The sequence below is a fragment of the Nocardia higoensis NBRC 100133 genome, assembly GCF_000308595.1.
GTDB classification, from domain to species: domain Bacteria; phylum Actinomycetota; class Actinomycetes; order Mycobacteriales; family Mycobacteriaceae; genus Nocardia; species Nocardia higoensis.
Window position 1 is genome coordinate 1 of record NZ_BAGA01000047.1, and the last position, 115,094, is coordinate 115,094.

General features: G+C 68.7%; 103 protein-coding genes, 4 tRNA genes and 1 pseudogene (1 of these 108 running past the window's edge). 50 read left to right on the forward strand and 58 right to left on the reverse strand.

The genetic code is table 11. The annotated features are described in order from the left end of the window. Nucleotides 1-424, forward strand: a pseudogene (locus ON26_RS05600) (hypothetical protein); the annotation flags it as partial. An 88-nt stretch (nt 425-512) separates the two neighbouring features. Here the strand turns inward: ON26_RS05600 and ON26_RS05605 are convergent. Beyond that, on the reverse strand, nt 513-1,049 hold the full coding sequence (locus ON26_RS05605; RefSeq protein ID WP_040794910.1) for a hypothetical protein: 537 nt from the start codon (nt 1,047-1,049) through the stop codon (nt 513-515). 191 nt (nt 1,050-1,240) lie between these two features. Between ON26_RS05605 and ON26_RS05610 the strand changes: the two genes are divergently transcribed. Next, nucleotides 1,241-1,915: a hypothetical protein gene (locus ON26_RS05610; RefSeq protein WP_040794911.1), complete on the forward strand. Its 675-nt coding sequence runs from the start codon at nt 1,241-1,243 to the stop codon at nt 1,913-1,915. On the opposite strand, the gene ON26_RS05615 is transcribed toward ON26_RS05610, so the two are convergent. Continuing rightward, nucleotides 1,895-2,884, reverse strand: a complete 990-nt coding sequence (locus ON26_RS05615; RefSeq protein WP_040794912.1) for an alpha/beta fold hydrolase — start codon at nt 2,882-2,884, stop codon at nt 1,895-1,897. The two genes, ON26_RS05610 and ON26_RS05615, sit on opposite strands and share 21 nt — an antisense overlap. A gap of 19 nt (nt 2,885-2,903) precedes the next feature. After that, the gene (gene glnT / locus ON26_RS05620) at nt 2,904-4,265 is read right to left on the reverse strand and encodes a type III glutamate--ammonia ligase (protein ID WP_040794913.1); all 1,362 of its coding nucleotides are present in this window, start codon (nt 4,263-4,265) and stop codon (nt 2,904-2,906) included. A 126-nt stretch (nt 4,266-4,391) separates the two neighbouring features. Here glnT and ON26_RS05625 point away from each other — a divergent pair, with 126 nt between their 5' ends. Both ON26_RS05625 and ON26_RS05630 read left to right on the forward strand, forming a co-directional pair. Continuing rightward, nucleotides 4,392-5,060 carry a TetR/AcrR family transcriptional regulator gene (locus tag ON26_RS05625; RefSeq protein WP_040794914.1) on the forward strand — a complete coding sequence of 223 codons (669 nt, stop codon included), beginning with the start codon at nt 4,392-4,394 and terminating at the stop codon, nt 5,058-5,060. Between the two features lie 124 nt (nt 5,061-5,184). Then, nucleotides 5,185-6,522, forward strand: coding sequence for an ammonium transporter (locus ON26_RS05630; protein WP_040794915.1), 1,338 nt, complete (start codon nt 5,185-5,187; stop codon nt 6,520-6,522). 183 nt (nt 6,523-6,705) lie between these two features. Here the strand turns inward: ON26_RS05630 and ON26_RS05635 are convergent, their stop codons facing one another. From ON26_RS05635 to ON26_RS05645, 3 genes are all read right to left on the reverse strand, one after another. Next, nucleotides 6,706-7,407: a DUF8020 domain-containing protein gene (locus ON26_RS05635; protein ID WP_040794916.1), complete on the reverse strand. Its 702-nt coding sequence runs from the start codon at nt 7,405-7,407 to the stop codon at nt 6,706-6,708. Between the two features lie 230 nt (nt 7,408-7,637). Beyond that, nucleotides 7,638-11,078 (reverse strand): serine/threonine-protein kinase, encoded by a 3,441-nt coding sequence (locus ON26_RS05640; protein ID WP_040794917.1) that lies wholly within the window; start codon nt 11,076-11,078, stop codon nt 7,638-7,640. A 241-nt stretch (nt 11,079-11,319) separates the two neighbouring features. After that, complete coding sequence (locus ON26_RS05645) at nt 11,320-12,528, reverse strand: alcohol dehydrogenase catalytic domain-containing protein (protein ID WP_040794918.1); 1,209 nt, start codon at nt 12,526-12,528, stop codon at nt 11,320-11,322. 221 nt (nt 12,529-12,749) lie between these two features. On the opposite strand from ON26_RS05645, the gene ON26_RS31480 reads away from it, so the two are divergent. Then, a complete protein-coding gene (locus tag ON26_RS31480) occupies nt 12,750-13,142 on the forward strand; it encodes a hypothetical protein (protein WP_051026725.1) in 393 nt (130 codons plus the stop codon). A gap of 81 nt (nt 13,143-13,223) precedes the next feature. On the opposite strand, the gene ON26_RS05655 is transcribed toward ON26_RS31480, so the two are convergent. The 10 genes from ON26_RS05655 to ON26_RS05700 form a co-directional block, all read right to left on the reverse strand. After that, nucleotides 13,224-14,561 (reverse strand): PucR family transcriptional regulator, encoded by a 1,338-nt coding sequence (locus ON26_RS05655; RefSeq protein WP_306307240.1) that lies wholly within the window; start codon nt 14,559-14,561, stop codon nt 13,224-13,226. A 31-nt stretch (nt 14,562-14,592) separates the two neighbouring features. Beyond that, the gene (locus tag ON26_RS05660) at nt 14,593-15,633 is read right to left on the reverse strand and encodes a class I adenylate-forming enzyme family protein (protein ID WP_051026726.1); all 1,041 of its coding nucleotides are present in this window, start codon (nt 15,631-15,633) and stop codon (nt 14,593-14,595) included. A gap of 142 nt (nt 15,634-15,775) precedes the next feature. After that, nucleotides 15,776-16,285, reverse strand: coding sequence for a DUF6328 family protein (locus ON26_RS05665; RefSeq protein WP_245545744.1), 510 nt, complete (start codon nt 16,283-16,285; stop codon nt 15,776-15,778). A gap of 318 nt (nt 16,286-16,603) precedes the next feature. Next, nucleotides 16,604-17,407, reverse strand: coding sequence for an IclR family transcriptional regulator domain-containing protein (locus tag ON26_RS05670; RefSeq protein ID WP_169333681.1), 804 nt, complete (start codon nt 17,405-17,407; stop codon nt 16,604-16,606). Between the two features lie 127 nt (nt 17,408-17,534). After that, nucleotides 17,535-18,389 (reverse strand): alpha/beta fold hydrolase, encoded by an 855-nt coding sequence (locus ON26_RS05675; RefSeq protein WP_040794919.1) that lies wholly within the window; start codon nt 18,387-18,389, stop codon nt 17,535-17,537. 12 nt (nt 18,390-18,401) lie between these two features. Beyond that, nucleotides 18,402-19,340, reverse strand: coding sequence for a DODA-type extradiol aromatic ring-opening family dioxygenase (locus ON26_RS05680; RefSeq protein ID WP_040794920.1), 939 nt, complete (start codon nt 19,338-19,340; stop codon nt 18,402-18,404). A gap of 16 nt (nt 19,341-19,356) precedes the next feature. Continuing rightward, nucleotides 19,357-20,961, reverse strand: coding sequence for a bifunctional 3-(3-hydroxy-phenyl)propionate/3-hydroxycinnamic acid hydroxylase (locus ON26_RS05685; protein ID WP_157171793.1), 1,605 nt, complete (start codon nt 20,959-20,961; stop codon nt 19,357-19,359). A gap of 35 nt (nt 20,962-20,996) precedes the next feature. Then, nucleotides 20,997-22,040 (reverse strand): ABC transporter substrate-binding protein, encoded by a 1,044-nt coding sequence (locus ON26_RS05690; RefSeq protein ID WP_083883756.1) that lies wholly within the window; start codon nt 22,038-22,040, stop codon nt 20,997-20,999. A gap of 33 nt (nt 22,041-22,073) precedes the next feature. After that, nucleotides 22,074-23,234, reverse strand: a complete 1,161-nt coding sequence (locus ON26_RS05695) for an ABC transporter ATP-binding protein (RefSeq protein WP_051026729.1) — start codon at nt 23,232-23,234, stop codon at nt 22,074-22,076. Beyond that, nucleotides 23,231-25,012 (reverse strand): ABC transporter permease, encoded by a 1,782-nt coding sequence (locus ON26_RS05700; protein ID WP_169333682.1) that lies wholly within the window; start codon nt 25,010-25,012, stop codon nt 23,231-23,233. The genes ON26_RS05695 and ON26_RS05700 overlap by 4 nt, the downstream gene beginning before the upstream one ends. Nucleotides 25,013-25,231: 219 nt before the next feature. Between ON26_RS05700 and hpaH the strand changes: the two genes are divergently transcribed. Genes hpaH through ON26_RS05715 form a run of 3 tightly spaced genes read left to right on the forward strand, consistent with a single transcriptional unit; the run spans nt 25,232 to nt 28,342 of the window. Further along, on the forward strand, nt 25,232-26,017 hold the full coding sequence (hpaH, locus tag ON26_RS05705; protein WP_040794923.1) for a 2-oxo-hept-4-ene-1,7-dioate hydratase: 786 nt from the start codon (nt 25,232-25,234) through the stop codon (nt 26,015-26,017). Then, complete coding sequence (locus ON26_RS05710) at nt 26,002-26,817, forward strand: HpcH/HpaI aldolase family protein (protein ID WP_174375370.1); 816 nt, start codon at nt 26,002-26,004, stop codon at nt 26,815-26,817. The genes hpaH and ON26_RS05710 overlap by 16 nt, the downstream gene beginning before the upstream one ends. Before the next feature lie 43 nt (nt 26,818-26,860). Further along, complete coding sequence (locus ON26_RS05715) at nt 26,861-28,342, forward strand: NAD-dependent succinate-semialdehyde dehydrogenase (RefSeq protein ID WP_040795007.1); 1,482 nt, start codon at nt 26,861-26,863, stop codon at nt 28,340-28,342. A 20-nt stretch (nt 28,343-28,362) separates the two neighbouring features. On the opposite strand, the gene ON26_RS05720 is transcribed toward ON26_RS05715, so the two are convergent. Then, complete coding sequence (locus tag ON26_RS05720; protein ID WP_040794924.1) at nt 28,363-28,842, reverse strand: SRPBCC domain-containing protein; 480 nt, start codon at nt 28,840-28,842, stop codon at nt 28,363-28,365. A 16-nt stretch (nt 28,843-28,858) separates the two neighbouring features. Between ON26_RS05720 and ON26_RS05725 the strand changes: the two genes are divergently transcribed. Continuing rightward, nucleotides 28,859-29,188, forward strand: a complete 330-nt coding sequence (locus ON26_RS05725; RefSeq protein ID WP_040794925.1) for an ArsR/SmtB family transcription factor — start codon at nt 28,859-28,861, stop codon at nt 29,186-29,188. 21 nt (nt 29,189-29,209) lie between these two features. Here ON26_RS05725 and ON26_RS05730 read toward each other — a convergent pair whose 3' ends face one another. The 7 genes from ON26_RS05730 to ON26_RS05760 all read right to left on the reverse strand — a co-directional run bounded on the left by ON26_RS05730 (nt 29,210) and on the right by ON26_RS05760 (nt 35,984). Next, the gene (locus ON26_RS05730; RefSeq protein WP_040794926.1) at nt 29,210-29,470 is read right to left on the reverse strand and encodes a DUF4235 domain-containing protein; all 261 of its coding nucleotides are present in this window, start codon (nt 29,468-29,470) and stop codon (nt 29,210-29,212) included. Then, a complete protein-coding gene (locus tag ON26_RS05735; protein WP_040794927.1) occupies nt 29,467-29,859 on the reverse strand; it encodes a DUF3618 domain-containing protein in 393 nt (130 codons plus the stop codon). The genes ON26_RS05730 and ON26_RS05735 overlap by 4 nt, the downstream gene beginning before the upstream one ends. 240 nt (nt 29,860-30,099) lie before the next feature. Further along, the gene (gene eutC, locus ON26_RS05740) at nt 30,100-30,861 is read right to left on the reverse strand and encodes an ethanolamine ammonia-lyase subunit EutC (RefSeq protein ID WP_040794928.1); all 762 of its coding nucleotides are present in this window, start codon (nt 30,859-30,861) and stop codon (nt 30,100-30,102) included. Then, on the reverse strand, nt 30,858-32,261 hold the full coding sequence (locus tag ON26_RS05745; RefSeq protein ID WP_040794929.1) for an ethanolamine ammonia-lyase subunit EutB: 1,404 nt from the start codon (nt 32,259-32,261) through the stop codon (nt 30,858-30,860). Before ON26_RS05745 ends, eutC begins: the two co-directional genes overlap by 4 nt. After that, on the reverse strand, nt 32,258-33,679 hold the full coding sequence (gene eat, locus ON26_RS05750) for an ethanolamine permease (RefSeq protein ID WP_040794930.1): 1,422 nt from the start codon (nt 33,677-33,679) through the stop codon (nt 32,258-32,260). Before eat ends, ON26_RS05745 begins: the two co-directional genes overlap by 4 nt. Before the next feature lie 224 nt (nt 33,680-33,903). Continuing rightward, entirely contained in the window at nt 33,904-35,019 is a 1,116-nt protein-coding gene (locus tag ON26_RS05755) for a rhodanese-like domain-containing protein (RefSeq protein ID WP_218000546.1), read from the reverse strand. Nucleotides 35,020-35,198: 179 nt separating this feature from the next. After that, the gene (locus ON26_RS05760) at nt 35,199-35,984 is read right to left on the reverse strand and encodes a helix-turn-helix domain-containing protein (RefSeq protein WP_169333683.1); all 786 of its coding nucleotides are present in this window, start codon (nt 35,982-35,984) and stop codon (nt 35,199-35,201) included. 192 nt (nt 35,985-36,176) lie between these two features. On the opposite strand from ON26_RS05760, the gene cynS reads away from it, so the two are divergent. The 4 genes from cynS to ON26_RS05780 all read left to right on the forward strand — a co-directional run bounded on the left by cynS (nt 36,177) and on the right by ON26_RS05780 (nt 40,376). Next, nucleotides 36,177-36,653 carry a cyanase gene (gene cynS, locus ON26_RS05765; RefSeq protein WP_040794931.1) on the forward strand — a complete coding sequence of 159 codons (477 nt, stop codon included), beginning with the start codon at nt 36,177-36,179 and terminating at the stop codon, nt 36,651-36,653. 5 nt (nt 36,654-36,658) lie between these two features. Further along, nucleotides 36,659-37,528 carry a formate/nitrite transporter family protein gene (locus ON26_RS05770; RefSeq protein ID WP_040794932.1) on the forward strand — a complete coding sequence of 290 codons (870 nt, stop codon included), beginning with the start codon at nt 36,659-36,661 and terminating at the stop codon, nt 37,526-37,528. Nucleotides 37,529-37,734: 206 nt separating this feature from the next. After that, nucleotides 37,735-39,339, forward strand: coding sequence for a carboxylesterase/lipase family protein (locus tag ON26_RS05775; protein ID WP_040794933.1), 1,605 nt, complete (start codon nt 37,735-37,737; stop codon nt 39,337-39,339). 500 nt (nt 39,340-39,839) lie between these two features. Next, nucleotides 39,840-40,376, forward strand: coding sequence for a hypothetical protein (locus tag ON26_RS05780; RefSeq protein WP_245545739.1), 537 nt, complete (start codon nt 39,840-39,842; stop codon nt 40,374-40,376). A gap of 63 nt (nt 40,377-40,439) precedes the next feature. On the opposite strand, the gene ON26_RS05785 is transcribed toward ON26_RS05780, so the two are convergent. From ON26_RS05785 to ON26_RS05815, 7 genes are all read right to left on the reverse strand, one after another. Next, complete coding sequence (locus ON26_RS05785; protein WP_040794935.1) at nt 40,440-40,952, reverse strand: DUF1990 domain-containing protein; 513 nt, start codon at nt 40,950-40,952, stop codon at nt 40,440-40,442. Between the two features lie 61 nt (nt 40,953-41,013). Next, entirely contained in the window at nt 41,014-41,298 is a 285-nt protein-coding gene (locus ON26_RS05790) for a hypothetical protein (RefSeq protein ID WP_040794936.1), read from the reverse strand. A gap of 176 nt (nt 41,299-41,474) precedes the next feature. Further along, nucleotides 41,475-42,662, reverse strand: coding sequence for a lipase family protein (locus ON26_RS05795; protein WP_040794937.1), 1,188 nt, complete (start codon nt 42,660-42,662; stop codon nt 41,475-41,477). A gap of 1,395 nt (nt 42,663-44,057) precedes the next feature. Next, a complete protein-coding gene (locus ON26_RS05800; RefSeq protein ID WP_040795010.1) occupies nt 44,058-44,282 on the reverse strand; it encodes a hypothetical protein in 225 nt (74 codons plus the stop codon). A 422-nt stretch (nt 44,283-44,704) separates the two neighbouring features. Then, a complete protein-coding gene (locus tag ON26_RS05805) occupies nt 44,705-45,115 on the reverse strand; it encodes a PPOX class F420-dependent oxidoreductase (protein WP_040794938.1) in 411 nt (136 codons plus the stop codon). A gap of 125 nt (nt 45,116-45,240) precedes the next feature. Next, nucleotides 45,241-45,717 (reverse strand): hypothetical protein, encoded by a 477-nt coding sequence (locus tag ON26_RS05810; protein ID WP_040794939.1) that lies wholly within the window; start codon nt 45,715-45,717, stop codon nt 45,241-45,243. A gap of 546 nt (nt 45,718-46,263) precedes the next feature. Then, nucleotides 46,264-46,836 (reverse strand): TetR/AcrR family transcriptional regulator, encoded by a 573-nt coding sequence (locus tag ON26_RS05815; protein WP_040794940.1) that lies wholly within the window; start codon nt 46,834-46,836, stop codon nt 46,264-46,266. Nucleotides 46,837-47,299: 463 nt separating this feature from the next. Between ON26_RS05815 and ON26_RS05820 the strand changes: the two genes are divergently transcribed. From ON26_RS05820 to ON26_RS05830, 3 genes are all read left to right on the forward strand, one after another. Continuing rightward, nucleotides 47,300-47,584 carry a hypothetical protein gene (locus ON26_RS05820; protein ID WP_245545740.1) on the forward strand — a complete coding sequence of 95 codons (285 nt, stop codon included), beginning with the start codon at nt 47,300-47,302 and terminating at the stop codon, nt 47,582-47,584. A gap of 227 nt (nt 47,585-47,811) precedes the next feature. Then, the gene (locus ON26_RS05825; RefSeq protein WP_157171794.1) at nt 47,812-48,816 is read left to right on the forward strand and encodes a DUF6545 domain-containing protein; all 1,005 of its coding nucleotides are present in this window, start codon (nt 47,812-47,814) and stop codon (nt 48,814-48,816) included. After that, a complete protein-coding gene (locus ON26_RS05830) occupies nt 48,734-50,137 on the forward strand; it encodes a cytochrome P450 (RefSeq protein WP_051026731.1) in 1,404 nt (467 codons plus the stop codon). Before ON26_RS05825 ends, ON26_RS05830 begins: the two co-directional genes overlap by 83 nt. On the opposite strand, the gene ON26_RS05835 is transcribed toward ON26_RS05830, so the two are convergent. Continuing rightward, nucleotides 50,112-50,546, reverse strand: coding sequence for a hypothetical protein (locus tag ON26_RS05835; RefSeq protein WP_040794942.1), 435 nt, complete (start codon nt 50,544-50,546; stop codon nt 50,112-50,114). The genes ON26_RS05830 and ON26_RS05835 overlap by 26 nt on opposite strands. Beyond that, nucleotides 50,543-51,166 carry a helix-turn-helix domain-containing protein gene (locus ON26_RS31485; protein ID WP_157171795.1) on the reverse strand — a complete coding sequence of 208 codons (624 nt, stop codon included), beginning with the start codon at nt 51,164-51,166 and terminating at the stop codon, nt 50,543-50,545. Before ON26_RS31485 ends, ON26_RS05835 begins: the two co-directional genes overlap by 4 nt. A 471-nt stretch (nt 51,167-51,637) precedes the next feature. Here ON26_RS31485 and ON26_RS05845 point away from each other — a divergent pair, with 471 nt between their 5' ends. The 4 genes from ON26_RS05845 (at nt 51,638) to ON26_RS34420 (ending at nt 53,981) form a co-directional block, all read left to right on the forward strand. Next, complete coding sequence (locus tag ON26_RS05845; protein WP_083883764.1) at nt 51,638-52,609, forward strand: phosphotransferase; 972 nt, start codon at nt 51,638-51,640, stop codon at nt 52,607-52,609. A gap of 90 nt (nt 52,610-52,699) precedes the next feature. Continuing rightward, nucleotides 52,700-52,849, forward strand: coding sequence for a hypothetical protein (locus ON26_RS33150; RefSeq protein ID WP_157171796.1), 150 nt, complete (start codon nt 52,700-52,702; stop codon nt 52,847-52,849). A gap of 97 nt (nt 52,850-52,946) precedes the next feature. Next, nucleotides 52,947-53,276: a Gfo/Idh/MocA family oxidoreductase gene (locus ON26_RS34415; protein WP_245545741.1), complete on the forward strand. Its 330-nt coding sequence runs from the start codon at nt 52,947-52,949 to the stop codon at nt 53,274-53,276. Between the two features lie 39 nt (nt 53,277-53,315). Then, the gene (locus ON26_RS34420; protein ID WP_245545742.1) at nt 53,316-53,981 is read left to right on the forward strand and encodes a Gfo/Idh/MocA family protein; all 666 of its coding nucleotides are present in this window, start codon (nt 53,316-53,318) and stop codon (nt 53,979-53,981) included. Nucleotides 53,982-54,193: 212 nt separating this feature from the next. On the opposite strand, the gene ON26_RS05855 is transcribed toward ON26_RS34420, so the two are convergent. Next, a complete protein-coding gene (locus tag ON26_RS05855) occupies nt 54,194-54,562 on the reverse strand; it encodes a hypothetical protein (protein ID WP_051026733.1) in 369 nt (122 codons plus the stop codon). Nucleotides 54,563-54,788: 226 nt separating this feature from the next. Beyond that, nucleotides 54,789-55,229 carry a hypothetical protein gene (locus tag ON26_RS05860; protein ID WP_157171797.1) on the reverse strand — a complete coding sequence of 147 codons (441 nt, stop codon included), beginning with the start codon at nt 55,227-55,229 and terminating at the stop codon, nt 54,789-54,791. 140 nt (nt 55,230-55,369) lie between these two features. On the opposite strand from ON26_RS05860, the gene ON26_RS05865 reads away from it, so the two are divergent. Further along, entirely contained in the window at nt 55,370-55,660 is a 291-nt protein-coding gene (locus ON26_RS05865; protein ID WP_040794945.1) for a hypothetical protein, read from the forward strand. Here the strand turns inward: ON26_RS05865 and ON26_RS32085 are convergent. From ON26_RS32085 to ON26_RS05890, 4 genes are all read right to left on the reverse strand, one after another. Then, nucleotides 55,657-56,784 carry a 2'-5' RNA ligase family protein gene (locus ON26_RS32085; protein WP_083883768.1) on the reverse strand — a complete coding sequence of 376 codons (1,128 nt, stop codon included), beginning with the start codon at nt 56,782-56,784 and terminating at the stop codon, nt 55,657-55,659. The genes ON26_RS05865 and ON26_RS32085 overlap by 4 nt on opposite strands. Further along, entirely contained in the window at nt 56,781-57,842 is a 1,062-nt protein-coding gene (locus tag ON26_RS05880) for a tyrosine-type recombinase/integrase (RefSeq protein ID WP_218000547.1), read from the reverse strand. Before ON26_RS05880 ends, ON26_RS32085 begins: the two co-directional genes overlap by 4 nt. Further along, the gene (locus tag ON26_RS05885; protein ID WP_157171798.1) at nt 57,839-58,198 is read right to left on the reverse strand and encodes an AbrB/MazE/SpoVT family DNA-binding domain-containing protein; all 360 of its coding nucleotides are present in this window, start codon (nt 58,196-58,198) and stop codon (nt 57,839-57,841) included. The genes ON26_RS05880 and ON26_RS05885 overlap by 4 nt, the downstream gene beginning before the upstream one ends. 247 nt (nt 58,199-58,445) lie before the next feature. Continuing rightward, nucleotides 58,446-58,527 (reverse strand) — tRNA-Leu (locus ON26_RS05890). Between the two features lie 386 nt (nt 58,528-58,913). Between ON26_RS05890 and ON26_RS05895 the strand changes: the two genes are divergently transcribed. Then, on the forward strand, nt 58,914-68,261 hold the full coding sequence (locus ON26_RS05895) for a type I polyketide synthase (RefSeq protein WP_040794946.1): 9,348 nt from the start codon (nt 58,914-58,916) through the stop codon (nt 68,259-68,261). A 231-nt stretch (nt 68,262-68,492) separates the two neighbouring features. After that, nucleotides 68,493-68,930: a holo-ACP synthase AcpS gene (acpS, locus tag ON26_RS05900; protein ID WP_040794947.1), complete on the forward strand. Its 438-nt coding sequence runs from the start codon at nt 68,493-68,495 to the stop codon at nt 68,928-68,930. Between the two features lie 21 nt (nt 68,931-68,951). Here the strand turns inward: acpS and ON26_RS05905 are convergent, their stop codons facing one another. Continuing rightward, nucleotides 68,952-69,584, reverse strand: coding sequence for a TetR/AcrR family transcriptional regulator (locus tag ON26_RS05905; protein WP_040795018.1), 633 nt, complete (start codon nt 69,582-69,584; stop codon nt 68,952-68,954). 356 nt (nt 69,585-69,940) lie between these two features. Between ON26_RS05905 and ON26_RS05910 the strand changes: the two genes are divergently transcribed. After that, on the forward strand, nt 69,941-71,278 hold the full coding sequence (locus ON26_RS05910; protein ID WP_040794948.1) for a hypothetical protein: 1,338 nt from the start codon (nt 69,941-69,943) through the stop codon (nt 71,276-71,278). 52 nt (nt 71,279-71,330) lie between these two features. Here ON26_RS05910 and ON26_RS05915 read toward each other — a convergent pair whose 3' ends face one another. Both ON26_RS05915 and ON26_RS05920 read right to left on the reverse strand, forming a co-directional pair. Next, nucleotides 71,331-72,065 carry an ABC transporter permease gene (locus ON26_RS05915; RefSeq protein WP_040795019.1) on the reverse strand — a complete coding sequence of 245 codons (735 nt, stop codon included), beginning with the start codon at nt 72,063-72,065 and terminating at the stop codon, nt 71,331-71,333. Nucleotides 72,066-72,174: 109 nt separating this feature from the next. Next, nucleotides 72,175-73,134 carry a daunorubicin resistance protein DrrA family ABC transporter ATP-binding protein gene (locus ON26_RS05920; protein WP_040794949.1) on the reverse strand — a complete coding sequence of 320 codons (960 nt, stop codon included), beginning with the start codon at nt 73,132-73,134 and terminating at the stop codon, nt 72,175-72,177. A 106-nt stretch (nt 73,135-73,240) separates the two neighbouring features. On the opposite strand from ON26_RS05920, the gene ON26_RS05925 reads away from it, so the two are divergent. Further along, a complete protein-coding gene (locus tag ON26_RS05925; protein WP_051026735.1) occupies nt 73,241-74,029 on the forward strand; it encodes a TetR/AcrR family transcriptional regulator in 789 nt (262 codons plus the stop codon). A gap of 34 nt (nt 74,030-74,063) precedes the next feature. Here ON26_RS05925 and bcp read toward each other — a convergent pair whose 3' ends face one another. Continuing rightward, a complete protein-coding gene (gene bcp, locus ON26_RS05930; RefSeq protein WP_040795021.1) occupies nt 74,064-74,534 on the reverse strand; it encodes a thioredoxin-dependent thiol peroxidase in 471 nt (156 codons plus the stop codon). A 157-nt stretch (nt 74,535-74,691) separates the two neighbouring features. Between bcp and ON26_RS05935 the strand changes: the two genes are divergently transcribed. Continuing rightward, a complete protein-coding gene (locus ON26_RS05935) occupies nt 74,692-74,913 on the forward strand; it encodes a DUF3618 domain-containing protein (RefSeq protein WP_040794950.1) in 222 nt (73 codons plus the stop codon). A gap of 106 nt (nt 74,914-75,019) precedes the next feature. Here ON26_RS05935 and ON26_RS05940 read toward each other — a convergent pair whose 3' ends face one another. Further along, nucleotides 75,020-75,313, reverse strand: a complete 294-nt coding sequence (locus tag ON26_RS05940) for an excalibur calcium-binding domain-containing protein (RefSeq protein ID WP_040794951.1) — start codon at nt 75,311-75,313, stop codon at nt 75,020-75,022. A gap of 177 nt (nt 75,314-75,490) precedes the next feature. Here ON26_RS05940 and ON26_RS05945 point away from each other — a divergent pair, with 177 nt between their 5' ends. After that, nucleotides 75,491-76,024 carry a MarR family winged helix-turn-helix transcriptional regulator gene (locus tag ON26_RS05945; RefSeq protein ID WP_083883770.1) on the forward strand — a complete coding sequence of 178 codons (534 nt, stop codon included), beginning with the start codon at nt 75,491-75,493 and terminating at the stop codon, nt 76,022-76,024. Here the strand turns inward: ON26_RS05945 and ON26_RS05950 are convergent. From ON26_RS05950 to ON26_RS05965, 3 genes are all read right to left on the reverse strand, one after another. After that, nucleotides 76,008-76,322, reverse strand: a complete 315-nt coding sequence (locus ON26_RS05950) for a hypothetical protein (protein WP_040794952.1) — start codon at nt 76,320-76,322, stop codon at nt 76,008-76,010. The two genes, ON26_RS05945 and ON26_RS05950, sit on opposite strands and share 17 nt — an antisense overlap. 97 nt (nt 76,323-76,419) lie before the next feature. Further along, the gene (locus ON26_RS05955) at nt 76,420-77,064 is read right to left on the reverse strand and encodes a transglycosylase SLT domain-containing protein (RefSeq protein WP_040794953.1); all 645 of its coding nucleotides are present in this window, start codon (nt 77,062-77,064) and stop codon (nt 76,420-76,422) included. A gap of 590 nt (nt 77,065-77,654) precedes the next feature. Further along, nucleotides 77,655-77,727, reverse strand: a tRNA-Lys gene (locus ON26_RS05965). Between the two features lie 388 nt (nt 77,728-78,115). Here ON26_RS05965 and ON26_RS05970 point away from each other — a divergent pair. After that, nucleotides 78,116-79,345, forward strand: a complete 1,230-nt coding sequence (locus tag ON26_RS05970; RefSeq protein ID WP_040795023.1) for a L,D-transpeptidase — start codon at nt 78,116-78,118, stop codon at nt 79,343-79,345. Between the two features lie 81 nt (nt 79,346-79,426). Continuing rightward, a complete protein-coding gene (locus ON26_RS05975; protein ID WP_040794955.1) occupies nt 79,427-79,645 on the forward strand; it encodes a hypothetical protein in 219 nt (72 codons plus the stop codon). Between the two features lie 87 nt (nt 79,646-79,732). Here ON26_RS05975 and ON26_RS05980 read toward each other — a convergent pair. Together ON26_RS05980 and orn are read right to left on the reverse strand one after the other, a co-directional pair. Beyond that, nucleotides 79,733-79,805, reverse strand: a tRNA-His gene (locus ON26_RS05980). 54 nt (nt 79,806-79,859) lie between these two features. Further along, a complete protein-coding gene (gene orn, locus ON26_RS05985; protein ID WP_040794956.1) occupies nt 79,860-80,522 on the reverse strand; it encodes an oligoribonuclease in 663 nt (220 codons plus the stop codon). Nucleotides 80,523-80,746: 224 nt separating this feature from the next. Between orn and ON26_RS05990 the strand changes: the two genes are divergently transcribed. Beyond that, nucleotides 80,747-82,525, forward strand: a complete 1,779-nt coding sequence (locus ON26_RS05990; RefSeq protein WP_040794957.1) for a helicase HerA-like domain-containing protein — start codon at nt 80,747-80,749, stop codon at nt 82,523-82,525. Between the two features lie 385 nt (nt 82,526-82,910). Here the strand turns inward: ON26_RS05990 and cmrA are convergent, their stop codons facing one another. From cmrA to ON26_RS06005, 3 genes are read right to left on the reverse strand one after another with little or no spacing between them, the layout of a single operon-like run. Further along, the gene (gene cmrA, locus ON26_RS05995) at nt 82,911-83,714 is read right to left on the reverse strand and encodes a mycolate reductase (protein ID WP_040794958.1); all 804 of its coding nucleotides are present in this window, start codon (nt 83,712-83,714) and stop codon (nt 82,911-82,913) included. A gap of 37 nt (nt 83,715-83,751) precedes the next feature. After that, on the reverse strand, nt 83,752-85,782 hold the full coding sequence (locus ON26_RS06000) for an NADPH-dependent 2,4-dienoyl-CoA reductase (protein ID WP_040794959.1): 2,031 nt from the start codon (nt 85,780-85,782) through the stop codon (nt 83,752-83,754). Between the two features lie 48 nt (nt 85,783-85,830). Next, nucleotides 85,831-86,364, reverse strand: a complete 534-nt coding sequence (locus ON26_RS06005) for a PadR family transcriptional regulator (RefSeq protein WP_040794960.1) — start codon at nt 86,362-86,364, stop codon at nt 85,831-85,833. Between the two features lie 96 nt (nt 86,365-86,460). Between ON26_RS06005 and ON26_RS06010 the strand changes: the two genes are divergently transcribed. After that, the gene (locus ON26_RS06010) at nt 86,461-87,795 is read left to right on the forward strand and encodes an MFS transporter (protein ID WP_040794961.1); all 1,335 of its coding nucleotides are present in this window, start codon (nt 86,461-86,463) and stop codon (nt 87,793-87,795) included. Between the two features lie 6 nt (nt 87,796-87,801). Here ON26_RS06010 and ON26_RS06015 read toward each other — a convergent pair whose 3' ends face one another. Continuing rightward, complete coding sequence (locus ON26_RS06015) at nt 87,802-88,425, reverse strand: TetR family transcriptional regulator (protein WP_083883782.1); 624 nt, start codon at nt 88,423-88,425, stop codon at nt 87,802-87,804. Between the two features lie 193 nt (nt 88,426-88,618). Between ON26_RS06015 and ON26_RS06020 the strand changes: the two genes are divergently transcribed. From ON26_RS06020 to ON26_RS06030, 3 genes are all read left to right on the forward strand, one after another. Beyond that, the gene (locus ON26_RS06020) at nt 88,619-89,677 is read left to right on the forward strand and encodes a ferredoxin reductase (RefSeq protein WP_051026736.1); all 1,059 of its coding nucleotides are present in this window, start codon (nt 88,619-88,621) and stop codon (nt 89,675-89,677) included. Between the two features lie 71 nt (nt 89,678-89,748). Next, complete coding sequence (locus tag ON26_RS06025; protein ID WP_040794964.1) at nt 89,749-90,900, forward strand: fatty acid desaturase family protein; 1,152 nt, start codon at nt 89,749-89,751, stop codon at nt 90,898-90,900. Continuing rightward, on the forward strand, nt 90,897-91,226 hold the full coding sequence (locus ON26_RS06030) for a hypothetical protein (protein ID WP_040794965.1): 330 nt from the start codon (nt 90,897-90,899) through the stop codon (nt 91,224-91,226). The genes ON26_RS06025 and ON26_RS06030 overlap by 4 nt, the downstream gene beginning before the upstream one ends. 43 nt (nt 91,227-91,269) lie before the next feature. On the opposite strand, the gene ON26_RS06035 is transcribed toward ON26_RS06030, so the two are convergent. Beyond that, the gene (locus ON26_RS06035; RefSeq protein WP_040794966.1) at nt 91,270-91,800 is read right to left on the reverse strand and encodes a DUF4254 domain-containing protein; all 531 of its coding nucleotides are present in this window, start codon (nt 91,798-91,800) and stop codon (nt 91,270-91,272) included. A 363-nt stretch (nt 91,801-92,163) separates the two neighbouring features. On the opposite strand from ON26_RS06035, the gene ON26_RS06040 reads away from it, so the two are divergent. From ON26_RS06040 to ON26_RS06090, 11 genes are all read left to right on the forward strand, one after another. Beyond that, nucleotides 92,164-92,484: a hypothetical protein gene (locus ON26_RS06040; protein ID WP_040794967.1), complete on the forward strand. Its 321-nt coding sequence runs from the start codon at nt 92,164-92,166 to the stop codon at nt 92,482-92,484. Between the two features lie 170 nt (nt 92,485-92,654). Continuing rightward, complete coding sequence (gene ectB, locus ON26_RS06045) at nt 92,655-93,911, forward strand: diaminobutyrate--2-oxoglutarate transaminase (protein ID WP_040794968.1); 1,257 nt, start codon at nt 92,655-92,657, stop codon at nt 93,909-93,911. Between the two features lie 116 nt (nt 93,912-94,027). Continuing rightward, nucleotides 94,028-94,522, forward strand: a complete 495-nt coding sequence (locus ON26_RS06050; protein ID WP_040794969.1) for a Dps family protein — start codon at nt 94,028-94,030, stop codon at nt 94,520-94,522. Nucleotides 94,523-94,621: 99 nt separating this feature from the next. Continuing rightward, nucleotides 94,622-95,020 carry an NUDIX hydrolase gene (locus ON26_RS06055; protein WP_040794970.1) on the forward strand — a complete coding sequence of 133 codons (399 nt, stop codon included), beginning with the start codon at nt 94,622-94,624 and terminating at the stop codon, nt 95,018-95,020. A 126-nt stretch (nt 95,021-95,146) separates the two neighbouring features. Further along, nucleotides 95,147-95,220 (forward strand) — tRNA-Arg (locus tag ON26_RS06060). A gap of 144 nt (nt 95,221-95,364) precedes the next feature. After that, complete coding sequence (locus ON26_RS06065) at nt 95,365-97,416, forward strand: bifunctional copper resistance protein CopD/cytochrome c oxidase assembly protein (RefSeq protein WP_040794971.1); 2,052 nt, start codon at nt 95,365-95,367, stop codon at nt 97,414-97,416. Further along, nucleotides 97,413-98,375, forward strand: a complete 963-nt coding sequence (locus ON26_RS06070; RefSeq protein WP_245545743.1) for a serine/threonine dehydratase — start codon at nt 97,413-97,415, stop codon at nt 98,373-98,375. The genes ON26_RS06065 and ON26_RS06070 overlap by 4 nt, the downstream gene beginning before the upstream one ends. 97 nt (nt 98,376-98,472) lie before the next feature. Then, nucleotides 98,473-100,149: an energy-dependent translational throttle protein EttA gene (ettA, locus tag ON26_RS06075; RefSeq protein WP_040794972.1), complete on the forward strand. Its 1,677-nt coding sequence runs from the start codon at nt 98,473-98,475 to the stop codon at nt 100,147-100,149. Nucleotides 100,150-100,522: 373 nt separating this feature from the next. Then, nucleotides 100,523-105,430, forward strand: coding sequence for an NAD-glutamate dehydrogenase (locus ON26_RS06080; protein WP_040794973.1), 4,908 nt, complete (start codon nt 100,523-100,525; stop codon nt 105,428-105,430). 185 nt (nt 105,431-105,615) lie between these two features. After that, nucleotides 105,616-106,041, forward strand: a complete 426-nt coding sequence (locus ON26_RS06085; RefSeq protein WP_051026741.1) for an acyl-CoA thioesterase — start codon at nt 105,616-105,618, stop codon at nt 106,039-106,041. After that, a complete protein-coding gene (locus ON26_RS06090) occupies nt 106,038-106,703 on the forward strand; it encodes a DUF8185 domain-containing protein (protein ID WP_040794975.1) in 666 nt (221 codons plus the stop codon). Before ON26_RS06085 ends, ON26_RS06090 begins: the two co-directional genes overlap by 4 nt. A gap of 256 nt (nt 106,704-106,959) precedes the next feature. Here the strand turns inward: ON26_RS06090 and ON26_RS06095 are convergent, their stop codons facing one another. Beyond that, a complete protein-coding gene (locus ON26_RS06095) occupies nt 106,960-107,268 on the reverse strand; it encodes an AzlD domain-containing protein (protein WP_040794976.1) in 309 nt (102 codons plus the stop codon). Beyond that, on the reverse strand, nt 107,268-108,026 hold the full coding sequence (locus ON26_RS06100; RefSeq protein ID WP_040794977.1) for an AzlC family ABC transporter permease: 759 nt from the start codon (nt 108,024-108,026) through the stop codon (nt 107,268-107,270). Before ON26_RS06100 ends, ON26_RS06095 begins: the two co-directional genes overlap by 1 nt. A gap of 146 nt (nt 108,027-108,172) precedes the next feature. Between ON26_RS06100 and ON26_RS06105 the strand changes: the two genes are divergently transcribed. Beyond that, nucleotides 108,173-108,778, forward strand: a complete 606-nt coding sequence (locus ON26_RS06105; RefSeq protein ID WP_083883772.1) for a helix-turn-helix domain-containing protein — start codon at nt 108,173-108,175, stop codon at nt 108,776-108,778. Nucleotides 108,779-108,824: 46 nt separating this feature from the next. On the opposite strand, the gene ON26_RS06110 is transcribed toward ON26_RS06105, so the two are convergent. Next, nucleotides 108,825-109,550, reverse strand: coding sequence for an HNH endonuclease (locus ON26_RS06110; RefSeq protein WP_174375371.1), 726 nt, complete (start codon nt 109,548-109,550; stop codon nt 108,825-108,827). A 212-nt stretch (nt 109,551-109,762) separates the two neighbouring features. On the opposite strand from ON26_RS06110, the gene ON26_RS06115 reads away from it, so the two are divergent. The 4 genes from ON26_RS06115 (at nt 109,763) to ON26_RS06130 (ending at nt 112,661) form a co-directional block, all read left to right on the forward strand. Next, a complete protein-coding gene (locus ON26_RS06115) occupies nt 109,763-110,167 on the forward strand; it encodes a globin (RefSeq protein ID WP_040794979.1) in 405 nt (134 codons plus the stop codon). 83 nt (nt 110,168-110,250) lie between these two features. Continuing rightward, nucleotides 110,251-111,867 carry a glycoside hydrolase family 13 protein gene (locus ON26_RS06120; protein ID WP_040794980.1) on the forward strand — a complete coding sequence of 539 codons (1,617 nt, stop codon included), beginning with the start codon at nt 110,251-110,253 and terminating at the stop codon, nt 111,865-111,867. A gap of 70 nt (nt 111,868-111,937) precedes the next feature. Beyond that, nucleotides 111,938-112,210, forward strand: a complete 273-nt coding sequence (gene ctaJ / locus ON26_RS06125) for an aa3-type cytochrome oxidase subunit CtaJ (protein ID WP_040794981.1) — start codon at nt 111,938-111,940, stop codon at nt 112,208-112,210. After that, nucleotides 112,197-112,661, forward strand: a complete 465-nt coding sequence (locus ON26_RS06130) for a DUF5130 domain-containing protein (RefSeq protein ID WP_040794982.1) — start codon at nt 112,197-112,199, stop codon at nt 112,659-112,661. Before ctaJ ends, ON26_RS06130 begins: the two co-directional genes overlap by 14 nt. Before the next feature lie 100 nt (nt 112,662-112,761). On the opposite strand, the gene pepN is transcribed toward ON26_RS06130, so the two are convergent. Next, nucleotides 112,762-115,094, reverse strand: partial view of an aminopeptidase N gene (pepN, locus tag ON26_RS06135; protein ID WP_040794983.1) — the 3' portion only. It continues 241 nt past the right edge of the window; 2,333 of the gene's 2,574 nt are visible here — the last part of the coding sequence; the start codon falls outside the window, past its right edge; it ends in the stop codon at nt 112,762-112,764.

Sequence of the window (115,094 nt, forward strand, 5' to 3'; positions counted from 1 at the left end):
AGTGGTTCCGCGGATCGGCCCGGCGCGCACGCTCCGGCTCGGCCTGTCCATCGGCGTGGGAGCGTCACTGGTGCTGGCCGCGGCGGCGCTCGCCGATCTGCCGCTGCCCGCCCTGCTCGTCCCGCTGTTCTTCGCGGTGTCGTCGGTCGCGCTGGTCATGCCCAATGCGATCGCCCTCGGTCTGGAATCCCACGGCGCCCGAGCGGGCGCCGCCGTCGGCGTGATCGGCCTGGTCCAGTTCGGCGTCGGCGGATCCCTCGGCCCCGGCATCTCCACCCTGGACACGAGCATGGTGACCATGAGCCTCACCATGCTCGCCAGCTGCGCCCTCGGCCTGCTGATCCTGCTCGCGACCACCCGCGGGACCCGCCGACGCCGCGCGCACGCCGCGGTGGTCGGGTCCGGTGAACCGACCGACGCCTGATAGGCGGGCAGGCCCCTGCGGAGGTGCGGCTCGATGTGCTCGGCGGCGCGGGCTCGGATCGGCGCAGCCAGGGTCCGGTGGGTGCCGGTCAGTGGGTGAGCACGATCTTCACGAGCACCACGGTCATCGCCACCGCCGTGAGCACGGCGGCGCCCACCACGGAGCCCCGTGACGGGCGCTCACCGTTGAGTCGTTCGACGACGAACACCAGTCCGCCGATGCGGATCAGCACCGCCATCTCCGCGAGGATCTGGGCATTGCGCGGTTCCAGCCAGCCGAACCACCCGATCGCGAGAATGACGCACGGCAGCACCGCGGAACTGAGGATGGGCACCGAATTGCGCAGCTCGCGGATCTTCTCGGCCCGCGTCAACGCCTGCCTGCGCCGGACGCTGTGCCCGACCGACTCGGCGAAGGCGTGGGCGACGAATGTGGACAGACTCGTCCCCAGCACGACCAGGATGCCGACGTACTTCTCCGAGGTGGTGATGGGCACCAGCGCGGCCAGAACCAGGATGTTGCCGTAGACGTAGGCGCTGATCCGGCTCGCGGCGTTGTCGCGGTCCAGAGGCTCGCTCCGGGAGAACAGCGGCCCGTGCAGGAACGACTGCGTATCGGTCTCCATCCCCCAGGATCGTACCGGCGGACCTCCGGTAGCGGGACGATAGCCGAACTCCTGTTCGCGGCGACGGCGCCGCCCGCCTGGACAGCCGAGCCCGACGGCTACAGAATCGACCATGTGAGGAAACAGCGTCTCGAGGTTCGGAACATGCCCACCGGCGCTGCCGGTCTCCGGCGCTGTGCCCGCTACATCCGGTGAGCGCACTACCGGAATACCCGCTCTCGCTCGCGATCGAGGACTACGTTCCGGTGGTCCTCACCACGTGCGCGGTGCTGTTGCTGCGCCGGATCACGGGCAGCGGCCGGGCTGCCGTGGCCGCCGGGCTCATCGGCGCGGGCGGCTTGGCGAAGGCCACCGCCAAACTCGTCGTGGCGGCAGGCGGACCGGACCTCCCGTGGCTGCGCGGCGCCCTGTTCCCGCTGCTCACCCTCGGGTTCGCGCTGCTGTATGTCGATCTGGTCGGCGCAGCGACCGGCCGGATCCGCCCGCGGCTGCTCGTCGGCGCCCTCGCCCTGATCGCCGTCTGCGCGGCGGGCGCGGCGGTCCTCGGCGACGCTCTGCTCATGCTGGTGAGCACCACCGTCTTCGCCACCCTGACCGGAATCCATCTCATCCGTCTCGCCCGGCGGCGCGGTGACGGGCTGTCCGCCGCGCTGATCGGCCTCCAGTTGACGGCGTTCTTCGTCCTCGGCGCACTCGGCGCCCGCCCCGAGCAGCCGATCGCCCTGCAATGGGTCGAGCAGTTGTCGAACACCGCCGCCCAAGCGGCCTTCCTGCTCGCCGTCGTCCGGCTCACGAGCAAGCCGGCGGAACCGGGAATCCCGGAGCCGCTCCTCGCCGCCGAGCACTTACCCGGGCGGTGCCAGTAGCTCGCGGGCCGCGGCGGCGATCGCTTCCGTCTCCGCCTTCCTGATCCCCGGCCGCCCGGCGATGTGCCCGAGGTCCGACTCGATCGGCCGCAGTCGCGCGCCGGGAACGAGCGCGGCCTCGCGGGTGCTGTCGGCGAGGGTGAAGTAGGAGTCGGTCGTGCCGGGCATGACGATGGTGCGTGCCGTGATCGACCCGAGCGCCGCCTCGAACCCGCCTGCCCGCCCGCGCCCCACGTCGGCGGCCCGCCAGGTATTCAGCATCGCGATCAGGTCGTGCGCATCCATGCCCTCGTGATCGAGGGCCCAGCCTTCGATCAGATCGTCGACCGACTCGTAGCCCAGCTCCAGATATGTTCGCGCGTCGAAGAAGTCGCGAGAATACGCCCAGCCCGCGTACACCGTGCCGAAGGCGCGGAGCCCGGCGATCGGCGTGGCCCCGGATCCGTACGCCGGATCGGCGGCCAGCGCGGCCGCGACGCCGTCGAGGAACACCCGGTTGAACTCCGAGCACCGCGCCGCGCCACACACCGGCAGCAGCGCCCGCACCATGTCCGGATACCGCACAGCCCACTCGTAGCACTGCAACGCGCCCATCGACCAGCCCGCGGCCAGCGCGATGCCGCGCACGCCGAGCGATTCCAGCAGTGCGTGCTGGGCGCGCACGTTGTCGGCGACGGTGACGAGCGGAAAGGCTTCGGGCTGTGCGGAAGTGGAGGGCGAGCTGGACAGGCCGTTGCCGAACATGTCCACCGCCACCACGAACCACTGCGCGGGATCGAACATCCGCCCCGGCCCGATCCACGGCTCGTAGCTGCGATGGGTGCCGGTGTAGTAACTCGGCAGCAGCACACAGTTGCCGCCGTCGGGGGCGAGCGTGCCGTGCGTGCGATAGGACAGCTGGGCGCCGGGGAGGTCCACGCCGAATTCGGTCGTGAACCTCCCCGTCGAAAAGCGTTGCGCCTCGGTCATCGTGGTTGCCTCGGTCGACTCAGAAGAACTTCAGGTAGCGCTCGGTCTCCCAGGACGAGATGTGCGCCTGGTAGGACTCCCATTCCTGGGTCTTGTAGTCGATGAACGACTGGTACAGCGCGTCGCCGAAGACTTCCCGCGAGAGGCTGTCGGCGCGGAACTCGTCGATGGCCTCGCCGAGCGTGCGCGGCAGCATCGAGATGCCCTGCTCGGCGATCTGCGCGTCGGTGTAGCGGTACATGTTCTCCGTGCGCGGCTCGCCGGGATCGAGCTGCTCGCGAACACCTTCCAGGCCGGCGGCCAGCACCATCGCCGCACCCAGATACGGATTGCAGCTGATGTCGGCGGCCCGGCACTCCACGCGCCCGCCCGCCAGCGGCACCCGCAGGGAGTTGGTCCGGTTGTTGTTGCCGTAGCTGACGAACACGGGGGCCCAGGTCGAACCCGACATACTGCCCTGGCGGACCAGGCGCTTGTAGCTGTTGACGGTCGGCGCGATCACCGCGGTGATGGCGGGCAGATGGCGCAGGATGCCGGCGATGAAGTGATAGGCGATGGGGGAGATGCCGACGCCGCGCGGATCGTTGTCGGTGGCGAACAGGTTCGCCCCGGTCTCCAGATCGGCCAGCGACATGTTGTAGTGCGCGCCCGAACCGGTGCGGTCGGCGAAGGGCTTGGGCATGAAGGTCGCGAAATGTCCGTGTTTGCGGGCGATTTCGTTGGCCATCAGGCGGAAGAAGACGAAGCGGTCGGCCATGGTCAGCGCGTCGGTGTAGGAGAAGTCGACCTCGAACTGGCCGCGCGCGTCCTCGTGGTCGAAGGAGTAGACATCCCAGCCCAGCCCGTTCATGGCCTCGACCAGTTCGCCGAGCCAGCCCATATTGTCCAGCGTGGTCGCCACGTTGTAGCAGGGCTTGCTGAGGTTGTCGCGGTCGCTGACCTCGGCGGTGCCCGCGGGGGAGTCCTTCAGGACGAAGAACTCGGTCTCGATGCCTAGGTTGAAGCTGTAGCCGAGGTCGGCGGCCGCGTCGAGCTGGCGCTTCAGGATGTCGCGGGAAGAAGCCTCGAACGGCTTGCCCGCGGTGTGCAGGCTGCTCGGGAAGTAGGCGTACTGCTTGTTCCACGGAAGCTGGAACCAGCGGGTCAGGTCGGGGCGGGCCGAGAGTTCCTCGTCGCTGATGTCCTGGGGCAGGCCGTCCAGCGCCGCGCCGGTGAACAGCTCCGAGCCGCCCATCATGTTGTCGAGATGGTCGATCGGGACGAACTTGCCCTTCGAATTGCCGTGCATGTCCACGAAGCTGGCGATCGCGTACCGGACGCCGGCCGCGCGCAGCTGCTCCTTGACGGTCTCGACGTCGGGGGTGATTTCGATGCTGGTCATGATGACTCCCTGGGTGCTCCGGCTAATTTCGATGGCCTATCGAAACTCTGACGGCCGGGGATTGCCGGGTGATATCCCGGGTGTTGCCGGTTGGTAAACCGTGGGTCCGTGCCCGACCATCTCCCTATGAGCAACGAGGGTGTGGGTCAGCGCGTGGGTCGTCCGCGACGCAGTGGGATCAAGGGCGGCGCCCCGCGTGAGGACATCGTCGCCGCCGCGGCCCGCCTGTTCGCCGCCGTCGGCTACGCCGACACCACGGTCAGTGCGATCGCTCGGGAAGCCGGCCTCGGTCAGTCGTCGCTGTACTACTGGTTCTCCAACAAGGAGGCCATCTTGCAGGCGCTGATGAACAAGAACCGCGAATCATTGGAAACGGCCCGGCTTCTCGTCGATGATCCGGCCGACGCCTCGGTCCGTCTCTACCGGATCGTCTACGACGATGTGGTCCAGATGTGCTCGGCGCCGCTGGACTTCTACGAGCTCGAGCGCGTATCGCGGGCGCAACCCGAGGAATTCCGGGACTTCTTCACCGACTACCGTGAGCTGGAAACCCTGATCGCGAGGGTGATCGAGCAGGGTGTGGCGGCGGGGGAGTTCCTCGGGGTCGAGCCGGGCGCGGCCACCACCGCGGCGCTGGCGCTCAGCGAGGGGCTGCAGTACCGCTTCCGGCAAGGGGAGGCCGGAGTGGAACTGATGCGCGAACTCGCCCATCTGTCCGCGTCGACAACAGTCGGCTCGCTCGTGCGGGACCGAGCTCGAGTAGCTGCCGCCCGCGCTGCCGTCGAGTCGGTTTAACCAGCTCGACACATTTTCAATACAGTATCGAAAAAAGCCTGGCGCAGGGTTTCGATAGAACATCGAAACTTGCCGCCGGTTTGCTCTCGGGCACGGGCGGCCCCGACCCGAGTGGAGAACCACTATGGACAGCGGCAATACCGCGTGGCTGCTGACGGCGATCCTGGCCGTCGCGCTCATGCTTCCCGGCCTGGTCCTCTTCTACGGCGGCATGGTCAGCCGTCGAACGACGATGAACATGATGCTGATGGTGTTCGTCTCGTTCTGCCTGACGGCCTTCCTCTGGGTCGCGTTCGGCTACTCCATGGTCTTCGGCGACTCGCTCGGCGGCGCGGGCTTGGTCGGCGACCCGACCGAATTCGCCGGCCTCGGCCAGCTGCTGGAGGCCTCCGCCGACGATGCCCTCCCGCCCCTCGGCCTGGCCGCCATCCACCTGTGCTTCGCCGGTCTCACCATCGGCATCGTCGCGGGCGCGGTGGCCGACCGGATGAAGTTCGGCGCCTGGATGCTCTTCTCCGCGCTCTGGGTGACGCTGGTCTACTTTCCGGTCGCGCACTGGGTGTTCGCGTTCGACTCCGAAGACGGCGAGGTCAGCGGCGGCTGGATCGCCAACACCCTGGAAGCCGTCGACTACGCGGGTTCGACCGCCATCCACGTCAACTCCGGCGTCGCGGCCCTGGCCATCGCCATCGTGCTCGGCCGCCGGCGCACCTGGCCGGTGCAGCCCAAGGCGCACAACCTGCCGTTCGTGATCCTCGGTGTCGGCCTGCTTCTGACCGGCTGGCTCGGCTTCGACGGCAGCGCGCTCGGCGCGGCCGACAACAACGCGGCCGTGGCGGTGTTCAACACCCTCGTAGCGGCCTGCGCGGGCACCTGCGCCTGGCTGGTCGTCGAACGCTTCCGCGACGGCGCGCCCACCACCCTCGGCGCGGCCTCCGGCGCCATCGCGGCCCTCGTGGCGATCACCCCGTCCTGCGGCGCGGTCTCCCCGCTCGGCGCACTCGCCATCGGCGTCGCCGCCGGCCTGGTCTGCTACTTCGCCGTTCTGCTCAAGCACCGATTCCGCTTCGACGACGCCCTCGACGTGACCGCCCTGCACTTCATCGGCGGCGTCGTCGGCGGCCTGCTGATCGGCATCCTCGCCGCGCCCACCGCCCCCAGCGGCGCGAAGGGCCTGCTCTACGGCGGCAGCCTCGATCTGCTCGGCCGCCAGTTCCTCGCCATCGCGGCCGTCTTCGCCTACACCTTCACCGTCACCTGGATCCTGGCGAAGATCGTCGACCGCGTCATGGGCATCCGCGTCGACGACGAGACCGAGCGCCTCGGCCTCGACATCACGCTGCACGCCGAGAACGCCTACGAGGACACTCCCGAGCCCGCCCAGGCGGCCCGTGGCCACGCCGAGCCCGCGCACACGCTGCAGACGGCGGACGGGGAGCCCGTGGAGGTGGTGCGTAGCTGACGCACCCTCACGGTGTCGGCCACCTCACCGGCGCCGGCAACCAGCGGCCGGTCGACGACACCAACGCCGCCCTCGACCGCCTCGCCCAGCGAGTCGTCACCAGCGCGGGTCGCCTCCGGGCGGGATGAAACGAGAAACCCCCGAGCCGATCGAATTCGGCTCGGGGGTAGACCTTCTCGCGGACTACTTGGCGGCAGGCGGCGCGAAGGGCTGGTTGATGGTGGTGAAGTACTGCACCGCGGCCATGATGGCGACCGGGGCGGTCACCAGGAGCTGGCCGGCGACGGTGCCGAGCGCGCCGACGGCGATGACGCCGCCGAGGCAGCCGACCACGGCGGCCGGGACGAACGGGCCGAACATGCCGACGATGGTGGCCGCCGCGACGGTGGCGCCCGCGATGCCGCCCAGGACGCAGCCGACGCCGGCGCCGCTGAGGCCGCCCACGACGGTGCCGACCGCGGCACCCATGCTGATGGTGCTGGTCAGGCGGCTCCAGGCGGCCTGCTCACGCTCGTACTCGGTCTTCCACGGCGCCTTGTCCTCGTAGGGCAGGGCGACGGGGGAGTAGGTGGCGTGCTCGCGGTCGAGCTGCGGGGTGAGGGTCGCGGTGCGGCCGTCGATCTCGGCGGCGATCGGGAACACGAAGTCGTCGACGCGGAAGGACAGTTCGGTGCCCGCCAGGGTGGCGCCGCGTCCGTCGGTGATCCGCAGGACGCCGTTGTCGGCGGTGATCGAGCCCGCGTCGGTGGAGATGATGGTGGCGGTCTCGGTGGTCGTGGCGGTGAAGTTGACCGCTTCGGGGGCTGCGGGGGCGGCGCTGACGGTGCCGGTGCCGAAGCCGATCGCGGCGATCAGCATGGCGGATGCTGCGGTGATTCTCTTCATTCTGGTCCTTCTTCTCTGTGTGTGAATCCAGCGCCTGGAGCCTTCGTGTGGCTCGGCCGCGATCTCCCACCCCGAGATCGTCGACCGCGGTGAAGCTAAGCGGCCTGTGTGCTGGTTCACAACGGACTCTTGCCGTCAGGCGGAAAGGGTGCGGGACTTCCTGCGAACGCCCAGTTCGCAGCTGTGCGCTGGGTCACCAACGCCTCGTCGCGGGCGTGAATGGAGCGGAATCAGTGCGTGAGCGAGGCCGCGAACTGGACGACGTTCGGGCCCGATTCGCCACGCGCGTCGGCCAGTTCCGGATCGGAGAGCAAGACCTCGATCGCGGTCGTCACCGGCGCGCCCTCGTCGATCACCGGGCGCGGAACGTGCAGGTCGGCACAGGCTGCCAGCGGCAGCACCAGGGCGCGCGCGGCCTCGGTGCGCGCACCGGCTTCGGCGAGGCAGGTCACCAGCAGCAGCCGGGCGTGCATCGCGGCCCGGGGACGGCGGAGCCCGTCGATCGACTCGACCACCGCGCGGGCGCGCTGCGCGGCCCGCTCGTGGTCGCCCTGTCGCAGGAGCATGCGGATGGCGTACTCTTCCGCCAATCCCACTGTGGTCTCCGCGATTCCGTGTTTCATGCCCGGCGGTATCCAGGGCTCGTCGTCCGTCAGTCCCAGGCGCAGGCCTTCGAGACACAGGTGGGCCGACAGCCGGGGCAAGGACAACTCGGACGCGATCGCCGAACCGTCCCGCAGCCACTCCCGTGCCGCCTGGGCGTTGTCGCGCACGGCCGCGAGCCGGGCGCCGGTCCCATAGGTGGCCAGCAGCACATCCACCATCGCGCCTTCCGCCCCGACCGCGCGTGCCGCGTCGAACAACGGGGCGGCCTCGTCGAGCCGGTCCTGTTTGTAGAGCACCTCGCCCAGTAGCGCGCCGGAGAGCCGGGCGGGAAGCGAATCGGGCCCCGCACTGTCCACCGACAGCGTGTGGGCGGTGCGGAACTCGTCCTCCGCGACGGCGATGTCGAGTTGCTGGAACGCCGCGATCCCGGCCAGGCACCGCCCGTACATCATGTTGAAGGGACTACCGGTCAACGCGTGATAGCGGTGCGCCCACCGTTGCCGCCGCCGGGCCGCGGTGAAGTCGAAGCTGTGGATCTCGACGAACGAGTCGACCAGCGAGGCGGTCGAGACGAGGAACGGCCTGCAGTCCGGTTGCTCGGCGAAATCATCGGCGAGCCGCTCGGCCGGATCTTCGATCACGTCGGCGAAGACGCTGGTCATCCGTCGCATGACCTTCGCTTCCGCGGCGATGTCGGCCGCGTCGCTGGGATCCAGATCGCCGTCGGCCAGCGCGGCGTCGACCAGATCCAGTGCCGCGATCACCGCGGCGCCGCGGTGCACGGCGAGATTGGCCCAGGCCAGATCGAGCTGCAGCCGGGGACGCAGCGCGACCAGATCCGAGGGCAGCTTGGCGACCAGTCCGAGCAGAGTCGTGATCCGCGCGTGCTCGATCAGATGGAGCCCGTCGCGTTCGACCAGGTCGACCGCGTGCTCGGCATCCCCGGCGCGCAGCGCCTCGTCGACCGCTTCACCGCGAAGCCCGTGTGCCGCGAACCAATTCGAGGCCGTGCGATGCAGTTCGGCGACCGAATCCGGGTCATCGCGCTCGAGCCTGCGGCGCAGGAACTCGGAGAACAGCGGGTGATAGCGATACCAGACGCCGTCGTCGTCGAGATGCTGTACGAACAGGTTGCGCGACTCGAGCTCCTCGAGCAGGGTGCCGCCGCGCGGATTGCCGGTCAACGCCGACGCCAGGTCGCCGCACACCCGGTCCGGGATGCTGGTCGCCATCATGAAGTCGAGCGTCTCCGGTAGCAGCGAATCGAGAACGGTGTCGACGAAATACTGGCCGATCGTGCGATGGCGGCCCGAGATGTTGGCGATGAGCGAGGCGGGCCGCGGATGATCCCGCAACGACAGCGACGCCAGTTGCAGTCCGGCCACCCACCCGTCGGTGGAACGCCACAACCGCTCCACATCCGGGGCGTCCAGCCGTAGACCCGCGACATCGACGAGGAACCGCTGCGCCTCCTCGATGCTGAAACTCATCGCTGTCGCGTCGATCTCGGTGAGCTGGTCGCGCATCCGCAGCGCACTGAGCGGTAGGTCGGCCGTGGTCCGGCTGGTCACGAGCACATTCAGGTGGCGGCACCCGGCCTCCAGCAGCGTGGTCAGCGCGCCGATGGTCGCCGGATCGTTCACCTGCTGCCAATCGTCGATGACCAGCCCGAGCGGCTCGTCGCTCGAGTGGATCTGATTGACCAGCGAACCGAGCACGAACCGCTCGCCGTCCTCGGCATGCTCGTCGAGATGCTGCCGCAGGCCCACCCCGAGGTCCGGGCGTACCCGCCGGATGGCGGCGAGCAGATCGGCGAGAAACCAGACCACATGGTTGTCCTGCGCGTCCACCGTCAGCCATGCCACCGGCGTCCCCTCGGCGGTGAGCGCGTCCATCCACTGTGTAGCCAGCGTGGACTTGCCGAAGCCGGCGGGCCCGTGGATGACCGTCAGCGTCTTGCGCGGCTGGGCCGTGATCCGGTCGAGCAGTTCCGGTCTGGGCAGCAGCGGATGTGTCGAGGAGGGGGGCTGCACTTTCGTGGCGATGGTGGGCGGAACATCGCTCGTCGTGCGCGGCGCCGATATCGTCGGCTCGAGTAGCGCGGCCTCGCGGAGCGTGCAGCCGGTCGCCGGCGGTTCCTCCATCTCCGCACCGGGCGGCTCCGGCGCGGACAGCGACATCTCGTCCACATCGAAGCCGTTGTCGGCCTGCGCCCGCGCCAGCAGGGTGCCGAACTCGAGCGCCGTCTGCGGCCGCTGCCGCGGATCGACCGACATCGCGCGTTCGATGATCGCCGCCACATCGTCCGGAATGCCCTCTTTCCGCAGGTCCGGCACCGGCTCCGAGGTCATCCGCAGAAACCGGGTCACCAGTCGCTCCCCGGTGTCGAGCGTGTACGCGGCGTGACCGGTGAGCAGGCAGAACAGGGTGGCGGCCAGACTGTAGACATCGGCGGCGGGAGTGGGCGTCGCGCCCTGCAGTATCTCGGGCGCGGCGAAGGCGGGAGAAGCGGTGATCAGATCCGACGAGGTCTCGAACGCGCCGCTGATCCTGGCCGTGCCGAAGTCGGTGAGCTGCGGTTCCCCGTACCGGCTGCGCAGGATATTGCCCGGCTTGACGTCGCGATGCACGATCCCGATCCGATGCGCCGTCTCCAGCGCCCCGGCCAGCTTCACCCCGATCCGCAGCACCTCGCGCAGCGGCAGCGGACCGGACTTCCTGACCTGATCCTCGAGTGACCCGCCCCGGTGATACGGCATGACCAGATACGGCCGCCCGCTGCCGAGAATCCCGACCTCGAGGATGTCGGTGATATTCGGATGCCCCGACAACCGCCCCATCGCCCGCTGCTCGCGGAGAAACCGCTCGTAATCGGCCGTACCCAGATCCAGCGACAGCACCTTCACCGCGACCGCGCGATCCAGATGAGCCTGCCTGCACCGGTAGACCACGCCGAAACCCCCACGACCGATCTCCGTAGGGTCGATGAGCCCCTCCGCCGCCAGTTCGTCCTCTATACCGAGCACATTCTCGCGCTGGGTGGTTGTCGGGTCCGATTCAGCCATTGCCGGTGATCCGTTCCGAGTTCCGTGTCGCCGGGGTTGCACGTGGTCGGTCCGACCGACGACGCTTCGCTGCGGCGCGCAGTTCAGCGTACTCCGGCTGGCCCCGCGGCAGCTCCGACCAGGAAATTCGCCGATTCATCATGAGGCGCGGCGCAGCAGCCGGATCACCGCGCGCTCGGTGATCGCCCGCTGCTCGTCCTCGGTGCAGGCCTTCGCAACGCCGGCCGGATACTGCCCTGCCTCACATGGGCACGACTGTTTTGAGCCACCCGCCTTCGCGCCGGTCGAAGGTCTCGTAGGCCTCGATCATCGACGCGGGCTCGACGTGCTGGGTGATGAACCGGGTGGGGTCGATGTCGCCGCGGGCGACCCGGCCGAGCAGTCCGGGGACGTAGCGGTGGTGGTTGCAGTTGCCCGCCTGCACGGTCAGGTTGCGGCCGACGGTCTCGCCGAGGGGATAGCGGTCGAATCCGGGCGGGTAGACGCCGATGATGCCGAGGGTTCCGGCCTTCGCCACGGCCTGGGTCGCCCATCGGGTGGCCAGGCTCGGGGCGTCGCCGACGATCCACTGACCGCTTCCGGTGTTCCCCTCCGGCGCGGCGACGCGGCGTTCGGCTTCGAAGGTTTCCGTGTCCACGGGCAGGTGGTCGGCCGCTGGGCCGGATTTCGGGGCCTGGGCGTCGATGCCGACGGCGTCGATGACGCGGTCGGCGCCGATGCCGCCGGTCAGTTCCCGCACGGTGGTGACCGGCTCCTCGGCGTTGAAGTCGATGGTCTCGGCGTTCTGGGCGCGGGCGATGTCGAGCCGGTCGGTGATGCCGTCGACGACGAGCACCCGTGCGGCGCCCTGCCGCTTGGCCGCGGCGATCGCGCACTGACCGACGACGCCCGCGCCGAGGACCAGGACGGTGTCGCCCTCGCCGACCTGGGCCAGGCGGGCGCCGAACCAGCCGGTCGGCAGCACGTCGGAGACCATGAGCGCTTGTTCGTCGGTGACGCCCTCCGGAATCCGGACGAGGGTGTTGGTCGCGTGCGGGATGCGTGCGGCCTCCGCCTGCAACCCGTTCACCGGACCCGTCGCCTCGGGGCCGCCGAAGAAGCTGGTGCCCGCCTGGGGGCCGTTCGGGTTGGCCGTGTCGCATTGCGAGGTATAGCCGCTGCGACAGTAGGAGCAGTAGCCGCAGGAGATGGTGGAACACACGACCACGCGATCACCCGGTGCGAAACCGCGCACGGCGGTTCCGGTTTCGATCACCTCGCCGACGGCCTCGTGCCCGAGGACGGTGCCGGGTGCCATGCCGGGCATGGTGCCGCGCACCAGGTGCAGGTCGGTGCCGCAGATCGCCGTGGCCGTGATGCGGACCAGGGCGTCGGTGGGTTCCTCGATCTTCGGGTCGGCGACCTCGTCGAGGCGGATGTCGCCTACGCCATGCCATACGACTGCTTTCATGACCGAACTCCCTGCCTGGTCGATGTTCGTTCGTCGGCTCGCTGATCATCGGGTCTGCCGGTCGCCTACCCGGCGCCCTGCGGGGCAAACGACGGCGCCGGGCGGCACGACGTGGCGGTGCGGCGAGTCGAAGGCTGCCCGATTCATCCGCCCCGGCTCGGGTAGGCGAAGGGTGTCAGTCGACCGCCTGTGCGGTCATTGCGCGAAGGGAGTGATCCGTCATGACCGAGACGAACGGTTCGTGGGACGCACCGCAGGACTCCGGACCGCCGGACGCCGTCGAGACCGACCCGGCGGCGCTCAACAGTGCCGAGGACCTGGATGAGGATCGCTTGCACGCGGATCCGCTGGAGAAGGCGATGGATCCGCCCGAACACTGGACCGGCGTCACCGAGTACGGGATGACTCCCTACGAGCAGGCCCATGATCGCGGGCTGGATGAACGGCTTGCGGAAGAGGAGCCGGATGTGCTCGAGCAGGCTCAGCCGACGGGGGAACCCGCGGCCGACGACTCGCATCCGGCCGAAGCGGCCGCCGTGCGCGTCGAAGGAAACGAAGGGGAACGGCTCGCGAACACCTACGAGGAAGATCTGGGGATCTCGGCGGACGGCTGAACCACCCCCGAGGTCGAACCGTGCCGCCGAACGCAGACGATCGGGGTTCCCACCGCCGAGGGCACGGTCGGTGGCCGTCGTCTACCGGCTTCGGCCGTTCGGTGCCGGTACCAGGACCGTGCGGCCCAGCAGTTCGCACACCTGCAGGGCGAGCAGGGTGTCCAGCCTGGTGCGTGTCTCGTCGGCGGAAACCTCCCGGATCCTGCGGATCCGGTACTTCACCGTGTTCGGGTGCAGATCCATCGATTCCGCGGTGCGCAGATAGCTTTCACCGTTCTCCAGGTAGGTGTGCAAGGTGGCGCGCAGCGCTTCGGCATGCGCAGTGTCGACCGCGAGTGGGCCGAGCACTTCTCTGGCCCAATCGCGCGTGGCGTCGAGGTTCTCGGTGAGCAGGGAGAGCACGGCGACGCCGCGATCGCCGAAGGTGCTGATCGGGCGGGCCCGCGCGTTCGGGATTCCCGCCACGGTGTAGGCGGCGCGGGCCTGCTCGTGGGAGCGGCGGAAGCCGGCCCGTCCGGCGGCCGGTAGGCCGAACGCGACGCGGATTCCGGAGTCCTCGGGTAGGGCGTGTGTCAGCGCAGGCGTGTCGAGTTCCGGTTTGCGGCGGCCGAAGGGCAGCCACGCCCAGACCGTGCTGCGGTCGATAGGTGTGGTGATCGGCGCGGATTCGGCGGCCAGCTTCCTGGCGAGTTCGTGCACCGTCCGGTCGAGCAGCCCGAGATCGGAATCGGCGGAGCGGGTGGACCAGGCGATCACGGCGACATGGTGCTGGTCGAGGCGGTAGCGGGCCTCCGCCTCGAAGCCGGCCGAGTCGATACCTTCGCCGGTCAGCAGCGCGTGGATGGTGGAGGAGTGGACGCTGCCCGGAGTGCGGAACGAGCACCGCCGTTCGTCCTCGTACGCCTCGAAGACGTATTGCGTGATCCAGTCGATGAACGCGTACAGCGGGTCCGCCATGTACTGGAACACCGTGGTGGCTTCGGATCCGGGCAGATCGAGGGCATTGATCTCGTCCAGCCATATGCGGATCATGCCGTCGTGGCCCACGTGATAGGCGCGGATCAGGGAATGGGACGGTACCTCACGCTGCGCGAGGCGACGCGCGTACTCGACCGCGGCGGTCGGCGGATGCAGATTCTCGATCGGGATGTCGTTGGCCAGCACGTGCAGGATGGTGGAGACATTGCCGTGCACGCTGTCGCCGAGCAGTTCGATCAGTTGCCGATCGACGGCCAGTTGGTCGATGTCGTGGGCGATCCGAGCGGCGATGGCCTCGGCGATGCTGTTCTGTCGCTCCTCGAGGCGCCGCGCGATATTCGCCACGATCTCGAGCAGCGCCGGATCCCTGCCGGACCGCTCCTGTCCGGACAGCCCGCCGGGGTTCGGCCGTTGCCCGGCCGAGCGCGCCGCAGCAACCACCTGATGACCTCCGTTCGACCCTCCGATGATGTCATCGCGCAGGCCCGCCGGCCGAACTGCCGAGGGTGTGGCCGGACACGGCGTCCGGTGCGCTCTCGACTTCCCGGGGACACAGGTCGTCGCCGCGCGGCCGGTCGGGACCGGCCGCGCCGAGCCTGCGCGGTGCGTCCAGCGGATTGCCCGCGGACGCGCACGTCGCTTCGGTGAGCCCGTGGCTGTCGATGATCGCCATCGCGAATCGGCGCTCGACGCGCGCGAGCAGTTCCTCCGGCAGTGGCCCCGCGGCGCAGAGGCCGAACCGCAGCGAGGACAGATCCTCGGCCGCGTCGACCGGCTGGGCGGCCAGCAGCGCGTAGGTCGATGGCACCGCGGAGAGGTAGGTCGGGCGCAGGCGCGCGACCTCGTCGAAGAATCGCGTGGGTGCGAAGCCCCCGGTGATCGACAGCTGCGCGCCGGCCAGCAGCGGGGCCAGAAGGCTCACCGTGATCGGGTCGACGTCGCACAGGGGCAGCGATTGCAGGCAGTGGTCGGGAGGAATCAAGCGCAGGTGCGTCCGCAGCGAGTCCGCCGTGTACTGCAGATCGGCGTGGGTCGATCGCACGCCCTCGGGACGTCCGGTCGAGCCCGGCGGATAGCTGACCAGCGCGAGCTGCTCCGGCTCCGGATCGGGACCGGCAGTCCACCCGGGAGCGAGCTCGGTGGCCAGGTCGTCGACGTGGATCACGGGTCGCCCGCAGGACGGTGCGCCGGGCCCCTCGTCGACGACCAGGACCGCACCCGAATCGCGGATCCGGTACTCGGCCTCGGATGCGGGGATCCCGGGATCGATCGGCGTCGCCGCGGCGCCGATCCGCCATGCGGCCATCAAGATGATCGGAAGTTCCACCCGGTTCGAGAGCGCGACCGCCACGAGATCGCCGCTGCCGACGCCTCGCGCCGCGAGTTGCGCGGCGACCGCATCGACGCGCGCCGCGAATTGCCGGTAGTTCAGCTCGATGCTGTCGTCCCGAATGCACGGAAGATCATCGGAATACTCGGCGATGTTCCAGATCAGATATCCGATGCCCTGCACCGCTCTGCCTCCTCGGTGGTCCGAGTTCCGACGCTATGGCGTGCCGACCGGGAGTGGTATAGGCGCGGCGGACAACTTCGCACGGCTCTTTGTCTCCCGAAGACAAAGAGCTGGGGTTCCGAGCGGCGGCTGCTCCGAATGCTCAGGAATGGAGACGAGAGCCGGGCCGGAAAGAGCGCACGCGCGGATCCCACGGTGCGCCTTGCTCGTCGGGTGCCCCGTCCCGCACGCGCTGCCGATAGGGGAAAGCGAACCAGAGGAGCACGAACAGCAGTGCCGCGGTGACCCCGGCGACCGCCGCCGAAATCGGTCCGGCGACGAAGTCGAAGACGAGGACGGCGACTCCGGTGAGCGCGAGGCCGAGGAAAAGGATTCCGATGACCGCGCAGCGATGGGCGCTGCGGACGATCTGTTCGAGGCGGTGGCGGCGGAAGAGCATGCGATGGGCGGCCACGGGTGCGGTCAGGAAGACCGTGGCGGCGATGGACGCGCCGGCCACCACGAGGTAGTCGACCCGCATCAGCGGGGACAGTTCGGGAAAGCGGCTCTGGAAGGGCAGCGTGAGCAGGATGCCGGTCAGCACCTGCACGCCGGTCTGCACCACGCGCAACTCCTGCAGGAGAGTGGCGAAGTTGCGGTCCAGTTGTTCGATGCGGCTCTCGCCGCGAACCCGCCGGTCCCATTGCCTGTCGTTCTCGTCGTCGGTGGCGGAGGCGCCCGGGGCACGATCCGGACGCGCAGCCGTATCCCGGGCTCGTGCGGCGCTGGATGCCTGCGCTGGTCCGGGCGTCGGGTGGCGCGGATGGGTCATGGCTGTCTCGAAACATGCGTACAACGGTGCCCCCGTACGACGCGCAGAACCGTGGCGCACGGTCGGGCAGGTTCCGCTTCCCGGGGAACCGAGATGGTGATACCCGGGATCGAGTCGTTGAAGCGCCGTCCCGGGGCGCATGCCCCGGGACGTGCGACATCAGTAGAAGGTCATCTCGGGACCGTACTCGCGCAGGCAGGTTTCGACGTCCTCGCGCGCCCTCTGCAGCCGCTGCAGGAACTCGCTCTCCAACTGCTCGATGGAGACCCGGGCGGTGTGCACGGCGACGTTCATCCCCGCGATCACCTTGCCCCGGCCGTCACGGATCGGAACCGCGATGGTGCGCACCCCGACCTCCACCTCCTGATCGACCAGGCACCACGACTGCTGCCTGACCTCGCGCAGCATGGTGAGGAACCCCGGGAGATCGAGTCCGACCGTGCTCTGCGCGTCGGTTCGGGCGTTCCAGAGCTTCTCGATCCGCTCCTCGGATTCGTAGGCCAGCAGGACGCGGCCGAGCGCGGTCACGAACGGGTCGATCCGGGTGCCGACCCGGACCGCTATCGTCATGACCCGCTTCGCCTGCGCGCGGGCGACATAGACCACGCTGTCGCCGTCGAGGACGCCCACCGAGCAGGCTTCCTGGAGATCGGCGTTGAGCTCGTTGAGAAACGGCTCGACGATGGCGGGCAGTTCGACCGAGGAGAGATACGCCTGGGCGAGATCCAGAACTTTGGGGCCGAGGCGGAAGCTGGTTCCTTCACTCACCAGGTAGCCGAGCGCGTGCAGGGTGAGAAGACACCGTCGCGCGCTCGGCTTGGACAAGCCGGTCACCGCGGCGACCTGCGACAGGGTCATGGACCGCCGCTCACCGGAGAAGGCGCTGATGACGGCCAGTCCCTTGTCCAGCGACTGGACGTAGTCACCTTCCGAGATGGGATGGACGAAACGCCTCCCGTTCACCTCCAAAGCCGTTACCCCTCATCTCTGCTCGTCGACGAGCCGCCAACGGCTCTGCGCATCAGGCCTCGCGCAGAGCCGATGGTACGGCTCGTAGTACTCCTACCCGTCAGCACGGCGGCTTCCCTTGCTACAGGTGCGATCCGACGAACTGGGTGACGATCCGGTTGAAGTCCTCGGCCCGCTCCACCTGGCTCCAGTGACCGCAATTCGAAAAGACAGTCAGATCCGCGTTCGGGATGGTCTCGAGCAGTTGCACGCTCCGCGACATCGGAATGACGCTGTCCTCCCTGCCGTGGACGAGAAGCACGGGCACCTCGAGATCGGCCAGCCGCGCGAAATCGAGGGGCAGGGCTTCCCGGTCCCGATCGCGGTCGGCGATCACGCGCCGGAATCGCTCCGAGGCATGCTCGCGCGAGGCCGCGTTGTACCGCGCCTGGACGAGATCGTCGGTCACCAGGCTCGGGTCGACCACGAAGTCGGTCAACGCTTTCCGGATGCCTGCCACGGTCAGCTCGGGGCGTGCGTGGCTGGTGAGCTTCGCCGTCTTCTTGGCGCCACCCGTGCCCATCGACACGACGCCGGCCAGCCGCTCCGGATGCTCGAGGGCGAACTGGAAAGCGACCCAGCCGCCCAGGGAGTTGCCGACCAGCCAGGTCTTCTCGATCCCCAGCGCATCGAGTACCCGGACCGAGTGCTCGACCCAGGCCCGGATCCCGTACTCGGCCCCCTCCCGCTCCACCGTCTGGCCGAACCCGATCAGGTCGATGGCGATGGTGCGGTGACTCTTCGCGATCTCGGGCAGGTTCAGCCACCAGTTCGCCGCCGCGGAGACGCCCGCTCCGGAGCCGTGCAGGAACAGCAGAGGCGCGCCCTCGCCGAGGTCGTGCAGATGGGTGATCTCGCCGGGTGCGGTCTCGAGCCAGGAGTCCTCGAGGCCGAAGTACGGATCGGTGACGAACTCGGGTGCGTTCGCGATGCTCAATTCAGCTCCTTGTCAGGCATTTTCGGCGGTGACGCCGGTGATCAGGCCCATGCCGGTCACCCAGCGCGGAACCGGTTCATAGGCGACGGTTCGGGTGTCGCCTCCCCAGATGCCCAGGCCGGTCATCCAGGCGCGCACCTCGTTGGCGCCGTTGCCTGCGATCTCTTCCATCTCGCGCTCGTCGATGTCGAAGAGCGCGTCGAGATCGCCGCTGGTCAGCCGGTCGAGGAACCAGCGGTCCCATTCGGCGTTGACCGGTCCCTCGTGCTCGTCGGCGATGCGCTGCGCCAGGTTCGCCTCGCGGGACTTGTTGTATTCCACGACCTGTTCGCGGCCGTCGATGAGGAACTCCCTGGTCTCGGCGTCGGTGCCCGGATCGTAGGGGCTCATCGGACGGACCCAGTGCGACAGACCGCCGGAGGCCAGCACCAGCACCCGCAGATCGTCGTCCATCGCGCGCAGCGCATCGCCGACGGCACGGCCGAATTCGTAGCTGCGGCTCAGCGAAGGCTGCGGCGGCGCACCGCAGTTCACCATGATCGGCAGCATCGGGATGTCCATGCCGGGCACGAGCACCTCGTACGGCTGCGTGATGCCGTGGTCGATACCCATGCGCAGCGAGAACGCCGGATCGAAGCCGCCGCGCTGGACCGCTTCGACGACCTTGCGCCCGATCCCGGGCAGATACGGCAACGGTCCGCGGTAGCCGCCGTAGTCGCCGAAGCTCTGCACTTCGCCTGTCCCGACGCAGAACTGGGGCATGAGGTCGAAGAAGAAATTGCGGAAGTGGTCCGGGCCGACCACCACGACCAGGTCGGGGGACAGCGAACGCACCTGCTCCTCGATCTCCGAGACGCCGCGGACGAAGTGCTCGCCCGGCCCGGTGACGCCGGGCTTGCCGTCCCAGAACGGGGAATGGGAGACCGCTGTGTAGCCGATGATCGTTGCCATACTCGAGCCTCCTGTCTCAGTGGTTCACGGTCGCGCGGACCGGCAGCAGCTCGGCGAAGCCGGAGGTCATGGCGTCCGCGGCGTCGCGACTGCTCATCGCCGCGAGGTAGCGGTCGGGCCGGATCACCAGGATCTCGCGATCGGTCCTGCGGGCCGTCCAGTCGCGGAAGCCGCCCGCCACGTCGTCCAGCAGCACCGTGCCGGGCCGGACCCTGCGCATGTGCTCGCCCGCCCTGGAGCGGTTGATGCGGAAGATGCCCGCGCCCAGCGATTTCCAGTAGTTCAGCGATTCTTCGCTCAGGTGCTCGGCCGGGTCGACATTGATGCCGACGACGGCGAACCAGTCGCCCAGCGCGGTATCGAGGGGAACCCGCTCGCCGGTCTCGGTCTCCACGTGCGGCTGGATGACCATGCGCCCGATCGGCTCGCGCGGGTCGGGATTCAGCACGATGCCCTTCTCGTAGTAGGGCATCGGCTTGAACTTCATCTGCAGCAGGTAGTCGCGCGCGCCGGGCAGATACTGCAGCGCCCGCAGACCGACCGAACGCACCCGCTCGCCGAACTTGTTCTTGGGGGAGTAGATGCGGCCCAGTGTCGTCGCCAGCTCCACCATCGCCTGGGCGTGCCCACGGCGCTCGGTGTCGTAGGTCTGCAGGATGGACCCGTCGGCGCCGTGCTCGAGCACCGCGGCGATCTTCCAGGCGATATTCGCGGCGTCGCGGATGCCCGAGTTCATGCCCTGGCCGAACCACGGCGGCTGCAGGTGCGCCGCGTCGCCGGCGATGAAGATCCGCCCGTTGCCGAAGCGATTCGCCACCCGGGAATGGTGGGAGTAGATGCGGGTGCGCTCCAGCCCCGGCATCGGCCCGGTCCAGTCGAAATGGCTGCGGATCAGTCGCTCGACTGCGGCCGGTTGCATCATCTGCTCGTCGGTCTCGTCGTCGCGGAGGCGGAATTCGAAGCGCCGGTAACCGTAGGGCAGGTCGATCGACACGTGCGGCCGGTCGCTGCTGATGTAGTTGCCCGAGAACGGCGCGTGGTAGGTCGAGCCCTTGATGTCGACGACCAGCCACCGCGCCGCGAGGGTGTGGCCTTCCAGCGAGGAGCCCATGAGCTTGCGCACCGTGCTCTTGCCGCCGTCCGCGCCGATCACATACGACGCGTCGAGGATTTCCTGCTTGCCGTCGGGGCCGGTGATCGTCGCCCGCACGCCCGAGGCGTCCTGGGTGAGATCGAGCAACTCGGTCTCGGTGCGCAATTCGACGTGCGGGAAGCGCGACAGCCCGCCGCGCATCGTCTTCTCGAGCATGGGCTGCAGGAAGGAATTGCGGCGCGGCCAGCCGAACGGCTGTCCCGCGGGCGCGACCTCGGCGATCTTGGTCCGGTTGGAGTCGAACCAGATCAGCGCCTGGTTCTGGACCATGTCGGCGTGCACCTGCTTGCCCAGACCGCACGCCTGGAAGACGCGCAGCGATTCGTCGTCGACGCCGACACCGCGCGGATAATCGATGACATCGGGTGCGCGATCGATCAGGATCGTCCGAACTCCGTACACGCCCAGCAGGTTCGCGATCGTCACGCCGCACGGGCCCGCACCGACAACAAGTACTTGGGTATCCACCCCGAACTCCTGAACTCTAGCTGTCTGTCCTGATCTCAAAACTTGTCGCCGAGCAGCCGCAGCGTGGCCTTGTAGCGGTCCGCGCCCGGGTAGGTGATCTCCGCGGAGATGCCGAGCTGATCGGCGCCGTCCGGCGCGGGCGCGTCCGGCATGGTCCCGAATTCGTAGACGTGCTTCGCGATCGAGGCCTGCCCCTGCGGACTGAACATCCAGGAGGTCAGCAGCCGTGCGGCAGCCGAGTGCTTGCTTCCGGAGAGCAGACCGTAGGCGACGTCGGAGAAGTACGCGCCGTCGTCCATCACGGCGAAGCCGAGCGGAGCGCCCTGCTGGATCTGGCGCTTGAACGTGCCGTATCCGGCGACGAGGGACAGCCCCTGCTCACCGGTCACGACCGACTGCAGAGCGTTGGCGACCGACGGGTAGATCGTGGGATTCACCGCCGACTTGAACTCGTCGATCCAGGCTTCGTCGATGACACCGGCTTCCAGCGCGGCCGACAGTGCCTGCGGGGTGGCGCCGCTGATCTTCGGGTTCGAGACCGCGACCTCGCCCTTCCAGCGCGGATCGGTCAGCTGCGACCACTGGTGCGGCAGATCGGCCGGCTGGATCTGCGAGGTGTTGTAGACCGACGCGTACAGATGCCGGGACGCCACGCTCCAGGTCTCGTCGGGGCCGACGAAGTCCTCGCTCAGGCTCTCGGTCCCGAGCGGCCGGTAGGAGGCCAGGTAGTCCTTCTCCAGGTAGCGCTCCATGTCGGAGACGCCGATGTGCAGCAGGTCGGCCTCGAACCCGCCGGCGATCTGCTCGCCCTCGAGGCGGGTGTCGAGCTCCTGGCCGAAGATGTCCGCGGTCGTGATGTCGATGCCCGGGTACTCCTTCTCGAAGTCCTCGTACACCGCCGCGTAGAGATTCTCGGTGGGGCCGTAGATCATCAGCTGCCCCTCGGCCTTCGCCGCCTCGTACAACTCGGGCATGGAGTTGATCTCGGTGAACGAAGCCGTTTCGTCCGAGCCGCCACACGCGCCGACCAGGAACATGGACGCGACGGCCATGCCCGCGAGGTATTTCCGTAGATTCATCCGACCAGACTTTCTCTAGAGATATGACGTGCGTCAGCGCTGAGCCGACGCCAATTCCTTGGTGGGGGCGGCCACGAGTGCGCGGCCCTGGCCGCCCTTGCGGGTGCCCTCGACGATCACCACGGTTCCCTCGGGCGGGCAGGCGGTCGCCGCCTGCCCGACCACGAGGTCACGTGCGTAGCCGGGCCGGATCCGTGCGACCACTTCCACGGTTCCGTCGCCGACGACCACCTCGACGTCGTCGCCGAGGTGCGACTTGGACAGCACGGTGCCCGAGATCGCGTTCTCGGCGCGGACTGCTCCGTTCGATGCTTCGACGCGGATCAGCCGAGACCTGACGGCGATCGTCACCACATCGCCCTCGGCCACCGGCGAGCGGAACGCCGCCCGGATGCGCTGGCCCGCACCGAATTCCACCAGGGCCGAATCGCTGCCGGTTTCCAGGACACGAGCGGTGAAGAAGTTGTCGAAGCCGACGAACTCGGCGACGAAGGCGGTCTTCGGACTGACGAAGACCTCACGCGGCGCGCCCTGCTGGACGATCCGTCCGTCCTGCAGCACGAGCACCCGGTCCGCGAGACCGCCCGCGTCCTCCTTGTCGTGGGTGACATAGACCGCCGTCGCGCCGAGATGCTGCTGGATCCGGCGGATCTCGCGGCGCATCTGGGCGCGCAGATTGGTGTCCAGGCTCGACAGCGGCTCGTCGAGCAGCAGCAGGCCCGGCCGCGCGACGACGGCGCGCGCGAGGGAGACACGCTGCTGCTGACCACCGGAGAGCGTGCCGGGGAAGGCGTCCCGGTGCTCCCACAGGTCGACCATCGTCAGCGCGTCGCGCACCCGGTCCTGGATCTCGGTCCGGGGGGTCTTCATCCGCTTCAGCGGATAGGCGACATTGTCGAAGACGGATTTGTGCGGCCAGAGGGCGAAATTCTGGAAGACCATGCCGAGCCCGCGCCGCTCCGGCGGGACCTCTGTCCTGGCCGCCGCGTCGAAAACGGGTCTGTCGCCGAAATGGATCGAACCGCCGTCCGGGCTCTCCAGCCCGGCGATCGAGCGCAGGAGTGTGCTCTTACCGCAACCCGATGGGCCGAGCAGGCAGACGAATTCACCCTCCTCCACCTGGAGGTCGACGTGGTCGAGGACCACTTTCTGCCCGAAGGACTTCTGCAGTCCCTTGATCGAGATACCGCTCACGCGGCCACTCCTTCCAATTCCGCGGATTCCGAGCCCACCGGCCCGCGATCCCGAGCCGACAGCGCTTTCAGAACTGCGCGGAAGGCCATTACTACGACGAGTGCGACCAGTGCGAGCGCAGCGAGGACGACACTGAAGATCACGTACAGCGCGGAGGCCATGACGGTTTCGCCGCTGCTGTAGTAGTTGAAGCTGACCGTCGCGATCATCTCGGTCTTGGTACTGCCGAGAAGAATGGGAACGTCCAGAATCCCGGACATCGTGATCGCGACGAGGAACCAGGCGGCCACCAGACTCGGCGTCATCAGGCGCACGGTCACGGTCGTCACCGCCCGCAGGAAGTTGTCACCGCTGATCCGGGCGGCGTCCTCGAGTTCGGGGCCGATCTGGGCGAGCGCGCCTTCCAGCGTGCGGGTCGCCAGCGGGACGGTCGCCACCGCGAGGCCGAGGATCAGCACCCACACGGTGCCGTAGATCGACTTGCCGCCGGGGGTGGTGAGCACCGACCAGAGGAAGGCCAGGCCGAGCACCAGGCCGGGCATGGCCGCGGGCGCCCAGGAGGCGATCTGGATGTAGCGGCCCACGCCGCCCTTCATCCGGACGAAGGCGAAGCTGACCACCAGCGAGAGCAGCACGGTCAGCAGTCCGCCGATGCCCGAGACGATGACCGTGGTCTTGATCGCCTGTATGACCGAGTGGTTGTCCAGCAGCTGCTCGATATTGGCCATCGACAGCTCCGATGCGCCCAGATAGGGCTGGAAGGCGCTCAGGATCACCTGGAAGATCGGCAGGATCAGCGCGATGACGAAGTAGGCCCACATCGCCGCGACGAGCAGGTAGCGGCCACGGCCCGGCTTGCGCAACTGCATGGCCGCCGCCTTGGCGCCCACCGTCGTGTAGCTGCGGCCGCCGCCGGTGAGCTTCAGCTGTCCGACGACCAGAGCGGCCAGGACCAGCACGATCACCAGTGAGGCGGCGGAGGCGGCCGGGTAGTCGGCGTCGTAGCCGCCGCGCAGGTAGTTGTAGATGTGCGTGGAGTACACCTCGATGCCTGCGGGCTGGCCGAGCACCGCGGGAGTCTCGAACGCTTCCAGGCCCTTGACGAAGACGAACAGGCTCGCGGCCAGCAGCGCGGGCATCAAGGCGGGCAGCTCGATCCCGAAGAACGCGCGCGCTTTGGACGCGCCACTGATCCGGGCCGCCTCCTGGAAGCTGGAATTCTGGTTGCGGAATGCACCGACGAGAATCAGATAGGCGAGGGCGGCGGCCTTCAATACCGTCACCAGGATCAGGCCGAACCAGCTCCGTGTGGTGAAAGCGTCGGCCCAGCTGTCCAGGCCGATCGAATGCAGCGCCTTGTTGATCATTCCGGCTTTGCCCGCGCCCAGCATGGCCCAGGCGAGCGAATACAGCACGGTGGGCATCGCGACGAGCACCACCATCACCGGGGTGACCCACCGGCGGAACGGCACATCCAGTCGGGTGCTGACGGTCGCGAAGAAGATCGCCACCGCCATCGCGAAGATCGTGATCGTCACCGAATAGATCAGTGTGCTGGTCAGCGCGGAGTAGGTCTTCGGGTCGCTGAAAAGCCTTTCGAAACCGGAAAGCGTCCACGAGCTCTTCTTGCTGAGCGGCGACGACCGGAATGCGCCGTAGAGCAGCATTGCCAGCGGCCAGACGAAAAGCCACGTGAACGCGAGCAGCCCGATGATCCTCGCTGCTCGTCCAGCGAGCCTCCGGGAGAGGAACCCAGCCCCCTCACGCGCATTCGACATCGTTGTCACTCCTGATAGCCACAGATTGTGTACGGATACCGTACTTGTTTTGCACATTCCGTACGGCTTTGCTAGAACGTAGTGAGGGCTGTCACAAGTTGTCAAACGGCCCGGTACACGCCCTCGCGGACCCGATGTCTGCGCATCGGTGCGCCCCGGTGGACCCCACCGGTCGCCATTCGGTGACGGCCCCAGCGAACAGGAAGCGCGAACCCACACATGCTCGAACCCTCCGTGATCAGCCGGATCGCCGATGAACTGGTCGCGGCCGGCCGGGACAGGGCGCCTGTCCAGCTGCTGACCGCCCGCTATCCCGGCATGACCGTCGAGGACGCCTACAGCGTCCAGAGCCTGTGGCGCACCCGCTGCGAGCAGGACGGGCGACGTCTGGCCGGCCGCAAGATCGGGCTGACCTCGAAGGCGATGCAGAGCGCGACCGGGATCTCCGAGCCCGACTACGGGATCATCTTCGAGGACATGATCCTCGAGAACGGGTGCACCATCCCGTTCGATCGCTACACACCGCCGCGCATCGAAGCGGAGCTCGCCTTCGTGCTGGGCAAGGACATCGAGGGCCCGAACGCCACGCTCATCGAGGTACTCGATGCCACGGAATACGTGGTTCCGGCGCTGGAGGTGCTCGACTCCCGCGTCGAGATGCAGGGCCGCACCATCGTGGACACCATCAGCGACAACGCGGCGATGGGCGCGATGGTGCTGGGCGGCAACCCGGTCCGGCCCCGTGACGTGGATCTGCGCTGGGTCGCCGCCATCCTCTACCAGAACGCGACGGTGGTCGAGACGGGCGTCGCGGCGGGCGTGCTGAACCATCCCGCGGCGGGCGTCTACTGGCTCGCCAACAAGATCGCCGCCCACGGCGACCATCTGAAGGCGGGCGAGACGATCCTCGCCGGCTCCTTCACCCGGCCGCTGTGGGTGGATCGGGGAGACACCATCTACGCCGATTACGGAAAGCTGGGCACGATCACATGCCACTTCGAGTAGACGATCCGATGACCTTCAAGCAGTCGCTGGCAGCGGCGAACCGGCCGCTGGCGGGCATGTGGGTGTGCTCCGGCAGTCCCCTGATCGCGGAACTGTGCGCGGGCGCCGGGCTCGACTGGTTGCTCATCGACGCCGAGCACTCGCCGAACGGGCTCGAGGGAATCCTCGCCCAGCTGCAGGCCGTCGGCGGGCATGCCGCCGTCCCGGTCGTGCGCCCGCCCGCCAACGACACGGTCCTGATCAAGCAGTACCTGGACCTCGGTGTGCGCACCCTGTTGGTGCCGATGGTCGACACCGCCGCCGATGCCGAGGCCGCCGTCGCCGCCGCGCACTACCCGCCCAGGGGGGTCAGGGGAGTGGGCTCGGCACTCGCGCGCGCCTCGCTGTGGAACCGTGTCCCCGAGTACCTGACTCGTGCTTCCGATTTCGTCACAGTGATCGTTCAGATCGAGTCGGTCGACGCGGTCGAGAACGCCGAGAAGATCGCCGCGGTCGACGGTGTGGACGCGGTCTTCATCGGTCCCTCGGATCTGGCTGCCTCCATGGGACTGCTCGGTCAGCAGGAGCATCCCGAGGTCGTCGCGGCCGTCGAGCGGACCATCGCCGCCGTCCGATCCGCGGGAAAGCCGGTCGGCGTCAACGCTTTCGCCGAAGCCACCGCGCGTCGCTACCTCGCGGCCGGGGTCGACTTCATTCTGGTCGGTGCCGATGTCGCGCTGCTCGCCCGCGGCAGTGAAGCCCTGGCCGCCACCTACATTCGGCCGGAGTCGGCCGAGCCTCGAATCGAAGCGAGCTACTGAGCGCACCGCTCGCGCTCGTCCTGCACGTATGGGAGACAACCGCATGTCCATCACGCCCGACCACGAGGCCGCACTCGTCTCGAGTGTCCCCACCGGACTGCTCATCGACGGCGAGTGGCGTCGGGCTTCGGCCGGCGGCACCTTCGATGTCGAGGACCCGGCCACCGGAACGGTGCTGTCGACGTTGGCCTGTGCTACGGCCGTCGACGCGCTGGCGGCTCTCGACGCCGCCGATCGGGCCGCGGGCGCGTGGGAGCGCACGGCCCCCCGGCAGCGCGCTGAAATCCTGCGCCGCGCATACGAACTGATCATCGCCCGCGCGGAGGACTTCGCCCTGCTCATCACGCTGGAGATGGGCAAGCCGCTGGCCGAGGCCCGCGGTGAAGTCGTCTACGGCGCGGAGTTCCTGCGGTGGTTCTCCGAGGAAGCCGTGCGCGATTACGGCCGCTATCTCCCCGCGCCCGAAGGCCACAACCGTATCCTCGTCCGCCGCAAACCGGTCGGCCCGTGCCTGCTGATCACCCCGTGGAACTTCCCGCTGGCCATGGCGACCCGCAAGATCGGCCCGGCGCTGGCCGCGGGTTGCACCGTCATCCTCAAGCCCGCCGAGCTGACGCCGCTGACCTCACAGTTGCTCGCCCAGACGATGATCGACGCGGGCCTGCCCCCCGGCGTCCTGAACGTCGTCTCGACGACCGACGCGGCCGGGGTGTGCGGCGCGATCATCGACGACCCCCGCACCCGCAAGATCTCCTTCACCGGCTCGACCAGGGTCGGCAAGCTCCTGATCGCCCAGGCCTCGAACAACGTCCTGCGCACGTCGATGGAACTCGGCGGCAACGCCCCCTTCCTCGTGTTCGAGGACGCCGACATCGACCGGGCGGTCGCGGGCGCGGTCTCGGCGAAGATGCGCAATATGGGTGAAGCCTGCACCGCGGCGAACCGGTTCCTCGTCCACGAGTCGGTCGCCGAGGCCTTCACCTCCGGATTCGCCCGCGCGATGGCGGCCTTGCGGCCGGGGCGCGGCACCGAGGCGGCAAGCACCGTGGGACCACTGATCGAGGAGAAGGCGCGGAACTCGGTGCACGAGTTGGTGACCGCGGCGCGGCGCGACGGCGCGTCCGTTCTCACCGGCGGATCCCCGATCGACCGCGACGGCTACTTCTACGCGCCGACCGTCCTCGCCGACGTGCCGCGCGATTCGGCCATCCTGCACAACGAGATCTTCGGACCCGTCGCCCCGATCTCGGTGTTCGCCGACGACGCCGAGGCGATCGCGCTGGCGGGCGCGACCGAATACGGCCTCGCGTCCTACGTCTACACCTCCGACTTCAACCGGATGATCCGGATCGCCGACGGTATCGAGTTCGGCATGGTCGGGTTCAACACTCCCGCCATCTCCAACGCGGCCGCACCCTTCGGTGGTGTGAAGCAGTCGGGCCTGGGCCGGGAGGGCGGGGCCGAAGGGCTGTCCGAATACACCGCCACGCAGTACATCGCACTCGACGATCCGTACGCGGACTGAGCTCTTCGCGCCGGGCGGCGCTAGGCGTAGAAGCCTTCCCGCAGGTTGATGCCGTGCTCCACCCACACTTTCAGGGCGGCGAGCATGCCGGTCCAGCCCTGACAGTTGCCGAAAGCCTGCTTCGCGCCGTCGGGGGTAGGCAGCCACGACGACTCGGTGATGGTCACCAGCGTGCGGGTGTCGCCGTCGATGGGCTCGAACTCGAAGGTCGTCGTGGTGGTGCCACGGCCATTGGTTGTCGCCTGCCCGTCCCATTCGATGACGATGCGGCGCGGCTTGTCGGCTTCGACGACCCGAACCGGGAACGCTCCGGGGAAGTCGTGGAAATCCCAGGTGACCTCGGTGTCGGGTTCCAGCCGACCGCGGGCGCCGCCGGTGGTGAAGTACTTCGACAGCTGCTCGGGATCGGCGACGGCCTCGTACACCTCGGCGCACGGACGCGAGACGCGGCCGGAGACAGTGAAGCCGATCTCGGTGAGTTCGTTCTGCCGGGAATTCATGTGATATTTTTACAACATGTCTGAGCGGGGCGTCAAGGGATCCGACGACGATCGCGTGTTCAAGGCGCTGGCCTCGCCCACCCGTCGCCGCATGCTCGATGTGCTGAAGGCGGGTTCGCTGACCACCGGTGAGCTGTGTGCCCGGCTTCCCGAACTCGACCGCACGACCGTGCTCCAGCACCTGCGCGTGCTGGAGCAGGCCGAGCTGGTCACCGGCCGCAAGATCGGCCGCGAACGCCATCTCTCGCTGGCGCCGTTGCCGATCAAGCGCATCTACGATCGCTGGATCGGCGAATACGCGCGTGCCGCTGTCGAATTGCTGGACAACCTCGACAGCGGCACGTAGCGCGGGTGCCCAGGCGGAAACCTACTTGTCGGGCCAAGTCCCGGTCAGCTGCTCGTAGCCGGCCGCTCCCGCCCGATCGACAGCTGCCTTGATCAGGCCGAAGACCGCGCCCTGCAGGGCAGCTGCGGCGAGGACTTCTTTCCAGCTGTAATCCGCGGCGGTAGCGCGAGGAACGTCGTCGTGCCCGCTCACCCCGCGCCACACCCGGGTGAACACCGCGTTGGCCGCGACCCCGCCGAGAACGCCCAGCACGATGCCGAGCGGCTTGTACAACGTCTTCATACCCGCCTCCGTCGCAGGATCGCCCAGCTGATCACCGCCGCGGACGCCGCGCCGAGGACGGCGATGGGCACGCGGCGCCTGCGTATTGATTCCCCGGCCTGCTTGCCGATATCGTCCAGCGGTTCCGAGATCGAGGGCTCGGCGTTCGTAACCAGTTGGCTCGCCAGGGCTTCGGCGTGGGCGACCGCGTCGAGGGCATCGTGCCCGGCTTCGACGGTGCGCCGCTTCGCGGGCTGCGCGGTGTCGTGGAACTCGGCCTCGGCGCGGGCCGGGACGTCGAGCTTGTCGGTCACATCCGCGACGGTCTGTTCGAGTTCCTGCCGGGTCTGGTCCCGGTCCTCGCGGATCTCGTCCGGCGTCTGCGGAAACTCGGAGCGATTGTCGGTCATCGTCGGGTTCCTTCTCGTAGGGCGGCCGGATCCGCACGGACGTCTTGCTGCGCTTCGGTCGGCAGCGGTGGCGCAGCCTTCGTCACCGTGTTCTTGCCCATGTGGAGCGCTCCCCGGATTCCGCCCGGTTCTGTATGTGCTGAACCATCGGCTTCTCACCTCCTGCGCGCCGTCTACCCGGCGGTGCGTGAAGGAAACGGAAAGGGCCCTTGCCAAGTCGGCTCGGCCGGGTCGGCTCCGTCAGGTCAGTTCCGGGTGGGAGGAGTTGTCCTTCAGGGCGACACCCGATGCGCCGAGCGCCCTGGCGCCGCGGATCAGGGTGAACGCGATGCGAACGGCGGCTTCGTAGCTCTGCCCCTCCGGCGGATGGATATTGGAGATGCAGTTGCGTTCGGAGTCCAGCCGTCCCGGGGTGGGATGGTAGGTCAGGTAGATGCTGAGGCTGTTCGCGACGGACAGGCCGGGGCGTTCGCCGATGACGGTCAGCATCGTCTCGACACCGAGAGCGGCGCCCACGTGGTCGCCGAGGGCGACCCTGGCCTGGGTGGCCACGACGGGCGGGGCGATGGTGAGCGCGCCGTCGTCGGCTTTCAACAGTGCCTCGACCAACGGGATCGCGTGCTCGGTCACCGCCGTCGCGGACAGTCCGTCCGCGATCAGAATCCCGATGTCCCCACCGTGATGCTCGATGCCGTCGAGCGAGGACGGCACCCGGCCGAGGTCGGGGCGGCGCAGGTATTCGGCGCGGTCGGCGGCGCGACTGGTGACGTGGTGGCCCGGCCCGAGTCCGAGGCGCTCGAGCCCGGATCGGATGTCCTCGACCGGCAGTGGCGAATGGACGGCATCGCGCGCCGCCGCGTGCGCCGCCTGGAAGTCGAGCACCTCGCGGGTGGAGAGCGCGTATCCGCTGCGCTGCAGACCGATACGCGCCTGGGTCACGCCTCGGATGCGCGACCAGGGGTCGGAGCTGTGCTCCGCCGGATCGCGGTGGCCGCCACTCATGCGGTCAGGCTTCGCAGCGGTGAATGCGCCAGGTCCATCGGGCGCACGCGGCCCGCATCGTCGGCCAGGCCGATGCGCTGCATCCATTGCTCGAATTCGGGAGCGGCGCGCAGCCCGAGCACAGTGCGGGCATAGAGCGCGTCGTTGAACGACAGGCTCTGGTATCCGAGCATCACGTCGTCGGCGCCGGGGACCGTGATCACGAAGGCGGTCCCCGCGAGCGCCAGCAGGCTGAGCAGCACGTCCATGTCGTTCTGATCGGCTTCGGCGTGATTGGTGTAGCAGACGTCGACACCCATCGGCAGGCCGAGAAGCTTGCCGCAGAACAGGTCCTCGAGTCCGGCGCGGGTTATCTGCTTGCCGTCGAACAGATACTCCGGTCCGATGAAGCCGACCACGGTGTTCACCAGCAGCGGGTCGTAGGCACGGGCCACACCGTAGGCGCGGGCTTCCAGCGTCTGCTGGTCGACCGGCGCACCGCCGACCCCGAGGTGCGCACCCGCCGACAGCGCCGAGCCCTGTCCGGTCTCGAAGTACATGACGTTGTCCCCGACGGTGCCCCGACCGAGCGAGCGCCCGGCCTCGGCTGCCTCCGCGAGCAGCGAGAGCGTGATGCCGAACGAGGTGTTGGCCCCTTCGGTGCCCGCGATCGACTGGAAGATCAGGTCGACGGGAGCGTCACGTTCGATCAGTTCGAGGGTGGTGGTCACGTGCGACAGCACGCAGGACTGCATCGGGATGTCGAAGCGCAGCCGGATGTCGTCGAGCATGGTCAGCAGTTCCGCGGTGGCGTGGGGGGAGTCGGTGGCGGGATTGATGCCGACCACCGCGTCACCCGCGCCCAGCAGCAAGCCGTCGAGAATGCCCGCGGCGATGCCGCGCGGATCGTCGGTCGGATGGTTGGGCTGCAGGCGCGTGGCCAGCCTGCCCGGCAGGCCGATGGTGGTGCGGAACGCGGTCTCGATCGACAGGACACGGCTGACGGCGATGAGATCCTGGTTCCGCATGAGCTTGCTGACCGCCGCGACCATTTCGGGTGTGAGACCGGGCGAGACGGCCGTGATCCGCGCGCCTGCGCCCGGCTCGCTCACGGCCCGCAACAGCCAGTCCCTGAACTCGCCGACCGTGAGATGCCCGATCGGCGCGAAGGCCTCGCGGTCGTGGGTGTCGATGATCAGCCGGGTCACTTCGTCGGACTCGTAGGGCACGATCATCTCGTCGAGGAACACTCGCAGCGGGAGGTCGGCCAGCACGTGCGCGGCCGCGGCCCGCTCCGCGTCCGAATCCGCCGCGCATCCGGCGAGCTGATCGCCGGATCGCAGTGGCGTCGCCTTGGCCAGCACTTCGGTGAGCGTGCCGAATCGGTACGTGTGGCCCCGGGCGGTGTGCTGGTAGGTCATCGAAGTTCGTCCTCCGCGGCGGCCAGCGCGGCGAATTCCTCGTCGGGGGAACTGGCGACCAGCCGAGTCCGGCTGTAGAGAGCAAAATACAGCATGAACAGCAGGAACACGACCAGGCAGCCGAACGCCGCGGTGGAATCGACCAGGAAGGTCGCGATCACCGACAGGACGGCGATCACCAAGGCGAAGCCCGCGGTGAACAGGCCGCCGGGGGTCCGGTACGGCCGTTCCATGCCCGGCTCCCGGATCCGCAACACGATGTGGCTGACCATCATGAGCACGTAGCTCAGCGCCGCGCCGAACACGGCCATGTTGAGCAGCGTCGCACCGTCGCCGAAGATCGACAGGGCGAAGCCGATGACGCCGGGAACGATCAGCGCCGGGGCGGGCGCTTTGCGCGAGTTGGTGATCGAGATGCCGCGCGGCAGGTAGCCCGCGCGCGAGAGCGCGAACAACTGCCGCGAGTAGGCGAAGATGATCGAGAAGAAGCTGGCGATGAGGCCGGCGAGGCCGATGTAGTTCACGATCGTCGCCGCGGCCCCCGTGCCGAGCGCTTCGACGAGCGGATTGCCGGATGCCTGCATGGCCGCCGCGCCGCCGGCGCCCGGGACGAGGAACAGCACCACCGCGCCGGTCACCACGAGGACGGTCATCGCCGCGATGATGCCGCGCGGGACGTTGCGGGCCGGATCGCGTGCTTCCTCCGCGGCGAGCGGGACGCCCTCGACGGCGAGGAAGAACCAGATGGCGAACGGGATCGCCGACCAGATCCCGAGGTAGCCGAACGGCAGGAACTCGCTCGCGCCCGCGGCCTCCGGATCGGGGGCGATGTCGGTCAGGTTCGAGAAGGAGAAGTCGCCGATGCTCGCGATCGCGAAGACCACCAGACCCACCAGGGCGATCGCCGTGATCACGAACATGGCTTTGAGCGCCTCACCGACCCCGGCCAGGTGGATGCCGACGAAGATCGCGTAGACGGCGAGATAGACCCACCACCCGTCGACGATGCCGAACAGCCCGAGGGATTCGACGTAGGCGCCGATGAACGTCGCGATCGCGGCAGGCGCGATCGAGTATTCGATCAGCACCGCCGTCCCGGTGGCGAACCCGCCCCACGGACCCAGCGCCCGGCGCGCGAAGGTGTAGCCACCACCGGCCGTCGGCAGCGCGGCCGACATCTCCGCCATGCTCAGCACCATCGCGCCGTACATGGCGGCGATCACGACCGTGGCGATCAGCAGCCCGCCGAAGCCGCCCTCGCCCAGGCCGAAGTTCCAGCCGGAGTAGTCGCCGCTGATGACGTAGCTGACGCCGAGCCCGGCCAGCAGCACCCAGCCGGCCGTTCCGGTGCGCAATGTTCTCTTGCCGAGGTATTCGTCGTCGATCCCGGAACCGGCCTCATCGGGTGTGGTGACCATCTCGCTGCTCCCTGAACAATGCTGCCCCGCTGCGAGATTCGCCCCCGGCGGGTCGACGCACGACTTCTGGACAGAGCGAGCGTAGAGAGCCGATGTTTCACAACACTTGCGCTCGTGTTTCGGCCTGCGGCAGATTGGCCGAGATCGGCATCCGCCACCATCCCGATCGCCCGTTCGGTCGCAAGCGGGATTCGGCGGTGGACCGTTCGCCCTCGGCCGGATGGTCAGATCTGTGCGGTGAAATCGTGGAGAAGCAGGGCGATGTCGAAGCCGCGGCGCTGCAGCCAGTGCGCGACGACCGAGGCGCGGGCGGCGGTGAGATCGTCGATCAGGACCACCCGGGCGCCTCGCACGGCGATGGTTCGGTACGAGACCCCGAGCAACTGCCCGCCTTCGGCATTGATCGAGCCGGGCAGGTGCTCTCGGGCGAACTCCTCGGGTGTCCGCACATCGAGCAGGTAGGTGGTGCGGTCGGGATCGGCGGCCCAGGCGTGCGCGGTCGGCAGATCGACACGGTCGAACTCGTCACCCGCGGAGATCGCCCGCACATGCCGGGCGGCGCGTTCACGGGCGGCCTGGTCCACCGGACCGTAGCGGGCGGTGGCGCCGGTCTCGAGTTCGAGGTTCTCCTGTATCCAGGCTTTGGTGCCCTCGTGCAGATACGACACCTTGTTCGGCACGCCCGCGTCGATCAGGGTCTGTGCGCCGATGATGGCGCGGGGCAGCCCGGCGCAGGACACGACGATGTGGGTGTCGGGGGAGGGGACGACGTCGGCGTAGCGCAGCAGCAGTTCCGCACCGGGGACGGCGACCGCGCCGGGCACGTGACCGGCGGTGAACTCCGCGACGGTGCGGGTGTCGAGGACGACGACGTCGGCGCCTTCGTCCTGGAGCGCCTTCAGTTCGGCCGCGGTGACCGCCGGTGTCGCGCGCTCGTCGCGGATGCCGAGGGAGAACGCCTGGCCGGGGATGTCGAAGGTCGGCAGGTCCGCTTCGCCGTCGCGGGTCCACTCGGGAATGCCGCCGGCCAGTACGTAGACGTGCGTGCGCCCGGCAGCCCGCAGCGCCTCCGCGACGGTCTCGGCGATCCCGTCGCCGCCGTCGACCAGCACGGTCCGCACGAGCTTGCGTGGCACGAACCGGTCGATCTCGGCCGCGACGCGTTCGGCGGGCAGGTTCGTGGCGAACAGCGGCGAGGCATAGCCGACCACCTCGCTGGGGCGGATGTCCAGGACGGCGAGTTCCCCGTCCTCGGCCAGCCAGCGGCGCAGCGTTTCGGAATCGACCACGCGCGTGGAGATCTCGGTGGCAGAGCCGGTCTCGATCGATGATGTGCTCACGTGTGGTCCACCTTCGCCGCGGGATAGACCGGGCGTGCTCGTCCCGGCTCCCTCACGGTAAGCCCGGATCCGGCGGCCGCGGCCGGGGGCCGTTCCCCGTGGCGGTCTCCGCACGGGCGCTGAGCTGCGCGGATGGTGCGCGCCGGCCCTTCGGATCACGATGGTTCGAGCGTGACGGTTCAGGAGGAAACGGCTGCGCGGCGGAAGTGGGTGGGGGAGCGGCCGTAGTGTCTGCGGAATGCCCGGGAGAAGGTGCCCGGGTCGCTGAATCCGCTCTCGTAGCAGGCGGACTGGACGGACGCGCCGCGTTCCAGGAGCAGGCAGGCGAATTCCAGCCGGGCGCGACGGATGGCCTCGCCAGGGGCCCGGCCCGTCTCGGCGAACAGCGTCTGCACCGATCGCACGGACATGTGGTTGCGCTTCGCCAGCGCCGAGACCGAGAAGGCGGGATCGCGGAAGTGGTCGTGTATCTGGCGCAGCAACTCCGCGCGCATCGCACACCGGGTGCGTTCGCCGCGGGAGCTCGCCGAGGTGGTCGATGGCCGGGGCCATTCGGTCCCCGGCTCACCGGCCCGGTCCGACACGACTTCGAAAGCGAGCAGGGTGGCGTCGCGGACCTCCAGGCGGCGGGTCGTCCAGTTGACCGGCAGGGGCGTGCCCGTGCTCGTCGTGAACCACTCCGTGCCGCGGGACGGGCCCGCCGAGGCGGCGGAGGCGACGATCGGGCAGGCGTCGTAGGGATAGGCCGAACCGTCGGGGCGGCGTTCGTGCAAGGCACGGTGGCTGGACCTGCCCACGAGATCGGCGGCGGTGGAGTAGCCGAGCAGGGATATCGCCGCCTGGTTCACCAGTTCGACGCGGCCGCCCGCGATCACCCACAACGGGGTCGGCGCCACCTCGATCACGGCTGCCATGAGTTCGGTTTCGGCATCCGGGTGCGCGGCCCGGGCGTGGAGAACGGTCACTGTCATCACCTCGGTGATCAACAGGTTCACACCCGGCTGTGTCGTGGTCGTTGCCGACCCGTCTCGGCCGTGTGAACGGCGTCGCGGCTTGCGCGAAATGACCGATATCCTGCGCGAATGTCCTGAATTCTTTCGCGCTTCATGAGTTTCGATAGCAACCGACCACGTGGTCGCGGACGAGGAGGACGACGCATGGCATATCACCCATCGCTGCGCGAGAAGGCGGCGAACGAAGTCGACGACCGCAGGGTCGCCACCGGGCGCACCTGGGAACAGATCGCCGAGCACCTCGGGAAGCCGCCGGTGTGGACGGTCGCCGCGCTGCTCGGCGCGCACCCGATGAGCCGCGCGGACGCCGTGAAGGTCGGCGAGCTGCTCGAGCTGAGCGCGGAGACGGTGCGGGCCCTGCAACGTCAGCCGTATCGGACGGCCGACGCGACGGTGTCCACCGACCCCACCATCTACCGCTTCCACGAATTGCTGGCCGTCTACGGGCCGGCCTTCAAGGAGTTGATCCACGAGCAATTCGGCGACGGGATCATGAGCGCCATCAACTGCAGTGTGTCGCTGACCCGGCGCGAGCACCCCGACGGGGCCAGGGTGGTGGTCACGATCGACGGGAAATTTTTGCCGTACCAGTGGAATTCGGCCTCGGATCAGGAGGGGTGAGGGGCATGTCGTATGTGAAACCGGCCGATCTGGCGGTCAGGGTCATCGACGCGGGCGAGTCCAAGGTGTTCCTGTCCACCCGTGACACCCTGATCCGCGCCTATATGGCAGGCGCGATCCTCGCGCTCGCCGCGGCGTTCGCCGTCACCATCACCGTCAAGACCGGCAATCCGCTTGTCGGGGCCATGCTGTTCCCCGTCGGCTTCTGCATGCTGTATCTGCTCGGATTCGATCTGCTGACCGGCGTTTTCACGCTGGTGCCGCTGGCCTGGCTCGACAAGCGGCGCGGCGTGACGATCGGTGCGATGCTGCGCAATTGGGGCCTGGTGTTCGTCGGCAACTTCGCGGGCGCGTTGACCACCGCCGTGCTGATGGCCGTCTACTTCACCTACGCCTTCAGCGTCGACCCCGACGCGGTGGGCCAGGCGATCGGTGTCCTGGGTGAAGGCCGCACGCTCGGTTACGCCGAGCACGGGGCGGCTGGCATGCTGACACTGTTCGTCCGCGGCGTGCTGTGCAACTGGATGGTCTCGACCGGGGTGGTCGGTGCGATGATGTCGGACAGCCTGCCGGGCAAGGTGATCGCCATGTGGATGCCGATCATGGTGTTCTTCTACCTCGGTTTCGAGCATTCCGTGGTCAACATGTTCCTGTTCCCGTCGGGCCTGATGCTCGGCGGTGATTTCACCCTCGGGGACTATCTGGTGTGGAACGAGATACCCACGCTGCTGGGCAATCTCGTCGGCGGGATCACCTTCGTCGGGCTCGTCATCTACGCCACACACGCCAGGACCGCGCCGAGCCGGGAGCGGGGAAAGGGGCGGAACCCGGCGGCAGCGGAGCCCGCGCCGTCCGCCGAGCCCGCGGCTGTCTGAACGCCGCGCCCGATCACCACTTCCGTCCCGCACCGGTTCGTGGCCGAGCTGGATCACCGGAAGTGGCTGGTCGGGCACGGTCTTCTCGCCCTCGCCGGCCGGCCGGTCGCCGACGGTCCGTCGGCTGCCTCGCTCTATGATCACCAACGCACGCCCCCGAGAGTTCGTCACTGCCGAGCACGCCGCATCGGAGGAGTTGAGCACCCATGGTCTGTTCGCTCGTGCGATCCGTGATCTCCGTGGCGGCGGTGATCGGACTCTGGCCGGTCGTCACCGCGGTGCCCGCCGTCGCGTCGGCGCCGCCCGAAGTGACCGTGACCGGCGGCGAGATCGCCGGAGTCGCCGTCGACGGCACCATCGAATACCTCGGGATTCCGTTCGCCGCCGCCACCGGCGGCGAAGCCCGGTTCAGCCCGCCCGGTCCCGCGCCGTCGTGGCCGGGTGTCCGGCCCGCCCGCAGCCACGGCCCGGCATGCCCGCAGACCGGCTTCGTGCCCGGTGCGCCGCCGGCTTTCCCCACCGCCGAAGACTGCCTGACCGTCGACGTCTACACGCCGGAACAGATGCCGGGCCGTCCCCTGCCGGTCATGGTGTTCTTCCACGGCGGCGGCTACACCACCGGCGCCAACAGTCAATACGCCCCCACCGGCATGGTCGCCGACGGCGATGTCGTCGTGGCGATACCCAACTACCGGCTCGGGCCGCTCGGGTTCATGTCGCTACCCGAACTGGCCGCCGAGTCCGGCGGCGCCACCGGAACGATCGGCATCCAGGACCAGCAAGCCGCCTTGCGCTGGGTGCGCGACAACGCCCATGTCTTCGGCGGCGATCCGGCCGATGTGACGATCTTCGGCGAGTCGGCAGGCGGCGGCAGCGTGTGTGCGCACTTCGCCGCGCCCGCCTCCGCCGGTCTGTTCCACAAGGCCATCGTGCAGAGCGGTTCGTGCGTGCAGTCGCCCGTGGCACCCCTCGCTCGCGACGACTCCTTCGCCCGCTCGGCGCGCTATGCCGAGCGCGTGGGATGCGGTGATCCCGCGACGCGACTGGCCTGCCTGCGCGCTCTGCCCGCCGCGTCACTGCTCGACGAATCGACCGTGCCGCCCGACGAGGCGGCCTCCCCGACCTGGCTGCCCAGCATCGACGGTGTGGTCCTCACCCGGCGCCTGGCGGACGCCTTGCGCGAAGACGGCCGCAGGATTCCGATGATCGTCGGCAGCAACAGCAACGAGGGGGCGCAGATCGTCGCGGAATCCGATTTCGCCCGCGGTCATATCCCGGACGCCGCGAGTTTCCAGAGCTATGTCCGGCAGACATTCGGCGCCGACGCCGACGCCGTCCTCGACCGGTATCCGCTCGATCACTATCCGTCACCGGCAGCGGCGCAATCCGCGGTGGTCACCGACGGCCTGTTCGCCTGCCCGGCGCTGTCCGCCGGCCGTCTCGCCCGTGACACCGGGCATCCGCTGTGGCAGTACGAGTTCGACCAAGCGCCGCTGGACGCGAATCCGGTGCTTCCCGGCGCCTTCCACTCCGCCGAACTGCTCTATCTGTTCAGCAGCGTGATGGGTGTGCCGCTCCCGTGGACCGGTGCGTCGGCGGCCTTCGCCGGGCAGATGCAGCGGTGGTGGACCACCTTCGCCCACACCGGCGATCCGAACGGTCCCGGTTCAACCGAGTGGTCGGCCTGGCCCGGATCTGCCGCCCGGGATGTCGACGGTCCCGCGCTGATCATGCGGGCCACCGGCAGCACCATGACCGACGATTTCGGGCTCCGGCACCACTGCGCATTCTGGTCCGAACGCGCGCGCTGAGCGAGTGGCGTTCCGTGCGCCGCCGGACCGCTGGACAGGTGTACGGCCGCGACGGGCGCGTCCCCGTCCACCCCCACACAGGACAGTCCCCGGTAGTCTCCATCGAAACCATGAATTGCAGTCGTCGCTGACAACTCCGGTATCGACTGGCTTGCCGGGGGCTTAGCCAGATCCTGGAAAATTGTCTCTCCGGTCGACGGACGTCTTCGTCGACGGTGTAACCCTTTTCCGGTGTTCTGGTATAAGACCAGTCTTCTCCGAATTCGTCGCAAGTCAATACCCTCGGGACCCCGAAAGTGCGGAGATTTCTCTGCCTCCGGCCGCATTGTGCGGGCGGGCGCCGTGGAGGACAGTGGGTATGTCCGGTGGCGTCCACCGCGGGCGCCGCCTTTCCCCGAACCTGGAGGTGTCCCGTGCACGCACGTTCGAGCACAATCGCGGCGCAGCCGTCATCGATCGACAAGGGGATCGCGTGCCTTCGCAACGAGGTGATGCCGACTATGTCGGAGATGGAGGGGTGGGTCGGTCTGTCGCTGATGATCGAGAGATCGACAGGACGCTGCATCGCCACGAGCGCGTGGGAATCCGAACAGGCGCTGCGTTCCAGCGAGTCGCGCGTCCGGCCGCTGCGGGACAGCCTTGCTCGGTCGCTCGACGGACGCACCCAGAAGATCGAGGAATGGGAAGTCGCGGCCATGCACCGCGACCACCTGGCCGGTGACCGGGCATGCACCCGGTGCGTCTGGTTGCACACCGATCCGGCCGGGATCGACGGCATGATCGACACGTTCAAGACGGTTTCACTACCGGAACTCGAGAAGATCGAGGGATTCCGCAGCGCCAGCCTGTTCGTCAACAGGGCAACCGGTCGAGCGGTCGGGTCCAGCGTCTGGTCGAGCATCGAAGAGCTGGAAAGCAGCCGGGACGCGGCCGCCCGGATGCGGCCGGGGGCGGCCCAGCGGATGGGGGCAGAGATCCTCGAGGTGGCCGAGTTCCGGCTCGGCTTCGCCCACCTGCGCGTGCCCGAGCTGGTCTGAGCCGGTGAGCCGTCCGGCCGGGAGGTGGGAACTCCGGCCGGCGCGCCGACCGCTCCGGCTCGCTCACTCGGTGGACAAGGCAGCTGTGTATCGGTCGGCCATGCGGCGTTGCATCAGACGGCCGAGCGGCCCGGCGAGCCGGACGTACCACGCCGCGGGGCGGGAGAAGGCCGTGACCACCGCATACACCGACTCGTCGGCGGGGTCGTACTCCACCGCGAACAACTCCTCCCCGCTCACCGGGTGACCGGGCAGCGTGCCGTAGGCGAAACCGCGACGATCGGGCTCGTCGAGGACGTACACGACTCGGCACGCCGCACGGATCGCCGCGGGCCCCACGCCGAGCCGCACCGCCACCAGCGTCCCCGGTGCGGCGACCGGCGAACTCGCGGAGCCGAACACGCCCGCACCTTCGAGCATCCGATAGGCCATGACCTCGGTGCTCACGCGCTCGAACAGCGGGCGACCCCGTCCGATCCGGCGCCTTCGGGTGAAGCGCCGATAACCCGGCGGGGGCTCGCTCGCCGTAGCGCCGACCGCCGAATAGGTGAAATCGCCCGCGCCGTCGTCACTCACGCGCCCATTCTGCACCGGAACAACGCATCCCCGACCGTGTCGCCAGGCGTGTCCGCGCGGATCAGCCGTGCCCATTCGTTGCCACGTAGACCAGCAGCGCCATCATCACAGCGACCGCTCCGAGCACGCCGCCGACGAGGGCGTCGGCCCGGTTCGTCGCGATACCGCGGTCGGCCCGGTCCCAGCCGATGAAACCCGCTGTCACGGCGGCAAATCCGGTCGGCGCCGATAAGAGTTCCCCCGCGAAGGGGATGAAGGTGAATGCGACCGAGAAGATGCCGAGCACCAGGGCCGCCAGCCCCACGCCGTTGCGCGCCGGTGGGTTGTTGCCGGGAGCCGGTGCCATATCGAGGAGCGTAACGGTGATTCGGCGCCGGACGTAGTGGTGCGGGTCCCGCGCCACCTGTCGCCGAGAGCCGGGAGTGTCAGGCATGCCGGGTGACGGGCGAGCCGCCCACCACCTTCTGCTTGTCGTGCGGCAGCGCCTACCCCGCAACGTCCGGTGTGGGACGCGTTCGTCGCTCAGCAGCTGGTCGGGACGGGCTCACCCCGGAATCGGGCTTCGACGTAATTCCAGGCGGCCGGGAACCCGGCGACGGCCGCCGTCATGTGCTCGGCGATGTCGTAGGGCACCATCTGCACCGGCGCTCCCGCCTTGCAGTAGCGGTCGGCGGTCTCGGCGAGCGGAGTGAACGCGGTGAGGGTGTCGTAGCGCCCCTGCCACAGATAGGTGGGGACGGTGGGGACGCCGGGGAAGTCGCGCAAGCTGTTCTCGCGCAGCACCTCTCGCGCCTCCGGACTGTCCATCAGGCTCTTGGAGGCGGCCATCTGCTCGGCACTGCGGAAAGCGCCGTGGAAGAGCAGGAAGCGGCGGCACGCGTCGTGGGTGAATTCCCGGAACCACAAGCCGTTCTCGTTCAGCTGGTCCGAGATCGGCAGGCGGTCGGGGTATTCGCGCTCCAGCCCCATCGCGGCGGCGAAGGCGAGACCGAAGCCGGGATGCGGGTTGAATCCCAGACTCAAGGCCATGTCTTCCAGGTCGGCGGGGATACCGCCCGCGACAGCCGCGGCGAGTTTCAGATCCGGCGCGTAGGTGGGCTGCAGGGCGGCGGCCCACGCGGTGGCCATCCCGCCGCCGGAGTAGCCGGCGATCGCGACCTGCGAATCGGCCAGGCCCAGTTCGCCGGCGCGCTGCACCGCCTTCACGCTGTCCAGGGTCACCATGCCGCTGAGCTTGGCGGCGCCGTAGGCGACATTGGGACCCAGGTAGTCGGGCAGGGAGATCGCCCAGCCACGGCCGATGGGCAGCATCGCGCCGACGGCGTCCTGCAGCTCACCGTTGAACAGCGAGCGCGACGGGTTGCAGCGCGAGCCCAGCGAGTTGATCAACGCCTGATAGGAGATCAGCGGCGGGTTCCGCACGCCCGAGGGAAGCAGGACGGTGGTGACGCCCATGATCGGGTTGCCGCCGGAATTGGTGGAGCGGAAGGCCACCTGCCAGCCCTCGGTGCCCACATAGGGCATGGTGTCGATCCGGCGGATGCGCACCACGTCACCGGGCTGCAGGTCGCCGAGGTCGGCGGGTGGGGCATAGAACGGGTCGGGGTCCGGCTGCGGATAGAGCGGTTCGGCTCCGGCCGGGGAGCCCACGACACCGAGCGACAAGATGCTCAGGATCAGGACCAGAATGCGAGTCGCGACTGTGGACACGGTCTTCCTTCACACATGGGGTAGCGCCGAGGGCACCGCGGAAAGGGGCTCGGCGGCCTCGGTGAACGAAGGGGCGGGGAGACGTTGCGGAACGGCGGCGTCCGCTGCCTCGGATGCCCGGGCCCGAGTGCGACGGCGCCATTCGCGGCGAACATATCGCAATCGCGATACCCGTGAGAGCGCGGCGACCGCGATGGTGTCGATTGTCACAGCGGGATAGAGGTTTTGGGGAATTGGACCGGGTGCCGGACCGATATTCCGGCACGCTCTTCAGCTGCTGTTATAGCTGTAAGCTGTTGTGGCGGTGCAGAATCGGGCGCAACATATGTCACGCTGAGTCGCTGCTCGAATATCGGCTGATCAGTGCGAATGACGGACATGGACCCGGAGATCGGACCATTAACGGCCAGTAGCGACTGTTCAGCATTGCTGATGGTGGGCCGCCGGTCGGTGGGCGGGCGGGGCGACATGCCGAAAGCGTTTGATACGGGGGGTGTTCGGGAGCGGGGGTGGCGGATCGCGGGCGGCGCGCCCACGTCGCCCTCAGCAGTTCGACTGGAATGGAAAACAGCCTTGCCCCGGCCTCGGCTCCGGAGGTGCTGGAGCGGGAACCGGTTCCGGTTGTGGTGCCGACACGGCGGGCGTCGGGGCAGCGGTCGTGGCCGACGAGATGATCTGTTGATCGCCGGTCTGCCGGGGCGCGCCGTCCAAGGTCGAGCGCATGGCCCACATGCCCGCGATGACCGCTGCGATAAGCGCGGCCGCGGCGGCGACTGGCACTCCGGTCCGGCGCGAGATCGTGCCTGCGATGCTTGATGACTGCGGCGAGCAACCATCGGATCGAGACGCGGGTAGGTGGCCGGTTCCTTTCGGGGAGGCGATAGGTTCGGGCGCCGGATCGGGAACGGTCGCGTACGAGATCGCTGTTGCCGGAGGCGTGGTGACGGTGGGCACCGGGGGCTGGTCCGGCCCGGTCGTGGAGTCACCCGAGAACCCCTCCGCCACGAGGTCTTCGATGCTCACATGCTCGCCGAGGTTCATCGCGGTCAGCAAGGTGTGGACCTGCTCCGCACTCCATATGGTCTTTCTTCTGCGCTGGTCGTGCGGCCAGGCGCGGATGCCCCTGTTGCCGATGACGGCCGCAGCCCATCACCTGCCGGAACGGGTTGTCGTCCTCTTCCCGGACGCGAACCGGGTCTCCCGGCAGGTCGCTGTGCCGCCACCGGCCGTGACCACCGATGCCGGTCCTTTCGGCCCGGTTGCGCCAGGCGCGGGCGCGCCCTCATGCCGTCGCGTCGGCCCGGGTGCAATGGCTATGAGGGCCGGTGGTCCCGGCCGGCCGACGAGCTGGCGGCCGCAGCACGTGGCCTGTGCCGGCCGCCGAGCCGATGCGAATCAGCCCTCCTGGGCCGCCAGATCCACCAGCGCGGCCGCGAGCCGGAAGAACTTGTTGCTCCCGAGGTCGGCGATGGTCTTGATGCCCAGCGCTTCGAACAGCTGGGCATCGTGCTTCTCCGCCAATCCGGCCAATGCCGAGGGCGGAGCGGCCAGCAGCTCCGTCAGCGACTTGTCCTCGAAAGCCTTGTCGAGAACCTTGTCCAGTACCACGGGGACAGCCACTTCGGACTCCTTCGTCTCACCAGCGTGCAACACGGCCACCGAAACCGTGACCGAACCGATCCGGACACGGAATCGGTTGCTGGACAGCATAGTTCAGTCCACCGTGGCTCTGGTTGATCGTGACGCACGCCTCGTGTTCCACCGTTGGGACGTGCTACCGGCATCCGGTGCCGAGCGGCATCGGCGGTCTCCGGCCAGGGGATCCGAACAGCGTCGTCCCTGCGGACGAGCTCACCCCGACCGGTCGACGCGTCGGCGGTCCCGTTTCAAGCGGCGATGCGTCCGCGCTGCCTTCGCCCGCAAGCCGGCCCGCGCTGTCCTCGATGCGAAGCTCGAGGGCTCGATGGCTGAACTCGCGCCGTCGAGATCCGAGGTGGTGACCTGGGCCCGTGCGGCGAACCTCCACATCTTGTGCGGACCGCCTACGGTGCTGACTTGCCGGCGTGGCGTCCGGTGAAGTCGAAGGATCCGCCGTCGAGGCCCCAGGAGATGATTCGCTCCGGGTGAATCCGGATGACCGCGCGTTCCTGGGGTGGGAACGGTGGCTCCTCGTCATCGAGCGCCTCGGCCGTGCCGCGTATCTCGATGCCGCGAATCACATACGGCTCCAGGGAAACCTGTTGGTCGATGACGAAAGACACCCGGCTGCCCGCCGCGACATTGCGATACTTGCGACTGGCGCGCATTCGCATGCCTCCGATGTCGATCGTGCCGTCGGCATTCACCCGATAGTTGGTCGGGTTGTTCTGTACCACGCCGTCGGATGACACCGTGGCCAGCCGGCCGATCCCGGCCTCCGCGAGGAACTGCTGTTCGTTGCTGGTGAAGGTCATGTCGGTACTCCTGGGTGCATTCGATATCAGTTGTGTCCCGGCGATAAGCCGGAAGTCGTCGGGCGGAGTGGTTGCCTGCGTCTTGTGTCGGCGGTTCGGTGGGACCGTCTACCCGTGCTCGGAGATCAGAGCAGGATCAGCGCGGCACACAGTCCGGCAATGGCAATGAACTGAAGGGTGACCCGGTACTTCAGAATGCTGTCCCACTTGTCCTGCAGCGCGCGGGCATCGGCCGGAATGATGCCGCTCTGCGCAGCGGCCGTCTGCCGAGAATTGATCGGCTTGGCGATGCGGACATAGAGGGCGAGCCAGGCGAGCAACGCCGCCACCGTGATCCCCGCCGCGACAGCGGCGCCGAACTGCCCGGCCCACAGCGCGATCAGCAGCGTGAGCACCGCGAAGACCACACCGCCCGCACCGACAATCGGCATGCGCTTGTCGCCGTAGTAGTGACCCCATCCCGCGCTCATGGTCACGGTCGCGTCATCGAGCTTGCGGTACACGGATCGGGTGATCACGGCCCCGCAGACATCGGTGCCATAGACGACGGCGTTGGAGAGGATGGCGGCGGCGGCGATGATCTGGCCGGTGACTAGGAGCATTGTGGGCTGCCTTTGCTGAAATCTAGCATTGGTAGGAACTAGAGCAAAGGTAGCATTCGGTCGCTATCTTGTCTAGCGGTGCTAGAGTTTGGCGTGCGGCTGCGGGAATATCCATGAATCAGCGAGCCGCACATGCCCTTTCGGCCGAGTGGGCGCTATCGCCGGCAAGTCGGTCACCGAGCGGGCGGGTCTCCGGCCTGCGGGCTCCGCTGGTGGTGGCTCAGGCTCGTCGCGGTCCGTTCCTGATCTCGTCGACCGGGTTGCGGACGGCCTGACTGTGTCGGGTCGGCCGATCGACGGAGCCTGGTGATACCGGCCGCGACGCCGGTGGGCTGACCTGCCGCCCGATGGGGCCGCCGCACTGCAGGCGGCGGCATGGTGCCGCGCGCCGAGCCACCTGCGGAATCGCGCTCATCTGCCTCGCGTCGTGCGATGTGATGGGTCGAACGATCGTTCCTGACCCGCATCCGATTCGGTGCAACGCAATCGCGAGGCCGCGTCTCGCCGATTGCCGCGAATCGGGTTACAACCCGTGTGGGGGATCGTCTACCGCGTCCACTGGTCGACGAACACCGCCAGACGGGCTTCCCGCTGGGCCGGCCGCAGACGTCCACCGCGGTCCAGGGTGGCCAGGCCGTGCAGGGCGCTCCAGCCGACCTCGGTGAAGGTCTCCGGATCGTGCTCGCCGGCGAACGGCGAGAAGGCGGCGAACATGACGGCGAACGCGTCCCGCAGCGGCTGCGAGGCGTTCTCGCCGAACGCGAGGTTCACCTTCATCGAGAACATCGCGTCGTAGAGGGCGGGCCGCGCGGTCGCGAAGTCGAGGTAGGACCGCGCTACCGCCGCGAGCGCCGCGCGCGGCTCGCCGCCCGCGGACTCCAGCGCCGCGCGGCTCGATGCGGCCATCTCCGCTATGCCGTCCTCGGCGACCGCTGTGACGATCTCGTCCTTGCCCGCGAAGTGTGAATACAGCACAGGCTGGCTGTATTCGATCCGTTCCGCCAGCCTGCGTATGGTTACCGCGTCCCAGCCCTGCGACTCGGCCAGCTCCCGGGCGGTGTCGATGATCAGCCGGTGCCGTTCGGCGCGTTCCCGTTCCCGTCGCGTCTGGGGGGTCATAGGCTGATTTTAGCACCGCTCGAAAATCTAGTGTCACTAGATGTCGCGATCGCTCTGACCGGAGGCGGGCGGCCGCAGCTCCTCGCACGGTGAGTGGGGCCGGCGGATGGCACGGTCAGCTCAGCGTGCGCCTGGCCCCTGAGCGAGATCTCGGGAGATGGTCTTGAATGGGTTGAGCGCATCGATGGAGCGAGCAGAGGACGCGTGGCCGGGATGCGGGGGTGGACATGGGTGAGGCAGGGGGCGGGGGATGGATACTTCGACGCGGCGGGTGATGGCCGCGCGTGAGTCGGTGGCGCCTCTGGTTCCTTCACCGTGGAATCGCGATGCTTTCCTGGCCAGGCTGGGCGAGTGGCGGGGGCGGCCGATCCGGCTCATGCCGGTGACTTCGGCGTTGGTGCCGCGGGGTGCGGAAGCGAGTCGTGCACCGTGCGGGTTGTGGCTCGAGTGCGAGGAGGTGGATGTGATCGCATTCGATGCCGGGACAACGGATTTCCATATCGATCAGATCATCGCGCACGAGACGGGGCACATGCTGCTCGACCACGCGGATGGGTCGGCGGGGCTGGAAGGGATACGTCAGTTGTTGCCGGATATCGACCCGGCGCTGATATCGCGCGTGCTCGGCCGGTCGGAGTTCTCCGATCATCAGGAGGATGAGGCGGAGTTGTTCGCGGACATGCTGCTGTCGGGAGTGTCTCGGTGGCGGTCGCCTCGGCCGATGCGGTCGTTCTGGGGTGACCGATGACCTCATCGGCTCCGGGATGGGTGGCGTGGTCGACGATCGCGTTCAGCCTGCTGGTGGCGGTGTTGCGTTCGGTCTGGCTACATGGTGACGGCAGGCCGGGGGAGCGACTGGTCACTTACGGGCTGCTGTTCGCGGTGTGTGCGGCGATGCTCCGTGAGCGGGCGGTGCAGGACGTGCTTCGCGACGCCGGAATCTTCGATGTCGCCTTCACTCGTCAGCTGGGCACGGTGTTCATCGTGTTCACCTTCGCGCCACTGGTTCTGTTGGCGTTGTCCTGGTCGGAGTCCTGGCCTGCGCGAGGGAGGTACGCCGGCCGGACGTTGTGGGTGGCGGTGTTCGTCTCGGGCACGGTGATGCTGGTGGTGGGGTCACACGCACGAGCGCTCGGACAGTACATCGACCGCACCGAGGGTTGGCAGACTGTGCTCTACTTCGCGATTTTCTCGGCGTGGTGCGCGGCGACCGGCATCGTGATGACCTGGACGAGCATTCGCGATCTGCGTGTCGGTGGCCTGCGGCCGAGTCATCGCCTGACATATGTGGTGATCCTCGTCGTCGGGGCGTGGGCCACCGAGGAGGCCGTTTCGATCCTTGTCAGCGCGGTGTTCGCGGCGACCGGGACCGGACAGGACTTCGTCGGTTTCCGATTCGATGCCAACGAGCGCAATTTCATCTATCTCCTGCTGCTGGGGGCGGTTCCGGCGTCGGCGCAGGTGATGGCGGAGATCGCTCGCCGGCTTCGGGTGGATCCGGCCGCGCGTGCGGTGCGGCGGCTGACACCGTTGTGGACCGAACTGGTGACGGTGTGCGCGAACGAGATTCCACGTCCCGCACAGCAGGATTCGTCGGTGGGGTCGGCGCGGAGGTTGCATCGGATGACCGTCGAGATCCGTGACTGTCTGCTGGTGCTGGGCCGCTACTCCGAGCCCGCCCCGGATCATTTGCCCGACGCCTTGGCGGAGACGGTGCAGATCATGCGGGCGTTGCACCGTAAGAGATCTGGTGCGGCACCGGGGCGTTATGTTCGCCTGCACGCTTCCGCGCCCGGGCGTGACATCGTTGATGAACGTCGTACGTTGCGCAGCATCGCCGCGCACTGGGATGAGGCGGCCACCCATGTGGAGGCGCTGAACTACGGGATGGAGCACAATGACCACGACCACTCCGAGGCCGATCCGTGCCCGGGAGCGGAAGCTACCGCATCCGCCGCACCGTCTGCCCGTCCTGGGTGACGTGTGGGATCTGCATGTCACCGATTCCAGTCAGTGGGGTATGCGTGGCGCGCAGAAGTACGGTGGAATATACGAACGCAACATCTTCGGGGCGCGGGTCACCTACGTCTCGGATCCGGATCTGTTGCGGGAGATCAACGACGACGAATTGTGGTCGAAATTCCTGGGGGTCCCGATCCGGGATCTGCGCAGCGTGGCCGGTGACGGACTGTTCACCGCGCACAATTCCGAGCCGAACTGGGCCAAAGCGCACGCTGTCCTGGCGCCGTCGTTCACCGCGGCTGCCATGCGCGGCTACCACGCCACCATGCGCCGGTGCGCGGACGAGTTGATCGAGCACTGGGCCGGACGTGCCGGTGAGTGGGTCGATGTGCCGGCCGATACGAACAAGGTCGCCCTCGAAGTGATCGGCCGGACCGGATTCGGCTACGAATTCGAGTCGTTCACTCGGACCGATCCCCATCCGGTGGTGTCGGCGATGCTGCGTGCGCTGACATACATCAACCGGTCGGCATACTCGCATCCGCTCATCGAGCGCACTGTCTTTCGGCAGCAGCGTGCCCAGCACGAAGCCGATGTCGCGATGGTGAACGCGAAGATCGACGAAGTGATCGCGCGCCGCCGCCGCGAGGGCGCTGGTGAGCACGGCGACTTGCTGGACCGGATGTTGACCGTGGCGGATCCGGAGACCGGGACACTGTTGGATGAGAAGAACATTCGCAATCAGATTCTGACGTTTCTCGCGGCCGGGCACGAGACCTCGGCGGGCGTGATGGCCTTTGCGCTGCACTATCTTTCCGTGCATCCCGAGATCGCCGCGCGGGCACGGCGCGAGATCGCCGAAATCTGGACCGGCGAGGAGATCGAGTTCGAGCAGGTGGCCAAGCTGCGGTATATGCGGCGCATCGTCGATGAGACACTGCGGCTGTGGCCCACGGCCCCAGGCTACTTCCGCAAGGCGCGCGCGAACACGCTGCTGGGCGGACGCTACCCGTTCGAGAAGAACGAATGGGTATTCATCGTGTTGTTGCAGTTGCATCGCCATGAGCTGTGGGGTGGCGATCCGGAGAGCTTCGATCCGGATCGTTTTCTTCCGGAACGGGTACGTGCGCGCCACCCCGAGTTGTATCGGCCTTTCGGCGTCGGAATGCGGGCCTGTATCGGCCGGCAGTTCGCCTACCACGAGATCGCGCTCGTGTTGGCGACTGTTCTGCGCAACTTCGATCTACACGCCGATCCGAGCTACGAGTTGAAGGTCAAGGAGACGATCACACTCAAGCCGAATGGCTTGCGACTCAGGATGTCTCCTCGCCAGGACTGACCGGTGCGGGCGAGTCCTGCACGCGGTGTGCGATCAGGCTTTCGATCAGTGCCTCGCGGTCGGAGTGGGTGGGCCGTCCGCGCAGGCGCACCCGGCTGACGCCCGAGTCCCGCAGAGCCCGGAGCAGGCCGAGCTGGACGTGCACGCCGATGACTTGTTCGTCATCGGCGGGGCCGGTCAGATACCAGGCCGGCTGACTGAAGTGGCCCGCAAGGGCGGCGAGGAGGTCCGGTGACGCGTGCTCGACGCTTCCTGCGCGCAGAGCCGCCAGCATCGCGGGGTCGACCTCGACGCCGTACTCGTGCATGGCCTCGGCGACGGTCTCGACGGCAGGCTCGTCGCCGGCCGCGCTGTGCAACGCGCGAAAGAGCATGTCGATGCGCTCGGCTAGGGACAGTGATCCGCTCACCTGGCAGCCTCCAGTCTGGCTTCGAATCGTTTGCGGGTCGCGTCGTCCATATCGAAGCGGATGCCCGCGAGCCAGCGCCGATAGCGTGCTTCGTCCCAATCGGCGTCGGCAGGGTCGGTCGGGCGGTCCAGAAAAGGGCCGAGCAGGGCCACCAACGGTCCGAGCGCACCACCGTGGAGTCGGTTGGTTTCGAGCAGTTGGGTGATATAGCGGGAATACAGCGGCTGTATGCAGTCGTCGAGCCGCTGGGAGGCCTCGCGCAGTGCGGAGTCCGATGTGGCCAACTCGGAGATCTCACGGGCGACGGCGAGGAGCCCGCTGATGGTTTCGGCGGGCACGACGATGTAGGACGGTGCGACTTCGATGGTGCTGCCGCGCCGCAGCGGTATCGGCTCCCCACCTGTTATCACCTGCTGAGCCGATCCAGGCTCCCAGGCCAGACCCACATCGAGTTTGTGCAGGGTGTTGGCACTGATCCGGCCCGCCTCGCCGCGCTCGATTCTCAGCAGAGTCGGCTCGGTAGGGCCGCCCATCAGGGCGACCTGACGCCTGCTGCGGTTCAGCTGATCACGCCGCTCCACGACGGCCCGACCCAACCGTTGCGCAGTGTCCTTATTCATAGACGCTACCGAAATTTGCGTACATGCACGCAAGCATAATCGTAGGTACTACTTCCGTGGGGTATAAGAACGTCCAGCCGGTCGCCGTGTCGCCGACCGCGAGCTGCGGGTACAACTGCCGAGATAGCCTCCGTGACTTGCGCAACCAGTGACCGATCTCGTGATGCGCCTTGACCTAGACAAAAATTTTCGTATGATTTGCGTATCGCTTCGGTTATGCCTGCGGCGTAGGGGGCTGCAGGGCTGACGATGTTCGATGACCATGGATTCGGGAGCGCGGCGAAGCGTCCTGAATCCTGCCGGGGCCGACCTGGAACCCGATCCGGTGGGGAGGTCGGGTCCCAGGTCGGCGCGTTCTCCGCTGGTCGTGTTCGATCCACGCGGTTGCTCACGGCTGGCGTGAGGCTGCCGCCCAGCCCGCCCTGGTCGAGCGATTGACCCATATCGTCACAGGACCGGGGGAGGATGCCGATGACCGGAGCGCCACCCGACCTCGATGCCGCCACCGCGAAGATCACCGATGTGCTCGGTGTGACCATCACAGTCGACCAAATCCTGCAAGCCACCGACAAATCCCTGCTGGCGGTCGGCGCCTACCGAGGCCGCGCAGCCGTGATCAAGGTGTGTCCGACCGACGAGACATTCTGGCGCGACAAACTCGAGCACGAGATCGGCATCTACCGGGCATTCGCGTCCTGCCCGCCCCCGGTAAGGGTGCCCGAGCTGATCCACGCCGCGCCCGGCCGGGGCGTCGTCATCGAACACATCCCCGGCCGCGTCGTGCACACCGAGCGATACCCGAGTGGCCTGATCACCCCGGCCGTGCTCGACGCAATCCTGAGCACCCTGCTCGGTTTCGGCGCATGGAACCCGCCGGCGGGAGCACTATCGCCGGTGTTCGACTACCCGAGCAGGGTAGATCGCTACCACGGCATCGGGATCTTCGACAACGACGACCGGACGGCACTGCACCGACTCATCGCCGCCGCCGGCCCCCTCGATGCCGTCGCCCACGGTGACCCGCTTCCGTCCAACCTGCTGATTTCCGAGGACAGCGAGTGTGTGCCGATCGATTTCGAATTCACCGGGCTGTTCGCGGCAGGGTTCGATCTCGCGATGCTGCACACCCTGCTGGCAGGCGCGCCGGACGCGCAGTCGAGCATCGAGGCGATCGTCGCCGCGGCCGGAATCGAGACGCCGTTCCTGCTGAACCAGGCCATGGTGCTCTCGCGTGAACTGCGCCTGCATACCGAACTCGAAGACGGCAGGTTCCGCGCGGCCAGGCTGGCGCTGATCGAAACACAATGGAACGACGTCCGATCCCGCCTGCACAGTCGGCGCTCGACCGCCACGCCGGCAAGTGCGGTTCCATCGAGCAAGGCGACCACTGAATGTTCTGCGGGAGATCCGGAGTCGATGGCACTCGGTGACGATGGCGCGTAATCCATCAGCTCGCGGGGGATTTCGGTGTGGGCGAGGACTCCGAGCCACAGGCTCCCGATGGTGATGTGACACCCGGTGGCAGGCGGAGTCGTGACCGACCTGCACGGAGAACCGATCCCGCTCGACTACAACCTCGACACGATGACCGAAATCAACCAGGCGATGAACAAACGCAAGAAGTTCATCGCCGCCGGAAACATCGACCTCGCCGAGGAGATCCGGGCGCAATTGCAGGAGTGAGGCCACCATCGTGGCCTGATCGCGGGCCCAGATCCGCGTAGTCGACGCTGAGGCCGACAAGCCGGGAGCCGTGCGTCTTCGACGGAAAGGACAATGAGTGGTGCCGCAGCTCGGCGTTGCCATCGTGGGATACGGACTGGCAGGAGCCGTGTTTCACGCACCGATGATCGCGGCCGAACCACGGATGCGGGTCGCCGCGGTGGTCACCTCGTCGGCCGAGCGGGCCGAACGAGCGAACCGGGAGTACCCGCGGGCACGCGTGCTGTCGACGGTCGACGAGTTGTTCACCGATCCCTCCGGGATCGACTTGGTAGTGATCGCGACACCCAACCGCAGCCACGCACCGCTGGCCATGCGGGCGATCGCGGCACGGCTTCCGGTTGTGGTGGACAAACCCTTCACAGTCACCGTAGGCGAGGCCGAGTAAGTCATCGCCGCAGCGGATCAGGCCGGGATACCACTGTCGGTGTACCAGAATCGGCGCTGGGACAGCGACTTCCGAACCGTTGCGTCATTGATCGCCGACGGTCACCTGGGACAGGTACGTCGGTTCGAGTCCCGCCTCGAACGATGGCGCCCGACACCCAAAGGAGGCTGGCGCGAACTCGGCGACCACACCGACGGCGCCGGCTACCTCTACGACCTCGGCAGCCACCTCATAGACCAAGCCCTCACCCTGTTCGGCCCCGTGACCAACATCTACTGCGAACTCGACCGACGCCGTGCCGGGGTGCGAGCCGATGACGACGCCTTTCTCGCCCTCACACATGCCAACGGCGTGCGCTCACATCTGTCGATGAATGCCGTCGCCGCACAGCACGGTCCCAGGTTCCGTGTCCTGGGCTCCGAGAACGCCTACGTTGTGTACGGTGCCGATCCGCAGGAAGCGCAACTACGCGCGGGCAGAACTCCCGACCACGAGAAGCATTGGGGAGCAGTCGACCCCGAGCACTGGGGACTGCTGGGCACAGAACCCGACATCCGACGCGTTCCCTTCTTGCCGGGGGACTACCGCTGCTACTACCGCGCGATGGCGGATGCACTGCTCGACGGTGCTCCCGTTCCTGTCGACGCCCGCGATGCGCTCGAAACGATGAAGATCGTGGAACGAGCGCGTCTGGTCGGCGTATAGGCGCTGGGTGGCGAAACCTCGTTCAGAAGAGAGTGAATCGGTGATACTGCCCCTCATCTCCGCTGGCGGCATGTCGGCGTTATCGGTGACGAAACGGCGGGCGGCGTGGTCGTTGTGTCGGAGTAGTAGGCATGCTGGAATCCGAGGATCCCAACGGGGCGATTCATGTTGTCCAACCATTCTTGCGCGGCAGTGCAGACGCCGTAGCTTCTCTAGTCGTCGGGCATGCCGAACTGGCGCGCGATCTCTGATAGGCGTTGTTCTGGTACCTCAGGTGCTACCCAACTGTGTCTCTTGGCATGGTTTACGAAGTTGATCGGCGGGGCGGCACGGTGATACTCGACGTAGTCTTCCCATGCCAATGCCCAGACCCATTCACCGTCAGTCTTCAACCCCACGCGCACGCGGGCATTCGGGTTACCGGGCGCGAAAGGATCCTCGATGACACCCGGTGCCGCGACAATGCACGCGGCCGACCGCAGGTATGCGAGCAGCAGGCCAGCATCACCCTCCGACAGCGTGTCCGGTTCGGCGTCGAAAGCTTCCTCGTCATCACAGCTCTCGTCGAGCCGATAGGGCACAGAAACTATTGGCATTTCGTCCTCGATGCTCGCAACCCAGGGGAACCCGTCGATGTCACCACGTTGTCACAAGTGACCAGCACACCTCCGGACACTCAAAGACTCCCACGAAGGTGTTTCGCCACCTCGCGTAGGAGTACAGACAACCGCAATACGCCGCCGGACACCGGGTATTCGACTTGAAAGCGAGCGATCCGGTCATTGGAGCAGTTCGCGCGCGCAGTAGTCACCGAGGCGGCCTCTGCTCCGCAGATCCATGCGCCCGCCGCTTCGGTCGCTTCGGCTTGGGGCGCCCAGGCCAGTCGGCCCATCGCAACTCGACGGCAGCACTTTCCGGAAGCAGGCCGGCCGCGATCAGTGCCGCGCGAGCGGTCTCCCAACCGGCGAGCCGGAAGGCACGGTCGGAGGAGTCGACGTCGTGGTGAACGGCATGGGTGACCAGGACAGTGGCCGATACACCGCCAAGACCTTCGAGGATCCCCTCCTTCAGCGGTGCCAGGTACTCGGACGGCAGCTGCTCGTCGGTCACCGCGAAGAGGATCTCAGTCGCGCCACTCTGCGCCGGGGGCTCGAACTCGGCGACGATCCTCGCGAAGTCGCCGCAGCCACCCCGGTTGCGCACTACCCCTACGCTTATCGGCGCGATCGAGATCGGCAAGGATTCCACCGAGCCGATCGTAGAGCCACAGCCTTGCCGGCGATCCCGAGCGAACCGGTACTTTCCCCATCCGACCGCGAAATCGGCGGCGGCGCGAGCCGTGGCTGTCGGCCGGCGATCACGCTCGCACTCTCGACTACGGTCGGCGCGTGGAGGAACGGGTCAACGGGTCCGATTCGGTGTGGAGTCGCTCGTTGGTCCGCATCGATATGGCGGCGGCGTTGGCGGCCGGTGAATACCGCGATGTCGATCAGGCGGTGAGCCTCGGCGTCGAGGCGCTGGCGGCGTCGAGCGATCGTCCGATCCGGTCGGTGTGGCAGCGCGCCCACGAACTCGGTGATCTCATCGGACCGATCCCCGCGCGGGCGTCTGCCGACTACCTCGACACGTTGCGCGAATGGAACACCACAGCACGAGAATTCGCCGCCCCTACCGGTTAACCACCGAGTACCACGACAGCCCGGTCCGTCCAGCGGTAGCGCCTGTCCTCGCGGCGCAGTTGCACCAATCGAACCTCGGTCACCGACACAGTGACCGGTGGGAGGTCACGCAGTGTGGCGACCTCGTCGATGAGTTGCATCGCGGATTGCGGGGTGTTGATGTATCCGATTCCCAGATGGGGGCGGAATCGGGTGGTCTCCGACAGCGCGCCATGAGGGCGAGAGGTGGCCGTGGCTTCACGAAGGGCTCGGTGGAGTTCGAGAAGGTCGCTCCACGGCGTGACCGAGAATCGCAGTGCACTGCGCGACCCTGTCAGCGGGCCGACGTCGAGATCGAATGGGGAAATCGTGGTGAGACGGCGGCGCGCGGTTTCGACGATGGTCGACAGTTGTGCCTCCGACAGGTCCACGGACCTACCCGCTTTCAGCAGTGTGAGATGCAGGCCGTCGGGGGGAACGAAATCTATGCCGTCGCCGGTGAGTTCCTTCTGGCAGCGGACGGCGAGCTCGACCAATTGGGTGTCATCGAAGGTCAGGTACCAGTAGAAGCCGGACTGTCCTGGTGTCCAGGATTTCAAGGTCCAGTGATCGTCGACTCGCTCTAGTTGGCGGAAGGCGGTCCAGTCGTTGTCACGGATCGCTGCGGCATCGGAGGTGGACGCGGGTGGCAGCGCTGGGAACGGACTCTTCGGTGTGGCCCTCATCGGGGGCGAGTGTACGTTCCACGATCGGTCTCGGCGCGGGACAAAGGGGACGCCAGCGGTGATCGCCAGCGACCGTAGAGCGGTGAACGACAGCCAGAACGCTCCGGCGGCGATGAGGACGGTCATCGCGGTCGCGACCCACCGTGTGGCGGGGGTCGCGGTATGCGCACGCGCGAGGACCGCCACCCCGTGTACGGCGGCGAGCAGCGCCAAGGGCGGGATGACCGCGACCGCAGCGGCCACGACCGGAAGTGGCGTGTCGTGCAGGAGGGCTTGGGTGGCGTTGCCGGTGATGCTGACGGTGGCCGCGGCGGCGAGCACGGTCCAGAAGAAGTTGTGCGCACGCGATTTCGGTGCGTCTGCCTCGGAATGGGACGTCTGCACGGTGTCCGCGGACCCGCTGAGGGCACGCTCGGTCATGCGAGCATCCCTCTCGCCGCGGCGCGCGGATCGTTCGGCCTGTCGGGTTGGTAGGCGGGGGCGAGGGGGTGGGTTTCGCCGGTGAGTACGGCCAGCGCGGCGGCGATCTCGTGCAGATGGGCTTTGACGTAGGTGGCGGTGACACCCGCGTTCTTGCCGCGGTGTCCGGCGTACTCGCGGGCGACCGCGTAGCTGAAGGTCCGTTCGACCCAGGTGAGGGTCGTATGGCGTAGCCAGTGCATGCTCAGGCCCTGGGTGGCGACCCACGGCAGTTCCTCGCCGACGCGTCCCCAGATGTGGTCGTAGCGGCGGGAAGTGATGGGTTTGCCGCTGCGATAGCGCAGCAACTGTTGCGAGCGCGGACTCCCGCGTTCGGCCGCGTGTTCCTCGAGGGCGCGCATCAGCGTCGGTGACACCGGCTGCCACCGGTCGGTGCCGTCCTTTTCTCGCAGGTAGATCAGGCATTGGTCGGGATCGAGATCGTGCGGACGCAGTGCCAGGGAACCGCCACGGCGACAGGCGGTCTCGATGTGCAGACGCAGCGCCAGGGTGTCGAGATCGGGATCGTCGCCGGTGACGGCCGCGACGGCGCAGATCTCGGCGAGCTGGTCGGACGGGATCGCGAACCGTTGCGAGGGGCGGCGCGTCGGCCGGGCGATACGGCGGGCGGGGTTGTCGGCGGGGCGGATCCAGCCGGAGTCCTCGGCGAACCGGTAGACGCATCGCAGGGCTGACGAAGTTCTCGGCGGCGCCGGTGCCGCCGCGTGAGGCGCGGCTGGTGCGGGCTTCTGACTGGATGCGGCGGGCCATGTCTTCGAGTTCGGCCTTCTGGGGTTCGTCGAGGCGGCGGTCGGCCCAGTGGGTGAGCAGGTGGGTGTCGTAGGTGCGCAGGGTGCCCGGCGACAGCCGTGCCCGTACTTGCGGGATGACCTCGGCGAAGGTGGGGGCGTTGGTGCGGGGGTGACGAGATCGGCGAGGGAGATGCCCATCTGGGGCAGCAGCAACCGGGCTGCGGCGAGGGTGTCAGCGGAGGCGGCGGAAGGTGTCGAGGTTGTCATCGGTGCGTCTCCTCGAGTGTCGCGATGCTGGGCGCGCACAACTGGTCGAGTGCGGCCGGTGAATGGATCAGCAGTTCGTGGTGGGTGCGGTGCGCGATGAGTAGTGCGCGGTCACCGATCTGGAGCCCGATCCGGCGGCGCAGCCGGTACGGAACACGGAGTAGCTGCCGTCGGCGAAGGCGATGTCCCCCGTCGGGTACCGGGCGGGCAAGCAATATCCCGGCATCGAGGCACAACACGGCCAGTCGGGTGCCGGGCTGCCAGTCCAAGGCGGTGAAGACCGCTCGGTCGACGGTGCGTCCGCCGGAGCCGACGGTGGACAGTCCGTGCTGGAGGTGGCTGTTGCGGGGAGGCACCACCGGCGGGTACGTGACCCGTGGCCCCGACAGGAGTTCCTGCAAGGGCGACTGCGGTGGGATGACCGGCGCGATCACCGCAGATCGCTTCCGTCAGCGACCATCCGGGAGACGGTAGAAGTGTCGTGAAGTGGCAGATGTGCCACGAATTGGTGCAGGTCGGAGTGAGAAGTCACTGGTCGGGCTCCTGGGTTGAAGGGCCCTTTCGCACACTGCACGAATCTCTGTCACGAATGACGGAGATCTGTGCGCGAGAGGGGACTTGAACCCCTACGTCCTAAGACACCAGAACCTAAATCTGGCGCGTCTGCCAATTTCGCCACTCGCGCTTGGTGGTACGACCGTCCAAACTTTACCGGCCGGAGCCCGGTTGCAGAAGTGAGTGTGGCGAGTGTCGTACTCGCCGGTAACCCGACCAGGGATTATAACGATTCGGTCACGGGCAAGATGAGGGGCACTCATGTTTCTGTGTGTGTCGGTAACGGGTCGGATCAGGGGGTTTGAAATGTGAGGCGCCATCATGTTTCGAGCCATTCTGGTACGGCCGTACGAGAATACTCGGGGGTAGGGATGGGGTGCCCCGGAAACGTGAGGCTTTCCTCATGATTTTGTGGAATCCTCGCTGTAATCAGGCACAGCGGTCGAGGAAAGCCCGCGCACCCGAGCTGAGCGACGAGTCGATGGCACGTCGCCGAGAGAAGGAAGACGAAGCGTCTTGACGATCAACGAAAGCACCGAGACCGGAGCCGGCGCGAGCGCGAAGGTGGGTAGGGCCGGACAGAGTGCGGCGGGGACGCGGTCGCCGTTGCTGGATCGTTTGCTGAACGGGACTCCTTACGCGCTGGCCTTCGGTGGGCAGGGCGCGCGGTGGCTCAGCGAACTCGAGGAGATCGCGCGGGACAGCGCGCTGGAGCCGGAGTTGACCGCGCTGGTCAACGAGGCGGCCGCGCTGCTGGAACCTGTTGCGCGCCAACTGCTTGTCGTTCGCCCCGGTGGGTTCGACCCGGTGGCGTGGATGCTCGAGGACGAACTGGCCGATCCCGAAGCCGATGAGCCCTCCGCCGCGCCGTCCGAGGACGTGCTGCGTTCGGCTGTCGTGTCGATGCCGGGTGTGTTGCTGACCCAGTTGGCGGCGCTGCGGGCGCTGCGGTTGCAGGGCCTGGATCCGGCCACGCACGCGCCGGTCGCGGTGGTCGGTCATTCCCAGGGTCTGCTGGCGGCTTCGGCGCTGCAGGGTGCGGGCGCGCGGGATGCGGAGCTGCTGGCGATCGCGCAGTTGATCGGAGCTTCGGCGGGACTGGTGGCTCGTCGTCGTGGGCTGATGCCGGTCGGGGAGAACTCGCCGATGGTGGCGGTTTCCAATGTCGATCCCGAGCAGTTGCGCGCGGTGGTCGCCGAGGTCGCCGAGGGCGTGGATCCCGCTGTGGCGGCGGTTGTTTCGATCATCAACGGGCGTCGGCGGGCAGTGCTGTCGGGCACCCCGGCGCAGATCGAGCGGGTGCGGCAGCGGTGCGCGCAGATCTCCGAGCAGCAGACCAAGGAACGGGAGAAGAAGGCGCGCGGCGGTGCGGTGTTCTCGCCGGTGTTCGAGGACCTGCTGGTCGATGTGGCGTTCCACCATCCGGCGCTGAGCGACACGGTGGATCTGGTGAGCGGCTGGGCCACGCAGTGTGGTCTGGATGCGGAGCTGGCGGGCCGGCTGGCGCAGCAGATCCTGGTCGATCCGATCGACTGGGTCGCCGAGGTGGACAGCGCGGTCGCCGCTGGTGCGCAGTGGATTCTGGATCTGGGTCCCGGTGATCTGCTGACCCGTCTGACCGCGGGCTCGCTCAAGGGCAGCGGCGTGGGCATCATCGCGGCGGCCACCCGGGCGGGGCAGCGTAGCCTGCTGACTCCCGGTGCGGCGCCGGAGCTGGCCAAGCCGTGGAGCGCCTACGCGCCGAAGCCGGTGCGTCTGCCCAACGGGCGCATCGTCGTCGAGACGGCGTTCACCAAGCTGACCGGTCGTTCGCCGATCCTGCTGGCGGGCATGACGCCGACCACCGTGGACGCGAAGATCGTCGCCGCCGCCGCGAACGCGGGTCACTGGGCCGAGCTGGCCGGTGGCGGTCAGGTGACCGAGCAGATCTTCGCCGACCGGGTGGCCGAGCTGAAGTCGCTGCTGCATCCGGGACGCTCGGTGCAGTTCAACTCGCTGTTCCTCGATCCCTACCTGTGGAAGCTGCAGCTGGGCGGAAAGCGGCTGGTGCAGAAGGCCCGTGCCGCGGGCGCGCCGTTCGACGGCGTCATTGTCACCGCCGGTATCCCGGAGCTGGAAGAGGCCGTCGCGCTGATCCATGAGCTGACCGAAGCCGGGATCCACCACGTGGCGTTCAAGCCGGGCACGGTCGCCCAGATCCGCGCGGTGCTGCGCATCGCCGACGAGGTGCCGGACTACCCGGTCATCATGCACATCGAAGGCGGCAAGGCCGGCGGTCACCACTCCTGGGAAGACCTCGACGACCTGCTGCTCGAGACCTACGCCGAACTGCGCAACCGCGACAACGTGGTGATCTGCGTCGGCGGCGGCATCGGCACGCCGGAGCGGGCGCGCGAGTACCTGACCGGCCAGTGGTCGGCGCAACACGGCTACCCGGTGATGCCGCTGGACGGCGTGCTGGTCGGCACCGCGGCCATGGCGACCCTGGAGGCCACCACGGCTCCCGAGGTCAAGCAGCTGCTGGTCGACACCCCCGGCACCCCGGACTGGGTCGGTGCGGGCACCGCTTCGGGCGGCATGGCCTCGGGCCGCAGCCAGCTGGGCGCCGACATCCACGAGATCGACAATGCCGCCTCGCGCACCGGCCGCCTGCTCGACGAGGTCGCCGGTGACGCCGACGCCGTCGCCGAGCGCCGCGCGGAGATCATCGAGGCGCTGAACGCCACGGCCAAGCCGTATTTCGGCGATGTGGCGACCATGACCTACCAGCAGTGGCTGCAGCGTTACGTGGAGCTGGCCGTCGGGCTGGACCGTCGCAAGGACTTCGACTGCGGCAGCGACATCGGCGACGCCATCGCCGATGCCACCGCGTCGGTCTGGCTGGACATCACCTGGCGGGACCGGTTCGCGGAGATGGTGCGCCGCACCGAATCCCGCCTGCACCCGGCCGACCGCGGTGAGATCCCCACCCTGTTCGCCGACGACGAGGCGTTCGAGAACCCGGTGCAGGCGCTGTGCGCGCTGGCCGAGCGTTACCCGGCCGTCGAGCAGACCCTGCTGCACCCGGCCGACGTGCCGTTCTTCATCTCGCTGTGCAAGACGCCGGGCAAGCCGGTCAACTTCGTGCCCGTCGTCGACGGCGACGTGCGGCGCTGGTGGCGTTCGGATTCGCTGTGGCAGGCGCATGATCCGCGCTACTCGGCCGATCAGGTGTGCATCATCCCCGGCACCGTCGCGGTCGCCGGTATCACCCGCGTGAACGAGCCGGTCGGCGAGCTGCTCGACCGCTTCGAGCAGGACACCGCCTACAGCCTGGTCCGTGACGGCGTGGTGCCCGCGCCGGTCGACGCCCGCCGGGTCGCCGGCGTGACCGGTGGCGTGATCGACGCCGTGATCGCCGCGCCCGACGTGCAGTGGGCCGGTCGCACCACCGTGAACCCGGTCCATCGCCTGGGTGATCTGGCCGAGTGGACCGTGGACGGCAAGGGCGCGGTGCACCCGCGCACCGGCGCCACCCTGGTCGAGACCACCGGCCCGGACGCGGAGAACTCCTACGTCGAACTGACCGTGCCGCTGCTGGGCCGCGATGCCGTGCGCATCCGCATCACCGCGCCGGCCTCGATCTACAACGGCGGCGCGCCGGTCATCACCGAAGCCGACGCCGACGCCGCGATGGCCGCGCTACTGGCCGTGGCCGCCGGGCAGTCGCTGCCCGAGGTCAAGGGCGGTGTCGCGCACGTCAACCTGGCCTGGACCCCGGATCTGATCGCCGATCACGCCGGCGTCACCGGTTCGGGTCTGCCCGCCACGCTCAGCACCCTCGGCCGCACCGTGCCGGACGTGCTGGTCGGCGCCTGCTGGCCCGCCGTGTTCGCGGTGCTCGGCGCGACCCGCACCGGCGACGCCCGCTCGGTCATCGAGGGCATGCTCGACCTCGTGCACCTCGACCACCAGATCGAGTTGCTGCGCGAACTGCCCGACCAGACCAGCATTCTCGTGGTCCGCGCCGAGTCCTCCTCGGTGGTCGACACCGACATGGGCCGGGTCGTCGAGGTCCGCGTGGCCGTCGGCGAGATGCGCGACCAGGGCCTGGACGTGGTGCCGCTGGCCGAGCTGACCGAACGTTTCGCCATCCGCGGCCGCAACGGCGCGGGCGAGCTGTCCGATCCGCCGCGCGCCGCGGGCACGGCCGCGAACGCCGCCGACACCCCGCGTCGCCGCCGTCGCGATGTCACCCTCGTCGCGCCGCGCGCCATGCACGCCTTCGCCGCGGTGTCCGGTGACCACAACCCCATCCACACCAGTGACAACGCCGCCAAGCTGGCCGGTCTGGGCGGCCCGATCGTGCACGGCATGTGGCTGTCGGCCGCCGCGCAGCACGCGGTCTCGGCCGTCGATCCGACCGCCTCGGTGCCCGCCCGCACGGTGACCGCCTGGACCACCCGGTTCCTCGGCATGGTCCGTCCGGGTGCGGAGATCGACGTGCGCGTCGAGCGCGTCGCGGTGGACAACGGCAGCGAGATCGTCGAGGTGTCCTGCCGCACCGGCGGCGACCTGGTGATGACGGCCACCGGCCGGATCCAGGCCCCGAAGACCGTGTACGCCTTCCCCGGCCAGGGCATCCAGCGCAAGGGCATGGGCCTGGACGCGCGGACCCGCTCCAAGGCCGCCAAGGAGATCTGGGATCGCGCCGACAAGCACACCAGGGAGGCGCTCGGCTTCTCCATCCTGGCCGTGGTGCGCGACAACCCGACCTACCTCAAGGCCCGCGGCGTCGAGCACCGGCACCCGGACGGCGTGCTGCACCTGACCCAGTTCACCCAGGTCGCGATGGCGACCCTCGGCGTCGCGCAGGTCGCGGAGCTGCGGGAGTCCGGCGCGTACGTCGAGGGCGCCATGCTGGCCGGTCACTCGGTCGGTGAGTACAACGCGCTGGCCGCCGTCGCCGGTGTGCTGCCGCTGGAAGCCGTGCTCGAGGTGGTGTTCCAGCGCGGCTCGGCGATGCACGCGCTGGTGCCGCGAGATGCCCAGGGCCGCAGCAACTACCGCATGGCCGCCATCCGGCCCTCGCAGATCGGCCTGCCCGACGACGAGGTCGTCGGCTTCGTGAACGGCATCGCCGAGCAGACCGGTGAGTTCCTCGAGGTCGTGAACCTGAACCTGCGCGGATCGCAGTACGCGATCGCGGGCACGGTGGCCGGCCTGGAGGCGCTGGAGGCCGAGATCGACCGCCGCCGTGCGGAGTTCGGCGGCAAGCGGGCCTTCGTGCTGGTGCCCGGCATCGACGTGCCGTTCCACTCGACGGTGCTGCGCAAGGGCGTGCCGGAGTTCCGCAGCAAGCTCGAGCAGTTGCTGCCGCAGGACCTGCGTCCCGAGGTGCTGCTCGGCCGCTACATCCCGAACCTGGTGCCCAAGCCGTTCTCGCTGGAGCGCGAATTCGTCGCCGAGATCGCCGATCTGGTGCCCTCGGAGCCGCTGGCCGCGGTGCTGGCCGACTTCGACTCCTGGGCCGCGCGTCCGGTGGAGCTGTGCCGGGTGGTGCTGATCGAACTGCTGGCCTGGCAGTTCGCCAGCCCGGTGCGCTGGATCGAGACCCAGGACCTGCTGTTCACCGATACCGCGCACGGCGGTCTCGGCGTGGAGCGGTTCATCGAGATCGGCCTCGGCGCGACCCCGACCGTGGCGAACCTGGCGAGCCAGACGCTGAAGCTGCCGAGCTTCGCCTCGGCCACCGTCGAGGTGCTCAACATCGAGCGTGAAGCGGGCATCGTCTACTCGACCGACACCGACCCCGCGCCGGTCGACGAGCCGGAGGAGACCACGGCCGCTCCGGCCGCCGCCGAGGCCGCCGCTCCGGTCGCCGCCGCCGCACCCGCCCCCGTGGCGAGCTCGGGTGGACCGCGTCCCGACGACATCGCGTTCAGCGCCGCCGATGCCACCCGTGTGCTCATCGCGCTGTGGACCAAGTTGCGGCTGGACCAGATCGGCCCGGTGGACACCATCGAGGGCCTGTGCGACGGCGTGTCCTCGCGTCGCAACCAGTTGCTCGTCGACCTCGGCGCGGAACTCTCGCTCGGTGCCATCGACGGCGCGGCCGACGCCGACATGGGTGCGCTCGCCGCGACCGTGGACCGGCTGGCCCGCACCTACAAGCCGTTCGGCTCGGTGCTCTCGGATTCGATCAACGACCACCTGCGCAAGGTCTTCGGCCCGTCCGGCAAGCGGCCCGCCGCCGTCGCCGAGCGCGTGAAGAAGGTCTGGGAACTCGGTGACGGCTGGGCCAGCCACGTCACCGCCGAGGTCTCGCTCGGCACCCGCGAAGGCGCCAGCGTGCGCGGCGGCGACCTGGGCGGTCTGGTCTCCGGCGGACTGAACGACAGCGCGTCGGTCGACGCGGCGATCGACGCCGCCGTGCAGGCTGTCGCGGCGCGGCGCGGGATCAGCGTTTCGCTGCCGTCGACCGGCGGTGGCGGCGGCGCGACCGTGGACGCGGCCGCGCTGGGTGAGTTCACCGAGCAGATCACCGGTCCCGACGGCGTGCTCGCCTCGGCGGCCAAGGTGATCCTGGAGCACCTGGGACTGGGCGATCGTGCCTCGGCTCCGGAGGCCTCCGACGAGTCGCTGGTGGATCTGGTCTCGGCCGAACTCGGTTCGGACTGGCCGCGTCTGGTCGCGCCCGCGTTCGACGCCCGCAAGGCCGTGCTGATCGACGATCGCTGGGCCAGCGCCCGCGAGGATCTGGCCCGGCTGTGGCTGATCGACGATTCCGAGGCCGCCGGCCAGCGGGTGGACGGGTTCACCGGTGCGGGCGAAGCCGTTGCCGCGCAGGCCAACTGGTGGCGTGAGCGGGCCAAGGGTGAAGCGCGTTCGGTGCTGGCCGGCCTCTACGAGCGCATCGCCGAGGCGGCCCTGCTCGCCGACGAAGCGCCCGGCCAGTGGTCCACCGACATCGCGGTGATCACCGGCGCCAGCAAGGGCTCCATCGCCGCGGCGGTGACCGGGCGACTGCTCGCCGGCGGCGCGACGGTGATCGCGACGACCTCCGGTCTGAACGACGAGCGGATCGGCTTCTACAAGAAGCTGTACCGCGAGAACGCCAGGGCCGGGGCCGCGCTGTGGGTGGTCCCCGCGAACATGGCCTCCTACGCGGACATCGACGCGCTGATCGAGTGGGTCGGCAGCGAGCAGGTCGACAACGCGGGCGGCGCCAAGGTCAAGATCAAGGACGCCATGACCCCGACGATGCTGCTGCCGTTCGCGGCGCCGCGGGTCGCCGGTGATCTCGCCGACGCGGGTGCGCGCGCCGAGATGGAGATGCGCGTGCTGCTGTGGTCGGTCGAGCGTCTGATCGGCGGGCTGTCGGTGATCGGCGCCGACCACGACGTGGACGCGAAACTGCATGTGGTGCTGCCGGGTTCGCCCAACCGCGGCCTGTTCGGCGGCGACGGCGCCTACGGCGAGTCCAAGGCGGCGCTGGATGCGGTGGTCGCCAAGTGGCGGGCCGAGAAGTCCTGGTCGCAGCGGGTCACCCTGGTGCACGCGCTGATCGGCTGGGTGCGCGGCACCGGACTGATGGGCCACAACGACCCGATGGTCGCCGCGGTCGAGAAGGCGGGCGTGCAGACCTGGTCGACCACCGAGATGGCCGACGAACTGCTCAAGTGGTGCACCTCGCGGGCCCGGCGGGTGACCTCGTCCGGCCCGCAGCAGATCGACCTCACCGGCGGACTCGCCAGGGCCAAGCTGGACCTGCCCGCGCTGGCCAAGCAGGCGCAGGAGGACGCCGAGGCCGCGGCCGCCGAGGAAGCCGGTGCCGAAGCGACCATCCCGGCGCTGCCCGCGCCGCCGACGGTCTCCTCCGCGCTGCCGGTGCCGGAGTGGGGCGAGGTGACCGCCGATCTCGACGACATGGTCGTCATCGTCGGCGCCGCCGAACTCGGCCCCTACGGCTCCTCGCGCACCCGCTTCGAGATCGAGGTCTCCGATGAGCTCTCGGCCGCGGGCGTGCTGGAGCTGGCCTGGACCACCGGTCTGGTCGCCTGGGAGAACGATCCCAAGCCGGGCTGGTACGACACCGAATCCGGTGAGTACGTGCCCGAGCACGAGCTGGCCGAGCGTTACCACGACACCGTGGTCGCCCGCTGCGGCATCCGCCGCTACGGGGACGACGCGGCCATGGTCGACAACACCGCGCCGCTGATGACCTCGGTGTTCCTCGACCGCGACCTCACCTTCACGGTGGGCGGCGAGGCCGAGGCCCGCGCCTTCGCGGCCTCCGATCCCGAGCACACCGTCATCTCGCCGGTCGAGGGCTCCGGCGACTGGCAGGTCACTCGGAAGGCGGGCACCGAGATCCGGGTGCCGCGCAAGGCGAAGCTGTCCCGCACGGTCGGCGGCCAGATCCCGACCGGCTGGGATCCGACCGTGTGGGGCATCTCGGCGGACATGGCGAGCTCGGTGGACCGGGTCGCGCTGTGGAACATCGCCTGCACCGTGGACGCGTTCGTCGGCTCCGGCTTCGATCCCTCGGAACTGATGAGCTGGGTGCATCCGAGCCTGGTGGCCAACACCCAGGGCACCGGTATGGGCGGCATGTCCTCGATGCGCTCGCTCTACGTCGACAACCTGCTCGGCGAGCCGCGCCCGAACGACATCCTGCAGGAGGCGCTGCCGAACGTGGCGCTGGCGCACGTGGTGCAGTCCTATGTGGGCAGCTACGGCGCGATGGTGCACCCGGTGGCGGCGTGCGCGACCGCGGCGGTCTCGGTCGAGGAGGGTGTGGACAAGATCCGCCTCGGTAAGGCCGACGTGGTGGTCGCCGGCGGTTACGACGATCTCGGCATCGAGGGCATCGTCGGCTTCGGTGACATGTCGGCCACCGCGGACTCCGCGGCCATGAGCGCCAAGGGCATCAGCGACCGGTACTTCTCCCGCGCCAACGACCGCCGTCGCGGCGGGTTCGTCGAATCACAGGGTGGCGGCACCGTGCTGCTGGCCCGCGGCTCGGTGGCGCTGGAGATGGGTCTGCCGGTGCTGGGTGTGGTCGCCTTCGCGCAGTCCTACGCCGACGGCGTGCACACCTCGATCCCGGCTCCGGGTCTCGGCGCGCTCGGCGCCGGTCGCGGCGGACGCGAGTCCCGCTTCGCGGCGGAACTGCGCAAGCTGGGCGTCTCGCCGGACGAGATCGCGGTGATCTCCAAGCACGACACCTCGACCGCGGCCAACGACCCGAACGAGTCGGAGCTGCACGAGCGTCTCGCCGAGGCGGTCGGCCGTTCCGAGGGCGCCCCGCTGTTCGTGATCTCGCAGAAGTCGCTGACCGGACACGCCAAGGGCGGCGCGGCCGCGTTCCAGATGATCGGCCTGTGCCAGGTGCTGGAAAACGGCGTGGTGCCGCCGAACAGGAGCCTGGACTGCGTCGACGAGAAGATGCGGGCCTACCCGCACCTGGTGTGGGTGCGCGAGACGCTGCGCTTCGGCGAGCGCTTCCCGCTCAAGGCCGGCCTGGTCACCTCGCTCGGCTTCGGTCATGTGTCCGGGCTGGTGGCGATCGTGCATCCGCAGGCCTTCATCCAGGCCGTGGAAGCCGGTCGGCGCGAGGAGTACCAGCGCAGGGCGCAGCAGCGGCAGCTGGCCGGACGTCAGCGCATCGCCGAGGCCATGTGCGGCGGCGCGGCCCTCTACGAGCGGCCCGCGGACCGGCGCCTGGGCGGCGACGGCACCCCGGCGAGCCGGTCGCGTCAGCTCGAGGCCGACATGCTGCTCTCGCAGCAGGCGCGCCTGGGTGAGGACGGCGCCTACCGGGTCGACGGCCGCGGCTGCGGCACCGGCGCGCAGGTGCTGGGGCAGCTCGCCGCCGAGTAGCGACGACCGGCCGTACGGCGATATCGGGCCGGATCGTGTCCGTCGAACGGGCACGATCCGGCCTCGTCGCGGGTCGGAACCAGTACGCTGCACTGCGAGTCGTCCGCCGATCCCCGGATCGTGGGCGGACGACACGAACCGTGAACAACTGAGGGTTTGCCGAACGGGAGTGCGGCCGCCGAACGGGGCGGGCGCACTCCCGCCACGCATATGAGGGAGCTGCGACGACGCATGACCATTCTGGGAATCGGCTTGGACCTGGTGACCATCTCGGAGTTCTCCGAGCAGCTCGAGCGCGTGGGCACCACCATGCTGCGCGAGAGCTTCACCGCGGGGGAGCGCCGCTACTGCCAGAGCAAGGGCACCGACCCGGCCCGTAGTTATGCCGCGCGCTGGGCGGCCAAGGAGGCGGTACTCAAGGCCTGGGCGTCCTCGCGCTTCGCGCGCAGCCCGCAGATCGGCGACAATCCGTATCCGCTGATCGAGGTGGTCAACGACGCGTGGGGGCGGCCCAGCATCAAATTGCACGGTCTGGCAGCGGAATTCCTGCCCCGGGTGCGGGTGCATCTGTCGCTGACCCACGACGGCGACACCGCGGCCGCGATGGTCGTGCTGGAGGATCCGGGCGAACTGGCCGATCTCATCGAAGGCCGGGAAGCCCCGGCCTGATCGTCATCGCGGTCCTGACTGTCAGGACCGCGATTCCTTTTCCGCCACCAGGAGATAGGCGACCATCAGCCGCTTGAGCTCGGCGACGGCGTCGGCGTGCGACTGCTCGTCCTGGACCGAGAAGTTCAGCATCGAATAGACCACGTGCACGAGCACCTCGGCCATCATGGTGCGCCTGGCCCGCGGTGTGCGCGGGGTGAGCGGGCGCAGCATCTGCGAGACGACCTCGGCGAATTCCTTCTCGTGGATGGCGCCGGTGGTCCGCGTCGACGGGGTGGACTGCATGGCCAGCCACACCTCGCGCCGGGAGGGGTCGGTGACCCACAGGTTGGCCAGGTGGTCGACGAACTGGTTCATGTGGCGCAACCAGTCCAGTGAAGGGATTTCGCCGTGGAAGTCGGCCAATTCCTGGGAGACCGCGACCAGATCCTGGCGATTGAGCTCGCAGACGATCACGTATTTGTTGGCGAAGAATTGATACAGGGTGCCGATCGGCACTTCGGCGCGGGCGGCGACCTCTTCACAGGTGAACGACTCGAACCCGACTTCGACGAGCAATTCGCGCGAGGCCTGCAACAGCGCGTCGAATTTGCGTTTGCTCCGCTCCTGGGTGGGTCGCTTGCGCGGCATCAATTCCCGCGGGTCGTCCTGCATCTCCAAAGCGGGGTCAAGGTGTCGCTTCTTGGGCTTCGCCTCGGCCTTCGCTTGCACTTCCACGGGTCCAGGCTAGCGGTACGGATAGAACACCGACATGCCCGCATCGTCGGTGGGTCGGATTTCGGTCACTTCTCCCACCCATCCACACCGGTTGTGGTGTCGAACCCCAACTGAGCACGCGTGAATCGGTAGGCGCATCGTCGCGCATTTCGGGGTACCGATCGGGCCGTGCCGATTCGACCAGGCGGGTCCGGCTCGTGGCTTTCGAGTGGATGTGATCGAGCGGGCAGGTCGGAACACGAGCGGGACCCGCGCAAACGGTTACGGGGAAGGCGGGTGTGGTGGGTCGACTCATGGTGACTCTGGGGGCTTCCATCGAGCGCGGTGCGGTGCGCGCGGTGGCTTTGTCGGAATCCGGGGGCAGGTGGGCCGAGCGGGTGCTCGTCCATCGCGTGGTCAGGACCGGAACCGACCCGGCGGAGATCGCCGTGGCGGTGGAAATCGCCCTCGACGGGGTGGCCGCCGAACTGCGGCTGATGGACGCCGGCGACCTGGCCGGCCGGATGACCGACGCGGCCGATCTCGAGGAGCCGATCGGCGATCTCGACTCGGCGATCGTCGGCGCCGCGGTGGTCTACCGGGAGGCCGCCCAGCGCAAATCGGTCGTCACCCGGCTGGCCGAGGGCCGCTGGCACGGCGCGGCGCTGGTTCCGCTCACCTCGGCGCACCTGAGCGTGGCCGCCGATATGCCCTCGCTGACGGAGTTCGGCGACCTGCTGGTCTGCGATGTGGTTCCCGGCTATCAGGCCTGCACGGTGGTCGACGCCGCGCGCAGCCGGGTCCTGGCGGCGACCGGCCGGGCCGGAACGGTCGCCGCGCTCGGTGAGGTGGTGTGCGCGGCGGGCGATCAGAGCGAGGCGGCGGGCGTCCGGTTGGACGCGGTGGTGCTGATCGGGTCGGCCGCCGATTCGTTCGAGGTGCGCGCGGCCGTCGAGGAGCTCGGCGTGCCGGTGCTGTCGTGCCCGCTCGCGGCCGCGGCGACGGCTGTCGGCGCGGCGCGCTGGGTGCTCGACGATCTGGCGGGCGCCGTGGACGAGGATGTCGCCGAACCCGCCCGGGGCAAGCCGGCGCCGGCGCTGCCGACGGCCGTGGGCGCGCTCGCCTGCGGGCTGCTCACCGCGGGCCTCTACGCGGGCGGTGGGCTGTACATCGCACAGAACGAGGGCGGTCCGGCCGCATCCGACGACGCGCGGGCGACAGCCAACAGCGAGATCGTCGGTCGCACCGGCTTGTTCGGCGGCATCGACACCGGCTCCTCGGTCCGGCCGGGCGAGTTCGACCCCGAGCGCATCGACCCGGAGCGCTTCCGTGCGGCGGAGATCGCCGAGCCGATCGAGCAGCCCACATATTCGCTGCGCTCGTCCGATTCGCAGAGCCACTGGGGCGAGCCGGGGGCGCCGCTGAGCCTGCAACCGGCCCAGAGCGGGCTGGTGGAAGCCGCCGACGAGCCTGCCGCGCTGCCCGGCGCCGGACTGCCGACCGAACCGACACTGGGCGATCCGGACGCCATGCTGTTGTTCCCGGGTGAGGCGCCGCCGCCACCGCCGTTCACCGCCGAGTCCTATCGGTGGTGGGACAACCACGTCCGGCTGATCGCGCAGTGGGCGGCCCAGCGCTTCGCCGGAGCCTGAACACATCCGATGCCGGTGCGGTCACCGCACCGGCATCGGGGATGCGGCGGGGTCAGGCGGTCGCGGCGCGGCGCTGGAACAGCACCCGGGCCGCCCGGTAGCCGGCCGCGGCGATGCCCACGCACCAGGCGGTCGCGAGCAGTGCGCTGTTGCCGATCTCGGTGCCCATGAGCAGTCCGCGCACCGTCTCGATCACCGGAGTCACCGGCTGGTTCTCCGCGAAGGCGTGCAGTGCGGTGGGCATGGACTCGGTCGGGACGAACGCGCTGCTCACATAGGGCAGGAACATGAAGGCGAAGGTGAAACCGTTCGCGGCCTCCGGGTTACGGGCCAGCAGTCCCAGCGCGGCCGCGACCCAGGACAGTGCGAGTACGAACATCGCGATCACCGCGATCGCGCCGAGCCAGCGCAACGGGTCGGCGGTGGGCCGGAACCCGAGCGCCACCGCCACCACGATCACGATGCCGGTGGTGACGAGATTGCGCAGCACGCTCTCGGCGACATGGCCGGTCAGGACCGCCGAGCGGGCGATGTCCATGGCGCGGAACCGGTCGACGATGCCCTCGCTCAGGTCGACGGCGATGCTCACCGCGGTGGTGGACGATCCGAATCCAGCGCACAGCAGGATGATTCCCGGCACCACGTAGTCGATGTAGGCGCCCTCGCCGGCGTTCATCGCGCCGCCGAAGACGTAGACGAACATCAGCAGGATCATGATCGGCAGCGCCAGCGTCATGATCATCGTGTCCGGACTGCGCCGGGTGTGCCGCAGGTTGCGGTCGAGCATGGTGAGGCTGTCCTGGGCGTTGCGCAGGGCCCGCCGGGACAGCGGTGGCTTGGGCGTGGTGGCCGCGTCGGTGGTCACGGGGAACTCGTCTCGTTGGGGGCGGGGCTTGTCAGGCCGCGGTGCCGGTCGGGGTGGGATGCCCGGTGAGGGCGAAGAAGACGTCGTCGAGGTCGGGGCTGTGCACGGCCAGGCGTTCGATGGTGACGTCGTGGTCGGCGAGCCGGTCGAGGACGTGTTTGATGTCGGCGGCGTTGCCGTCGGAGGGGATGCGCACGGACAGTTGCTCGTGATCGGCGTGGTGATCGAGGCCGGCGAGTGTGCGGGCGGCGGCGTCGAGGGTGTGCGCGTCGGCGAAGAACAGAGCGATGTGACCGCCCGGAACGCGCTGTTTGAGTTCCCCGGCGGTGCCCTCGGCCACGATCCGGCCGCCGTCGAGCACCGCGATGCGGTCGGCGAGCTGATCGGCTTCCTCGAGGTATTGGGTGGTGAGCAGGATCGTCACGCCTTCGGCGGCCAGTTCCCTGATCACCGCCCACAGCTCGCGGCGGCTGCGCGGATCGAGACCGGTGGTCGGTTCGTCCAGGAACACCAGGCGGGGACGGCCCATCAGGCTCATCGCCAGGTCCAGGCGCCTGCGCATGCCGCCCGAGTAGCTGTCGGCGGGCTTGCCCGCGGCCGCGACGAGGTCGAAGCGCTCCAGCAGTTCGTCCCGCCGGGCACGGATCAGCTCGCCCGGCAGATGCAGCAGCCTGCCGGCCAACTGGAGGTTCTCCGCGCCGGTCAGCACTTTGTCGACGGCGGCGAACTGGCCGGTGACGCCGATCAGGCCGCGGACGGTGGCCGCCTCGCGGATCAGGTCGTGGCCGAAGACGCGGACCTCGCCGCTGTCGGGGGTGGTGAGGGTCGCCAGGATGCGGACCAGCGTGGTCTTGCCCGCGCCGTTCGGGCCGAGCAGCGAAAAGATGCTTCCCGCGGGCACTTCCAGATCGAGTCCGGTGAGCACGCGATGCTCGCCGTAGGACTTGCGCAACCGGCGCACGGTGAGTGCGGAGGTGGGACGGGTGGTCATGGGAACCTCTCCCCGAGAACTGTTTACTGTCAATACAGTTTATAGAGTAAGCAGTTTGGCGGCGCAACCCCGCGGCACGGCTAGAGTCGACGCGAAGGAGGAACCCATGACCAGGTCGGAGGATGCTGCCGGGACGGCACCGATCGAGCTACCCAGGCCGATGGCGCTGTTGTGGGGTCTGGCGCCGGAGGGCGAACGCGGCCCCAAACGAGGGCTGACCTTGGAGCAGATTCTGGACACGGCCATCGCGCTGGCCGACGCGGAGGGCGCGTCGGCGCTGTCGATGAGCCGGATCGCCAAGGAACTCGGTTTCACCGCCATGTCGTTGTACCGCTATGTCGACAGCAAGCAGACGCTGGTGCTATTGGTCCTGGACCGCGTCATCGGCAGCCCGCCCGCGATCGCGGCCGACGCGAGCTGGCGGGCGGGGCTGCGGGCATGGGCGGTCGCGGAATTCGACGTGCTCGCCCGGCATTCGTGGTACCTGGAGATACCGATGGCCGGTCCGCCGATGGGGCCCAACAACATGGCGTGGCTCGAAGCCGGGTTGGCCACGCTGGGGCGGACGAACCTGCCGGAACAAACTCGGTTCCAGCTGGTGATGAACCTGTCGCTCTACGTTCTCGGCCGGTCCTGGGCGGCCAAGGATGTCGTCGCCGACCAGGGCGAGGAGTACGACTTCGAAGAGGTGATGCTCTCGGTGCTCGACCCGCAGCGATTCCCCGCGCTGGTCTCCGCGCTCGCCGGCACCGCTCTCGATGGCGATATCGACTGGGCACGAGCGGATTTCGAGTTCGGCCTGGATCGGATGCTCGACGGCTACGAGCGCTATCTCGCAGCGCACGGATTCGGCGCGGTCGAGGACGCGGCTGCGGGGGGTCCGCCGAAGAGCTGAGCGCGCCGCCGCGGCGGCGCGCCCAGGGACGATCTCAGACCGACAGGTCGCGGCGCAGTTTGGCGACGTGGCCGGTGGCGCGCACGTTGTACTGGGCCACCTCGATCCGGCCTTCCTCGTCGACGAGGAAGGTGGAGCGGATCACGCCGGTGACGGTCTTGCCGTACATCTTCTTCTCGCCGAAGGCGCCCCACTCGGCGAGCACCTCGCGGTCGGGGTCCGAGAGCAGCGGGAAGGTCAGCGACTCGGCGTCACGGAACTTCGCCAGTTTGGCCGGCTTGTCGGGGGAGATGCCGACCACGTCGATGCCGGCCCCGCGGAGTTCGGCGAGATTGTCCCGGAAATCGCAGGCCTGCTTGGTGCAGCCGGGCGTGCTCGCGGCCGGGTAGAAGTAGACGACGACCTTGCGGCCGCGGTAATCGGCGAGCGAGACCTCGTTGCCGTCCGCGTCGGGCAGAGTGAAGGCGGGAGCGGTGTCACCGGGGGCGAGTCGTTGGTTCGTCACGTCCTGCACGGTAACCGAAAGGGCGCGGGCCGGGCCGATACACTCGTCCGCGAGCCCTGGTGATTCGCGGACCGCCGGGTTTCCCGGCCGGGACATCTCGGTGGAGTCCGGGCCCGGTTCGCGCCCGGTGGCACGCCAATCGACGAGGAGGAATGACGTGGGTAGGGATACCGAGCGGATCGAGCGGGAGATCGAGGAGGCTCGCGCGCGGCTGGCGAGCACGCTCGACGAGTTGGCGGTGCGCGCCGATCCGCAGCGGATCGCCGACGACACCAAGGCAGTGGTCGTGGCGAAGCTGAATCAGCCGAAGGTGAAGTACTCGCTGATCGGCGCGGGTGCGCTGGTCGTGGGACTGGTGCTGGTCAAGCTCTTCCGCTGACCGTCGCGACGAAAAACACCCGGTGTGGCCTGTGGCCGCACCGGGTGTTCTCGTCTTCGATCGCTTGCCGAATCGGCACGACTGCCCGATCGGTGAGATCGCCCGATCAGACTGTCGGGCAGGCGAATCCGTCGCCGTCGGGATCCAGGTGCGGGCCGTAGCCCGGCTCGCCACGGAAGATCGGGGCCCGGCCGGCGGCGCGGGCGTCGTCGCAGTTGGCGAAGGCTCCACCCGCGGAACCGGTCTGGGAGAGACCGGCCGAACCGGTCATGATCAGACCGGTGTCGATGGCGGAGGAGCCGGTTCCGGCGGAACCGGTGTTGGCGGAGGCCAGGGCGGGGGCCGCGACGAGCGTCAGGCCCGCGGCGGCGGTGCTGACAAGGAGCCGGCGAACGTTCATGTATTCCTCTGTGTCTGCTGCGGTGAGTGGCGTCGAGGGTCCCGGCGCCGCCCCCACTGTTGCGATGGGTCGCTGAGTTGTCAACCGCGCGAACGCAGCACGGGGTGCGGATACGGGGTGGGTCACCATACCGTCCCGTATGTGGTGTCCATGTCAACCAATGGCTAGACTGGTGAGGTGGCGCGATGGCTGAGTGAGGAAGAACAGCGGACCTGGCAAGCCTATATCCGCATCAGGCTCCGGATGGATGCCGCGATCGCCGCAGGTCTGGCGCGCGATGGGCTGTCGCTGGCCGACTACGACCTGCTGGTGCCGCTCTCGGCCGCGCCGGAGGGCAGGCTGCGCGCCAAGGACCTCGCGGCCGAGGTCCGTTGGGAGAAGAGCAGGCTCTCCAAGCATCTGGCCAGGATGGACGCGCGCGGCCTGGTGGTGCGCAAGCCTTCACCCGAGGACGCGCGCGGAATCATCGTCGAACTGACCGACGCGGGACGGGCCGCTCTGGAGCGGGCCGCGCCCCATCACGTCGAGCTGGTGCGCACCCTGTTCATCGACCCCATGAGCGAGGAGCAGGCGCGTGCCTTGCGGGAACTCGCCGATCGCGTGGTGCCCTCGACCGGGGACGGCGACGACGTGTGCGATGAGACCGAATCCTGCGACGAGGACGACCCCTGTGACACGGACTCCCCGGGCGGGCTCACGACCACGGCGTGATCGGCGGCTTCACCCAGAGCAGCTTCTCCTCCGGATGGGCGCGGCCGGCGGCCGGATGGCCGGGGTGGCGGGCCGCCCACGCGGCCTTCTCGTCGAGCAGTCCGGCGACCACCTGCCAGGTCTCGCCGGTACCGGGTGGATTGGTCTGCGCGGCTCTGGCCAGTTTGCGCAGGAGCGCCGGGGGCATCTCGCGCAATTCGCTCGCGCTGATGTCGCGGTCCCACAGGTAGACGGCCAAGCGCCGGGCTTTCTCGGCGCGTCGGCCTGCCGAGATGTCGTTGTGCGCGTAATCGGCCACCGGGGCATTTTACGGCCGACGCCCCGCCACCCGGCCCGGGGAGAGCCTGGTGCGGGGCGTGCGTGCGCGGGGCGCGGAAACGGCTGTGAGCCCGCGCTCAGTAGGCGCTGTTGACGTTGTCCATGCTGCCGTAGCGGTGCGCGGCGTAGTTGCAGGCCGCGACGATATTCGAGACCGGGTTCCAGATGTCGAAGGGGGTGCCCTCGACGTGGTAGGCGGCGAAGGTGGGGTCGATCACCTGGAGCAGTCCCTTGGACGGGATGCCCGCGGCGGCGTTGGAGTCCCACAGGTTGATCGCCTGGGGGTTGCCGGTGGACTCGCGCATGATGTTGCGGTAGATGCCGTCGTAGCTGCCGGGGATCCCGTGGGCGGCCATGATGTCGAGCGATTGGCGGATCCAGCCGTCGAGATTGTTCTCGTAGACCGGCGGGGCGGGGGCGGCGATCGGCTCGACCGGCGGCGCGGGCGGTGCGGGCGGTGCCGGCTCGGGTGCGGGCGCGGCCTGCTCGACAGGCGCGGCCTGCTCGGGAGCGGCGGAAGCGACCTGCTCGGCCTGGGCGGCCACGGCTTCGGCGACCGGCTCCTGCTCGGCGACCATCGTGATCCGGGCTGCGGGGCGGTCGTCGGCGACCGAGATCGCCGAGGACGTGGCGATCGAGAGGACGGCTGCGGCGGCCACCGCGAGGGTCAGGCCTTCGCGAACAGTGGTGCGCCGGAAAGTGAGCAGACGGGTGTCGGGCATCGCTGAATCGGTTCCTTGATCTGGGACGTGGTGGTCCGAATCGCACTCGAGCAGCGCGGATCCGGCGGCGCGGGCGGCATGCCTCGCGTCGATGGAATCGGTGTGCTGTTGTCGGTTCTGTTGTCACGGACACTGCGGTCCGGCAAACACGACGTGCTGCCTGTCGCGGGCGACTCGATGTCGAGTGCGGCCGCGGGCGTCGCGCGGAACTCCACTTCGGGTGGAGCGACGGGGCTCGTGGAGGCGCCGGGCGAATGTGCCGCGGCTGGTCGGTAACCGAACCCCAGGTCGCTTTGACCTGATTGCAGAATGGTCACGGTAGGTTAACGGAAGATGAACAAAGCGCCAACGAAGAGTGTGGGCGATCTTGAATCGGCCAGGTGACCGCCCGGGAATGTGCCGCCTTGCAGGGAGTTTGCCGCTAAACATTCCGTGGCGTAGGTCACAAAAATGTTTCGATAGTCTCGGCGAGATAACGCCCGAATGACAGTTTCATCCCGAAATTCCGGGGGGCTCCGACGGGAAGTCCGCGTAAGGTGGCCCTGGGCATGAAGAAGGCCCGCTCGACATGTCGAGCGGGCCTCGTACTGTGCGCCATCAGGGACTCGAACCCCGAACCCGCTGATTAAGAGTCAGCTGCTCTGCCAATTGAGCTAATGGCGCTTGCTCCGTGTTCCGGTGCGGGACAAACATTAACAGTAGGTGGGTGCAGAAGTGAAATCGGCTGGTCAGAGGGCCTTTCTGGGGCTGTCCGCCGGCGCCGCCCGGCGGCAGCGCGGGGCCGTCCGCCGGCGGTAACGGCTTCGGGTCCGTCGGCGATGCACTCGTCGGGGAGCTTCTCTCGTCGCGCATCGGCGCGACCCATCGGCGTGAGCGCGGTCATTGGACACCTCGAACCTGGCTGGCAGAATGACAGTCAGGTTCTCGACCGGGCCTGCCGAGCGGTGGGTCGACGTGCGGTGGGTTGAGTTTCCGCATCGGTCGAATGCCAGCCGTCAGCACATGCCGTCAGGCGTGTTCGACGGTGTCGAGACGTGAAACGGGGTTGATGATGAGCAGTGGTCATGGTCGGCGTCGAATGCGAAGAACCCGCCGGACATCACGAGTGCTCAGTCTTCCCGCGCTCGTGCTCGCCGTGCTCGCACTCGCGCTGACGTCGTGTTCGACCTCGGCGAACGACAATTCGTCGATGGCGATCGACCGCAATCCGATCACCGAGCTCATCAAGCCGAAGCTGCTCTCGCCGGTCAAGGACGGCGACAAGGGCGTCTCGCCGGGTGTGCCGATGACCTTCGAGGTGCAGGACGGCCGCTTCACCGAGGTCGAACTGGTCAACGAGCAGGGCAAGTCGGTCGAGGGCGCGCTCGCTCCGGACGGTCGCACCTGGTCGACCACCGAGGTGCTCGGGTACGGCAAGACCTATCGGCTGGCGGCCCAGGCGGTCGGTCTCGGCGGCGCGAATTCCGCGACGCTGAGTTTCACCACCAGTTCGCCGGACAGTCAGACCAAGCCGTATCTGAGTCCCGGCGAGGGCGAGGTGGTCGGTATCGGCCAGCCGGTGGCGATCCAGTTCGACGAGAACATTCCCGATCGCCGGGCGGCTCAGGAAGCCATCAAGATCACCACCACGCCGCCGGTCGAGGGCGCTTTCTACTGGCTGAACAACCGTGAGGTGCGCTGGCGGCCGCAGCACTACTGGGCCCCCGGCACGCGCATCGACGTGGAGGTCAACGTCTACGGCGTGGATCTGGGCGAGGGCCTGTACGGCCAGGAGAACATCACCTCTCACTTCGTCATCGGCGACGCGGTCGTCTTCACCGCCGACGACAACACCAAGATGGTGACCGTCACCCGCAACGGCGAGGTGATCAAGGAGATGCCGACCTCGATGGGCAAGGACAGCACGCCCACGGACAACGGTGTCTACATCCTCGCCGACAAGCACGACAAGATCGTGATGGACTCCTCCACCTACGGTGTCGCGGTGAACTCCGCCGACGGCTATCGCACCCCGGTGGACTTCGCGGTCCGGATGTCCTACAGCGGCATCTTCTTCCACTCGGCCCCGTGGTCGGTTGGCGCGCAGGGCAACACCAATACCAGCCACGGCTGCCTCAATCTCAGCCCAGCCAACGCCCAGTGGGTGTACGAGAACGCCAAACGCGGTGACATCGCGATCGTCCAGAATACGGTCGCGGGAACCCTGTCGGGCACCGACGGACTCGGCGACTGGAACATCCCGTGGGAGACGTGGAAGGCGGGCAACGCCGACATCTCCTAGTCCGATTCCTGTCCTCGGTGCGGTCGCCACAACGCAATGTTGTGGCGACCGTGCTGTTTTCTGTGGAGAGAGCGAGGTCGGGTGGCCGCCGGCTACGACGTACGCAAGGTGCACGAGTGTGAATTCTGTGATCGACAGGAGGAGCGGCTCGGCGTGGCCGGGGAGTTGCGCGCGGCCAAGGGCCTCGCCGAAGCCGACGCCGGGGGAGCGCTGTCATGGAAGCGCTTCGGCGGCGGATTCCCGCTCTCTGCCGAGGACGACGAGGGCGTGTGGGTCTACTACATCCACGAGCGCGGCTAGCGCGGGCGGTCCGAGGGTTGCCGGCGGTGGTGAACAGTGGGAATACGAAAGCGGGGCCGGAACTCGCGTTCCGGCCCCGCTCCTCGGGGTGAGTGACGGGACTCGAACCCGCGACAGCCAGGATCACAACCTGGTGCTCTACCAACTGAACTACACTCACCATCACCGGTAACAACCGGCGGCCTAGATATTAGCGTGTCTACCCCGAAGATCCCTAATCGGTTTCCGGCGCGCCCTCTACCTGCGGCTTTGCGTCGTCTTTTCGGTCGGCGGCGCGGTCGGCGTCGATCTGGGCGACGACGGCGGCGATGTCGGCGGTGGAGGGTCCGGGCTGGGCGACGAACGCGGTGCGGCGGTAGTACTCGAGTTCGCGAATCGATTCCTTGATGTCGGCCAGGGCGCGGTGGGTCAGGCCCTTCTCCGGCTGGCCGAAGTAGATGCGCGGGTACCAGCGCCTGCACAGTTCCTTGATCGAGCTGACGTCGATCATGCGGTAGTGCAGGTGCGCGTCGAGGGCGGGCATGTCCCTGGCGATGAACGCCCGGTCGGTGGCGATCGAGTTGCCCGCCAGCGGCACGGTGCGGGGGGTGGGCACGTACTGGCGGATGTAGTCGAGCACCAACTCTTCGGCCTCGGCCACCGTGACGGTGGACCGGCGGACTTCCTCGGTCAGGCCGGAGCGGGCATGCATCTCGGTGACCACCGGAACCATCGAGGCCAGCGCGGCGTCGTCGGCGTGGATCACGATGTCCACGCCCTCGCCGAGCACATTGAGATCGCTGTCGGTCACCAGCGCCGAGACCTCGATCAGCTTGTCGCTGTCCAGGCGCAGCCCGGTCATCTCACAATCCATCCACACCACTAATTTGTCGGACACCCGGGCAACACTACTGCGCCGGTGTCGTCGGCGAACGGCCCGCGACACCAGCGGTCGCCTCGCGCCTCGCGCACTCGCCGCGGGGATACAGTTTCGGCAGGGTCTCCGGTCAGACCGATCCGATCCACTCGATTCGACCCCGCACCACCCGGCCCCGGACGGTTCTGGCCAGCAGTGCCGGACCCGGTTGTGCGGTTTCGAGTCGAGTCGACGGAGGACGTGCGATGACCACCCCCGAGGAGAAGGCAGCCGAGGCGCGCAGGGCGGCTGAGGAGGCGGCCAGGATCGCGGCCGAAGCGGCGGCCGCGGCGGAAGCGGCCGAACGCGAGCTCGCCGAGCATCGGGCGGCGGAAGGTGAGCAGGCCGAGCCGGGACAGGCCGGGCAATCGGCGCAGCCGGGACGGGCCGAGGAACCGGCGGGTGCCGCGCGGGTCGGGCACGGAGAAGCGGTGGCGAGCGCGGCGGTGTCGGCGGGTTCGCCGGCGGCTCGGGAGATCGCGGCCGGGTACGCGAGTGCGGGGCCCGCGATCGAGCTCGGCGCCGTGGTGGTGGACGGCGTGGTGGATCCGGATGCGCGCGTGCGCATCCCGTTGCGGACGATGAACCGGCACGGCTTGGTCGCGGGCGCGACCGGCACCGGCAAGACCAAGACCTTGCAGGGCATCGCCGAGCAGCTCTCGCGCGCGGGCGTCGCGGTGGTGCTCGCCGACATCAAGGGGGATCTGTCCGGGCTCAGCGCCGCCGGGAAGCAGGACGAGAAGATCATCGCCCGGGCCGCGGAGACCGGTGTGCGGGACTGGGCGCCGAGCGGGTTCCCGACCGAGTTCGTCTCCCTGGGCACCGGCGGCGTCGGCGTGCCGGTGCGCGCCACCATCTCCGCGTTCGGCCCCGTGCTGTTGAGCAAGGTGCTCGGACTCAACGCCACCCAGGAGTCGACGCTCGGGCTGATCTTCCACTGGGCCGATCACCAGGGGCTGGCGCTGCTGGATCTGAAGGATCTGCGGGCGGTCATCACTCATCTGGCCAGCCCCGAAGGCAAAGCGGATCTGAAGGGCATCGGCGGGGTGTCGGCGCAGACGGCGGGTGTGATCCTGCGCGCACTGGTGAATCTGGAGGCCGACGGCGGCGATACCTTCTTCGGCGAACCCGAGTTCGATCCGGGCGACTTGGTGCGGACCGCGGGCGGGCAGGGGGTGATCACGCTGTTCGAACTCGGCGCCCAGGCGGCGCGGCCGGTGATGTTCTCGACATTCCTGATGTGGGTGCTCGCCGAACTGTTCCAGACGCTGCCGGAGATCGGCGATGTCGACAAGCCCTCGCTGGTGTTCATCTTCGATGAAGCGCACCTGTTGTTCGCCGATGCCTCCAAGGCGTTCCTGGATCAGGTCGAGCAGACGGTCAAGCTGATCCGGTCCAAGGGCGTCGGGGTGTTCTTCTGCACGCAATTGCCCACCGACATACCGAATCCGGTGCTCTCGCAGCTGGGTGCGCGCATCCAGCACGCGCTGCGGGCGTTCACCCCGGACGATCAGAAGGCGTTGTCGAAGACGGTGCGGACCTACCCGCGCACCGCGCACTACGACCTGGAGAAGGCGCTGACCTCGCTGGGCACCGGCGAGGCGATGGTGACGGTGTTGTCGGAGCGGGGAGCGCCGACTCCGGTGGCGTGGACCAGGATCGCGCCGCCGCGGTCACTGATGGACACCGTCGGTGTGGCCGCGATCTCCTCGCATGCGTTGTCCAGCGGACTTTCGGCGAAGTATCGGCAGACGATCGACCGGGAGTCGGCTTCGGAGATTCTGGCGGCGAAGATGGCCGCTGTCGAGCCGGAGAAGCCGGAAGCGCCGGTGGCGCCCGGCCGTTCGCCGAGCGCGGAGCCTGAGGAATCGGCCGCGGATCGAATCATGCGCAATCCGGCGGTGAAGAGTTTCCTGCGGTCGGCGGCGACGGTGGCCGGCCGCGAGATCACTCGCAGCTTGTTCGGCACCCGTCGCCGCCGCTGACCCGAATCGGGTTCAGCAGGTATCCGCACATCGGGAATCGTTGCGGGAAAAGCGGACTCGCCCCGTCCCCGGGCTGGTCACCTCGGGGAGGGCGGGGCGAGTCGGTCGTCTCGAGGTATCAGAGACCGAGCAGGGTGAGCAGAGCGCCGAGCAGGTTCGAGACGAATTCGAGCACCATGGTGACTAACTCCTTCATCGTTGATTTCTTGCTTGGACCGATGAGAACTTTAACCACAGCAGACAGCTATGACCAAATCGGGGAGAAAACCGGCCTCTGACCGGGAATCTGCCGGGCACCATGGCATTCGGACGGTTGATCCCCTAATGGGATTAGGGGGACCGAAGGTGGGTATGTAATCTGGGCCACGAGCTGGACGGACTGCTATCAGCCGCCGAGCTTGCGGTAGAAGGCGCCGGCGATGGGCGCGCTGAGGGCGCGGGGGCTGTACTGGCCCGCCACGCTCATGCCCTTGCTGATGAGTCCGGGAACGACGCGCATCTTGTTGCGGGCCAGGGCGTCGATGGAGACCTTGGCGGTGTATTCGGAGGAGACCCACATGAAGTCGGGGACCATGCGGTCGACGATCGACGCTTCGGCGGGATCGGGAGTTTCGGTGCGCACGGGGCCGGGAGCGAGCAGGGTGACGTGCACCCCGGAGTCCTTGAGCTCGCCGCGCAGCGATTCGGCGAAGGTGTTGGCGAAGGCCTTGCTGGCGGCATAGGTGGTGTTGTTGGGGATGGGCATGTTGCCCGCGGCCGAGCCGCTGATCAGGATGCCGCCCGCGCGGCGCTCGAGCATGCCGGGCAGCACGGCCAGCGACAGGTCGTGCACCGCAACGGCATTGAGTTCGAGCTGGTCGCGCTCGTAGGCGGGGTCGAGTTCGGCGATGGCGCCGAAGGTGGCGATACCCGCGTTGTTGCACAGGATCGCGATATCGCGGGCGGCGAGTTCCTCGACCAGCGGCGCGCGCTGGGTGCGATCGGCCAGGTCGACCGCGCGCACCTCGGCGGTGATGCCGTGCGCGAGGGTGAGTCGCTGGGCGAGCTCGTCCAGCAGTTCGCCGCGGCGGGCGACCAGGATCAGCGAGTAACCGCGCCCGGCCAGTTCGGCGGCCAGAGCGGTACCGATGCCGGAGGAGGCGCCGGTGACGACGGCGCGATTGTCGGTGGTGGGAGAAGGCAGGCTCACGCCAGCGAGCCTAACGTTCGCCCTGCTCGCCGCGGTCCTACAGGCGCGCGGCCAGCCGGGTGCCCTGGTCGATGGCACGTTTGGCGTCGAGCTCGGCGGCCAGCTCCGCGCCGCCGATCAGGTGCACCCGCACGCCCGCGGCCCGCAAGGGCTCGGCGAGTTCACGCACCGACTCCTGGCCCGCGCAGACGACCACATTGTCGCAGCGGATCAGGCGGGGGCGTTCGCGCCTGTCGCCGAAGCTGATGTGCAGACCCTCGTCGTCGATGCGCTCGTAGTTGACCCCGCCGACGTGCTCGACGCCCTTGGCCTGCAACGCGGCGCGGTGGACCCAGCCGCTGGTCTTGCCCAGCCCCTTGCCGAACGGGGTGGTCTTGCGTTGCAGCAGCACCACATCGCGCGCGGGCGGCGCGGGTTCGGGTGCTCGCAGCTGGCCGGGGACCCGCTCGTCGGCGGAGTCCACGCCCCACTCCTGCTTCCACTCCTCGAGCTTGCGCGTCGGATGGCCGTCCACGGTGAGGAATTCGCCGATGTCGTAGCCGATGCCGCCCGCACCGATCACCGCGACCCGCTTGCCGACCGGTCTCTCCTCGCGCACCAGTTCGGCGTAGGTGAGCACCATGGGGTGATCGATACCGGGGATGTCGGGCACGCGTGGGCGCACGCCGGTGGCCACCACCACCTCGTCGTAGGCTTCGGTCAGCAGCTCGTCGACGGTGGCCGTGGTGTTCAGCCGCAGGTTCACCCCGGTCACGGCGATCATCCGATCGAAATAGCGCAGCGATTCGTCGAATTCCTCCTTGCCCGGGATGCGGCGGGCGATGTCGAACTGGCCGCCGATGCGGTCCTGCGCCTCGTAGAGGTCGACGGTGTGACCGCGTTCGGCGAGGTTGACCGCCGCCGACAGCCCGGCCGGACCGGCTCCGACCACCGCGATGCGCTTGCGGCGGCGGGTCGGCGCGAGCACCAGCTCGGTCTCGTGCCCGGCGCGCGGGTTGAGCAGGCAGGACACCCTCTTGTTGCCGAAGGCGTGGTCGAGGCATGCCTGGTTGCAGGCGATGCAGGTGTTGATCTCGGCCACCCGGCCGTCCGCGGCCTTGTTCGCCCACTGCGGGTCGGCCAGCAGCGGCCGGGCCATCGAGATCAGCCGGGCGTCGCCGCGGGTCAGGATCTCCTCGGCGACCTCGGGCATGTTGATCCGGTTGGAGGCGCATACCGGGACCGTGACCCGCCCGGCGATCTCGGCGGTGAACTCGACGAAGGCGGCGCGCGGCACCGAGGTGACGATGGTCGGCACTCGCGCCTCGTGCCAGCCGATATCGGTGTTGATGATGGTGACGCCCGCGCGTTCCAACTCTTCGGCGAGGGTGAGGATTTCCTCGAAGGATTGCCCGTCCTCGACGAACTCGGCCATCGAGAGCCGGAAGATGATGATGAAGTCGGTGCCGACTGCCGCGCGGACCCTGCGCACGATCTCCAAGGGGAAGCGGCGGCGGTTCTCGGCCGAGCCGCCCCACTCGTCGGTGCGCTTGTTGGTGCGCGGGGCGAGGAACTGGTTGATCAGATAGCCCTCGCCGCCCATGATCTCGCAGCCGTCGTAACCGGCGAGCTTGCTCAGGCGCGCACAACGGACGTAGGCCTCGATGGTCCGCTCGATGCCGCGCCGGGTGAGTCTGCGCGGCCGGAACGGGTTGATGGGAGCCTTGATCGACGAGGCCGACGCGCTGCCGGGCTGGTAGGAGTAGCGGCCCGCGTGCAGGATCTGCAGGGCGATCGCCGCGCCGTGTCGGTGCACCGCCCGGGTGACCGTCCGGTGCCGTAGCGCCTCGGTGGTTGTGGTGAGTTTCGCGCCGAAGGGCAGCAGCCTGCCGACCCGGTCGGGGGAGTAGCCGCCGGTGATGATGAGACCCGCACCGCCCGCGGCGCGTTCGGCGAAGTACGCGGCGAGCTTGTCGATGTTCCAGGCGCGGTCCTCGAGACCGGTGTGCATCGAGCCCATCACCACCCGATTGCGCAAGGTGGTGAAGCCGAGATCCAGCGGCTCGAACAGATGGGGGAAGGAACTCATGGGGACGGGTCTCCCTTCGGCGCGCCCGCCGCTCGGCGGCGCGGGTGGTCAGCGGCGCAGGGTGGTGAGCATCTCCTCGCACCACTCGATATATCCGCTGCAGGTGCGGACGCCGCCGCGCAGCACGAGGTACTGGTGCAGGGCCGAGCCGGAGAGCCGGTCCGGAGCGGGGAAGTCGCGCTTCTCGATCGCGCGCAGCACCTCGAGCCGGTGGGCGTAGAAGTCGCGGTGCCGGATGATCTCGGTGCACACGGCCTCGACGCCGCCGACGCTCGCGCCGCGGATCTTCACGCCGAGGTCGCTGCGCGGGATCTCGATGTCGATGGGCTCGGCGATCCAGCGGGCCAGCTCGGCGTCGCCGGCCGCGGTCACCGAATAGACCTTCTTGTCGGGCTTGCCTTCCTGCGCCACCGATTCGCAGTCGACCCAGCCCGCCTCGACCATGCGCTTGAGCACCCGGTAGATCTGCTGGTGGGTGGCGGTCCAGAAGAATCCGATGGACTTGTCGAAGCGGCGCGCCAGTTCGTAGCCGGAACCGGAGCGCTCGCTCAGCGATACCAGCAGGGCGTGCTCGAGTGCCATGCGGTCAGAGTAGGCGTGACCGGGGGTGATATGCAACGGGGTGCATACCGGGCAGGAAAGCCTGCCGTGTGGGCGCTCGGCCGTTAGCCTGTGCCCATGACGGACGCGCGGGAGTCGATCGGGCAGGCCGCCGGGCGGGGGCAGGCCCTCGCGTGGGGGTTGTGGGATTGGGGATCGGCCTCGTTCAACGCGGTGATCGTCGCGTTCGTCTTCACCGTCTACCTCACCGACAAGGTCGGCGACGACCTGCCCGGCGACATCGCGGCAAGTACCTGGCTCGGCTGGTCGCTCGGCTTCGCCGGCCTGGTGGTCGCGTTGACGGCGCCGGTCAGTGGTCAGTACTTCGACGCGGCCGCCCGGCGCAAGCGGGCGCTCGCGGTGCTCACCCTGGTGGTCATCGTGGCGATGCTGGCCATGTTCTTCGTGCACGACGACTATCGCGACCTGTGGCTCGGACTGGTGCTGCTGGCGATCGGCTCGGCGGCCTTCGAGCTGGCGAATGTGCCCTACAGTGCCATGCTGCGCCAGGTCTCCACTCCCGAGACGGTCGGCAGGGTGTCCGGATTCGGCTGGGCCATGGGCTATTTCGGCGGCATCTTCCTGTTGCTGATCTGCTATTTCGGGTTCATCGCCGGGGAGGGCGACAATCGCGGCCTGTTCGACGTGCCCACCGACGACGGGCTCAACATCCGGCTGGTGGTGCTGGTGTCGGCGATCTGGTTCGCCGCGTTCGCGTTGCCGGTGATGTTCGCGATCCCGGAGATACCGCACACCACCGCCGATCCCGGCGCGGACAAGGCCGGGTTCCTCGGGGCGTACCGGGTGCTCCGCCGCGACCTGCGCGAGCTCTGGCAGACCGACCGGCGCACGGTGTGGTTCCTGCTGGCCAGCGCGGTGTTCCGGGACGGACTGGCCGGAGTGTTCACCTTCGGTGCGGTGCTGGCGGTGAAGGTGTACGGCATAGCCGACTCCGATGTGCTGCTGTTCGGCATCGCCGCGAATGTGGTGGCCGCGCTCGGTGCGGTGACGGCCGGGCGCTTCGACGACCGGATCGGGCCCAAGGTGGTCATCGTGGTGTCGCTGGTGAGCATGCTGATCTGTGGTCTGGCGCTGCTCATGGTGTCGGGGCCCGCGATGTTCTGGGTGTTCGGCCTGCTGCTGACGGTGTTCGTCGGTCCGGCGCAGGCCTCGGCGCGCTCGTTCCTGATCCGGCTGGCCCCGCCCGGCCGGGAAGGACAGATGTTCGGCCTGTACACCACGACGGGCCGGGCGGCCTCGTTCCTCGCGCCGACGCTGTTCGGATTGTCGGTGTGGATATTCGGCGCGGACCGGGCCGGGATCGTCGGCCTGCTCGTCGTGCTCGGCGCGGGCCTGCTCGTGCTGCTCCCCGTGCGCGGACCCGACGCGGTGCGGGAAGCGGCTGTGGCGTAGGGATTCTCAGCGCTGGGCGGGCGGCCACCAGTTGTCCATGCCGAGCGCGATGAGCCGGATCTTCTGAACGGTCGCTTCGCGGATCGCGAGTCGCTCGCGCGGACTCTGCGCCGCCACGTCCGCGGCGACGCCGTCGGCGACGGTGCCGACGATCAGTTCGGCCGCGATCTCCAGATCGCGCGGGCTCCAGTCGTCGAGCGCGGGCAGCCGGGACATGTCGGTGACCAGTTCGCGCACGATCATCTGCAGTTCTCGGGCGATGTTCCTGCGCAGCGCGGCCGATCCGCCGTGGCGCTCGCGGGTCAGGAATCCGAACAGCGCGTGCTTGGCCTCGGCCTGATCGAAGACGAAGCGCACGGTGTCGGCCAGACCGGTGTCGGTGCGGCGGCGCACCTGGCGCAACGCGAGCCGTAGCGCGGTGACGCCCTCGTCGACCAGGGCCGCGGCGAGATCGTCCAGCGAGGCGAAGTGCCGGTAGAAGGCGGTGGGCACGATGCCGGCCGAGCGGGCTATCTCGCGCAGGCTCAGCGCCGCGAAACCGCGCTCGGCGGCCAGCGCGAGGGTGCCGTCGAGGAGTGCGGCGCGGGTGCGCTCCTTGCGTTCGGTTCGGGTTGCTGCTTGCTCGGTCATCACGGTGAGCATACGTGCGTTCACCATACTTTCTGGCCTTTGTTGTTACTCGCGTCACAGCGTTTGCCGGTTGACACCGGTACCGGGAGGTCGGTCACACTGGAGAAGTGTACAAGCGTGCACTGAAACTTGAACAGTTCCTCCCTTTGCCACCGACGGCAGCACGCCCGTGACGACAAGTACGGAGAACGCAATGGTGGATCTCATCGACCTGGTGCAGACCCTGACCACCCCCCATCCGGTGGACCGATACCTCGAACTCGTCCGTCCGACCCTCACCGTGCGGCAGTTGCGCGCCGAGATCACCGAGGTGGACCGCTCGGTGCCCGGCTCGGTCACGCTTACTCTGCGCACGCCACGACGCTGGCGCGGCCATGCGGCGGGTCAGTATGTGCGCATCGGCGTCGTGATCGACGGCGTGCGTCACACCCGGTGTTACTCGCCGATCGATGCCGAGGGCGCCACCGGCCGCACGCTGCGGCTGACCGTCAAGGCTCACCCCGGCGGTCTGGTCTCCCGGCATCTGCACGCCCACGCGCGCCCCGGCGATGTCGTGGATCTCTCGCAGGCCGAGGGCGTGTTCGTGCTGCCGGACCGCAGGCCCGGCCGGGTGCTGCTGATCAGCGGTGGCAGCGGCATCACGCCGGTACTGTCCATGCTGCGCACGCTCGTCGAGCAGAAGCACCGCGGCGAGATCACCTTCCTGCACTACGCGCGCTCGCCCGAGGAGGTGCCGCATCTGCCGGAACTGTCGGCACTCGCGCGCAGGCACCCGCGGCTGCGGCTGGAAATGCGCTACCCCGGGCGTGGTGACGCGCATTTCGGGTACGACGAACTCGAGCGGGTCGCGCCGTGGTTCGCCGACGCCCAGACCTACATGTGCGGCCCGCCCGCGCTGATGGCGGCGGTTCGCACGGTCTACGAGGCCGAAAGCCTCGGCAACCGGCTGCACAGTGAGGAGTTCACGCTGGTCACCGCGCCCGTCGATCCGGCACAGGCGCACGGCACCGTGCGGTTCACGGCCAGCGGCGTGAGCGCCGCGAACTCCGGCGCGGCGCTGCTCGAGCAGGCCGAGGCCGCGGGGCTCAGCCCGGACTACGGCTGCCGGATGGGGATCTGCTTCTCCTGCACGGCCGTACGCCGCACCGGCTGCACCCGCGACCTGCGCACCGGCGAGACCGGATCCGATCCCGATCAGCCGATCCAGTTGTGCGTGAGCGCGCCGGTCGGCGATGTCGACATCGACATCTGAACGCGACATCCGAGTACGACAGAACACCCGAGAACGACGCACAACCGCGAAAGACGACTTCAGGGGATGACATGACGATTCTGACCGAGACCGAGAACGGCCCGCTGGTCCTGAGCCCGGAGCAGGTCCAGCAGCTCGGCGAGGAACTCGAAGAGCTGCGCAATCGCGTCCTCGCCGAGCTGGGCGAGCGCGACCGGGAGTACATCTACTCGATCATCAAGGCGCAGCGCGGTTTCGAGCTCGCCGGGCGCGGCCTGATGTACCTGGGCTTCCTGCCCCCGGCGTGGCTGGCCGCGGTCGCCGCGCTGAGCGTGTCCAAGATCCTGGACAACATGGAGATCGGGCACAACGTGATGCACGGCCAGTACGACTGGATGCGCGAGCCCGACCTGAACTCCCGCGAGTTCGAGTGGGACACCGTCTGCCCGGCCGATCAATGGAAGCACTCGCACAACTACCTGCACCACACCTTCACCAACATCCACGGCAAGGACCGCGACATCGGCTACGGCATCCTGCGGATGGACGAGGCCCAGAAGTGGAATCCCTACTACCTCGGCAACCCGGTCTACGCCTTCGCGCTGATGATGCTGTTCGAATGGGGCGTCATGCTGCACGACGCCGAGGCCGAGAACATCGTCCGGGGCAAACGGTCCTGGTCGGATCTGAAGCCGCTGGTCAAGGGCTGGTGGCGGAAGGCGGGCAAGCAGGCGCTCAAGGACTACGTGATCTTTCCGGCGCTGACCGGGCCGCTGGCGCTCAGCACGCTGGCGGGCAATGTCACCGCGAACCTGGTGCGCAATGTGTGGGCCTACTCGATCATCTTCTGCGGGCACTTCCCCTCCGGCGTACAGACGTTCACCGAGGAGGAGACGGCCGAGGAGACCAAGGGCGAATGGTACGTCCGCCAGATGCTCGGCTCGGCGAATATCACCGGTAGCAGGCTCTTCCACATCATGAGCGGCAACCTCTCGCATCAGATCGAGCACCACCTGTTCCCCGACCTGCCCGCGAACCGGTATCCGGAAATCGCGCCGGAGGTCCGCGCGCTGTGCGAGAAGTACGGTCTGCCCTATCAGACAGGGCCGTTGCACACGCAACTTCTGGATGTGTGGCGCAAAATCTTCGTGCTCGCGCTGCCGCCGCGCCTGACGAAATCCGAACCGGCTCCCGGTGTTATCGTGGTGCGTCAGAAGACGACGACCGAAGTGGGCGCGCGATGATCGGAAAATTCGAAGCCAACAAGGATCTGATTCAGGAATTGACATCCTCGGGGGCGCGGCACGTCGGAAATATCGCGACCATCGTCACCGCGACGGTCGCCGATGTCACCCGCGAAATCGGCGAGTGGATCACCGACGCCATCGAGATGAACGAGGCGGCCGCCGCCGCGCGGCGGGACGCACGGGAATCGGCGGCCGCATCCGGCGCCGAGCAGGTTCCGCCCGGATCCGACACCTTCGAGGCGGATCCGCTCGCCGGCGATCTGCTCGAGGCCGAAATCGTCGAGCGCGACCCGGCCGGGCCGGAGTTCGGCGACCGCCGCTGAGCTCGCGGCTCCCATTTCCCCACGGCGCCTGCCGGTCCACCCCTCAGTGGACCGGCAGGCGCCTGCGGTGCTGGACCACGTCGGTGACGAGATCCTGGTAGCCGTCGGCGAGTTCGGCCAATCGGGTCCATTGCAGGTGAGCGTCGGTGCCGGACAACGGTTCCCGCCGCCGCCCGGGGGTCTCGGCGCCGAGGCAGGACTGCGCGGCAACCCATTTCGCGGCCATCCGGTCGATCACCGCGCCGAGGGTCTCGGTGTGCAGCGACGCGCCGTGCCGGTGCACCACATGGGTGGCGACCCAGGCGTTGATCCGGTCCACCACGGTGGCGCGCTCGCGATCGATGTCCTCGACCACGGCGGCGGAGACGATCGCCGCGGACACCGACGAACTGTCGGCGCTGTGCGCGAGGGCCAGGGCGCGCAGCCTGCGTTCGTGACAATCGGCCAGCGCGCGCGCGTTCACCAGCACCGGATGGGCTCGGGCGGGCAGGTCCGCGCCGGCTCGCAATGCGTGCAGCAGCGCCGAACGTGGTGGGAGTGCGCCGGTTTCGGTCCGTTCCGCATCGGTCGGCATTCGGTTGCCCCCTGTTTCGACGGTTTTCGTATGAAAGTAATCGTGGTGCAGCGATCGGACCTCGGCCGCCTCACCACCATCGCCGTCGCGCGAAGCCCTGGGCGTACGTGGAGAATTCGCGACGTTGCGAGGGATGATCGGCGGCCGGTAATCGGTCCTCACCCAGAAAAGCGCGACCGCCACCGCCGTGCAACCGCTGCGCGCACAATTTGCCGAGGCGCGGGTGAATTGTTATCGACCGCCGTCCGCACGCTGACGCGAATACCCGGGCGCGGAGCCGGGTTCGGTGTCGGGCATTCCCGGAGCAACCGTTTCCGCGCAGGAGCCTTCGCCGCGGTCGCCGATCGGCTAACCTCGATATTCGTGCCCGCCTATGTGTCCTCGCCGGAGTTGACTTTCGGCTTTCTGTTCGCGCTGGAAGACCCCGAGCGAATCGCCGAGGTCGTGCGCGGTCTCATCGTTCGCAAAACCGTCTCGGTGTTCCGTTTGGCGCGGCTGTCCGACGACGACGGACCGCCGGAGCGCTACGTGGTGAACTGGGCGACCATTCCGCAGATCTCCATCACCACCGCCGCGCCCGAGGCCGAGGAGTTGCGGGTGAACGGCATCATGCTGGTGAACGCGTTCCTCGGCGAGGACGGCGAGGTGAGCCTCTACTCGGCGCACGGCGAGACGCCTGCCTGAGTCCTGCGTGGCGATGGTCCGGCGAGTGCGGCTGTGCGCCGGCTGTGACGTCCGGTCCACCGTGGTCGGCGATTTTCCGTGAAAGCGCAGCGCGCGACCCCGCGCAGTGTTAGAAACGCAGGCGCTTCACAAGCGCGGAGAGCTCGCGCGCGGGGCAGGAAGGATCGTCGATGTCTGTCGCCGAGACGAGCGTATTCGAAGAGCTGGAATCCAACGTCCGCGGCTACTGCCGGTCATGGCCCACGATCTTCGACACCGCGAGCGGATCCGTGCTGTGCGACGAGCGCGGCCGGGAATACCTGGATTTCTTCGCCGGCGCGGGCGCGCTGAACTACGGGCACAACAACCCGGTGCTCAAGCGGGCGCTGATCGACTACATCGCAGGTGACGGCCTCACCCACGGCCTGGACATGTCGACGGTGGCCAAGCGCGCACTGCTCGAGGCGTTGCGCGAGCTGATCCTGCGACCGCGCGGGCTCGACTACAAGGTGCAGTTCCCCGGCCCGACCGGAGCCAACGCGGTGGAGGCCGCGCTCAAGCTGGCCCGCAAGGTGACCGGTCGTCAGGCGGTGCTGAACTTCACCAACGCTTTCCATGGAATGACCCTGGGCGCGCTGTCGGTCACCGGCAATGCCGCCAAGCGCGCGGGCGCCGGGGTGCCGCTGCCGCATTCGACGCCGATGCCCTACGACGGATACCTCGGCGAAGGCGACAGCCTGGGCTGGATGTGCCGGATGCTCGACGATTCCTCCTCCGGGCTGGACAGGCCCGCGGCGGTGATCGTGGAGACCGTGCAGGGCGAGGGCGGGGTCAATGTCGCCGGGGTCGAATGGCTGCGCGCGCTGGCCCGGCTGTGCCGCGACCGCGGCATCCTGCTGATCGTCGACGACGTGCAGATGGGGTGCGGGCGGACCGGTCCGTTCTTCTCCTTCGAGGTCGCGGGCATCACCCCCGACATCGTGACGCTGTCGAAGTCGATCGGCGGCTATGGGCTGCCGATGGCGCTGGTGCTGATGCGCCCCGAACTGGACCAGTGGGCTCCCGGCGAGCACAACGGCACCTTCCGCGGCAACAATCCGGCCTTCGTCACCGCGCGGGTGGCGCTCGAGCACTACTGGTCCGACGACACGCTGGAGCGGGCCACCGCAGCCAAGGCGGCGGTGATGTGGACGGCGCTGGAGCGGATCGCGGCACAGTGCGAAGGCGTCTCGGTGCGAGGCCGCGGCCTGGTGCAAGGCCTGGTGTTCGCCGACGCCTCGCGAGCGGCCAAGGTCTGCCGCGCCGCCTTCGATCGCGGACTGCTGGTGGAGACCTCGGGCTCGGTGGACGAGGTGGTCAAGCTGATCCCGCCGCTGACCATCGCCGAGGACGAGCTGGCCCACGGGCTGGGGCTGCTGGCCGACTCGGTCGCCGCGGTGTGTGGCTGAGGTCATGCTCCCGGCGCTGGCCGCGGGCGATCTTCCTCGATAAACTTGAGTCATTCCAGAAAAGCTCGGGAGCTGGGTTTCGGCTCCCCGGGCCTTCTGAGCGAGAGGAGTAGCTCATGACCGCCATGCTGTCCGCCACCCCGATCACCACCCCTCTGGGAACCGCCGAGCAGAAGGTCGTCGGCATCGTCGTCCAGGACGCGCTCGCCGACATGATCGACCTGTCGCTGATCGGCAAGCAGGCGCACTGGAACGTCGTCGGCCGTCACTTCCGTGAACTGCACCTGCAGCTCGACGAATTGGTCGACGCCGCCCGCGGATTCGCCGACTCCATCGCCGAACGCGGTGCGGCCTTGGGCATCTCGCCGGACGGCCGGGCCGCCACCGTGGCCGAGTCGCGTGGGCTGCCGGAATTCCCGGCCGGCTATGTCACCGACCGCAAGGTGGTCGAGGCCGTGGTGAGCACGCTCGACATCGCGGTGCGCCGGATGCGTGAGCGGGTCGAGGCCACCGACACCGCCGACCCGGTGACCCAGGATCTGCTGATCGGGATCACGGCCGAACTCGAGAAGATGCGCTGGATGTTCCAGGCGCAGACCGTCGACAGCTGAGCGGTCCCCGGGTGCCGGGCGCCGAGACGGCAGCAGCACGGCGCGACGACTCGGTGGGTCGTCGCGCCGCGCTGTGCCGGGCCCTCGTAGGGTGGGCCGGTGATCCGTACCGCCGCCCTCGCCCATGTCCGTGACCGCAGACTCCTGCAGACGCGTTCGACGGGCAAAGAGGTCTTCTACATGGCGGGCGGCAAGATCGACGAGGGGGAGACCCCCGATCAGGCCCTGCACCGTGAAGTCAGGGAGGAACTCGGCGTCGCGGTCCTCGATCATCGGCAGCTGGGCATCTTCGAAGCCGAAGCCTTCGGGCACGCGCCCGGGGTGCTGCTGCACATGACCTGTTTCACCGGCGAACTCTCCGGTGATCCCCGGCCCAGCGGCGAGATCGCCGAACTGCGTTATTTCACGGTCGGGGAGTACGCCTCCATGCGGCACGTGGCGCCCGGATCGCTGCTGGTCTTCCAGCGTCTCTACGACCTCGGCCTGATCGACTGGTGAGCCGCGCACCGTGGAAAGCGCCGGGCGAATCGCCCACGCGCGGACGCGGGCGGTCGGAAATCTGGACAATCGTTATACTTGCGCGCGGTGGACACCACGGCCGTGGTCGGTCATGGTGGACGCACTGCCTCCGTAGCTCAGTTGGATAGAGCAAGGGCCTTCTAATCCCTAGGTCGCAGGTTCGATTCCTGCCGGGGGCGCAACGACGCGCCGGTGCACAGGGCGCACCGGTCTTCCTCTGCGTACCCCTGGTGCGCCGCAAACAAACAAAATTCTTTCTTCGGGCACCGCGACAGCCAAACCCGGCCAGGTGTGGCCCCGCTCATCCCACTACGCTCAGTCGTATGTCCTCATCCCCGGAGCCGGTCGAAACCATCGCGGCGCGGGATACCGCGCCGAGTGCGGCCGGCCGCTTCGCCGCTGTGACGGTGGTGTACGGGGCGGTGGCCGCGGTGACGGCGGCGCTGGTCGTCGGGCTGTCGGCGGCCCAGGCATTGAGCCTGCTCGGCATCCCCGACCCCGGCACGCTGACCACCTACGGACTGCCCGCCGTCCGTGCGCTGGCCGATCTGGCCGCCGCGCTGACCGTGGGCTCGCTGCTGTTCGCCGCGTTCCTGGTCCCGCCGCAGGGCAACGGGCTGCTCGATGCGGGCGGCTACCGCGCCGTGCGGATGGCGTCGAACTTCGCGCTGACATGGGCGTGCTGCGCGGCACTGCTGGTGCCGCTGACCGTCTCGGACACGACCGGCAGGCCGGTCGCGCAGATCTGGCGCCCGGAGGAACTCTGGCGGGCCGTCGGGCAGATCGATGTCGCGCAGGCGTGGCGCACCACCGTCGTGCTCGCGCTGATCGTCGCGATCGGAGCGCGGCTGGCCCTGCGCTGGGGCTGGACGCCGATCCTGCTCGGCGGCTCGATCCTCGCCATGTTGCCGCTGGCCCTGACCGGACACTCCTCGTCGGGCGGCTCCCACGACGTGGCCACCAACAGCCTGATCCTGCACCTGGTCGCGGTTTCGGTCTGGGTGGGCGGGCTGTTCGCGGTGCTCGCCTACGCGTTGCGCGGCGGGATCCACACCGCGCTCGCCGCCCGCCGGTTCTCGCTGACCGCCACCGTCGCGTTCGTGGTCGTCGCCCTCAGCGGCGTGATCAACTCCTGGGTACGCCTGCCCTTCTCGGAACTGTTCACCAGTACCTACGGGCGGCTGATCCTGGTCAAGGCGCTGGCGCTGATCGTGCTCGGCGTGCTGGGCTGGTTCCAGCGCCGCGCCGCACTGCCCGCTCTCGACGCGAACCCGCGTGATCGGGGCGCTCTGATCCGGTTCGCCGGTATCGAGGTGCTGATCTTCGCGGCCACCATGGGACTGGCGGTGGGCCTCGGCCGGACTCCGCCCCCGCCGCCCGGTTCGGTGCCGACCCCGGCCGAGGTGGAGCTCGGCTACGACCTCGCCGGTCCGCCCACGGTGGCCAGGATGCTGTTCGACTGGCGCTTCGATCTGATCTTCGGCACGCTCGCGATCGTGCTGGCCGTGCTGTATCTGATCGGCGTGCGCCGGTTGCACAAGCGTGGCGACGCCTGGCCGGTGGGGCGCACCATCGCCTGGCTGGCGGCGTGCGCGCTGCTGCTGGTCACGACCTCCTCGGGCATCGGCCGGTACGCACCCGCCATGTTCAGCGTGCACATGATGCAGCACATGTCGCTGTCGATGCTGGCGCCGATCCTGTTCGCGCTCGGCGGCGCGGTCACGCTGGCGTTGCGGGCGCTGCCGCCCGCCGGTCGCGGTGCACCGCCCGGGCCGCGGGAATGGATCCTGCAGGCGGTGCACAACCCGGTCGCGCGAGTGCTGACCCATCCGATCGTGGCCTCGGTGATCTTCATCGTCGGCTTCTACGCGCTCTACATGGGCGGCATCTACGACTCGATCGTCGACTCGCACGCCGCGCACCTGTTCATGAATCTGCACTTCCTGATCAGCGGGTATCTCTTCTACTGGGTGGTGATCGGCATCGATCCCAAGCCGCGCCAGGTGGAGCCGCTGACCAAACTCGGCATGGTCTTCGGCTCCCTGCCCTTCCACGCCTTCTTCGGCGTCGCGCTGATGAGCATGTCCACGGTGATGGGCGGCTGGTTCTTCCGCGGCCTCGCCCTGGACTGGCACACCGACCTGCTCGGCGATCAGCGCACCGGCGGCAGCCTGGCCTGGGCCAGCGGCGAGGTGCCGCTGGTGGTGGTCATGCTGGCGCTGCTCATCCAGTGGTCGCGCAGCGACCAGCGCGCGGCCAAGCGCTTCGACCGCGCGGCCGATCGCGACGACGACGCCGAGCTCGCCGCCTACAACGCCATGTACGCCGAACTGGCCCGGCAGGACGCCGCGGGCAAGCGCGAGGGCAGCTCTTGACCGAGCTCGACCCCTCGCCGGCCTCCGGCGGACCCGATCGGCCGATGCGCTCGGATGTGCGCGCCGCCCGGCGCAGATCGGCCGGCCGGATCAGGAAGACCCCGGTGCTGCACACCTCGGTGGCGGGCCCGAACGGGCCGGTGCCGGTCTCCTTGAAGCTGGAATATCTCCAGCACGCCGGCACGTTCAAAGTACGGGGCGCGCTGAACGCGATGCTCGCCGCCGACAGCGCCGATCAGGTGGTGATCGCCTCCTCCGGCAATTCCGGCATCGCCGTCGCGCTGGTCGCGGCCTGGCTCGGCAAGACCTGCACGGTGGTCGTGCCCGAATCCGCGCCGCACACCAAGGTCGCGGCCATGTGGTCGCACGGGGCGGAGGTGCTCTGGTCGGGCACCACCTACCGCGAGGCCGAACTGCACGCCGGGGAGCTGGCCGCCGAGCGCTCGGCGCTGCTGCTGCATGCCTACGACCAGTCCGACCTGGTGGCCGGTTCGGGCGTGCTCGGCCTGGAGCTCGAGGAACAGGTGCGCGGCAGGCCGCCGGTGCTGGCGGCGGTGGGCGGCGGTGCCCTGGTCGCCGGGCTGGCCGCCGCCTACGGGCGCAGGCAGCGTGTGATCGGCGTGGAGCCGGCGAGCATGCCGGCTCTCCAGGCGGCGCTGAATGCCGAGGCGCCGGTCGACGTCGGTCCGGCGCCGGCCGGAGCCGGCACTCTCGGCGCGGGCCGGGTCGGCGCTCTCGCGCTGCGGCTGGCCCGCCACTACGATGTGTCCGCACTGCTGGTCACCGACGACGCGATCGCCACCGCGCGCGAGTACCTGTGGCGTGAGTTCCGTATCGTGGTGGAACCGGCGGGTGCGGCCGCGCTGGCCGCCGTGCAGAGTGGCGCCTACGTCCCGGCGGGCGGTGAGCGGCCGGTCGTGGTGCTCTGCGGGGCGAACACCGACACCACCGGACTGTGACGCCCCCGGCGGACCCGAGTGGACCGGCTCGCCGCCGCGTCCGCCCTGCCCGCCTCTACTTTCGTTCCCCTGTTCCCTGACCGATAGGCTTGCGTATATGGCTGAGTTCATTTATCAGATGAAGAAGGTTCGGAAGGCTCACGGCGACAAAGTCGTGCTCGACGATGTCTACTTGAACTTCCTTCCCGGCGCCAAGATCGGCGTCGTCGGTCCGAACGGCGCCGGTAAATCCAGCGTCCTGAAGATCATGGCCGGACTGGACCAGCCGAACAACGGCGAGGCCTTCCTCGCCCCCGGCGCCACGGTCGGCATCCTGCAGCAGGAGCCGCCGCTGAACGAGGAGAAGACCGTTCGCGGCAATGTCGAGGAAGGCCTCGGCGAGGTCAAGGTCAAGCTGGACCGTTTCAACGAGATCGCCGAACTCATGGCCACCGACTACTCCGACGAGCTGATGGAGGAGATGGGCAAGCTCCAGGAGTACCTCGACCACGCCGACGCGTGGGATGTGGACTCCCAGCTGGAGCAGGCCATGGACGCGCTGCGTTGCCCGCCGCCGGACGCGCCGGTGACCAACCTCTCCGGTGGTGAGCGCCGCCGCGTCGCGCTGTGCAAGCTGCTGCTGAGCAAGCCGGACCTGCTGCTGCTCGACGAGCCGACCAACCACCTCGACGCCGAGTCGGTGCTCTGGCTCGAACAGCACCTGGCCCAGTACCCGGGCGCCGTGCTCGCCGTCACCCACGACCGGTACTTCCTCGACAATGTCGCGGGCTGGATCCTCGAGCTCGACCGCGGCCGCGCCTACCCCTACGAGGGCAACTACTCCACCTACCTGGAGAAGAAGGCCGAGCGCCTCGAGGTGCAGGGCAAGAAGGACCAGAAGCTGCAGAAGCGGCTCAAGGAAGAGCTCGCCTGGGTCCGTTCCGGCGCCAAGGCCCGCCAGGCCAAGAACAAGGCGCGGCTGGGTCGCTACGAGGAGATGGCGGCCGAGGCGGAGAAGATGCGCAAGCTCGACTTCGAGGAGATCCAGATCCCCGCGGGCCCGCGCCTGGGCAATGTGGTGGTCGAGGTGGAGCACCTGGACAAGGGCTTCGGTGACCGTCAGCTGATCAAGGATCTGTCGTTCACCCTGCCGCGCAACGGCATCGTCGGCGTGATCGGCCCCAACGGTGTCGGCAAGACGACGCTGTTCAAGACCATCGTCGGTCTCGAGCAGCCCGACAGCGGCACGGTCAAGGTCGGCGACACGGTCAAGCTCAGCTATGTCGACCAGAACCGCGCCGGCATCGACCCGAAGAAGACGGTCTGGCAGGTCGTCTCCGACGGCTTGGACTACATCGAGGTCGGTCAGCAGGAAATGCCCTCGCGCGCCTACGTTTCCGCGTTCGGCTTCAAGGGCCCGGATCAGCAGAAGCCCGCGGGCGTGCTCTCCGGCGGTGAGCGCAACCGCCTGAACCTGGCACTGACGCTGAAGCAGGGCGGCAACCTGATCCTGCTCGACGAGCCGACCAACGACCTCGACGTCGAGACGCTGAGTTCGCTGGAGAACGCGCTGGAGAACTTCCCCGGCTGCGCCGTGGTCATCTCCCACGACCGCTGGTTCCTGGACCGCACCTGCACCCACATCCTCGCCTGGGAGGGCGACGACGACAATTCGGCCAAGTGGTTCTGGTTCGAGGGCAACTTCGAGGCATACGAGGCGAACAAGATCGAGCGCCTGGGCCAGGAGGCGGCGCGTCCGCATCGGGTGACCTACCGCAAGCTGACCCGCGACTGATCCCGGTGCGGGCCCCGGCGACGCCGTGACGCGGTGTCGCGGCGGCTCGTGCGCGGGTACTCCCGTCCAGGGGGCGAGACGGCAAAACCGTCTCGCCCCCTTCTGTTTTCGCGTGTAAGACACATTCCCGGATGGAAGTGGCTAAGGTGGGCCGCGTGCATGCGCAGGCGCGTTCCGGTGCCCCGGCAGTCCTCATCGCGATCGCGTCGACGTGAGGTAACCCCGGGTCCGATCGGGGGCTGTGCCGGAAGCCTCGAAACCCGGCGTTTCGGTGGCGGGACCGTAATCCGCTGCCGTGCGCGCGCGGCACAGCTACCCTTCGGACTGCGTCACTTTGTTGCGGAAGTCTGATCCGAGGGAGTTGGCGAATAAAATGACGGTCTCGTCCGAATTGTCCGGTGCGGCCTGGGCCGCGAGTTTGCCGCAGTCGCTGCGCGAGGGGCTGGCAAATCTCGAGCGGGCGTATTTCCGCCACGTCGACGCGGACGATGTGGACAGTGTGGTCACCGGTGTGTCGCTGATCTTCCAGCGCCACCTGGAACTGGCGGCGACGCGTCCGGTGGGCCGCGCGCTGATCCGGGTCCACCATCCCGAGGACGGGTCGGGCATCGGCGCTGCGGTGCAGGTGGTCACCGACGACATGTCGCTGCTCGTCGACTCCATCACCGCCTCGGTGAGCCGGGCGGGCGCGAGCATCACCGAGGTCATCCACCCCATCTTCGAGGTCGAACGCGATGCGAGCGGCCTGCTGCTGGCCGCCGCCGCGTACGGGGTCGAGGGCAGATCCGGCCTGGGCGCGCACGGGGGAGCCGACCTGCGCCGCGAGTCGTGGATCCACGTCCAGCTACATCCCTCCACCGATCGCGCGGTGCTCGACAAGCTCGCGGACACGCTGCGCGATGTGGTCGCCGACGTGCGTCAGGTCGTCGACGACCGCGGCGCCATCGAACGGGCGCAGAGCGCGCTCGCCGACGAACTGGACCGGCTCGCCGCGGCGGGCGGCGGCCCGTTCCTGGCCAGGGATCTCACCGACACCGCGGCGCTGTTGCGCTGGCTGGCCGGCGGCTATTTCACCGTGCTCGGCTACGCGCGCTACCGGCTGCACACCGTCGGCGGTCGCACGGTCACCGACCTGGTCGACGAGACCTGCCTTGGCGTGCTGCGCCCGGGCGTCGGCACCGATTTCCGGGTGCCGGTCAACGGCCCCGACCGGCCGCTGCTGATGCTGACCCAGGGCCTGGTGCCGGCCACCGTGCACCGCTCGGTGTACCCGTATTTCGTCGGCGTCGCCGATGTCGACGCGACCGGCGCGGTCGTCGGCGAGCACCTGTTCATCGGCGTGTTCACGGTGACCGCGGTGCACGAGAACGTGCTCGACATCCCGGTGATCTCGCGCCGGGTGCGCAGTGCGATCGAGCGCAGCGGTTTCGAGCTGGAGTCCTACTCGGGGCAGGCCATGCTCGAGGTCATCCAGTCCTTCCCGCGCACCGAGCTGTTCTCCTCCGACGTCCAGACCATGCGCCGCACCGCCGAGGCGGTGCTGAATGTCGGTCTGCGACGGCAGGTTCGGCTGTTCCTGCGCGCGGACACCCACGGCAGGTTCGTGGCCTGCCTGGTGTACCTGCCGCGCGACCGCTACACCACCCACGTGCGTCTGAGCATGCAGAAGATCCTGGTGCGCGAGCTGGGCGGCGAGTCCATCGACTACTCCGCCCGGGTCAGCGAAAGCGATCTGGCCAGTGTGTATTTCACCGTCCGGATGCCCGGCGCGGAATCCGGCGGTCCGGATCGCGCGGCGATCCTGGCCCGGACCTCCGACGACAAGCGCAAGCACATCGAGAACCTGCTCTCGGAGACCAGCCGCACCTGGGCCGACCACCTCATCGAGCTGGCAGGCGTCGCGCCCACGCTGGATCCCGAAGTGGTGCAGGAATATTCGACCGGCTTCCCGGAGTCCTACAAGCAGGACTTCTCGCCCGCCCGCGGGCTGCGCGATATCGCCCGGCTGGAGCGGCTGACCGAGGGCGCCATCGACCAGCACCTCTACCGGCTTCCCGACGCCGAGCCCGGCGCGTGGCGGTTCGCGCTGGCGTTGTCCGGCTCGGGCATCTCGCTGAGCCAGGTGCTCCCGGTGCTGCAGAGTCTGGGGGTGGAGGTCGTCGACGAGCGGCCCTATCGGGTACGCGTGGAACCGGAACGCTGGATCTACGACTTCGGTGTGCTGGCCCGTCCCGACCTGCTGCGCAATGCGCTCGACAGCGATCTCGACGCCGAACTGCTGGAGTCGGCCGCGGGCGAGGGCAGCGGGCTGCGACAGCGGTTCGTCGACGCCGTCGAGGCGATGTGGTACGGCCGTGCCGAAGCCGACGGCCTCAACGAACTGGTCCTGCGCGCCCGGCTGCCGTGGCGCTCGGTCGCCATGCTGCGGACCTACGCGAAATACCTGCAGCAGGCGGGATTCCCGTACTCGCAGACCAATATCGCGCGCGTGCTGCTGGCCCACCCCGATATCGCCGCACTGCTGGCCGACCTGTTCGCCGCCCGCTTCGATCCCGGCACCTGCTCGGCCGAGCGTGCCGCCGACCGCGAGGCCGAACTGGGCAAGCGCATCGATCAGGTGGTCAGCCTCGACGCCGACCGCATCCTGCGCGCCATCCTCGGGCTGATCAGGGCCACCCTGCGCACCAACTTCTACACGACCGATACCGACGGCGCCGCCCGCGGCTACATCTCGGTGAAGGTCGAACCGCGTGAGATCGCCGAGTTGCCCAAGCCCAAGCCGCAATTCGAGATCTTCGTCTACTCCCCGCGGGTGGAGGGCGTGCACCTGCGCTTCGGTTCGGTGGCGCGCGGCGGCCTGCGCTGGTCGGACCGGCTCGAGGACTTCCGCACCGAGATCCTCGGCCTGGTGAAGGCGCAGGCGGTGAAGAACGCGGTCATCGTCCCGGTCGGCGCCAAGGGCGGCTTCGTGGTCAAGCAGCCGCCGCAGGCCACCGGCGACGCGGCCGCCGACCGCCAGGCGCTGACCGCCGAGGGGGTGGAGTGCTACCGCACCTTCATCTCCGGCCTGCTCGATCTCACCGACAATGTCGACCTGGCCACCGGCGCGGTGGTGCCGCCCGCGCGGGTGGTGCGCTACGACGGCGACGACACCTACCTGGTGGTCGCCGCCGACAAGGGCACCGCCAGCTTCTCCGACATCGCGAACGCCGTGGCGATCGACTACGGCTTCTGGCTGGGCGACGCCTTCGCCTCGGGCGGCTCGGCGGGCTACGACCACAAGGCGATGGGCATCACCGCGCGCGGCGCGTGGGAGAGCGTCAAGCGGCACTTCCGCGAGATGGGGATCGACACCCAGAGCGAAGATTTCACCGTGGTCGGCGTCGGCGATATGAGCGGCGACGTGTTCGGCAACGGCATGCTGCTGTCCGAGCACATCCGCCTGGTCGCCGCCTTCGACCATCGCCACATCTTCCTGGATCCGGATCCCGATGCGGCCCGGTCCTATCGCGAACGGCAGCGGCTGTTCGCACTGCCGCGCTCGAGCTGGGCCGACTACGACCGCTCGTTGATCAGCGAAGGCGGCGGCGTCTGGGATCGCACCGTGAAATCGGTGCCGATCAGCGCGCAGGCGCGGGCGGCGCTCGGCCTGCCCGATGGCGTGACCGCACTCTCGCCGCCGGAACTGGTGCGCGCGATCCTGCTCGCACCGGCGCAACTGCTGTGGAACGGCGGCATCGGCACCTACATCAAGGCCTCGACCGAGACCAATGCCGAGGTGGGCGACAAGTCCAACGACCCGGTCCGGGTCGACGGCAAGGATCTGCGCGTCGCGGTGATCGGCGAGGGCGGCAATCTGGGCGCGACCGCCCGCGGACGGATCGAGTTCTGCCGCGCAGGCGGGAAGATGAACACCGACGCGCTGGACAACTCCGCCGGCGTGGACTGCTCCGACCACGAGGTCAATATCAAGGTGCTGCTCGACGGCGTGGTCAGCGCCGGACTGCTGCCCGCGGCCGAGCGCAACCCGCTGCTGGCCTCGATGACAGACGAGGTCGCCGAGATGGTGTTGCGCGACAACGTCTCCCAGAACTACCTGATGGGCCTGGCGCGGTTCGAGGCGCCACGTATGACGAACGTGAACACCCGCCTGATCGCCGATCTCGAGGAACGGCGCGGGCTCGACCGCGAACTCGAGGCGCTGCCCTCGGAGGCGGAGATGAAGCGCCGCGCGGCCGCGGGCGAGGGGCTGGTCTCCCCGGAGCTGGCGAATCTGATGGCGCACGTGAAGCTTTCGCTCAAGGCCGATCTGCTCGAGACCGACCTGCCCGATCAGCCCTATTTCGCCGCGCGGCTGCCCGAGTACTTCCCGGAACCGTTGCGCGAGCGGTTCGGTGCGGCCATCAAGCGGCACCGGCTGCGCCGCGAGATCGTCACCACCGTGCTGGTGAACGAGATGGTCGATTACGGCGGCATCAGCTACGCCTTCCGGCTCAACGAGGAGAGCGGCGCCTCGGCCACCGACGCCGTGCGCGCGTTCACCGCGGCGCGGGAGATCTTCGGCCTCGGCGAGGTGTGGGAGCGGATTCGTTCGGCCGACATCCCGGTCGCGGTGCGCGATTCCCTGGAGTTCGAGACCAAACGCACCCTGGACCGGGCCTCCCGGTGGCTGCTCAACAACCGGCCGCAGCCCATCGCGGTGGGCGCGGAGATCAACCGGTACCGGGAGGGCGTGCGGGCCTACGCGCCGAAGGTGTCCACCTGGTTGCGCGGCCACCACATCCTCAACATCACCGAGCAGGCCGACGAGCTGGTCTCGCGCGGGGCGCCCAGGGATCTGGCCGTCGATGTCTACAGCCTGCTCAACCAGTTCCCGTTGCTGGACATCCTCGACATCGCCGATATCACCGACCGCGACGGCGACGAGGTGGGCGCGATGTACTACGCGCTCAACGACCACCTCAAGATCGACTGGCTGCTCGCGGCGATTTCGGACCTCGAGCGCGGCGACCGCTGGCACGCGCTGGCCAGGCTCGCGGTCCGCGACGACATGTACTCCTCGCTGCGCTCGCTGACCCTCGACGTGCTGTCGGCCGGTGATCCGGAGGAGACCGCCGACGAGAAGATCCAGTACTGGGAGTCGAAGAACCAGTCCAGGCTGGGCCGCGCGCGGGCCGCGCTGGCCGAGATCTTCGAGACCGGCGCGCACGATCTGGCCGGTCTGTCGGTGGCCGCGCGGCAGGTCCGCAGCATGGTGAGCGGGGTGGGCGCCCAGTCGTAGACCTGCCGGGTCCCTTCTCGGTATATGTCACAATCGCGCGCCCCGGACCTGCGTCGGGGCGCGTGACTGTCCTACCCTTGATGGCCTAGTCCGGCCCGGTCCGCAGTTCGGGCCGGAATCGGGCTATCACGGAGGTACCGGTGACGAATGCGTCGAACGGCAATGGTCACGCGAGCGGGAGCACCCTGCTGCTGCCGAGGCGTTTCCACGCGAAGGTGGACATCCGCTGGTCCGATATGGACGTGTTCCAGCACGTCAACCACGCGCGCATGGTGACTCTCCTCGAGGAGGCGCGCATTCCGTGGCTGTTCGAGGACGGCAGGCCCACCGCCCCACTGCGGGAGGGTTGTGTCCTGGTCGACTTACATGTGCGTTATCGCGGCCAGTTACGCCATGAGGACACTCCGCTCGATATCGCCATGTGGATCGAGCGGCTGCGCGCGGTGGACTTCACCGTCGGCTACGAGGTGCGCGCCGCGGGCGCGGCGCCCGACTCGCCCGCCGCGGTCGTCGCCTCCACCCAGATCGCCGCGTTCGACATCAAAACCCAGCGCCTGCGCCGGATCGCCCCCGCCGAGCGCGACTACCTGGCGGAGTGGATGGACAAGTGAGCGGGCAGTCGGTGCTGCACGTCGCCGATCCCGCCGAACGCGCGAACCTGTCCACCTTCCTCGGCCACGCCCTGCGCCTGGACGAAGCCGCGCCGGTGCGCCTGCGCCGCCGCGGTGACCGGCACATCTCGGCCTGGGTGACCACCGGCTTCGAAACCCTCGCCACGCGCACGGTGGCCGGTGACCTCGGTGTCGCGGACATCACCGTCGGCGCCGACCGCGTGCAGGCCGGGCTGCGCTCCGGCGGCCCCATCGACCTCGGCTACTCCATGGACTCGGCCTGGCGTACCGCGCTGCCGCCCACCGAGGGATTCGTCCATGTCGACGATGTGCCCGCGCGCACCCTGGTGGAACTCTCCGAACGCGGCGTGGCGCTGGCCAGGGAACACGGCAGCAGGCACGGGCCACCCGCGGGCCTGCTCGACCAGACGGTCCTCACCGTCTCGGCCGGGGACGCCGAGGTCGAGGTCCCCATGCGGGTCGTCTTCGCGCTGACCGCCATGGACTTCATCCCGCATTCCGGTGACCGCGCCGAATCGCCCCGCATCGCCGAGGGCGAGATCGTCCGGGTCCGGGCGACCGGCTCCTGGTTGCGCATCGACGCCCGGTACGGGTCGGTCGCACGCCGTCGCGGGGGCGGTATTCCGCTCTTCCCGAGCTGACTCGCAGGCCGCGCCGGTCATCGCCCGGCCCGTCACGACGACTGCTCACCGGGCACGTGCTCGAGGCGGGCGCCGCGATCGGGCGGGGCCGGATCCGGACGGTCTCGGCCGGCAGGCCGCCGGGTGACCGCCGAATCGCCGACGGCCTCGCAGGTGCGCACCCGTACCCGGCCGGTTGCGATGCGCTGTTCGGCCACGACCCGGGTCGGCTGGCCAGCGGGTGAGTACTGGGAGCCGGAGTCCGTCGTCTCCCGGTTCAGGGCAGGCCGGTCAGCCTGAGCAGTGCGGTGGTGCCCGCGGCGGCGAGGACGACGAGCAGCAGCGGGCTGCGTCGCCAGGCGAGCAGACCCGCGACCGCGACGCCGGCCGGCATGGCGATACCGATCTCGCCGGTGCCGAGCGGCAGTGTGGTGACCGCGGCCAGCCCGGCGAGCAGGACGACCGCGCCGATCTCGAGCAGGCGGCGGGCGTGGTCGGGGAAACGCACCCGGCTGCGCAGGGCCGGGCCTGCCCAGCGCAAGGCGTAGGTGCCTGCCGCCAAGGCGACCACACCCGCGGCAAGCATCACGACGCCTCCCGCGCGGGGTGGCCGACTCGCGGCTGTTCGCTGTCGTGCGACTGCGCGTGGCCGGCATCGGGGGCGGGAACCGACTCGCGGCGCAGCCGGAACGAGGCGTATGCCAAGCCGGTGAGGGCGAGCAGGACGGGGAGCCCGGCCGGGAGGAACGGTGAGCTGAGCAGGGCTGCGGCCGTGCCGATGGCGACCGCGCCGAAGGTGGCGCGGTCGCGCAGGGCCGGCAGGACCAGGGCCAGCAGGACGGCGGGGAAGACCGCGTCGAGGCCGAGGGCGGCGGTGTCGGGGACCAGGGTGCCCAACAGGACGCCCAGTGCGGCGCCGAGCGGCCAGACCGCGAGCACGCCGAGACCGCAGGCCCAGTACACCGCCTTGCGCCGGGCGTGGTCGGATTCGGCCAGCGCCATCGCGACGGCCTCGTCGTTCATGACGTGCACGCCGAGCAGGCGCCGCGGGCCGGTACCGACCGCGTCGGGGATGGACAAGCCGTAGGGCAGGTGCCTGGCATTGACCAGCAGCCCGGCCAGTACAGCCGCGATCGGGCTGCCGCCCGCGGCGATGATGCCGAGGAACAGGAACTCCGCGCCGCCGGCCAGGACCACGGTGCCGAGCAGGACGGGCAGCCAGGCGGGGAAACCCTGGGCCACGGCGGTCGTACCGTAGGAGACGCCGATGACGCCGACGGCCAGGCACACCGCGGCGATGCCGAGGGCGGTGTCCCGATCGAGTGTTCGCCATATCGAACGCATGTATTTTATGATGAACTCGTCCGGCTGGTCCGGTCAAATGCCGCCGGTGTATTCGCCGAGTGAGCGATGCCTGTGTGATGGTGGACTCGTCCAGGTGGAACCCGCGGCGTGACAGCGGCGGTGTTCGGTGATCGGGAGGGGCAGGAATGACCCGGAGCGAATCGAGGGCAGCGGATTCCGCGGCCGAGCCGGCAGGTGACCCCGCGGCCACGCCGCAGGCGGTCATCGCGGGATCGCTGCGGCGCGAGCGAGCGCGGGCGGGACTGTCGCTCAGCGAAGTCGCCCAGCGCGCGGGCATCGCGAAATCGACTCTCTCACAACTGGAATCCGGTAACGGCAATCCGAGCCTGGAGACCCTGTGGGCGCTGTGCGTCGCGCTGGACATGCCGTTCTCCCGGCTGCTCGACCCGCCGCGCCCGGCGGTCCAGGTGATCCGGGCAGGCGAAGGCCCGGTAGTGGCCGCCGAACGCTCGGACTACCGGGCGACACTGCTCAGCGCGGGACCGGCCAACGTCCGCCGTGACGTCTACCGCATCACCGCCGAACCCGGCCGGGCCCGCGTCTCGCAGCCGCACACGCCGGGCGTGGTGGAACACATCCTGCTCGCGGCAGGCCGGGCGCTGGTCGGGCCCACCGGCGCACCGATCGAACTCGGCCCCGGCGACTACATCGCCTACCCCGGCGATGCCGGGCACGTGTTCGAGGCGCTCGAACCGGGAACGTGGGCGACTCTGATCGTCGAGACCCCCTGACAGCCGCGAGTCGCGATCGCGTCCGACGCGGCCCCCGGCACCTCGATCAGGCAGCCCCTTCGCCGAGGTACTGCAACCACAACGGATCGAGCTCGGCCGTGGTGGACAGCAGGCGCCAGTGCGGGCCCTTGGGGGACACCAGCGGGTGGCGCAGGGTCCAGCCCAGTTCGCTGAGCAGCTTGTCGGCTTTGCGGTGATTGCACGGCGCGCAGCTGGCGACGCAGTTCTCCCAGGAATGCTCGCCGCCGCGGCTGCGCGGGACGACGTGGTCGATGGTCTCGGCCTTGCCGCCGCAGTAGCCGCACCGGTACCGGTCACGGTGCATGAGCGCGGCGCGGGTCATCGGCACTCGCGCGCGGTAGGGCACGCGGACGTAGGTGCGCAGCCGGATCACCGAGGGCACCGTGAGCTCGGCCCCGGCGGAATGCACGGTGGAGCCCTCGGGATCGTGGTGGACGGTGTCGGCCTTGTCGCAGATGAGCAGGACGATCGCCCGGCGGGCGGAGAGCGCGGTCAGCGGCTCGTAGGTGGCGTTGAGAAGCAGCACCCGGCGCTTGGACCAGTTGAGCGCGAGGGGATCGGTGCCGGTGGGCACCGGGACGAGATGGCCGTGCTCGGCACGGCGGGCAGTGTCACCGGGCTGGGATGTTCCCGGGTGATAGTCGGACAGGATGTGCAGCGGAGTAGCCCCCGACCCACGATTGTGGACGTCGGCGGGCTTCAGTTGTCGATGGGTCCTGGCCTCAGGTGATCGGCCGTGCCGCTGCTTCATTCGGTGACCCCGATTCGGTCATCTCGAGGTGGAAAGACTGCCAACAATCTGACCATGAACCCGGGGCGTTTGCACGGTGATTTCGAACAATCTTCGGTGAACTGCCGTCGAAGCGCAGCCTTCCGGCGACCCCGGCGAGCCCCTGCGGCCGTCACCGCCCACCGCAGGCGGGCACAATGGAATGCGGCGACTTCTGCGATCGAAAGGACCCGATGAGTTCCGGCGAACAGACGGCGACCTCGTTCTACGACGCGGTCGGCGGTGCGGAGACGTTCCACCGCCTGGTGGCGGTGTTCTACCGCGAGGTGGCCGCCGACGAGATCCTGCGCCCCCTCTATCCGGAAGCCGACCTCGGTCCCGCCGAGCGGCGCATGCGGATGTTCCTCGAGCAGTACTGGGGCGGCCCGCGCACCTATTCCGACGAGCGCGGCCATCCCCGGCTGCGGATGCGGCACATGCCGTTCACGGTGGGCCCGCTGCAGCGGGACGCCTGGCTGCGCTGCATGCGTATCGCGATCGGTGAAATCGAGCCCGAGGTGCTCGACGACGAACACCGCAAGGCGCTGCTGGACTACTTCGAGATGGCCGCCCACTCGCTGATGAACTCGCCGATCTGAATCGCCCGGGGTGTGAATGCCCCCACGCCTGCCGCGCGCCGGGCCCTGTCGTGCGGCACCATGGCGGAGTGACCCTCGACCGAGTGACACCCTCAGTCCACCCGGCCGCCCCCGGGAACGGCCCCGCCCCGGATGCCGACCGCGCCTGGTGGCGCTCCGCGGTCTTCTACCAGGTCTACCCCCGCTCGTTCGCCGACTCCGGCGACGACGGCGTGGGCGATCTCGGTGGTGTCCGCGAGCGGCTCGACTACCTCGTCGAGCTCGGTGTCGACGCGCTGTGGATCTGCCCGGTGATGCGCTCGCCGATGGCCGACGGCGGCTACGACGTGGCCGACCCGCGCGATATCGACCCGCTCTTCGGCGGCATGTCCGCGATGGACGCCCTGCTCGCCGAAGCCCACGCCCGCGGCATCAAGGTCACGATGGACCTCGTTCCCAACCACACCAGCGATCGGCACCCCTGGTTCACCGCCGCGCTGGCGGCCGCGCCCGGCAGCCCGGAGCGCGCCCGCTACATCTTCCGTGCGGGCCGCGGCGCCGAGGGGGAGTTGCCGCCGAACAACTGGCCGAGCATCTTCGGCGGCCCGGCCTGGACCCGGGTCACCGAGGCCGACGGTCGCTTGGGCGAGTGGTATCTGCACTTGTTCGCCCCCGAGCAGCCCGACCTCGACTGGGAGAATCCCGAAGTCGTCGCCGACTTCGAGCAGACGCTGCGGTTCTGGCTGGACCGGGGCGTCGACGGCTTCCGCATCGATGTCGCGCACGGCATGGCCAAGCCCGTCGACCTGCCCGATCTGGCGCAGGTCAACACCAAGATGCTGATCCACGACGACAGCGATCCGCGGTTCAACAACCCGGGTGTGCACGACATCCACCGCGGCATCCGCAAGGTGCTCGACGAGTACCCGCACGCGGTGGCCATTGGCGAGGTGTGGGTCGACGACAACGTTCGCTTCGGCGAGTACGTGCGCCCCGACGAACTGCACCTGGCGTTCAACTTCCGGCTCGCCGAGACGCCCTTCGACGCGGCGGCGGTGCGCGAGTCGGTGGAGCACTCGCTCGCGGCGGTCGCCGAGGTCGGCGCCCCGGCCACCTGGACGCTGTCCAACCACGACATCGAACGCGAGGTCACCCGCTACGGCGGCGGCGCCCTCGGTACCGCCAGGGCCAGGGCCATGATCCTGCTCGAGCTGGCGCTACCCGGCCCGGTCTTCGTCTACAACGGCTCCGAACTCGGCCTGCCCAATGTCGACGACCTGCCCGAGGAGGTGCTGCAGGACCCGGTCTGGGAACGCTCGGGGCACACCGAGCGCGGCCGTGACGGCTGCCGGGTACCGATACCGTGGGAGGGCGATGTCCCGCCGTTCGGCTTCTCCCGCGGTACGCGCTCCTGGCTGCCGATCCCGCCGGAATGGGCCGAGCTGACCGTGCGGTCCCAGCTCGGCCGAGCCGAGTCGACGCTGTCGCTCTACCGCTCGGCCATCGAATTGCGTCGCACACGTCCCGAATTCGTCGGCGACGGGCTGGAATGGCTGCCCGATTCGCCCGGTGTGCTGGCCTTCCGCAGGCCCGGCGGACTGGTGTGCGTGCTGAACACCGGCACCGAGCCGATCGTGCTGCCCGAGGGAGATCCGCTGCTGGCCAGCGCCCCGGTGGTCGGGGATCTGCTGCCGCCGGATGCCGCTGTCTGGCTGGTGTGAACCGGCCTGACACGCGCCGAGTGTGCGACCGGACGCGCGTCTACTACACAGCATCGTCTACCTTTGAACCGTGAGCATTCTCGAGACAGTGCTGATCTTCCTCGGCATCCCGCTGGTGATCTACGCGGCGATCGCCGGATTGTCGTATCTCGGTAAGCCGCTGCCCGGTGAGAAGCCGGTCCACTTCGACCTGGGACAGAAGTGGACTCACCAGCCGGTGCTGTGGAGTGCCACCGACGAGGTGATCGGCAGCGGTCACCACGACGTCGCACCGCATGGCAGTCATGCGGCTATCGAATCCGCCCAGGAGCTGATCGGAGGCCGGGCAAGTGGCAAGTTCTAAGTGGCCCGCGGTGGTCGAGGCCGACCTTCCGCACGGATACGCCCTCACCAGCAGCGGCCGGGTCTCCGGCGTGCACGAGGCAGGCGCGGTGTTCGTCGAGGCGCCGTTCAGCGACGAAGAGCGCCTTGCGGTCGACAACGCGCTGATCGAGGCGACCCGCGCCACCAAGGTGCGCTTCACCATCTACATCGGCGATCTCGCCGGTGACGCCTCCGCCGCGGTCGACGAGCTGTTCGCGACCACCCAGGACGCGTCGCGCTCGGTGCTCATCGCCGTCTCGCCCAACGACAAGGTGATCGAGGTCCGCTCCGGCCGCGAGATCGCCGACCGCGCCAACGATCGCGTCTGCCAGCTCGGTGTCACCGCCGCGCTCAGCTCGATCCGGCAGGGCAAGCTGATCGACGGACTGGTGTCCGCGGTGCGCGTGATGGCGGCCGCGATCGGTCGCTGAGACCCGGCCGCGCGCGGCTCCGGTCCGCCGGCGGCGCTATCGGTACGCGAAACGGCGCGCTCACCTTCACCGGTGAGCGCGCCGTCGTCGTGTCCGGCCGCTACTTCGCGTCGAACGCCCGCGCCCGCAGCGAACGCTCGATGCCGGCCTTGCCCTCGGAGACCAGGCGCAGCAGCGCGGGCGGGTGGTCACCGGCGAGGAACTCGTCGGCCGCCGCCACCGCCTCCTCGCTGATCTCCCACGTCGGGTACAGGCCGACCACCACGGTCTGGGCGACCTCGCTCGAGCGCCGCTCCCACACCGCCGGGATCTCCTCGAAGTACTTGCGCACGTAATCCTTCAGCAACTCGCCCTGGCCCGCGGGCGCGAATCCGCCCACGATCGCGCGGGTGGTGATGTTGGGGATGGAATCGTCGTTCATCACCTTCTGCCAGGCATCGGCCTTGACCTCGGCCTGCGGGCGCGCGGTCGCCGCGGTGGCGGCCTGCCGCTTGCCGGTCGCGGTCGGGTCGGCGGCCAGCTCGCGGTCGATGACCGGCGTCGCGAGGCCGTCGGCGTCGATCTCGCCCGCCGCGGCCAGCGCGCCGATCACCCGCCAGCGGAGGTCGGTGTCGACCACCAGGCCGGGCAGGCCGACCGTCGCCGGATCGCTGTCGAGCAGTTCGCGCAGCACCTCGGTGTGCCGGGCCTCCAGGCGCGCGCCGAGCAGCGCGTTGACGAAGGCCAGCTGGTGGTCCGAGCCCGCCTCGGCTTCGCGGGCCAGTTCCAGCAGCCGGTCGCCGAATTCGGTCCAGCCGACGCCCTCGGCCCAGGCCGGATCGGCGTAGCTGCCCAGCGCGGTGTGCGCCTGCATGAGCAGCCGCTGCACCACGCCGATCTCGGTCTCCGCGCCGATGCCGCGCTGCACCAGCGCGACGAAATCCCGGGCGCGCAACTCGGCCTGGCGGGTCATCTCCCAGGCCGCCGACCAGGCCAGCGTGCGCGGCAGCGGCTCGGCGATATCGCCGATGCGGTTGATCAGCACCTCGAGCGACTCGGGGTCGAGGCGCACCGAGCAGTAGGTGAGGTCGTCGTCGTTGATCAGCACGAACTTGCCGCGCGCGACACCGGTCAGCTCCGGCACCTCGGTGCGCTCGGTGGCGTCGAGGTCCAGCTCCACCCGGTGGGTGCGGACCAGCTTGCCGTCCACCTCGTCGTAGACGCCGATCGCCAGCCGGTGCACGCGCTGCTCACCCGCGCCCGGCTGCGCGCCTTCCTGCACCACCGCGAACGAGCTGAACGTGCCGTCCTCGCCGACCTCGAACTCCGGGCGCAGGATGTTCAACCCGGTGGTCTTGAGCCATTGCGCGCCCCAGCCGGACAGATCGCGGCCCGAGGACTTCTCCAGCGCGCCGAGCAGATCGTCGAAGGTGGCATTGCCGTAGGCGTGCTCGGCGAAGTAGTCGCGCAGACCGGCCAGGAAGGGCTCCAGCCCGACGTAGGAGACCAGCTGCTTGAGCACGCTGGCGCCCTTGGCGTAGGTGATGCCGTCGAAGTTGACCTCGACCGCGGCCAGATCCGGGATGTCGGCGGCGATCGGGTGGGTGGAGGGCAGCTGGTCCTGCCGGTAGGCCCAGGACTTCTCCACGTTGGCGAAAGTGGTCCAGGCGCTGGTGTATTCGGTGGCCTCGGCTTGGCACAGCACCGAGGCGAAGGTCGCGAAGGACTCGTTGAGCCACAGATCGTCCCACCACTTCATGGTGACCAGGTCGCCGAACCACATGTGCGCCATCTCGTGCAGCACGGTCTCGGCGCGGCGCTCGTAGGAGGCGCGGGTGACCTTGGACCGGAAGACGTAGTCCTCGAGGAAGGTGACCGCGCCCGCGTTCTCCATCGCGCCCGCGTTGAACTCCGGCACGAACAGCTGGTCGTACTTGCCGAAGGCGTAGGGCACGCCGAAGTTGCGGTGGTAGAAGCCGAAGCCCTGCTTGGTCTCGGTGAACAGTCGCTCGGCGTCCATGTGCTCGGCCAGCGAGGAGCGGCAGTACAGCCCCAACGGAATCTCGCCGTGCTCGTCGCGGTAGGTGTCGGTCCACTTCGCGTAAGGGCCGGCGATCATGGCGACCAGGTAGGTGCTCATCTTCGGCGTGGTGGCGAAGGTGTGGGTGGCCACCGTGCCGTCGTCGGTGCGCTCGCCCGGCCCGTTGGAGACCACCTGCCAGTCCAGTGGGGCGGTGGCGGTGATGTCGAAGGTGGCCTTGAGGTCGGGCTGGTCGAAGCAGGCGAACATGCGCTTGGCGTCGGCGGTCTCGAACTGCGAGTACAGGTAGACGCCGCCGTCGGCCGGGTCGACCATCCGGTGCAGGCCCTCGCCGGTGTGCGAGTACTCGCAGTCGGCCTCGACCACCAGTTCGTTGCGTTCGGCCAGGTCGGGCAGCGTGATACCGGTCGACT

Excerpts from the sequence above, each read along its gene's own strand:
- ON26_RS05605 (WP_040794910.1), bottom strand. The coding sequence starts at position 1,049 with ATGGAGACCGATACGCAGTCGTTCCTGCACGGGCCGCTGTTCTCCCGG.
- ON26_RS05615 (WP_040794912.1), bottom strand. The coding sequence starts at position 2,884 with ATGACCGAGGCGCAACGCTTTTCGACGGGGAGGTTCACGACCGAATTC.
- glnT (WP_040794913.1), bottom strand. The coding sequence starts at position 4,265 with ATGACCAGCATCGAAATCACCCCCGACGTCGAGACCGTCAAGGAGCAG.
- ON26_RS05625 (WP_040794914.1), top strand. The coding sequence starts at position 4,392 with ATGAGCAACGAGGGTGTGGGTCAGCGCGTGGGTCGTCCGCGACGCAGT.
- ON26_RS05630 (WP_040794915.1), top strand. The coding sequence starts at position 5,185 with ATGGACAGCGGCAATACCGCGTGGCTGCTGACGGCGATCCTGGCCGTC.
- ON26_RS05635 (WP_040794916.1), bottom strand. The coding sequence starts at position 7,407 with ATGAAGAGAATCACCGCAGCATCCGCCATGCTGATCGCCGCGATCGGC.
- ON26_RS05640 (WP_040794917.1), bottom strand. The coding sequence starts at position 11,078 with ATGGCTGAATCGGACCCGACAACCACCCAGCGCGAGAATGTGCTCGGT.
- ON26_RS05645 (WP_040794918.1), bottom strand. The coding sequence starts at position 12,528 with ATGAAAGCAGTCGTATGGCATGGCGTAGGCGACATCCGCCTCGACGAG.
- ON26_RS31480 (WP_051026725.1), top strand. The coding sequence starts at position 12,750 with ATGACCGAGACGAACGGTTCGTGGGACGCACCGCAGGACTCCGGACCG.
- ON26_RS05680 (WP_040794920.1), bottom strand. The coding sequence starts at position 19,340 with ATGGCAACGATCATCGGCTACACAGCGGTCTCCCATTCCCCGTTCTGG.
- ON26_RS05690 (WP_083883756.1), bottom strand. The coding sequence starts at position 22,040 with ATGAATCTACGGAAATACCTCGCGGGCATGGCCGTCGCGTCCATGTTC.
- ON26_RS05700 (WP_169333682.1), bottom strand. The coding sequence starts at position 25,012 with ATGTCGAATGCGCGTGAGGGGGCTGGGTTCCTCTCCCGGAGGCTCGCT.
- hpaH (WP_040794923.1), top strand. The coding sequence starts at position 25,232 with ATGCTCGAACCCTCCGTGATCAGCCGGATCGCCGATGAACTGGTCGCG.
- ON26_RS05710 (WP_174375370.1), top strand. The coding sequence starts at position 26,002 with ATGCCACTTCGAGTAGACGATCCGATGACCTTCAAGCAGTCGCTGGCA.
- ON26_RS05715 (WP_040795007.1), top strand. The coding sequence starts at position 26,861 with ATGTCCATCACGCCCGACCACGAGGCCGCACTCGTCTCGAGTGTCCCC.
- ON26_RS05720 (WP_040794924.1), bottom strand. The coding sequence starts at position 28,842 with ATGAATTCCCGGCAGAACGAACTCACCGAGATCGGCTTCACTGTCTCC.
- ON26_RS05725 (WP_040794925.1), top strand. The coding sequence starts at position 28,859 with ATGTCTGAGCGGGGCGTCAAGGGATCCGACGACGATCGCGTGTTCAAG.
- ON26_RS05730 (WP_040794926.1), bottom strand. The coding sequence starts at position 29,470 with ATGAAGACGTTGTACAAGCCGCTCGGCATCGTGCTGGGCGTTCTCGGC.
- ON26_RS05735 (WP_040794927.1), bottom strand. The coding sequence starts at position 29,859 with ATGACCGACAATCGCTCCGAGTTTCCGCAGACGCCGGACGAGATCCGC.
- eutC (WP_040794928.1), bottom strand. The coding sequence starts at position 30,861 with ATGAGTGGCGGCCACCGCGATCCGGCGGAGCACAGCTCCGACCCCTGG.
- ON26_RS05745 (WP_040794929.1), bottom strand. The coding sequence starts at position 32,261 with ATGACCTACCAGCACACCGCCCGGGGCCACACGTACCGATTCGGCACG.
- eat (WP_040794930.1), bottom strand. The coding sequence starts at position 33,679 with ATGGTCACCACACCCGATGAGGCCGGTTCCGGGATCGACGACGAATAC.
- cynS (WP_040794931.1), top strand. The coding sequence starts at position 36,177 with ATGGCATATCACCCATCGCTGCGCGAGAAGGCGGCGAACGAAGTCGAC.
- ON26_RS05770 (WP_040794932.1), top strand. The coding sequence starts at position 36,659 with ATGTCGTATGTGAAACCGGCCGATCTGGCGGTCAGGGTCATCGACGCG.
- ON26_RS05775 (WP_040794933.1), top strand. The coding sequence starts at position 37,735 with ATGGTCTGTTCGCTCGTGCGATCCGTGATCTCCGTGGCGGCGGTGATC.
- ON26_RS05780 (WP_245545739.1), top strand. The coding sequence starts at position 39,840 with ATGTCGGAGATGGAGGGGTGGGTCGGTCTGTCGCTGATGATCGAGAGA.
- ON26_RS05790 (WP_040794936.1), bottom strand. The coding sequence starts at position 41,298 with ATGGCACCGGCTCCCGGCAACAACCCACCGGCGCGCAACGGCGTGGGG.
- ON26_RS05805 (WP_040794938.1), bottom strand. The coding sequence starts at position 45,115 with ATGACCTTCACCAGCAACGAACAGCAGTTCCTCGCGGAGGCCGGGATC.
- ON26_RS05810 (WP_040794939.1), bottom strand. The coding sequence starts at position 45,717 with ATGCTCCTAGTCACCGGCCAGATCATCGCCGCCGCCGCCATCCTCTCC.
- ON26_RS05815 (WP_040794940.1), bottom strand. The coding sequence starts at position 46,836 with ATGACCCCCCAGACGCGACGGGAACGGGAACGCGCCGAACGGCACCGG.
- ON26_RS05830 (WP_051026731.1), top strand. The coding sequence starts at position 48,734 with ATGACCACGACCACTCCGAGGCCGATCCGTGCCCGGGAGCGGAAGCTA.
- ON26_RS31485 (WP_157171795.1), bottom strand. The coding sequence starts at position 51,166 with ATGAATAAGGACACTGCGCAACGGTTGGGTCGGGCCGTCGTGGAGCGG.
- ON26_RS05845 (WP_083883764.1), top strand. The coding sequence starts at position 51,638 with ATGACCGGAGCGCCACCCGACCTCGATGCCGCCACCGCGAAGATCACC.
- ON26_RS32085 (WP_083883768.1), bottom strand. The coding sequence starts at position 56,784 with ATGACCGAGCGTGCCCTCAGCGGGTCCGCGGACACCGTGCAGACGTCC.
- ON26_RS05880 (WP_218000547.1), bottom strand. The coding sequence starts at position 57,842 with ATGACAACCTCGACACCTTCCGCCGCCTCCGCTGACACCCTCGCCGCA.
- acpS (WP_040794947.1), top strand. The coding sequence starts at position 68,493 with ATGACCATTCTGGGAATCGGCTTGGACCTGGTGACCATCTCGGAGTTC.
- ON26_RS05905 (WP_040795018.1), bottom strand. The coding sequence starts at position 69,584 with ATGCAGGACGACCCGCGGGAATTGATGCCGCGCAAGCGACCCACCCAG.
- ON26_RS05910 (WP_040794948.1), top strand. The coding sequence starts at position 69,941 with ATGGTGACTCTGGGGGCTTCCATCGAGCGCGGTGCGGTGCGCGCGGTG.
- ON26_RS05915 (WP_040795019.1), bottom strand. The coding sequence starts at position 72,065 with ATGCTCGACCGCAACCTGCGGCACACCCGGCGCAGTCCGGACACGATG.
- ON26_RS05920 (WP_040794949.1), bottom strand. The coding sequence starts at position 73,134 with ATGACCACCCGTCCCACCTCCGCACTCACCGTGCGCCGGTTGCGCAAG.
- ON26_RS05925 (WP_051026735.1), top strand. The coding sequence starts at position 73,241 with ATGACCAGGTCGGAGGATGCTGCCGGGACGGCACCGATCGAGCTACCC.
- ON26_RS05940 (WP_040794951.1), bottom strand. The coding sequence starts at position 75,313 with ATGAACGTTCGCCGGCTCCTTGTCAGCACCGCCGCCGCGGGCCTGACG.
- ON26_RS05955 (WP_040794953.1), bottom strand. The coding sequence starts at position 77,064 with ATGCCCGACACCCGTCTGCTCACTTTCCGGCGCACCACTGTTCGCGAA.
- ON26_RS05970 (WP_040795023.1), top strand. The coding sequence starts at position 78,116 with ATGAGCAGTGGTCATGGTCGGCGTCGAATGCGAAGAACCCGCCGGACA.
- ON26_RS05990 (WP_040794957.1), top strand. The coding sequence starts at position 80,747 with ATGACCACCCCCGAGGAGAAGGCAGCCGAGGCGCGCAGGGCGGCTGAG.
- ON26_RS06000 (WP_040794959.1), bottom strand. The coding sequence starts at position 85,782 with ATGAGTTCCTTCCCCCATCTGTTCGAGCCGCTGGATCTCGGCTTCACC.
- ON26_RS06005 (WP_040794960.1), bottom strand. The coding sequence starts at position 86,364 with ATGGCACTCGAGCACGCCCTGCTGGTATCGCTGAGCGAGCGCTCCGGT.
- ON26_RS06010 (WP_040794961.1), top strand. The coding sequence starts at position 86,461 with ATGACGGACGCGCGGGAGTCGATCGGGCAGGCCGCCGGGCGGGGGCAG.
- ON26_RS06015 (WP_083883782.1), bottom strand. The coding sequence starts at position 88,425 with ATGACCGAGCAAGCAGCAACCCGAACCGAACGCAAGGAGCGCACCCGC.
- ON26_RS06020 (WP_051026736.1), top strand. The coding sequence starts at position 88,619 with ATGGTGGATCTCATCGACCTGGTGCAGACCCTGACCACCCCCCATCCG.
- ON26_RS06025 (WP_040794964.1), top strand. The coding sequence starts at position 89,749 with ATGACGATTCTGACCGAGACCGAGAACGGCCCGCTGGTCCTGAGCCCG.
- ON26_RS06030 (WP_040794965.1), top strand. The coding sequence starts at position 90,897 with ATGATCGGAAAATTCGAAGCCAACAAGGATCTGATTCAGGAATTGACA.
- ON26_RS06035 (WP_040794966.1), bottom strand. The coding sequence starts at position 91,800 with ATGCCGACCGATGCGGAACGGACCGAAACCGGCGCACTCCCACCACGT.
- ectB (WP_040794968.1), top strand. The coding sequence starts at position 92,655 with ATGTCTGTCGCCGAGACGAGCGTATTCGAAGAGCTGGAATCCAACGTC.
- ON26_RS06050 (WP_040794969.1), top strand. The coding sequence starts at position 94,028 with ATGACCGCCATGCTGTCCGCCACCCCGATCACCACCCCTCTGGGAACC.
- ON26_RS06065 (WP_040794971.1), top strand. The coding sequence starts at position 95,365 with ATGTCCTCATCCCCGGAGCCGGTCGAAACCATCGCGGCGCGGGATACC.
- ettA (WP_040794972.1), top strand. The coding sequence starts at position 98,473 with ATGGCTGAGTTCATTTATCAGATGAAGAAGGTTCGGAAGGCTCACGGC.
- ON26_RS06080 (WP_040794973.1), top strand. The coding sequence starts at position 100,523 with ATGACGGTCTCGTCCGAATTGTCCGGTGCGGCCTGGGCCGCGAGTTTG.
- ON26_RS06095 (WP_040794976.1), bottom strand. The coding sequence starts at position 107,268 with ATGCTTGCCGCGGGTGTGGTCGCCTTGGCGGCAGGCACCTACGCCTTG.
- ON26_RS06100 (WP_040794977.1), bottom strand. The coding sequence starts at position 108,026 with ATGCGTTCGATATGGCGAACACTCGATCGGGACACCGCCCTCGGCATC.
- ON26_RS06105 (WP_083883772.1), top strand. The coding sequence starts at position 108,173 with ATGACCCGGAGCGAATCGAGGGCAGCGGATTCCGCGGCCGAGCCGGCA.
- ON26_RS06110 (WP_174375371.1), bottom strand. The coding sequence starts at position 109,550 with ATGAAGCAGCGGCACGGCCGATCACCTGAGGCCAGGACCCATCGACAA.
- ON26_RS06115 (WP_040794979.1), top strand. The coding sequence starts at position 109,763 with ATGAGTTCCGGCGAACAGACGGCGACCTCGTTCTACGACGCGGTCGGC.